The 115,343-nt window shown below is 66.1% G+C and carries 89 protein-coding genes, 1 tRNA gene and 1 CRISPR repeat array (1 of these 91 running past the window's edge); of the genes, 53 read left to right on the forward strand and 37 right to left on the reverse strand.

The genetic code is table 11. From position 1 onward, the window contains the following. Positions 1–202: 202 nt before the first annotated feature. A complete protein-coding gene (locus ACN0WF_RS14770; protein WP_417773539.1) occupies positions 203–649 on the reverse strand; it encodes an META domain-containing protein in 447 nt (148 codons plus the stop codon). Between the two features lie 215 nt (positions 650–864). Here ACN0WF_RS14770 and ACN0WF_RS14775 point away from each other — a divergent pair, with 215 nt between their 5' ends. Together ACN0WF_RS14775 and ACN0WF_RS14780 are read left to right on the forward strand one after the other, a co-directional pair. Beyond that, on the forward strand, positions 865–1,782 hold the full coding sequence (locus ACN0WF_RS14775; protein ID WP_417773540.1) for a class I SAM-dependent methyltransferase: 918 nt from the start codon (positions 865–867) through the stop codon (positions 1,780–1,782). Positions 1,783–1,820: 38 nt separating this feature from the next. After that, positions 1,821–2,093 carry a DUF6460 domain-containing protein gene (locus tag ACN0WF_RS14780; protein WP_417773541.1) on the forward strand — a complete coding sequence of 91 codons (273 nt, stop codon included), beginning with the start codon at positions 1,821–1,823 and terminating at the stop codon, positions 2,091–2,093. 9 nt (positions 2,094–2,102) lie between these two features. On the opposite strand, the gene ACN0WF_RS14785 is transcribed toward ACN0WF_RS14780, so the two are convergent. The 5 genes from ACN0WF_RS14785 to ACN0WF_RS14805 all read right to left on the reverse strand — a co-directional run bounded on the left by ACN0WF_RS14785 (position 2,103) and on the right by ACN0WF_RS14805 (position 9,384). Continuing rightward, positions 2,103–3,005, reverse strand: coding sequence for a histone deacetylase (locus tag ACN0WF_RS14785; protein WP_417773542.1), 903 nt, complete (start codon positions 3,003–3,005; stop codon positions 2,103–2,105). Between the two features lie 185 nt (positions 3,006–3,190). Further along, complete coding sequence (locus ACN0WF_RS14790; RefSeq protein ID WP_417773543.1) at positions 3,191–5,395, reverse strand: 3-hydroxyacyl-CoA dehydrogenase NAD-binding domain-containing protein; 2,205 nt, start codon at positions 5,393–5,395, stop codon at positions 3,191–3,193. A 22-nt stretch (positions 5,396–5,417) separates the two neighbouring features. Further along, entirely contained in the window at positions 5,418–6,626 is a 1,209-nt protein-coding gene (locus ACN0WF_RS14795) for an acetyl-CoA C-acetyltransferase (RefSeq protein ID WP_417773544.1), read from the reverse strand. Positions 6,627–6,727: 101 nt separating this feature from the next. After that, positions 6,728–8,521, reverse strand: coding sequence for an acyl-CoA dehydrogenase C-terminal domain-containing protein (locus ACN0WF_RS14800; RefSeq protein WP_417773545.1), 1,794 nt, complete (start codon positions 8,519–8,521; stop codon positions 6,728–6,730). Between the two features lie 404 nt (positions 8,522–8,925). Further along, positions 8,926–9,384: a MerR family transcriptional regulator gene (locus ACN0WF_RS14805; protein ID WP_417773546.1), complete on the reverse strand. Its 459-nt coding sequence runs from the start codon at positions 9,382–9,384 to the stop codon at positions 8,926–8,928. Positions 9,385–9,781: 397 nt separating this feature from the next. Here ACN0WF_RS14805 and ACN0WF_RS14810 point away from each other — a divergent pair, with 397 nt between their 5' ends. From ACN0WF_RS14810 to ACN0WF_RS14820, 3 genes are all read left to right on the forward strand, one after another. Further along, a complete protein-coding gene (locus tag ACN0WF_RS14810) occupies positions 9,782–14,221 on the forward strand; it encodes a peptidoglycan-binding protein (protein ID WP_417773547.1) in 4,440 nt (1,479 codons plus the stop codon). A 230-nt stretch (positions 14,222–14,451) separates the two neighbouring features. After that, a complete protein-coding gene (locus ACN0WF_RS14815) occupies positions 14,452–15,381 on the forward strand; it encodes a sulfite exporter TauE/SafE family protein (protein ID WP_417773548.1) in 930 nt (309 codons plus the stop codon). Next, entirely contained in the window at positions 15,378–16,175 is a 798-nt protein-coding gene (locus ACN0WF_RS14820) for a TIGR02186 family protein (protein WP_417773549.1), read from the forward strand. Before ACN0WF_RS14815 ends, ACN0WF_RS14820 begins: the two co-directional genes overlap by 4 nt. A 52-nt stretch (positions 16,176–16,227) precedes the next feature. On the opposite strand, the gene pdeM is transcribed toward ACN0WF_RS14820, so the two are convergent. Together pdeM and ACN0WF_RS14830 are read right to left on the reverse strand one after the other, a co-directional pair. After that, the gene (pdeM, locus tag ACN0WF_RS14825; RefSeq protein WP_417773550.1) at positions 16,228–16,953 is read right to left on the reverse strand and encodes a ligase-associated DNA damage response endonuclease PdeM; all 726 of its coding nucleotides are present in this window, start codon (positions 16,951–16,953) and stop codon (positions 16,228–16,230) included. Further along, positions 16,950–19,472 (reverse strand): ligase-associated DNA damage response DEXH box helicase, encoded by a 2,523-nt coding sequence (locus ACN0WF_RS14830; RefSeq protein ID WP_417773692.1) that lies wholly within the window; start codon positions 19,470–19,472, stop codon positions 16,950–16,952. The genes pdeM and ACN0WF_RS14830 overlap by 4 nt, the downstream gene beginning before the upstream one ends. 164 nt (positions 19,473–19,636) lie before the next feature. On the opposite strand from ACN0WF_RS14830, the gene ACN0WF_RS14835 reads away from it, so the two are divergent. From ACN0WF_RS14835 to ACN0WF_RS14855, 5 genes are all read left to right on the forward strand, one after another. Further along, positions 19,637–20,710: a ligase-associated DNA damage response exonuclease gene (locus ACN0WF_RS14835; RefSeq protein ID WP_417773551.1), complete on the forward strand. Its 1,074-nt coding sequence runs from the start codon at positions 19,637–19,639 to the stop codon at positions 20,708–20,710. After that, entirely contained in the window at positions 20,703–21,194 is a 492-nt protein-coding gene (locus tag ACN0WF_RS14840) for a hypothetical protein (protein ID WP_417773552.1), read from the forward strand. The genes ACN0WF_RS14835 and ACN0WF_RS14840 overlap by 8 nt, the downstream gene beginning before the upstream one ends. Before the next feature lie 75 nt (positions 21,195–21,269). Then, positions 21,270–22,979, forward strand: coding sequence for a cisplatin damage response ATP-dependent DNA ligase (locus tag ACN0WF_RS14845; RefSeq protein WP_417773553.1), 1,710 nt, complete (start codon positions 21,270–21,272; stop codon positions 22,977–22,979). Between the two features lie 57 nt (positions 22,980–23,036). Continuing rightward, positions 23,037–23,657 (forward strand): 2-hydroxychromene-2-carboxylate isomerase, encoded by a 621-nt coding sequence (locus ACN0WF_RS14850; protein WP_417773554.1) that lies wholly within the window; start codon positions 23,037–23,039, stop codon positions 23,655–23,657. A 46-nt stretch (positions 23,658–23,703) separates the two neighbouring features. Continuing rightward, positions 23,704–24,186, forward strand: coding sequence for a hypothetical protein (locus ACN0WF_RS14855; protein WP_417773555.1), 483 nt, complete (start codon positions 23,704–23,706; stop codon positions 24,184–24,186). A 117-nt stretch (positions 24,187–24,303) separates the two neighbouring features. Here ACN0WF_RS14855 and ACN0WF_RS14860 read toward each other — a convergent pair whose 3' ends face one another. Both ACN0WF_RS14860 and ACN0WF_RS14865 read right to left on the reverse strand, forming a co-directional pair. Next, complete coding sequence (locus tag ACN0WF_RS14860) at positions 24,304–25,176, reverse strand: acyl-CoA thioesterase (protein ID WP_417773556.1); 873 nt, start codon at positions 25,174–25,176, stop codon at positions 24,304–24,306. Positions 25,177–25,223: 47 nt separating this feature from the next. Beyond that, entirely contained in the window at positions 25,224–26,192 is a 969-nt protein-coding gene (locus ACN0WF_RS14865) for an alpha/beta hydrolase (protein ID WP_417773557.1), read from the reverse strand. A gap of 229 nt (positions 26,193–26,421) precedes the next feature. Here ACN0WF_RS14865 and ACN0WF_RS14870 point away from each other — a divergent pair, with 229 nt between their 5' ends. Both ACN0WF_RS14870 and ACN0WF_RS14875 read left to right on the forward strand, forming a co-directional pair. After that, a complete protein-coding gene (locus ACN0WF_RS14870) occupies positions 26,422–26,901 on the forward strand; it encodes a secondary thiamine-phosphate synthase enzyme YjbQ (protein ID WP_417773558.1) in 480 nt (159 codons plus the stop codon). A gap of 215 nt (positions 26,902–27,116) precedes the next feature. Beyond that, the gene (locus tag ACN0WF_RS14875; RefSeq protein ID WP_417773693.1) at positions 27,117–27,716 is read left to right on the forward strand and encodes a nitroreductase family protein; all 600 of its coding nucleotides are present in this window, start codon (positions 27,117–27,119) and stop codon (positions 27,714–27,716) included. 101 nt (positions 27,717–27,817) lie between these two features. On the opposite strand, the gene pip is transcribed toward ACN0WF_RS14875, so the two are convergent. Further along, complete coding sequence (pip, locus tag ACN0WF_RS14880; protein ID WP_417773694.1) at positions 27,818–28,783, reverse strand: prolyl aminopeptidase; 966 nt, start codon at positions 28,781–28,783, stop codon at positions 27,818–27,820. A 491-nt stretch (positions 28,784–29,274) separates the two neighbouring features. Between pip and ACN0WF_RS14885 the strand changes: the two genes are divergently transcribed. After that, positions 29,275–29,952, forward strand: coding sequence for a response regulator transcription factor (locus ACN0WF_RS14885; RefSeq protein ID WP_417773559.1), 678 nt, complete (start codon positions 29,275–29,277; stop codon positions 29,950–29,952). 37 nt (positions 29,953–29,989) lie between these two features. On the opposite strand, the gene ACN0WF_RS14890 is transcribed toward ACN0WF_RS14885, so the two are convergent. Further along, the gene (locus ACN0WF_RS14890; RefSeq protein ID WP_417773560.1) at positions 29,990–30,613 is read right to left on the reverse strand and encodes a cytochrome P460 family protein; all 624 of its coding nucleotides are present in this window, start codon (positions 30,611–30,613) and stop codon (positions 29,990–29,992) included. Positions 30,614–30,742: 129 nt separating this feature from the next. Next, positions 30,743–34,267: a NahK/ErcS family hybrid sensor histidine kinase/response regulator gene (locus ACN0WF_RS14895; RefSeq protein WP_417773561.1), complete on the reverse strand. Its 3,525-nt coding sequence runs from the start codon at positions 34,265–34,267 to the stop codon at positions 30,743–30,745. Positions 34,268–34,518: 251 nt separating this feature from the next. On the opposite strand from ACN0WF_RS14895, the gene mscL reads away from it, so the two are divergent. From mscL to ACN0WF_RS14915, 4 genes are all read left to right on the forward strand, one after another. After that, entirely contained in the window at positions 34,519–34,953 is a 435-nt protein-coding gene (mscL, locus tag ACN0WF_RS14900; RefSeq protein WP_417773695.1) for a large-conductance mechanosensitive channel protein MscL, read from the forward strand. 32 nt (positions 34,954–34,985) lie between these two features. Further along, entirely contained in the window at positions 34,986–36,191 is a 1,206-nt protein-coding gene (locus ACN0WF_RS14905; protein ID WP_417773562.1) for a pyridoxal phosphate-dependent aminotransferase, read from the forward strand. Between the two features lie 88 nt (positions 36,192–36,279). Then, entirely contained in the window at positions 36,280–37,458 is a 1,179-nt protein-coding gene (locus ACN0WF_RS14910) for a PAS domain S-box protein (RefSeq protein WP_417773563.1), read from the forward strand. Continuing rightward, positions 37,455–38,072, forward strand: a complete 618-nt coding sequence (locus tag ACN0WF_RS14915) for a response regulator transcription factor (protein WP_417773564.1) — start codon at positions 37,455–37,457, stop codon at positions 38,070–38,072. Before ACN0WF_RS14910 ends, ACN0WF_RS14915 begins: the two co-directional genes overlap by 4 nt. Before the next feature lie 96 nt (positions 38,073–38,168). Here ACN0WF_RS14915 and map read toward each other — a convergent pair whose 3' ends face one another. Then, on the reverse strand, positions 38,169–38,933 hold the full coding sequence (map, locus tag ACN0WF_RS14920; RefSeq protein WP_417773565.1) for a type I methionyl aminopeptidase: 765 nt from the start codon (positions 38,931–38,933) through the stop codon (positions 38,169–38,171). After that, the gene (locus ACN0WF_RS14925) at positions 38,930–39,142 is read right to left on the reverse strand and encodes a ParD-like family protein (protein ID WP_417773566.1); all 213 of its coding nucleotides are present in this window, start codon (positions 39,140–39,142) and stop codon (positions 38,930–38,932) included. The genes map and ACN0WF_RS14925 overlap by 4 nt, the downstream gene beginning before the upstream one ends. A 279-nt stretch (positions 39,143–39,421) precedes the next feature. Here ACN0WF_RS14925 and ACN0WF_RS14930 point away from each other — a divergent pair, with 279 nt between their 5' ends. Together ACN0WF_RS14930 and ACN0WF_RS14935 are read left to right on the forward strand one after the other, a co-directional pair. Next, positions 39,422–39,760, forward strand: coding sequence for a response regulator (locus tag ACN0WF_RS14930; RefSeq protein WP_417773567.1), 339 nt, complete (start codon positions 39,422–39,424; stop codon positions 39,758–39,760). Between the two features lie 246 nt (positions 39,761–40,006). Next, positions 40,007–40,714, forward strand: a complete 708-nt coding sequence (locus ACN0WF_RS14935; RefSeq protein WP_417773568.1) for a helix-turn-helix domain-containing protein — start codon at positions 40,007–40,009, stop codon at positions 40,712–40,714. A gap of 107 nt (positions 40,715–40,821) precedes the next feature. Here the strand turns inward: ACN0WF_RS14935 and hemN are convergent, their stop codons facing one another. Continuing rightward, positions 40,822–42,171: an oxygen-independent coproporphyrinogen III oxidase gene (gene hemN, locus ACN0WF_RS14940; RefSeq protein ID WP_417773569.1), complete on the reverse strand. Its 1,350-nt coding sequence runs from the start codon at positions 42,169–42,171 to the stop codon at positions 40,822–40,824. A 195-nt stretch (positions 42,172–42,366) separates the two neighbouring features. Here hemN and ACN0WF_RS14945 point away from each other — a divergent pair, with 195 nt between their 5' ends. Further along, entirely contained in the window at positions 42,367–43,425 is a 1,059-nt protein-coding gene (locus ACN0WF_RS14945) for an AbrB family transcriptional regulator (RefSeq protein WP_417773570.1), read from the forward strand. Between the two features lie 51 nt (positions 43,426–43,476). Here ACN0WF_RS14945 and ACN0WF_RS14950 read toward each other — a convergent pair whose 3' ends face one another. Beyond that, positions 43,477–44,043 (reverse strand): GNAT family N-acetyltransferase, encoded by a 567-nt coding sequence (locus tag ACN0WF_RS14950; RefSeq protein ID WP_417773571.1) that lies wholly within the window; start codon positions 44,041–44,043, stop codon positions 43,477–43,479. A gap of 364 nt (positions 44,044–44,407) precedes the next feature. Here ACN0WF_RS14950 and ccoN point away from each other — a divergent pair, with 364 nt between their 5' ends. Genes ccoN through ccoP form a run of 4 tightly spaced genes read left to right on the forward strand, consistent with a single transcriptional unit; the run spans position 44,408 to position 47,864 of the window. After that, positions 44,408–46,063 carry a cytochrome-c oxidase, cbb3-type subunit I gene (gene ccoN / locus ACN0WF_RS14955; RefSeq protein ID WP_417773572.1) on the forward strand — a complete coding sequence of 552 codons (1,656 nt, stop codon included), beginning with the start codon at positions 44,408–44,410 and terminating at the stop codon, positions 46,061–46,063. 14 nt (positions 46,064–46,077) lie between these two features. Then, positions 46,078–46,812 carry a cytochrome-c oxidase, cbb3-type subunit II gene (ccoO, locus tag ACN0WF_RS14960; protein ID WP_417773573.1) on the forward strand — a complete coding sequence of 245 codons (735 nt, stop codon included), beginning with the start codon at positions 46,078–46,080 and terminating at the stop codon, positions 46,810–46,812. A 14-nt stretch (positions 46,813–46,826) separates the two neighbouring features. After that, positions 46,827–46,982 (forward strand): cbb3-type cytochrome c oxidase subunit 3, encoded by a 156-nt coding sequence (locus ACN0WF_RS14965; protein ID WP_417773574.1) that lies wholly within the window; start codon positions 46,827–46,829, stop codon positions 46,980–46,982. Positions 46,983–46,985: 3 nt separating this feature from the next. Next, a complete protein-coding gene (ccoP, locus tag ACN0WF_RS14970) occupies positions 46,986–47,864 on the forward strand; it encodes a cytochrome-c oxidase, cbb3-type subunit III (RefSeq protein WP_417773575.1) in 879 nt (292 codons plus the stop codon). Between the two features lie 75 nt (positions 47,865–47,939). On the opposite strand, the gene ACN0WF_RS14975 is transcribed toward ccoP, so the two are convergent. After that, entirely contained in the window at positions 47,940–49,010 is a 1,071-nt protein-coding gene (locus tag ACN0WF_RS14975; RefSeq protein WP_417773576.1) for a helix-turn-helix transcriptional regulator, read from the reverse strand. 145 nt (positions 49,011–49,155) lie between these two features. Further along, entirely contained in the window at positions 49,156–51,165 is a 2,010-nt protein-coding gene (locus tag ACN0WF_RS14980) for a tyramine oxidase (protein ID WP_417773577.1), read from the reverse strand. A gap of 474 nt (positions 51,166–51,639) precedes the next feature. On the opposite strand from ACN0WF_RS14980, the gene ccoG reads away from it, so the two are divergent. From ccoG to ACN0WF_RS15005, 5 genes are all read left to right on the forward strand, one after another. Then, positions 51,640–53,097, forward strand: coding sequence for a cytochrome c oxidase accessory protein CcoG (gene ccoG / locus ACN0WF_RS14985; protein WP_417773578.1), 1,458 nt, complete (start codon positions 51,640–51,642; stop codon positions 53,095–53,097). Between the two features lie 110 nt (positions 53,098–53,207). Then, positions 53,208–53,714: a FixH family protein gene (locus ACN0WF_RS14990; protein ID WP_417773579.1), complete on the forward strand. Its 507-nt coding sequence runs from the start codon at positions 53,208–53,210 to the stop codon at positions 53,712–53,714. Positions 53,715–53,789: 75 nt separating this feature from the next. Beyond that, complete coding sequence (locus ACN0WF_RS14995) at positions 53,790–55,991, forward strand: heavy metal translocating P-type ATPase (protein ID WP_417773580.1); 2,202 nt, start codon at positions 53,790–53,792, stop codon at positions 55,989–55,991. Further along, positions 55,991–56,182, forward strand: a complete 192-nt coding sequence (gene ccoS, locus ACN0WF_RS15000) for a cbb3-type cytochrome oxidase assembly protein CcoS (protein ID WP_417773581.1) — start codon at positions 55,991–55,993, stop codon at positions 56,180–56,182. The genes ACN0WF_RS14995 and ccoS overlap by 1 nt, the downstream gene beginning before the upstream one ends. A gap of 49 nt (positions 56,183–56,231) precedes the next feature. Then, the gene (locus tag ACN0WF_RS15005) at positions 56,232–56,735 is read left to right on the forward strand and encodes a response regulator (protein WP_417773582.1); all 504 of its coding nucleotides are present in this window, start codon (positions 56,232–56,234) and stop codon (positions 56,733–56,735) included. A gap of 145 nt (positions 56,736–56,880) precedes the next feature. Here ACN0WF_RS15005 and ACN0WF_RS15010 read toward each other — a convergent pair whose 3' ends face one another. After that, positions 56,881–57,075 carry a hypothetical protein gene (locus tag ACN0WF_RS15010; protein WP_417773583.1) on the reverse strand — a complete coding sequence of 65 codons (195 nt, stop codon included), beginning with the start codon at positions 57,073–57,075 and terminating at the stop codon, positions 56,881–56,883. A gap of 272 nt (positions 57,076–57,347) precedes the next feature. On the opposite strand from ACN0WF_RS15010, the gene ACN0WF_RS15015 reads away from it, so the two are divergent. After that, positions 57,348–58,060, forward strand: a protein-coding gene (locus tag ACN0WF_RS15015; RefSeq protein ID WP_417773696.1) for an IS5 family transposase whose coding sequence is annotated in 2 segments (ribosomal slippage) — positions 57,348–57,635 and positions 57,638–58,060 — 711 coding nt in all. Because the reading frame shifts where the segments join, the coding sequence is not laid out codon by codon here. Positions 58,061–58,069: 9 nt separating this feature from the next. On the opposite strand, the gene ACN0WF_RS15020 is transcribed toward ACN0WF_RS15015, so the two are convergent. Continuing rightward, a complete protein-coding gene (locus tag ACN0WF_RS15020; RefSeq protein ID WP_417773584.1) occupies positions 58,070–58,663 on the reverse strand; it encodes a hypothetical protein in 594 nt (197 codons plus the stop codon). A gap of 395 nt (positions 58,664–59,058) precedes the next feature. Here ACN0WF_RS15020 and ACN0WF_RS15025 point away from each other — a divergent pair. The 7 genes from ACN0WF_RS15025 (at position 59,059) to ACN0WF_RS15055 (ending at position 79,767) form a co-directional block, all read left to right on the forward strand. Then, positions 59,059–59,133 (forward strand) — tRNA-Thr (locus ACN0WF_RS15025). A 611-nt stretch (positions 59,134–59,744) separates the two neighbouring features. Then, entirely contained in the window at positions 59,745–63,074 is a 3,330-nt protein-coding gene (cas9, locus tag ACN0WF_RS15030) for a type II CRISPR RNA-guided endonuclease Cas9 (RefSeq protein ID WP_417773585.1), read from the forward strand. A gap of 30 nt (positions 63,075–63,104) precedes the next feature. Next, a complete protein-coding gene (gene cas1, locus ACN0WF_RS15035; RefSeq protein ID WP_417773586.1) occupies positions 63,105–64,058 on the forward strand; it encodes a type II CRISPR-associated endonuclease Cas1 in 954 nt (317 codons plus the stop codon). Next, the gene (cas2, locus tag ACN0WF_RS15040; protein ID WP_417773587.1) at positions 64,055–64,429 is read left to right on the forward strand and encodes a CRISPR-associated endonuclease Cas2; all 375 of its coding nucleotides are present in this window, start codon (positions 64,055–64,057) and stop codon (positions 64,427–64,429) included. The genes cas1 and cas2 overlap by 4 nt, the downstream gene beginning before the upstream one ends. Before the next feature lie 72 nt (positions 64,430–64,501). Further along, positions 64,502–65,065: direct repeats of the CRISPR family, unit length 36 nt; unit sequence AGGATAGCTGTTCAGAAATCGCAGGCCAAGCGCAAC. Between the two features lie 195 nt (positions 65,066–65,260). Next, entirely contained in the window at positions 65,261–71,227 is a 5,967-nt protein-coding gene (locus ACN0WF_RS15045) for a DUF3320 domain-containing protein (RefSeq protein WP_417773588.1), read from the forward strand. 63 nt (positions 71,228–71,290) lie between these two features. Next, a complete protein-coding gene (locus ACN0WF_RS15050; protein ID WP_417773589.1) occupies positions 71,291–72,115 on the forward strand; it encodes a potassium channel family protein in 825 nt (274 codons plus the stop codon). A gap of 518 nt (positions 72,116–72,633) precedes the next feature. After that, positions 72,634–79,767, forward strand: coding sequence for a hypothetical protein (locus ACN0WF_RS15055; protein ID WP_417773590.1), 7,134 nt, complete (start codon positions 72,634–72,636; stop codon positions 79,765–79,767). A 94-nt stretch (positions 79,768–79,861) separates the two neighbouring features. Here ACN0WF_RS15055 and ACN0WF_RS15060 read toward each other — a convergent pair whose 3' ends face one another. The 3 genes from ACN0WF_RS15060 to ACN0WF_RS15070 are packed head-to-tail and all read right to left on the reverse strand — an operon-like array spanning position 79,862 to position 83,039. Next, entirely contained in the window at positions 79,862–80,902 is a 1,041-nt protein-coding gene (locus tag ACN0WF_RS15060) for an ABC transporter substrate-binding protein (protein ID WP_417773591.1), read from the reverse strand. A 41-nt stretch (positions 80,903–80,943) separates the two neighbouring features. Continuing rightward, positions 80,944–82,365: a sensor histidine kinase N-terminal domain-containing protein gene (locus tag ACN0WF_RS15065; RefSeq protein WP_417773592.1), complete on the reverse strand. Its 1,422-nt coding sequence runs from the start codon at positions 82,363–82,365 to the stop codon at positions 80,944–80,946. A 2-nt stretch (positions 82,366–82,367) separates the two neighbouring features. After that, the gene (locus tag ACN0WF_RS15070; protein WP_417773697.1) at positions 82,368–83,039 is read right to left on the reverse strand and encodes a response regulator transcription factor; all 672 of its coding nucleotides are present in this window, start codon (positions 83,037–83,039) and stop codon (positions 82,368–82,370) included. A gap of 176 nt (positions 83,040–83,215) precedes the next feature. On the opposite strand from ACN0WF_RS15070, the gene ACN0WF_RS15075 reads away from it, so the two are divergent. The 13 genes from ACN0WF_RS15075 to ACN0WF_RS15135 all read left to right on the forward strand — a co-directional run bounded on the left by ACN0WF_RS15075 (position 83,216) and on the right by ACN0WF_RS15135 (position 97,544). Next, complete coding sequence (locus tag ACN0WF_RS15075) at positions 83,216–84,184, forward strand: tripartite tricarboxylate transporter substrate binding protein (RefSeq protein ID WP_417773593.1); 969 nt, start codon at positions 83,216–83,218, stop codon at positions 84,182–84,184. A gap of 96 nt (positions 84,185–84,280) precedes the next feature. Then, positions 84,281–84,721, forward strand: coding sequence for a tripartite tricarboxylate transporter TctB family protein (locus ACN0WF_RS15080; RefSeq protein WP_417773594.1), 441 nt, complete (start codon positions 84,281–84,283; stop codon positions 84,719–84,721). 7 nt (positions 84,722–84,728) lie between these two features. Next, positions 84,729–86,222, forward strand: coding sequence for a tripartite tricarboxylate transporter permease (locus ACN0WF_RS15085; protein WP_417773595.1), 1,494 nt, complete (start codon positions 84,729–84,731; stop codon positions 86,220–86,222). Next, on the forward strand, positions 86,219–87,250 hold the full coding sequence (locus ACN0WF_RS15090) for an AbrB family transcriptional regulator (RefSeq protein WP_417773596.1): 1,032 nt from the start codon (positions 86,219–86,221) through the stop codon (positions 87,248–87,250). Before ACN0WF_RS15085 ends, ACN0WF_RS15090 begins: the two co-directional genes overlap by 4 nt. 178 nt (positions 87,251–87,428) lie before the next feature. Continuing rightward, positions 87,429–88,475, forward strand: a complete 1,047-nt coding sequence (locus ACN0WF_RS15095; protein ID WP_417773597.1) for a LacI family DNA-binding transcriptional regulator — start codon at positions 87,429–87,431, stop codon at positions 88,473–88,475. A gap of 104 nt (positions 88,476–88,579) precedes the next feature. Then, positions 88,580–90,037: an FAD-binding oxidoreductase gene (locus ACN0WF_RS15100; protein ID WP_417773598.1), complete on the forward strand. Its 1,458-nt coding sequence runs from the start codon at positions 88,580–88,582 to the stop codon at positions 90,035–90,037. Further along, positions 90,030–91,526 (forward strand): xylulokinase, encoded by a 1,497-nt coding sequence (locus ACN0WF_RS15105; RefSeq protein ID WP_417773599.1) that lies wholly within the window; start codon positions 90,030–90,032, stop codon positions 91,524–91,526. The genes ACN0WF_RS15100 and ACN0WF_RS15105 overlap by 8 nt, the downstream gene beginning before the upstream one ends. Further along, on the forward strand, positions 91,526–92,608 hold the full coding sequence (locus ACN0WF_RS15110) for an ABC transporter ATP-binding protein (protein WP_417773600.1): 1,083 nt from the start codon (positions 91,526–91,528) through the stop codon (positions 92,606–92,608). Before ACN0WF_RS15105 ends, ACN0WF_RS15110 begins: the two co-directional genes overlap by 1 nt. Before the next feature lie 46 nt (positions 92,609–92,654). Next, a complete protein-coding gene (locus ACN0WF_RS15115; RefSeq protein WP_417773601.1) occupies positions 92,655–93,980 on the forward strand; it encodes an ABC transporter substrate-binding protein in 1,326 nt (441 codons plus the stop codon). An 81-nt stretch (positions 93,981–94,061) separates the two neighbouring features. Next, the gene (locus ACN0WF_RS15120; RefSeq protein WP_417773602.1) at positions 94,062–94,922 is read left to right on the forward strand and encodes a carbohydrate ABC transporter permease; all 861 of its coding nucleotides are present in this window, start codon (positions 94,062–94,064) and stop codon (positions 94,920–94,922) included. Then, positions 94,919–95,755, forward strand: coding sequence for a carbohydrate ABC transporter permease (locus ACN0WF_RS15125; protein ID WP_417773603.1), 837 nt, complete (start codon positions 94,919–94,921; stop codon positions 95,753–95,755). The genes ACN0WF_RS15120 and ACN0WF_RS15125 overlap by 4 nt, the downstream gene beginning before the upstream one ends. 3 nt (positions 95,756–95,758) lie before the next feature. Then, the gene (locus ACN0WF_RS15130) at positions 95,759–96,814 is read left to right on the forward strand and encodes a glycerol dehydrogenase (RefSeq protein ID WP_417773604.1); all 1,056 of its coding nucleotides are present in this window, start codon (positions 95,759–95,761) and stop codon (positions 96,812–96,814) included. Positions 96,815–96,854: 40 nt separating this feature from the next. Further along, a complete protein-coding gene (locus ACN0WF_RS15135) occupies positions 96,855–97,544 on the forward strand; it encodes an SDR family NAD(P)-dependent oxidoreductase (protein WP_417773605.1) in 690 nt (229 codons plus the stop codon). 17 nt (positions 97,545–97,561) lie between these two features. Here the strand turns inward: ACN0WF_RS15135 and ACN0WF_RS15140 are convergent, their stop codons facing one another. From ACN0WF_RS15140 to ACN0WF_RS15185, 10 genes are all read right to left on the reverse strand, one after another. Further along, positions 97,562–98,047, reverse strand: coding sequence for an L-2-amino-thiazoline-4-carboxylic acid hydrolase (locus ACN0WF_RS15140; RefSeq protein ID WP_417773606.1), 486 nt, complete (start codon positions 98,045–98,047; stop codon positions 97,562–97,564). Positions 98,048–98,124: 77 nt separating this feature from the next. Continuing rightward, on the reverse strand, positions 98,125–98,835 hold the full coding sequence (locus ACN0WF_RS15145) for an ABC transporter ATP-binding protein (RefSeq protein ID WP_417773607.1): 711 nt from the start codon (positions 98,833–98,835) through the stop codon (positions 98,125–98,127). After that, complete coding sequence (locus ACN0WF_RS15150; RefSeq protein WP_417773608.1) at positions 98,832–99,578, reverse strand: ABC transporter ATP-binding protein; 747 nt, start codon at positions 99,576–99,578, stop codon at positions 98,832–98,834. The genes ACN0WF_RS15145 and ACN0WF_RS15150 overlap by 4 nt, the downstream gene beginning before the upstream one ends. 5 nt (positions 99,579–99,583) lie before the next feature. After that, positions 99,584–100,594, reverse strand: a complete 1,011-nt coding sequence (locus tag ACN0WF_RS15155; protein ID WP_417773609.1) for a branched-chain amino acid ABC transporter permease — start codon at positions 100,592–100,594, stop codon at positions 99,584–99,586. Next, positions 100,587–101,501, reverse strand: coding sequence for a branched-chain amino acid ABC transporter permease (locus ACN0WF_RS15160; protein ID WP_417773610.1), 915 nt, complete (start codon positions 101,499–101,501; stop codon positions 100,587–100,589). Before ACN0WF_RS15160 ends, ACN0WF_RS15155 begins: the two co-directional genes overlap by 8 nt. A 147-nt stretch (positions 101,502–101,648) precedes the next feature. Continuing rightward, positions 101,649–102,773: an ABC transporter substrate-binding protein gene (locus tag ACN0WF_RS15165; RefSeq protein ID WP_417773611.1), complete on the reverse strand. Its 1,125-nt coding sequence runs from the start codon at positions 102,771–102,773 to the stop codon at positions 101,649–101,651. An 82-nt stretch (positions 102,774–102,855) separates the two neighbouring features. Then, positions 102,856–103,365 carry an L-2-amino-thiazoline-4-carboxylic acid hydrolase gene (locus ACN0WF_RS15170; protein ID WP_417773612.1) on the reverse strand — a complete coding sequence of 170 codons (510 nt, stop codon included), beginning with the start codon at positions 103,363–103,365 and terminating at the stop codon, positions 102,856–102,858. 34 nt (positions 103,366–103,399) lie between these two features. Then, positions 103,400–104,701, reverse strand: coding sequence for an NAD(P)/FAD-dependent oxidoreductase (locus tag ACN0WF_RS15175; RefSeq protein ID WP_417773613.1), 1,302 nt, complete (start codon positions 104,699–104,701; stop codon positions 103,400–103,402). 91 nt (positions 104,702–104,792) lie between these two features. Continuing rightward, a complete protein-coding gene (locus ACN0WF_RS15180) occupies positions 104,793–105,269 on the reverse strand; it encodes an Lrp/AsnC family transcriptional regulator (protein ID WP_417773614.1) in 477 nt (158 codons plus the stop codon). 259 nt (positions 105,270–105,528) lie between these two features. Further along, entirely contained in the window at positions 105,529–106,662 is a 1,134-nt protein-coding gene (locus ACN0WF_RS15185; RefSeq protein ID WP_417773615.1) for an MFS transporter, read from the reverse strand. A gap of 437 nt (positions 106,663–107,099) precedes the next feature. On the opposite strand from ACN0WF_RS15185, the gene ACN0WF_RS15190 reads away from it, so the two are divergent. Both ACN0WF_RS15190 and ACN0WF_RS15195 read left to right on the forward strand, forming a co-directional pair. Next, on the forward strand, positions 107,100–107,624 hold the full coding sequence (locus tag ACN0WF_RS15190) for a molybdopterin-dependent oxidoreductase (RefSeq protein ID WP_417773616.1): 525 nt from the start codon (positions 107,100–107,102) through the stop codon (positions 107,622–107,624). A 169-nt stretch (positions 107,625–107,793) separates the two neighbouring features. Further along, on the forward strand, positions 107,794–109,599 hold the full coding sequence (locus tag ACN0WF_RS15195; RefSeq protein ID WP_417773617.1) for a putative bifunctional diguanylate cyclase/phosphodiesterase: 1,806 nt from the start codon (positions 107,794–107,796) through the stop codon (positions 109,597–109,599). A gap of 66 nt (positions 109,600–109,665) precedes the next feature. Here the strand turns inward: ACN0WF_RS15195 and ACN0WF_RS15200 are convergent, their stop codons facing one another. From ACN0WF_RS15200 to ACN0WF_RS15210, 3 genes are all read right to left on the reverse strand, one after another. Continuing rightward, entirely contained in the window at positions 109,666–111,318 is a 1,653-nt protein-coding gene (locus ACN0WF_RS15200) for a GMC family oxidoreductase (protein WP_417773618.1), read from the reverse strand. Positions 111,319–111,377: 59 nt separating this feature from the next. Beyond that, the gene (locus tag ACN0WF_RS15205) at positions 111,378–112,784 is read right to left on the reverse strand and encodes an aldehyde dehydrogenase family protein (RefSeq protein ID WP_417773619.1); all 1,407 of its coding nucleotides are present in this window, start codon (positions 112,782–112,784) and stop codon (positions 111,378–111,380) included. A gap of 134 nt (positions 112,785–112,918) precedes the next feature. Further along, a complete protein-coding gene (locus ACN0WF_RS15210) occupies positions 112,919–113,887 on the reverse strand; it encodes a helix-turn-helix domain-containing protein (RefSeq protein ID WP_417773620.1) in 969 nt (322 codons plus the stop codon). 314 nt (positions 113,888–114,201) lie between these two features. Here ACN0WF_RS15210 and ACN0WF_RS15215 point away from each other — a divergent pair, with 314 nt between their 5' ends. Then, positions 114,202–115,343 carry the 5' portion of an ABC transporter substrate-binding protein gene (locus ACN0WF_RS15215; protein ID WP_417773621.1) on the forward strand. The gene runs 241 nt beyond the window's last position, so only the first 1,142 of its 1,383 coding nucleotides appear in the window; its start codon is at positions 114,202–114,204; the stop codon falls past the right edge of the window.

The following is a 115,343-nucleotide window of genomic DNA, read 5'->3' on the forward strand; positions in this document are numbered from 1 at the left end:
ACCTCCTCGGCCGCCGGCAACGTGCTCGACGCCTCCGACGCGATGGCCCGCAACACCGACGCGCTGCGTGAGGAGATCGACAGGTTCCTGCGCGAGGTCGCGGCGGCCTGATCGCCGGCTGACTGCAAAAAAAAGACCCCGGGTGCCGTGCGGCGTCCGGGGTTTTCGTTTTTTACGCCTGCCGATGCCGACGGGAGAGGACCTACTTGCCGACGAGCAGCACCACGGCGGCGCCCGATCCGTCGCGCAGAAGCACGCGCCCCGGCATGCCGTCGACCTGGACGGCGGCGGGGAAGTAGCGCATGAAGCGGCGCTCGAGGTCGCCGGTCGGACCCTTGCAGTCCATCTTGGTCGCCATCACCCGGTCGGAAACGTCCAGCGTGCGCCCGTGCTGCTCCAGTGTGCCGCGCAGCCGGTTGCAGCCGGCGGAGGCTGCCCACAGGCCGTGCCGGTCGATGGTTACCTCGGTCCGGAGCGTGGTGTCGCCATCAAGATCGACGAGCGCGCCGCCGGGCGTGGCGATGGCGGCGATCCGCCACTCCCCGGTGACCGACGGGCTGTGCTGCTCCGCCGCGGCGGAGCCGCTCGGCGCGGAAAGGGCGAGGAGGATTGCGGCGCTGCTGACAAGTCCTGGCAAGGCGCGAAACATCAGGGTGCGGCTCCCGGGCCGGATGACGTGTGAGGTGATGCGTCGGATCGCATGCATCAGAACGCATGCGGACTCGCGACGCAACCAGGATTGTTTCGATCCGCAATGTGGCCTGAAAGCGGCATTGCCCCTTCGTTCGCAGCATTTTCGTTTGATTGCCCGCGTGCCGCCTCCTACATCTCGGCCATGACAGCAACAAAGCCGATGCCCCGATCATGAGCGCCTCTCGCGGCGGCGATGCGCCGTCCGCAGCATCCGCGGGCATAAAGACCTTGCTGGCGGGCCTCGGTGCGATCCGCGAGGACCGGGTCGAGCTTTTCGCCCCGCGCACCCGCGACGTCGATCCGCTGCCCGTCTGGCGCGACCCGGACAGCGGCGTGATCTTCATCGATGGCCATTACGTCGGCGACGGCACCTATCGCAGCGGCGCCTATCGCGGCGAGGCGAAGCCCCTTGGGGCGGGTGCCGATGCAAGCCCGGAAGACCGCGCCGACAGCCGTCGACGGATGGATGCCTTCCGCCCGCTGGTCGCTGGCCGGCGCATCTGCGATTTCGGCTGCGGCACCGGCGGCTTCCTGCGGCTTGCACAGGGCGAGGCGGCGCGTGCCGTTGGCGTCGAGTTGCAGGAGGATGCGCGCGCCGCGCTTGCCGCGGAGGGAATCGCGACGGGCGAGCGGATCGCCGATCTTTCCGGCCCCTTCGACACGATCTTCCTGTTTCACGTTCTCGAACACCTGCCGGACCCTTTGGCGGTGCTGGCCGGGATCCGCGCCCATCTGGCGCCCGGCGGGCATCTCGTCATCGAGGTGCCCCACGCCCGCGACTTCCTGCTCGACGAGCTCGGCCTCGACGTCTTCGCCCGTTTCACGCTCTGGTCGCAGCATCTGGTACTGCATACGCGCGCGTCGCTGCGTCTGCTGCTTGCGGCCGCGGGCTTCGTCGACATCGATATTTCCGGCGTGCAGCGCTACGGGCTTGCCAATCATCTGACCTGGCTGCGCGAGGGGCGGCCGGGCGGGCATCGCGGCCCGCTCGCCACGCTGGAGACGCCGGCGCTTCGCGACGCCTATGAGCATGCGCTTGACCAGCGCGACGCCACCGACACACTCATCGCCACGGCCCGGCTGCCATGACCGGCGATCCGCGCGACGATCACGACAAGGAACGCAGAATGTCCAACCGTCAGCTTGACCGTTTTATCGGTGGCTCGCCCGGCGCCGTCATCTTGAAGCTTGTATTCCTGTCCTTCGTCGTCGGCGTGCTGATGTCGGCGCTTGATCTCAATCCGCTCGATATCTTCGACGGGGTGGTGGCCTTCTTCGAACGCCTGTGGAACATGGGCTTTGAGGCGCTCGGCCGGCTCGGCGGCTACTTCCTGCTTGGCGCGGTCGTCGTCATTCCCGTCTGGGTGGTGCTGCGCCTGCTCAACATGGGGCGTGGCTGAGGCCCTGCCTCAGGCGAAGGCCGCCGCCGTCCGGAAGAGCCCGGCGTGGCGGCGCGCCAGCCTGTCGATGTCGGCGAGATAGCCGCCCCCCATCACGCCGGCGAGTGGCAGCCCCGCCGCCCGCACGGTGCCGATGACATGGGCATCGCGCGCGGCAAGACCGGCGTCGCTCAGCGACAGCCGGCCGAGCCTGTCCTCCGCATGCGGGTCGACGCCGGCGTTGTAGAAGACGATGTCGGGGCGGAACGCGGCGAGCGCGGCATCGAGACCGTCGCGCAGCGCCTCCATGTAGGCCGCATCGCCGGTGTCGTCTTCCAGCGCGATGTCGAGCGATGAGGGCACCTTGCGCACCGGGTAGTTCTGCCGGCCGTGCAGGGAGAGCGTGAAGACACGCTCCTCGCCGGTGAAGATCTCCGCGGTTCCGTCGCCCTGGTGCACGTCGAGGTCGACCACCATCGCCCGCTCGATCGCCCCGTCGGCGATGAGCACGCGGATCGCCACCGCCACGTCGTTGAAGACGCAGAAGCCCGCGCCATGGGCCCGGCGTGCGTGGTGGCTGCCGCCGGCGGTGTTGCAGGCGATGCCGCGCTCCAGCGCGAGCGTCGCCGTCAGCACGGTTCCCGCTGTCGCGCAGCGCGCGCGCAGGCCGACAGCCTCGCTCATCGGCAAGCCGATCTCGCGGGCAATCGCCACGGGCACCTGCGCTGCGAGCACCTGATCGACATAGGTCTGGTCGTGCGCCAGCCCGAGCCACGCGGCCGGCGCCGGCGCGGGCTGGTGAAACCCTCCCGGCACCACGAGGTCCTCCTCGACAAGCACCTCTGCCACCCGGCGGAACTTGTTCATCGGAAAACGGTGATTGCTCGGGATCTCGGCGCAATAGGCGGGGTGATGGACAATGGCAAGCGACATGGCGTTCCGCGCTGGAAAGGGCGCTCCACGATAGGGCGAAACGGCCCCATGCGCGAGAGCAGGTCCTGTCCCTCTACGCAAACCGCCCCCCGGCGGATCGCCGGGGGGCGGGCGCCCGCATCTGTGGTGGCTGCGGCATGCGGGGGGGGGCGTGAAGCGCTCCCCGTATGCCGGTTCGCCCTGCCTCAGGCGGCCTCGCTGGCCTTTTCGGGCGGGAAGCGCTGGTAGAAGCGCTGGTCGGTGCGGGCCATCTCCTTCAGCAGCGCATTGGGCGCGAAACGGTCGCCATGCGCCTTTGCGAAGCGCTCGCACAGGGCGACGAAGGCCTTGCTGCCCATGCCGTCGATGTAGGAGAGCGTACCGCCGGTGAAGGGCGCGAAGCCGAAGCCCAGGATCGAGCCGACATCGGCCTCGCGCACGTCGCTCAGGCAGCCTTCCTCGAAGATCCGCGCCGTCTCCAGCGCCTGCATGACGAGAAGCCGCTGCTTGAGGTCGGCGACGTCGAAGTCCTCCGCCGGCTTCGGCTGGCCGGTAACCTCGGGGATGCCCGGCCACAGCGCCTTGTCGCGGCCCTGATAGTCGTAGAAGCCCTTGCCGTTCTTGCGCCCGAAGCGCTCGCGCTTGACGACCATGTCCTCGAGAATCGCGTCGAGCGGGCCGGCCTGGTAGGCCGCGCCCATGTCCTTGCGCGTTGCCGAGACGATCTTCCACGCAAGGTCGAGCGCCACCTCGTCGCCCAGCGACAGCGGCCCAACGGGCATTCCCGCCATCTTTCCGCAGGTCTCGATCATCGCTGCCGGCACTCCGTCGGCCAGCATCATCAGCCCCTCGCGAATGTAGGTCATGACGACGCGCGAGGTGTAGAAGCCACGGCTGTCATTGACGACGATGGGCGTCTTCTTGATGGCGCGGATGAAGTCGAGGGCCGTCGCCAGCGCCGCATCGCCGGTCTGCTTGCCCATGATCACCTCGACCAGCATCATCTTGTCGACGGGCGAGAAGAAGTGGATGCCAATGAAATCCGCCGGCCGCCTGGAGGCTTCGGCCAGCGAGGTGATCGGCAGGGTCGACGTGTTGGAGGCATAGATCGCGCCGGGCTTCATTGCCGCTTCCGCCTGCTCCGTCACCGCGCGCTTCACCTCGCGGTCCTCGAACACCGCCTCGATGACGAGATCGCAGTCGCCCAGAAGCGCATAGTCGGTGGTGGCGGTGATCCGCGAGAGCAGCGCTTCCTTGTCCTCGGCGCGCGCCTTGCCGCGCTTGATTGCCTTGGTCATCAACTCGTCGGAATGGGCCTTGCCCTTGTCGGCGGCTGCCTGCTCGCGGTCGATCAGCACCACCTCGATGCCGGCCCGGGCGCTGACATAGGCGATGCCGGCGCCCATGAAGCCGGCGCCGAGCACGCCGAGCTTCGCGATCCGTCGCTCCGGCTGGGCCGCCGGCCGCCGCGCGCCCTTGTTCAGCTCCTGCATGGAGACGAAGAGCGAGCGGATCATCGCCGCCGCCTCCGGGCTTTGCAGCACATGGGCGAAGTAGCGGCTTTCCACCGTCAGCGCCTGGTCCATGGGAAGCTGAAGCCCCTCGTAGACCGACTGCAGCAGCGCGCGCGCGCCAGGATAGTTGTCATGGGTCTCGCGCCGGTAGATGGCGGTTGCCGCCGGCCAGAACTGGAAGCCGGCCGGCGACTGGATCGCGCCGCCGGGCAGCCTGAAGCCCTTCTTGTCCCAGGGCTTCACCGGGTCGACACCGGCGCTCAGCAGCGCGCGCGCCGCCGCGACCAGCCCGTCCGCCGGTGCGGTGGCGTCGATGAGCTTCATCGCCTTCGCCTTGGCGGCGTCCAGCGTCTTGCCCTGCAGCAGGAACTGCAAGCCCTGCTGCGGGTCGCACATGCGCATGACGCGCTGGGTGCCGCCGGCGCCGGGGAAGAGGCCGACCTTGACCTCCGGCAGCGCCATCTTGAACGCATCGCCCTCGGCCGCGATCCGTGCGTGGCAGGCAAGCGCCAGTTCGGTGCCGCCGCCCATCGTGGTGCCGCTCAGCGCCGCGACGAAGGGCTTTCCGCAGGTTTCGAGCTTGCGATAGATGAGCGACAGCCGGCGCGACCCTTCGAAGAGCGTGCGCGTGGCCGCCTCCGCATCGCCGGTGTGCGCCTTGCGGAAGTCGCGCAACAGCCCTTCCAGCATGGTCAGGTCGGCGCCGCCGGTGAAGGTCGCCTTGCCGGACGTGATGATCGCGCCGGTCACCGCGTCGTCGGCGGCAACCTGATCAATGATCCGTTCGAGTTCATCCATCACGGACATGTCGATGACGTTCATCGACTTTTCCGGCATGTCCCAGGTGATGAGCGCGATGCCGTCGGTCGTCTCAAGGGTGAAGTTGGTGTAAGCCATTGTCGTTCCTCCGCCCGTTTCCTCAGATGCGCTCGATGATCGTCGCGGTGCCCATGCCCGCGCCGATGCACAGCGTCACCAGCGCGGTGTTGAGGTCGCGCCGTTCCATCTCGTCGAGAGCCGTCCCCAGGATCATCGCGCCTGTCGCCCCCAGCGGGTGGCCCATGGCGATGGCGCCGCCGTTGACGTTGACCATCGCCGGGTCGAGATCGAACGCCTGCATGAAGCGCAGCACGACAGACGAGAATGCCTCGTTGATCTCGATGAGGTCGATGTCGGCCAGCGACATGCCGGAGCGAGCCAGCAGCTTGTTGGTGACATCCACCGGCCCGGTCAGCATCAAGGCCGGGTCTGAGCCGATGTTGGCGAAGGCGCGGATGCGCGCGCGTGGACGCAGGCCCGCGGCCTTGCCGGCCTCGCGCGAGCCGATCAGCACGGCGGCCGCGCCATCGACGATGCCCGAGGAGTTGCCCGCGTGGTGGACGTGGCGCACCGCCTCCACCTCCGGGTGGGCCTGGATCGCAACCGCGTCGAAGCCTCCCATCTGCCCCATGATCTCGAACGCGGCGGCAAGACCGGCGAGCGACTGCATGTCGGTCTCGGGGCGCATGTGCTCGTCCCGGTCGAGGATGACCAGCCCGTTGATGTCGCGAACCGGCACGACGGACTTGTCGAAATAGCCCTTCGCCCAGGCGTTCGCCGCCCGCTTCTGGCTTTCCACCGCATAGGCGTCGACGTCGTCGCGGGTGAAGCCGTATTTGGTGGCGATGAGATCGGCCGAGACACCCTGCGGCATGAAGTAGGAGGGCAGCGCCACCGCCGGATCGACCGGCCAGGCCCCGCCCGAGGAGCCGATGCCGAGGCGGCTCATCGATTCCGCGCCACCGCCGACAACGAGCGCGTGCTGGCCGCTCATCACCTGCGCGGCGGCGAAATTCACGGCGTCGAGGCCGGAGGCGCAGAAGCGGTTGATCTGCACGCCTGGCACCTTCGCCTCGTAGCCGGCGGCGAAGACGGCGGCGCGGGCGATGTCGCCGCCTGCCTCGCCGACCGGGTCGACGCAGCCGAGGATCACGTCCTCGACCAGGCTGGTGTCGAAGTCGTTGCGCGCCTTGAGCGCCTTGAGCGGCTCGGCGGCGAGCCCGACGGCGGTCACCTCATGCAGCGCGCCGTCCTTCTTTCCGCGTCCGCGCGGGGTGCGGACGTGATCGTAGATCAGTGCCTCGGCCATGCGTGTCTCTCCCTGAACATCGTTTCTTGAGGCGATCCGCGCCGGGCGACACCGCGCGGACCGCGCCGCCGCGCGGGCGGCCGCAAGGATGGGCGGAGGCCTCAGAAGGTCTCTGCCTGAAGCTCCATCACCGTGTCCGCGCCGGCGGAAACCCTGGCCAGTCGCAGCGCCGTCTCCGGCATGTGCCGCTCCATGAAGTGGCGCGCCAGCGTCAGCTTCGTCTTGTAGAAGGTGGCGTCGCCGTCGCCGGCCGCAAGGGCGGCATGGGCGGCCTTGGCCATCCGCGCCCACATGAAGCCAAGCGCGACGGTGCCGAACAGGTGCATGTAGTCGGTCGAGCCGGCACCCGCGTTGTCGGGCTTCGCCAGCGCGTTGTTCATGAACCACATGGTCGCCTTCTGCAGGTCGTCCGCACCGGCCTTGAGCGCGGCGAGCAGGGGGGCGAGGTTTTCGTCGCCGCCATTTTCCTGAAGGAAAGTGCCGATCTCGTTGAAGAAGCTCATCACCGCCCGGCCGCCGTCGCGCGGAAGCTTGCGGCCGACCAGATCGAGCGCCTGGATGCCGTTGGCGCCCTCGTAGATCATGGTGATACGGGCGTCGCGCACGAACTGCGACATGCCCCATTCCTCGATATAGCCGTGGCCGCCGAACATCTGCTGGGCGGCGACCGCGTTGTCGAAGCCGAGGTCGGTGAAGACACCCTTGATGACCGGGGTCATCAGGCCCATGTGGTCGTCCGCCGCCTGGGCCGTCTTCTTGTCGGTGCTGCGGTGGGAAACGTCGGAGCGTAGCGCCGTCCACAGGATCAGCGCCCGGGCCGCCTCGTTGAAGGCACGGATCGACATCAGCGTCCGGCGCACATCCGGATGGACGATGATCGGATCGGCCGGCCCGTCGGGGTTCTTGGGGCCGGAAAGCGCGCGGCCCTGCAGCCGGTCGCGGGCGTAGGCGGCGGCGTTCTGATAGGCCACTTCCGACTGGGAGAGGCCCTGCACGCCGACGGCGAGCCGGGCTTCGTTCATCATCACGAACATGGCGTTGAGGCCACGGTTCTCCTCGCCGATCAGCCAGCCGGTCGCCCCGTCGTAGTTCATGACGCAGGTGGCGTTGCCGTGGATGCCCATCTTTTCTTCCAGCGCGCCGCAGGAGACCGCGTTGCGCGTGCCCGCCTCGCCCGCGTCGTCGGGAAGGAACTTCGGCACCACGAAGAGCGAGATGCCCTTGGTGCCCTCCGGCGCGCCCTCGATGCGGGCAAGCACCAGATGGACGATGTTGTCGGTGAGATCATGCTCGCCGGCGGAAATGAAGATCTTCTGACCCGTGATCTTGTAGCTGCCGTCGCCCTGCGGCACCGCGCGCGACTTGATCAGCCCGAGATCGGTGCCGCAATGCGGCTCCGTCAGGTTCATGGTGCCCGACCAGTGGCCGCTCGCCAGTTTCGGCAGGTAGAGCGCCTTCTGCTCCGGCGAGCCATGCACCGCGATCGCCGCGGCGGCTCCCTGCGAAAGGCCCGGATACATGCCCCAGGCGAGGTTCGCGCCGGAGATGAACTCCTGGACGATGGTGTTCAGCGTCGTCGGCAGGCCCTGGCCGCCATAGGCCTCGGGCATCGACAGCGCGATCCAGCCGTTGTCGCGATAGGTCGCATAGGCGTCGCGGAAGCCCTTCGGGGTGGTGACGGAGCCGTCGGCACCGCGCTTGCAGCCTTCCTTGTCCCCGGTGGCGTTGAGGGGCGAAAGCTCCTCCTCGCAGAAGCGCGCCGCCTCGCCGAGGATCGCCTCGACGATATCGGGGGTCGCGTCGCCGAAGCCCGGCAGGTCGGCGTGGGCGTCGTAGTCGAGAACCTGGTTGAGCAGGAAAAGCACGTCCTGGACAGGCGCGGAATAGCTCGGCATGCAATCGTCCTCCCGGTCTTGGCCGCCGCTCGCCGGCAATCGATCAGGTCGCAAGCGAACGGTCTTGAGCTTACGTTTCCGTAAACGTCACCTTGCGACCATCTATAGGGTCTCGCTGCCGCGTCGGCAAGAGGCAAGGGCGCATCCGCGCAGGCACCTCGGCGCGTATCGACCGGCTGGCAGGTTCGGCTCCCTACGCGGCAAGATTGCGTCGCAGCGTGACAGAATTTCGAAAATTGACGCGACGAATTGTCCGCTTTGCAGCCGTTCTCCGCAAGGGTGACGGCTGGCAGGGAGCGAGCGGGAAGGGGGGCGTCGATGCAGAATGCACGCGGCAGCGCTGCCTGGCCGGCGGTAGCGGGAGGCGGGGATAGCGCGCGTCGTGCGGAAACGAAGGCGGCGCCTTATTCGGCGCCGTCGGCTTCTTTTTCCTTCAGCATTCCCGAGACGATCTCGACGGTTCGGCCGAGTTCCTCGACCGCTTGGTCGATGTCCCGGCGCTGCTGCACGAGAATGTCGATTTGGCCCTGGAAGCGGGATAGGGCGACCCGCAGTTGGGTCACCTGGCCGTCGCGCAGGTCATAGAGATCCAGCATGTCGCGGATTTCCGACAGCGAGAAGCCGACGCGCTTGCCCATCAGAACCAGTTTGAGCCTGGCCCGGTCACGGCGCGTATAGACCCGGTTCATCCCGTCCCGTCGCGGGTTGATCAGCCCCTTGTCTTCGTAGAAGCGCAGGGTTCTAAGGGTTACGCCAAATTCTTTCGCGAGGTCGCCAATCGTGAAAAGCGTCTTTTTCGTCGACTCGTCTTTCGCCGCGACAGCTTCAACGATGTCGTTGTTTACCGAAAGCGCTTCACTCATGATCTGGAACCTTCGATGTCTGTCCGGGTGCCGAAAATATCGCGGACTGGTGCGATGTCTGACCACTGCGCGAGAGCCATCGACATACATTCCGTGAAGGTAAGCGTCAAGACGAGCCTCGGTGAGCCTCGATGCGCGCGCCACTCTCACGGATGCCGGCCGACTTGTCCCCGCCGTGTCGCGCGGGCCGCCGCCTGCGCGCGATTCACCGCAGGCCGGTGGAAACCGGGGCCCGTTACCTTTGCTTAACCATAAGAAATCGGCGCTTAACCGGCTGTTTACCATAAGTCGCGACAGTCAGGACAACATCGACCGGATCGTGCGTAGCCGTTTGCGGCCGGAAGACCAAGGGAACGCGAGGCGCCTTCCGGCGCGCCCATCTGGGAAGAGGCAAGAAATGTCCTGGAACGTGCGCAATCGCACTTCACGCGGCGGAGCTTCCGAACGGGGGCAGGGTCCGGTTCACGACCACGATCTCCCCGTCGGAGAGGATGGCTGGTACGCGCCGCAGAACCGCGCCCCGGCATGGGACCGGCCGCCGCAGGATGCCGGCCGTCACTGGTCTGGCCATCCCGAGGACATCGCTCGCGATCGCTACGAGGATCATGGCGGCGCGCGCTCGGAGCGGGCCCGCGCCCGCGCCCAGCTCGACGATGTTGCCGACGCGCTCGGCCGGCTGATGGACCGGCCGGACGACACCCGCGCTGCCCCGGACACGACCTTTCACGCCGATCCCTATGCCCGTCCGGCCGAGCCGGGCCCGAACCGGCAGGCCCGCCGTGCGGCTGCCGCGCGCGGCCGTGGCGACCGTCGCCCCGCCGCTGCCTCCGGCGTGCCGCCAATGTCCGCCCAGCAGGGCGCGCGTCCGTCGGGCGATGCACGCACCAGCCGCATCGAGGCGGTGCTTTCGGCGCTCGACCGGCTCGACCGCCGCGTCGAGGATCTGTCGGGTGCCGCTCCCGCCGCCCGTGTCGCCGCAGAAACGCAAGAGGGCTATTACGCACCGCGCCCGCGTGCCGCGACCTCCGGACGCGGCGCGGCAACCGCTGCCGCCTATGCCCGCGAGGCCGCGCCGCGTTACGATGAGCGCGCCGCGCCGGCGACCGATGATTACGACACCGGCTTCGACTACGAGGAAGCGCGTCTCGACGCCCGCTTCGAGGAACGCGCAGCCGCTCCGGCCGACGACCTGCGCCCGCTCATTCAGGACCTGGCCCGCCGGATCGACGGCGCCAACGGCCCGCGCGACGCCCAGCTTTCGACGCTGCGCCGCGAGATCGCCGACCTGCGCGCCGCCCTTTCCGAGGGGCTGCGCGCCGAACGCGCCCGCCCGGCCGGCCGCGATGCCTCGGAAATGCGCCGGCTTTCGGAGACCGTGGAACGCCTGCGCGCCGACCGTGGCGACATGCGTCTCCTGCAGGACATGCGCGCCGAAATCGCCGATCTGCGCAAGACCATCGGCCAGTCCAACGTCGAAGGCATGCTGCAGTCGCTCGAAAGCGGCTACGCCCATCTGGTGCAGCGTCTCGACGAGGTCGCCCGGGCCCGCGTCGAGCCGCGCCTGGTCGACGAGCTCACCGGCCGTCTCGCCGACATCGAGAGCGCGTTCCGCATCGTGCCGCGTGCCGACCAGATCGTCGCCCTGGACGACCGGGTCTCCGACATCGGCCACCGGGTCGAGGAACTTGTCCGCCGTAACCCGGGCGAGGACATGGTGGCGCTGCGCGCCGAAATCCGCGCCGTTCGTGATCTGGTCGAGCGCATCGACGTGCAGGATCTCCTCGGCGGGATCGAGGCGAGCATCACGTCCCTGTCCTATCGTTTCGACGCCATCGACCGGCTTTGCGAGGACCAGCGCCATCTTGCCGACCGGCTGTCGGCCATCGAGGAGCGGGTGCCGGAAAGCGGCGCTGTCGAACGGCTCAACGATCGGCTGGGCGAGATCACCTCGATGCTCGCCGATGACCGCGCCGCCCGCGCCTCCGCGCCGGAGATCGATGAGCGCCTCGGCGAGATCGCCGGCCGGCTGAAGCGCATCGAGAGCGCACGGCAGATGCCGCCGAGCTACGATGCCGCCTTCACGCTGCTGGAGAAGCGTCTCGCCGCCATCGACGGCAAGATCGACGCGCTCGACCGCCCGGAAAGCCTTACGCTGCATGGCGAAGGGGCGAGCGGCTCTATCGAGCTCGACCTGATTTCCCGGCTCGAGGCCGGCATTGCCCAGCTCAACGAGCGCTTCGAGAGCGCCCCCGCCGCGACCGGCGAGCCGGCCGACCTCGGGGCGCTGCACCGCGAGGTTGCGGCCCTGCGCGACAGCGTGTCGGGTGCCGGCGTCAGCGCCGATCTGGAAGCGCGCCTGCGCGATCTCGCAGATGCGGCGAGCCGTGGCGCGGGCAGTTCCGACGTCGCTGTTCTCGCGCAGGTCGAGGACAAGATCGCTTCGCTCGCCGCCAAGCTCGACGCCGCCGAGGCCGGGTTCTCGCGGCTTGGCGATCTGGGACAGGCCGGCGGCGATGCCACGATTGCCGCGGCGCTGCGCGACGATCTTCACCGCCTGATGGACGCCGCGACCAGCTCCGAGCAGCGCAGCCGCGAGGCGATGGACAGCGTCCAGGGCGTTCTCTCCTCCATCAACGCCCGCCTGCAGGCGCTGGAAATCGACGGCTACGGCTCCGACAACCCGGTTTCCGAGGTCGAGGACAACCGTCCGCTCGAGCCCGGCTCCGGCGTTCCGCCGCGCCGCCGCCAGCAGGATGCGGCCGCTCAGGCTCCTTCCAGGCAGATCCCGATGCCGGGTCGCCCTGCAGCACCGGCGCAGGACAAGCGTCCGGCACGCAAGGTCAGGGCCCCGGGCGAGGTCGACGGCATCCAGTCGGCGTTGAGCGCGACCGCGGCGGCCGCCTCGGCCGCGGCTGCGAGCGGGCAGCCCCAGGCGCTGCGCGACCGCAAGGCCGATTTCATTGCCGCCGCCCGCCGCGCCGCGCAGGCCGCGAGCGAGGAAGCCGAGACCCGCAAGGGCGCGCTCGCCTTCCTGAGCTCCGCCGCGAAGGAGGGCGAGGAGGCCGAGACCGGTTCGGCCGCTGGCTGGCTTCGCTCGCGTCTGCCGGGCCGGCGCCGCAAGGTCGCCGCCGCCGAGACGGACGCGCGGGCCGAGGCCGATGCCGCTCAGGTCGAGTTGCAGAACGGTGACCGCCGCGAGGGCGGGCGTCGCGCTGGCCGTGGCAAGAACGCCAAGGCGCCCGAGGTGCGTGCGGCCAAGGGGCCGCAGGTCGTCGACGTGCCGGAGATCGAGGCCCCGGCCCGCGAGGGCGAGGCTGAAGTTGCCGCCGCCGGCGCGCGCGGCATGTTCTCCCCCGGCGGGCGTCGCGCGGTGCTGCTGGCTGCCGCCGCCGTCGTGATCGCGCTCGGTGCATTGCAGATCTTCAAGCAGGTTTCTCCGGCAGGCGACGGCATTGCCGCGCTTGAGACGCCGCCCGTTGTCGCGGGCACGGTCGAGACCCAGACCCAGACCCAGACCGCGCAGGCCGAAAAGGCGCCGGCCGGTACCGGGACACAGTCCGCGCGCACCACCTCGCAGGTCGCCGAAGCGGGCGGGCAGGCGATGCCTCAGGCCGCCCGCACGGGTGGCGAGGCAAGGCCCCCGGCAGCCGGCGTGTCTGGTGGCCCGGAGATCGCCGGGACGGCCCGAACACAGCCCCGCGCCCCTGCGTCCGGCGATTTCGCAGCCGGGTCTCCGGAACGCCCGGCTCCGGTCGACACGGCGCGTTCCGCGCCGGCCGGCAACGGCGAGGCCGCGGTCGCCTTCGCTCCGCCCTCCATTTCCGGCAGTGGCTTCTCGGCCCGGCCCGACAGCATTCCCGCGCCGCAGTTCTCCCGCACGCCTTCCGCGACCGCCACGGTCGCCGAGACCGAAGCTGCGCCGAAGGCTGAGGACAGCGGTCCGCGCAAGCCGGTGCCCGCAGGGGCGCTTGCCGCGATCCCGCAGGACGCCGGGCCGATTGCCCTGCGCGAGGCTGCGGCCTCCGGCAATCCGGCCGCCTTCTTTGCCATTGCCGTGCGCTACACCGAGGGCACGGGCGTAACCCCGGACCTCGCGGCGGCGGCGCGCTACTACGAAAAAGCCGCCGATGCCGGGCTGGCGCCGGCCCAGTACCGCCTCGGCAGCCTCTACGAGAAGGGGCGCGGCGTCGAAAAGAACCTGGAGATGGCGCGCGACTGGTATCTGCGCGCTGCCGAGAAGGGCAATGCCAAGGCGGCGCACAATCTCGCCGTTCTCTATGCCGAGGGTCTGTCCGGCACGCCGGAATTCCGCGATGCGGCTTACTGGTTCAAGAAGGCGGCCGAGTTCGGCCTTGCCGACAGCCAGTACAATCTCGGGATCCTCTATGCCCGCGGCCTCGGCCTCGAGAAGAACCTGGTGGAGAGCTACAAGTGGTTCTCGCTGGCCGCCAAGCAGGGCGACCGGGAGGCCGGCAACAAGCGCGACGAAGTCGCCAACATGCTCTCCGGCGAGACGCTCGCCGAAGCGCGGCTGGCGGCGGAGACCTGGAAGGAGACGCCGCGCCAGGCATCCGCCAACGAGGTCGACATCAAGCCGGCATGGACGACGCCGGCGGAAACCGTCTCGCGTGCCTCCGTCACGGTTGGCCCGCGCGAACTGGTGAAGAACGTGCAGCAGCTTCTCGCTGCCCGCGGTTTCGACCCGGGCGGAGCGGACGGCCAGGTGGGACCGCGCACGCGCGACGCCGTGCGGGCCTATCAGGCGGCGGCAGGGCTTTCGGTGACGGGGGCGATCTCCCGCGAACTGCTCGATTCGCTTTCCGGCCAGTCGATCTGATCGCTGACCGGCAACCGATCGGCAACAATCGGGTGAAGGTTGTCGTCACCACGGGTTTGGTGGCGGGATGCGCATTGACACAGGTTTCCACCCGGCGCTTTATCGAAAGCCGGGAACATCTGGGGGCGGTCGAACCGACGGCCACCCCCGCCAATGAAAGCGGGGTGGCGCGCCACCCGTGAACAACCACGTAGCCGCGTGGCTTTGCGCGGCTCATTCGCCGGTGTGCCGTGCAAATTTACCTGCCCATCGCCGAGTTGCCCGTGAACATGTTCATGATTTTCGGGATGGGCGGGGCCGTGGGGTTCCTGTCGGGGCTGTTCGGCATTGGCGGCGGGTTCCTGCTGACACCTCTCCTGATCTTTTCCGGCATTCCCCCGGCGGTCGCGGTCGCCACGGTAACGAGCCAGGTGGTGGCCTCGTCGACCTCCGGCGTGCTTGCCTATTGGCGGCGAAAGTCCATTGATTTCCGTTTGGCCTCGATGCTGCTCGTCGGCGGCGTCGCCGGCTCGGCAATTGGCGTCTGGCTCTTCGGAATGTTGCAGACGCTGGGCCAGCTCGATCTCGTCATTTCGCTGTCCTACGTTACCTTTCTCAGCGCCATCGGCGGCTTGATGCTGTTTGAATCCGTGCGCGCGATGGCGCGGCGGCGTGGCGGCGCTCGGGTGCCGGTGCGCCAGCCCGGACGGCACAACTGGGTGCACGGCCTGCCGTTCAAGATGCGCTTCTACCAATCGCGCCTCTATGTCAGCGTCATTCCGGTCATCGTGCTGGGTGGAACAATCGGCTTTCTCGGCACGATCCTGGGCATCGGCGGCGGCTTCATGATGGTGCCGGCGCTGATCTACCTGCTGCGGGTGCCGACCAATGTCGTCATCGGCACCTCGCTGCTGCAGATCATGGTGACCATGGCGGCGGCGACCTTCCTGCACGCCGTCTCCAACCAGTCGGTCGACATCGTGCTGGCGCTGACGCTGATGGTGGGCGGCGTCATCGGCGCCCAGTTCGGCGCGCGCATGGGGCAGAAGCTGCGCGGCGACCAGTTGCGCCTGCTGTTGGCGCTGCTGGTGCTGAGCGTCGGCGTGCGCTTTGCCGTCAACCTGCTGATGCGTCCGGAGGAGCTCTATTCGATCTCCGTCGTCGCGGGAGCGATGCCATGAGCGGGCAGGGGCATCCGGCGCGCCGGCTGGCGCTGGGCCTGGCGGTTGTCGCCGGCAGCCTCCTTGCGGCAACAACCGCGCGTGCCGAGAAGCTGATCGCGGCGCTGTCGGCCGACGAAGTGCGCATCCAGTCCAATTTCACCGGAACGACCCTCGTCGTCTTCGGTGAGATCGCCCGCGACGCCGTGACGGTGAGCCGGCCGGAACCCTACGATCTGGCCGTCGTCGTGTCCGGTCCGGAGCAGGTGGTGCGGACAAGGCGCAAGGGCCGGTTCCTCGGCATCTGGGTCAACCGCGATTCCGAGAGCTTCGGGCATGTTCCGAGTTTTCTCGCCGTGCACACGACGCGCGAGCCGCATGAGATGGCCTCTCGCACGCTGCTTGAGCGACATCGCATCGGCCTGCGCAACCTGAATCTGCCGATCATCGGCGAACCCGTCGCGCCGATGGCCGACCGCGCCAACTTCCGCGAGGCCTTCCGTCGCCTGCGCGTGACGAGCGGCCTCTATGCGGAGCGGGTCGATTCCATCGAGTTCCTGAGCGACGACCTGTTCCGCACCACGGTGTGGCTCCCGGCAAACATTCCCGTGGGCGAATACACGGTCAACACCTACCTGCTGCGCGGCGGCGCGCTGCTGGCACAGGCGCAGGAGACGCTGACCATCGGCAAGACCGGTTTCGAGCAGTTTACCTACCGCCTCGCCCACGTCTATGCGGCCGTCTACGGCCTCATCGCGATTGCGCTTGCCGTCTTCACCGGCTGGCTGGCGGGGGTGATTTTCCGGAAGGATTGAAAGGCGGGACTTTTCCGCAGCGGGCAGGGCCGGTGGCCGTCCGCTGCCTGCTTCACTCCGCGACGAGGCGCGAGCCGGTGAAGGGATAGAGACGGCCTTCGCCGAGCATGAAGACGGAGAACTCGCGTTCCGTGAACAACGGTCGCCAGGCCTGATCGAGCACGTTGAGCCCACCGGTCAGCACGCCGAAGGCCGGCAGCACCAGACGGCGGCCATCGGTGGCGAAGCACGGCCGGCGCACGGAGCGGCCGTAGCGACGGATGCGCGCTGCCGGATGCAGGTGCCCGGCGATCTCGCCGGGAGCCGCCTCTGGATCCGGCTCATGGCGGAACACCAGATTGCCGATGGCGATTTCCGCATGGGTTTCGCCGCACAGCAACACCGGGGCGACCGGATCGTGGTTGCCGGTGATCCACACCCATTCGCGTCCGAGTTGCAGCGTGGTCAGCATCGCCCGGTAGGCGGCGGGCAGCCGGTCGGACCCGTCCGGATCATGGAAGCTGTCGCCGAGCGCGACGACGCGCGAGGGTTGGAATGCCTCGATCACCTCGGCGAGCTTTTCCAGCGTCGCCGCAGTGTCGTAGGGGGGCAGCATGACGCCGCGACGGGCGTAGCTGGAGGCTTTCTCGAAGTGCAGGTCGGAGACGATCAGCGTGTTTTCGTCGGGCCACCACAGCGCGCCGCTGTCATGAAGGCCAACGATTTCGCCGGCGATTGCAATGTCGTGACACACGGGCGCGTAGCGTCGTGCTTCCACTTCGGCGAAAAACGGTCTCACCCCATTGCCTCCCTGACCAAGTCGTCGGCAGCGCCGGCGAGAAGCGCCTCCTGGACATTGCCGAGGACTGGCTCCTTGCCGATCTCGAGCATCACCGGAACGGCGAGCGGAGAGATTCGCGCAAGACGAGTATGCGCGATTCGGCCGCGTGTTCGGGCAAGAAGTTGGCCGAGACGGGAGATATCCAGAAGTCCCGTAGCGGCATCCTGCCAAGTCGCCTCCAGAAGGATGTGACCGGGTTCATGCCTGCGCAAGACGTCATAAATGAGGTCGGAGGAAACGGTCACCTGCCGGCCGGTCTTTTCCAGCCCCGGATGACGGCGCTCGATCAGGCCGGCGATCACCGCGCAGGTGCGGAAGGTGCGCTTCATCAGGCTGGATTCGGCAAGCCACGCATCGAGGTCGTCGCCGAGCATGTCCTCGGCGAAGAGTTCGTCGAGCAAAAGACGCCCTGCCTCGATCTCGCCGCCAAGGTCGGACAGCGCCCAAACGGCCAGCGCATAGTCATTGGCGACGAAGCCCATCGGGTGCAGCCCGCGCCGCTCCAGCCGGCGCGTCAGCAGCATGCCGAGCGTCTGGTGGGCGAGCCGCCCGTCGAAGGGATAGCACACGAGATAGTGCTTTTCGGCGCGCGGGAACGTTTCGACGAGAAGCCCGTCGCGGTCCGGCAGGCGTGAGCGCAGGCGCTGGATCTCCAGCCATTCGCGCACCTGCCCGGGAAGGGCCGCCCAGCTTTGCGGGTCGGCCAGCATTGCCCGCACACTTGCCGCCAGATAGGTCGAAAGCGGGAATTTGCCGCCCTGATAGGAGGGGATCTTGGGGGAGTCGGTGCGCGCGCGCGACACATAGGCTTCGTTTTCCTGCAGCCCCTCGAAACGCAGGATCTCGCCGGCGAAGAGAAAGGTGTCGCCCGGTGCTAGCTGCTCGATGAACCATTCCTCGATCTCGCCCAGCCAGCGTCCGCCGCGCCCGACCGGCGTGCGCCGGCCTTCGGCCTTCGAGCGCACGAGGCGCACCTTCAGCATCGGCGCCTCGACGATGGTGCCGACGTTGAGCCGGTATTGCTGGGCGAAACTGGGGTGCGACAGGCGCAGCCGGCCCTCGCCATCGGGCTTCAGCCGTGCGTAGCGCTCGTAGGTCCGGAGCGCGTAGCCGCCGGTGGCGACGAAGTCGACCACCCGGTCGAAGGTCTCGCGCGTCATCGTGCGGTAGGGCTCGGCCGAGCGGATCTCGTCGAACAGGGCCGCGGGATCGAACGGACCGGCGCAGGCGCAACCCAGAACATGCTGGGCGAGCACGTCGAGCGCCCCGTCGCGCAAGGCAGGTGTGTCCTGCGCCCCGGCCTTCGAGGCGACGAGCGCGGCCTGGCACTCGAGCACCTCGAAACGGTTCGCCGGCACCAGCACGGCGCGCGAGGGCTCGTCCATGCGGTGGTTGGCGCGGCCGATGCGCTGGGCGAGCCGGCTCGCGCCCTTCGGCGCGCCGACGTTGATGACCAGGTCGACGTCGCCCCAGTCGATGCCGAGATCGAGCGAGGAGGTGCAGACGATCGCCCTGAGCCGGCCATCGGCCATTGCCGCCTCCACCTTTCGCCGCTGGCCGACATCGAGCGAGCCGTGGTGAAGGGCGATGGGCAGGTTGTCTTCATTGGCGTGCCAGAGCGACTGGAACAGCATCTCCGCTTGCGAGCGGGTGTTGACGAAGACGAGGCTCATTCGGTTCTCGCCGATGAGCCGGTAGATGTCGCCAACCGCGTGGCGGGCGGAGTGGCCCGACCAGGGCAGGCGCTCTGCCGTGTCGAGGATGGAGATGTCGGGCTCGGCGCCGCCCTTGATCGTCACCACCTCGGCGAGGGTGCGCTGCGCATCGGCGTCGGGCGTCTGGCCGACGAGATAGGCGCGCAGGTCCTCCGGCTGGGCCACGGTTGCCGAAAGGCCGATGGCGCGCATGTCGGGGGAGAGCTTGCGCAAGGCGGCCAGCCCGAGCGCGAGAAGGTCGCCGCGCTTGGAGGTGACGAGCGCATGCAGCTCGTCGAGGATCACCGTGTCGACGCCTTCCAGCATCCGCCGGCCCTGGGCATCCGAGATGAGCAGCGCGATCTGCTCCGGCGTCGTCAGCAGGATATCCGGGGGGGCGTGCTTCTGGCGCTGGCGCTTGTGGGAGGGGGTGTCGCCGGTACGGGTCTCGATGGTCATGTCGAGCCCCATCTCGGCGACCGGCTGTCCGAGATTGCGGGCGATGTCGACGGCAAGCGCCTTGAGCGGCGAGATGTAGAGCGTATGGACGCCACGCGCTCCCGCGCTGCCCGGCTTCTTCCGGCCGCGCGCGGAAAGCGCGACGAGGCTCGGCAGGAAGCCGGCGAGCGTCTTGCCCGCCCCCGTCGGGGCGATCAGCAGCGCCGACTTGCGCGCCGCCGCAAGTTCCAGCAGCGCGAGCTGATGCGGCCTCGGGCTCCAGCCGCGCGCGGCGAACCAGCTTGAGAAACGCTCGGGCAGGCGGGAGGGGCTTGAGGCATCCATCGACCTCCACAGATAGGCGCTGTTCCGGCCGCCGTCGAGCGGGAAGAGGGCCGCTTCGGCGCGCCGGCCGGCGGAAACCGTGCAAAGCTGACCGACCTCGTTTCCAACGACCGGCATCGGCCCTAGATTGCCAGGGGAGAACGACGCAGGAGCCGGACGGGCGCATGGCGACGACGGGTGCCGACATTCTGACGCTGACCGCGGCGGGGCTCTACTGCCCGCGCGGCGACTTCCACATAGACCCGCTGCGGCCGGTGGAGCGGGCGCTGGTGACCCATGGTCACGCGGACCATGCCCGCGCCGGTCACGGCGCGGTGCTGGCCTCGCGCGAGACGCTGGCGATCATGGAAGTGCGCTATGGAGCCGATTTTGCAGGCACCATGCAGGTCGCCGAGCCCGGACAGACGGTCCGTCTTGGCGGGGTGCGCGTGTCCTTCCATCCCGCCGGCCATGTGCTCGGCTCCATGCAGGTCCTGATCGAGAGCGCCGGCCTGCGTGTCGTGGTTTCGGGCGACTACAAGCGCCAGCAGGATCCAACCTGCGCTCCGTTCGAGTTGGTGCCCTGCGACGTCTTCATTACCGAAGCGACCTTCGGCCTGCCGGTCTTCCGTCATCCGCCAGCGGTCGGGGAGATAGGCAAGTTGCTCGCCTCGCTTGCGCTTTTCCCCGACAGGCCCCATCTGGTCGGGGCATACGCGCTGGGCAAGGCGCAACGGGTGATCGCCGAGCTGCGCCGGGCGGGGCACGAGCGGCCGATCTATCTGCACGGTGCGCTCGAACGGCTTTGCGCGCTCTACGAGGCGGAGGGCGTCGCGCTCGGTCCGCTCGAGCCGGTTGGCGGTCGCGGCCGCGAGCTTGCCGGGGAGATCGTGCTCTGCCCGCCGGGGCAACTGGCGGACCGCTGGTCGAGGCGCTTCGGCGACCCGGTGACGGCGATTGCCAGCGGCTGGGTGCGCGTGCGGGCGCGGGCCCGCCAGCGCGGCGCGGAACTGCCGCTTGTGATCTCGGATCACGCGGATTGGGATGACCTGCGCCGGACCATCACGGAGACCGGCGCGGGCGAGATCTGGGTAACGCATGGCGCCGAGGAGGCGCTGGTGCACTGGTGCCGCACTGAGGGGCTTGCCGCCCGGCCCCTCAACCTGATCGGCTATGGGGACGGCGAGGCCGAGGGGGAAACGGGTACAGCGCCCGTTTCTCCTGGGGCCGCAGAACATGAAGGGGCTAAAGATGGGTGACAGGAAAACCGACCGCGACGAGGCGGCGGACTCCCTGCCCGAGGACCACCGGCTGTCGCCGAACGGGGCAACACTTCCGGTCGAGGACGATGAGGATGCAGTGGGCGCGGCTCTCGAGGAGGCCGCTTTCAGTCTCTTCGACGACTACCGCGATGCCTTTGACGACTTCGACGCGGAAGGCATTGCCGACTGCTTCGCCTATCCGGCGGTGATCTGGCAGTTCGGCAAGGGCAACGTCTTCCAGGATGACGAGGAGCTGCTGGAGAACATCGAGAAGCTGCTCGCCGCGCTCGGCAAGGAAGGGGTGGTGAACTCCACCTATGAGGTGGTCTCCGGTCATCTGGAGGGCGACGCCGGCCTCGTCACGCTGGCCTGGAGCCAGAACGACGCCGACGGCGAGCCGCTGCTGGAGTTCGTCTGCCATTACCACCTGATCTATTCGGGAACCGACTGGTCGATCGCCATGATCGTCAACGAGCCCTGATCGGGGAGCGGGCCGGGTAAGATCCGAGCCGCCCGGCGCCGTTGCGCCGGGCGGGCCACGGCAAGGGGGAGAGGGATGCAGCGTTTCGCGAGCCTGCTCGACCGGCTGTCCTTCGAGCCGCGCCGCGGCGCCAAGCTGCGGCTGCTTGGCGAGCATTTTCGCTCCGTTCCCGATCCTGATCGCGGGATCGCGCTTGCCGCGCTGACGGGCGGTCTCTCCTTCCGCCACGCCAAGCCGGCGATGCTGCGCGCACTCGCCGCAGAGCGTGTCGATCCGGTGCTTTTCTCGCTTTCCTATGACTTTGTCGGCGACCTGTCGGAGACCATCGCGTTGATCTGGCAGCAGGGGGCCGCAGAGGTGCCCGAAGCGGGGGCGCGTGAAGCGGGGGCAGGTCCAGAGGCCGTGCCGGGCGAGGCGGCGACGGCGGAGCCGCTGCACCTTGCCGATGTCGTCACCACGTTGACGCACGCCGGCCGTGCCGAGGTGCCCGGCCTGATCACCGGCTGGCTCGACCGGCTCGACGAGACCGGACGCTGGGCGTTGCTCAAGCTCGTCACCGGCGGGCTGCGCGTCGGCGTCTCCGCACGCCTTGCCAAGACCGCCGTGGCGTCGCTGGGCGCGCTTTCGGCCGATGATGTCGAGGAAGTCTGGCACGGGCTTGCCCCACCCTATGCGGAGCTGTTCGCCTGGGCCGAGGGCCGTTGCCCCCGGCCGGAAAGCGACGATCCGGCACCCTTTCGTCCGGCGATGCTCGCCCATCCGCTCGAGGCGCGGGACCTTGAAACGCTCGATGCCGCCGATTTCGTCGCCGAGTGGAAGTGGGATGGCATCCGCGTGCAGGCGGTTGCCGGGCGCGACCGTCAGGGGAGGCCGATGCGCCGGCTTTACAGCCGTACCGGGGAGGATATCTCCCGCGCCTTTCCCGATCTCGTAGAGACCTTCGACTTCGAGGGCGCGATCGATGGAGAGTTGCTCATCGTCGAGGCGGGGGCGGTCCGTTCCTTCAACGCGCTTCAGCAGCGGCTGAACCGCAAGACGGTGACGGCGAAGCTGATGCGAGAGCAACCGGCCGCGATCCGTGCCTACGACCTGCTTGCCTGCGACGGGGAGGACCTTCGGGGCCTGCCATTTCACCAGCGTCGGGCCCGGCTCGAGGCCTTCGTCGCGGAGCTGGGCGCTGGCCGCATCGACCTGTCGCCGCTGCTCGACGCGCCCGACTGGCCGGCGCTGGCGGCGGCGCGCAATGCGCCTGAAACCCTGTACCCGGGCGCCGATGCCGCGGCCATCGAAGGGGTGATGCTGAAGCGCCGTGAGGCTCCCTATCTGCCCGGTCGGCCGAAGGGGGAATGGTACAAGTGGAAACGCGATCCCTTCCGCGTCGACGCGGTGCTGATGTATGCGCAGCGCGGCCACGGCAAGCGCTCGTCCTATTATTCGGACTATACGTTCGGGGTCTGGCGCGACAGTGGCGACGGGGCGGCGGAACTGGTGCCGGTCGGCAAGGCCTACTTCGGGTTCACCGACGAGGAGCTGCTCGAGATCGACCGCTTCGTGCGCGCCAACACGATCAACCGCTTCGGGCCGGTGCGCGAGGTGCGCCACGATCCGGATGCGGGGCTGGTGCTGGAGGTCGCCTTCGAGGGGCTGAGCCGCTCGACACGTCACAAGTCGGGGCTGGCCATGCGATTTCCCCGGATTTCGCGGCTGCGCTGGGACAAGCCGGCGGCGGAGGCCGACCGCATCGAGACGCTCGAGAAGCTTCTCGATGAAGGCAAGGAGACTTGATCGCGACGGCGTCCCGTCGCAGGGTGTGCCCACCTCGACAAGGAGCCCACAGCCGCCATGCAGCGCGTCATCGAATATTTCTACACCCATGCCTCGCCGTGGACGTATCTCGGCCATCGGGCGTTTCTCGACATGGCCGACCGCCAGGGCTATGCGGTTCGCTTCCGGCCGGTTTCGCTGGCCTCCGTCTTTCCCGAAACCGGCGGCTTGCCGCTGGCCCGTCGTCATCCGGTACGCCAGGCCTACCGGCTGATCGAGCTGCAGCGCTGGCGCGCCTTCCGCGACCTGCCGCTGACGCTGCAGCCGGCCCATTTCCCTGTCAATCCGGACCTTTCCGACCGGATCGCGCTGTCGCTTGCCGTCGAGGGCGGCCCGGTCGCCGACTACAGCGAGGCCGTTCTCAGGGCATTGTGGGTGGAAGAGCAGGATATCGCCCGCGAGGCCGTGCACACGGCCATTCTCGGCAAGCTTGGCCTCAACGCCGAGACCGTGATCGCCCAGGCCGGTGAAAAGGCCGTCGTCGAACGCTATATGACCAATCAGGCCGAAGCGGTCGAAATCGGCGTCTTCGGGTCTCCGAGCTATGTGCTCAACGGCGAGATCTTCTGGGGCCAGGATCGCCTCGAACTGCTGGAAGACGCGCTGAAGAGCGGCCGGCCGGCCTACGAGCAGCCGTGAAACCGTGCGTAGGCGTGGCGGATACCGTTGGGAAAAGGATCATGGGATGCGCATGCGAGCGAACGCCATTGCCCTGGGGCTTGTTGCGGGCCTGATCGCCACCGTCCCCGCGCTGGCGCAGCAGGATCGGCCGCAGGTCGACAAGGACCGCTACGTGTTGGCGCCGGCCGGCGACATCTTCCTGCGTCTCGACCGCAACAGCGGCCGCGTCGCCGAGTGCAGCCGCCACAATGAGAGCTGGCGCTGCGTCGCCGTGCCCGATGCGCAAAAGGCAATGGAGGCGGAGATTGCCCGCCTCGGCGACCAGGTCGCGGCGCTGAAGGCGGAAACTGACCGCCTGCGCGCGCAGCTCGGGGAAGACCAGAAAGAAGATCCCTATGCCGACAAGCCCGACGGCCCGGGACCGCAGTTCACGCCTCGCGAGGAGAAGGAGCTCGATGAAGCCCTCGACTTCACGGAAAAGGCGATGCGCCGTTTCTTCGGCATGATGAAGACGCTGAAGAAGGAATACGACGGCCTGCAGGAGTGACGCGGGGCGTCTGAAACGCCTCCTGAAAAGACAAAGGCCGGAGATGCGCGACGCCCGCGCCTCCGGCCTTTTCGGTGTCCCTTGGTCCGCAGCCCCTGCGCGGCGGAGGCGCGTGGCTTAGCGCTTCAGCGTTGCCTTGAGGATCGCCGAGCGCACATCCTCGCCGAGCGGGACGGACTTGCGCGTCTCCAGATCGAGCGCCAGCGAAACCACGTCGCATACGGCAGCGAGACGCTGGGTGCGGGCCTCGAACAAATGGTGGCGAATGGTGAAGGTGGTGTTGCCCGCGCCGGTCAGGCCGGAATAGGTGACGACCGGGTCGCCCGGCTTCAGCGGCCCGAGCCACGAGAGCTTGAGCTCGGTGACGACGCGCCCGTGATTGCGCTCACCCAGATAGCCTTCCGTCAACGGCGTCATGTTCCACACATGCGGCGCGCCTTCCACGAAGCATGTTGCGGCGAACGTATCGTCGGCCCGCCCGTCCGGCCCGGCGTGGCGCGGCAGCACGGTGGCGCGGTGAACGATGCGCGCGCCAGCGCTTTCGAGCTGACGTACGGTCGCCACGCCGATGTCGCCGGCGGCCGAGAGCCCGCGTGGCAGTGCCTGGTCGGGCATCGCGGCGCTGACATCCTGGAAGCGGCGACGCAGCTCGCGCGCCATGCTGTCCGCCGGCGCGTAGCCGTCGATGGCGGTCGCGGCGAGCGAGTTGTCGGCGGTGCGGCGCAGCTCGTGCACGACGGTGAGCATATAGGGACCGTCGAAGGCGACATGGCTGGTCATCACCAGCGCATCGCCCGCCAGCAACTCGTTGTGGAAGCGCATGTGCCGCGCCCGGCGCGGGCCGGCGACGGCGTCGGTCAGGCCGCTCTGGAGGCGGAACTGCCGGTCGGCCTCCTCGAAGCGGCTCAGGTAGAACTGGACGTTGAGGTGATCGTTTTCATCGCACTCCCAGCAATTCACGAAGGAAAACAACGTTTCTAAAGCGGACATCAGGTGTTGCTCCAAGAGCTTTCAAAGGTTTGAATTACGTTGGCGGGTCAGGAAACGGCTCTGGGAAGCGAGCCGAGGAAGGTGTCGATTGCGGCGTTGCTTTGCCGCGCGATCGCGAGGTCGAAGCGCTGGAACACATGGCAGCCGCCCGGATAGACGGCAAGTTCGGCCGTGTTGCCGGCCGCGCGCCAGCGCTCGGCCATGAACAGCGTATCGTCGAGGAGGGGATCCTCGGTTCCGATGGCGAAATGAGCCGGCATCAAGCCGCCAAGATCGGCCATCAGCGGGGAGATATCCGGCGCATCGGGGCTCTGGCCGTCGGCCAGATAGTGGCGCACGAACATGGTGAGGTCGCGCGTGTTGAGCACCAGCTTGGGGTCTCCCCAGGCCCGGGCGCTGGGCGTCAGGCGCAGGTCGAAGCACCCGCAGGCGAAAACGGCCCCGAGGAAAAACTGGCCAAGACCATGTCGGTCGCGCAGCCGCAAAACGGTTGCGGCGGCCAGGTTGGCTCCCGCCGACTCGCCGCCGATGGCGAAGCGCGCGGCGCCGAATTCCGCCTCGCCCTCGGCCTGCAGCCACAAGGCGGCCGCCTCGCAGTCGTCGGGTGCCTGCGGATAGGGGTGCTCGGGTGCGAGACGGTACTCGCAAGAGACGACCGTCAGGCCGGTGTTGTCGGCGATTTCGGCAAGACGCGGATCCTGCTCGTCGGCGCCACCCAGCGTCCAGCCGCCGCCGTGCAGATGCAGGAACGCTCCTTCCGACGGCCGCCCGCGCGGACGCAGGATGCGCAAGGGGATTTCCCCGTGCGGACCGGAGATAACCCGCGTCTCGGCATGATCGAGGCGCGGCGGCGTCGGAAAGGGGCCAAGCCCCTGCGCCCGCCGCTCGCGGATCACCTGCGGCGGATAGGACCACTGGTCCGGAAAGAGCGCAAGGCGGCGCAGGAGATCGCGGTTGAAGTCGCGGGTCTCTTCGCTGGCCTCGTCCCAGGCGGCATAGACATCATTTGAAGCCATTCGGCCACCGCCCCATTTCCCATCGGTGTCGAAAGAAATTACGTCGTCAAGCTAAAGGGTACTGTTGTTTCTGCCAAGCCCTGCCAGCGGCTGTAGCGCGCGCGTGAGAGAGCCGGCAAGGTGCAACCGCAGAAATCGGCGCTGGATTCGCAAGTTGTATTCTACCCGCAGCTTGCGCGGGCGCTTTCACCTTCGCATACTCGCATCGGAGAATGGAGGTTGGGAAGCCATGAGGCAACCGCGAGGGAGCGAATCGCCTGAAGTCTGGACCTTCGAGGACGATGGTCTCGACCTGCGCCAGCGCATGGGGCGGCTTGTCCTGGCGACGCGCGGGCGCGGTGTCTACGGGCTGAGCCGGATCCTCGACGGCTGGCTCGACGAGCAGGGCCTGCGCGACGGCGAACTCAGTCTGTTCCTGCGCCACACCACGGCCTCTCTGACGATCCAGGAGAACGCCGATCCCGACGTCCAAGCCGATCTCGTCGACGCACTGTCGCGCCTCGCGCCCGAGGGGCCGCAATGGCGCCACCAGACCGAGGGCCGCGACGACATGCCGGCCCACGTCAAGTCCGTGCTGACGGGCGTGACGCTGCATGTCCCGGTGGTCGCCTGCCGGCTCGACCTGGGCACCTGGCAGGAGATCTACCTTCTCGAGCACCGCGACGCTCCGCACCAGAGGTCGCTGACGTTGCGCTACCTGGGCACCTGAGCGACGGCGCGAAAAGAGAACAATCGTCACCCTTTTTTGACACACTGTTTCCGATTTGCGCACTGGCGATGGTGCCGGGCCTCCCGATATCGTAAGGCACATCCTTGCGGTCGAACCCAAGCGGCCGCGCTCATCGACGATTGCGGGCATGAGCCCTTCGGACCGTTTGGTCGCGAAGGGGCGATCTCGCTCGCCGCACGGACAAGGCAATGACAATGACCAGCCAGTTTCTCGACGCCCTGCGCAAGCGCCGTTCGCAGTATGCGCTCGGCAAGTCCATCCCGCTTTCGAACGACGCCGTGAGCGAACTCGTTCAGGAGGCGATCCGCCTGTCGCCGTCTTCCTTCAACTCGCAGAGCTCGCGCGCCGTCATCCTGTTCGGTGCCGAGAGCGACCGCCTGTGGAACATCACCAAGGAAGCGCTGCGCAAGATCGTGCCGGCCGAGGGCTTCGCCCAGACCGAGGCCAAGCTCGACAGCTTCGCGGCCGGCGCCGGCACGGTGCTGTTCTTCGAGGACCAGGACGTGGTGAAGGGCCTGCAGGAGAAGTTCGCCCTTTATGCCGACAACTTCCCGATCTGGTCGGAGCATTCCACCGGCATTGCCCAGCACGCCGTCTGGACGGTGCTTGCCGAGGCCGGCATCGGCGCCAGCCTGCAGCACTACAATCCGGTGATCGACGAGGAAGTCGCCAAGACCTGGGCGATCCCCGCGAGCTGGAAGCTGCGCGCCCAGATGCCGTTCGGCTCGCATGAGGGTGGCTTCGGCGAGAAGACCTTCATGGACGACGGCGACCGCTTCAAGGTCTTTGCCTGATCAGGCAGGATCCAACTCCCCGCGAGACGAAAAAGGCCGGAGATTTCTCCGGCCTTTTTTGTTTGTGTTCCGCCTTCGCTTCCGTGGCGGACGGCGCTGGCTCAGCGCGCGTTCGCCAGCTTGGCGAAACGGCGGCCGGCCTCGACCAGCTCCGAGACGATGCCCGGCTCGCTGGCGGCATGACCCGCGTCCTCGACGATGCGCAGGTCCGCCTCCGGCCAGGCATTGGAGAGGTCGACCGCGTTCTTCATCGGCGTCACCACGTCATGACGTCCGTGAACGATGACGCCGGGAATGTTGCGAATGCGGTCGATGTCGCGCAGCAACTGGTCGTCGTGGCGGAAGAAGCCGCCATTGGCGAAATAGTGCGATTCGATACGCGCGAACGCCAGCGAGAACTGCGCGTCGGTGAAGCGCGCCTCGCGCTCCGGATCGCGCTGCACCGACAGGGTCGAGCCCTCCCAGAGCGCCCAGCGAACCGCGGCCTCGCCGCGCAGCGCCTCGTCCGGCCCGGTGAGCCGGCGGTGGTAGGCGCCCACCATGTCGCCGCGCTCGTCCTCGGGGATGAAATCGCGGTAGGGGGCGAACAGGTCGGGATAGAGCCAGCTCGCTCCCTCCTGATAGAACCACAGCAGTTCCGCGCGGCGCAGCAGGAAGATGCCGCGCAGCACCAGCGCCGTGACATGCTCGGGGTGGCTCTGCGCATAGGCCAGCGCCAGCGTCGAGCCCCAGGATCCACCGAAGACCTGCCAGCGGTCGATGCCCAGATGTTCGCGCAGCCGCTCGATGTCGGCCACGAGGTCCCATGTGGTGTTTTCGCGAAGCTCGGCATGGGGTGTCGAGCGACCGCATCCGCGCTGATCGAACAGGACGATGCGGTAGACGGCCGGATCGTGGAAGCGGCGCATGATCTCGCCGGCGCCGCCACCTGGCCCGCCATGCAGCATGACCACGGGAATCCCCTCGGGATTGCCGCATTCCTCGAAATAGAGGCTGTGCAGCGAGTCGACGGCCAGGTGACCGGAGGCGTAGGGATCGATCGGCGGATAAAGCGACGCGCGCATCAGGGAAACCTCGCAAGGGAGAATCGTGTGTCGGATGCGCCGGCCGGCGCGCTTGCGACACTAGACGCTTGGGCGCGCGAAGAAAACGGCCGTCTGGGCAGCATGGCGGGGTGCGCCGGTACGGCGATGCAACTCCCGCGGCGTGGCGAAGCGCGTGTGAAGAGAGAGATCATCGCACCGGGCGCCGCCATGGCAGGGAGAGCTTTGCGAGAATATCGGGGCGAGGAGGCCAGGCCAGCTCGGGCGCGTGCCTGAAGACGCGCACAATTCGCGGTTGAAGGCGGGACTTGATGCGGCACCGCGCTGCCGCGATAATGGCCGGCCGCCGAATGCCGCGCCGCGCGCCGGCGACGGCCGGCGCAAGGGGAACGGCGGCAAGCCGAAGCGGGGAACCCCAGCAGGGCGGCAGAAGACACTGCGCAAAGCGGTGCCGGCTGCGAGCGGGCAAGACAGCCGGGCAACACCGGCGGGCAACACCGGCGGGCGAGGGAGGAATGGGTGTGACGGAAAGCGCTGCCTTTCATTTCGTGATTGCGGACGACCATCCATTGTTTCGTGGCGCACTGCGCCAGACCATCGAGAACCTCTACCCCGGCGCCGCAATCTCCGAGGTCGGTACGCTGGAGGACGCCGCCGCCGCGTTGGAAGGCAGCGACGAAGTCGATCTCCTGTTTCTCGATCTGTCGATGCCGGGCATGCGCGGCTTCGCCGGGTTGATCTATCTTCGCGCCCAGTATCCCGGGGTTCCGGTGGTGATGGTGTCGGCGAGCGAGGACGCACCAACGGTGCGCCGCTGCATGGAGCTTGGCGCGGCGGGTTTCATTCCCAAGTCGCGCGGCATCGAGGTGATCCGCGCCGGCATCGCCGCGACGATGGCGGGCAATGCCTGGACCCCGCCCGACATGCTGCTGGGGGTCGACGACGACGAAACCGCCGCCATGGTCCAGCGCATGGCCAGCCTGACGCCGCAGCAGGTGCGGGTGCTCATGATGCTGTCGGAAGGGCTTCTCAACAAGCAGATCGCCTATGAGCTGAGTGTCTCCGAGGCGACCGTCAAGGCGCATGTCTCGGCGATTCTGCAGAAGCTCGGCGTGGAAAGCCGGACGCAGGCGGTCATCGCCGCCGCCCGCATCGAGCAGGGACACTGGCAGGCGGCGGTGCCGATCGGGTGATCTCGACGGGGCGCGCGGGGTTTTCGCGCGCGCCCGTTCACGGCTTGGCGCGGGCCTCGGGAGCCGGATAGGCGACCGCGTCGCGCGCGCCGAAGCGCTCCTGATGGCAGGCGCTGCAGGTGGCGACCGCATCCGGTGTCATCGGCACGCCGTCGGGCGCGACCTCCATGTAATGCCAGCCGCCGGTTTCCGGCGAGCTTCCCTCGGCGACCTTGCGCATCAGAAAGAGCGGGCCGAAATCGATCTCGCCGGCCTCATTCACATCATAGGTCTCCATGACGAGCGCGGATCCCTCCGGCATTTTCACGCCGGTTTCGCGAAACGCCATATAGGTCTTTTCCGCCGCCGGATTGACGAAGGTGATGTGGAAGCGCCCGCCATGCGTGTCGTCGGCGCGGGCGGGAAGGTCGGTCGCCGCCTTCCACGACCGGTAGTCGTTGACCAAGTCGGCTGGAACCCAGCGTTTGTCGCCGGCCTTGTAGGCATCGTGCAGCGCGACGTGGACGCAGTGCCAGGCCTGAGCGGCCTCAAGCGGGGTCAGTTCCGAACCCGGCTTTCCGGCATTGCAGTCCGCCGCCGCGGCGGGGGCTGCAAGAGCCAGTAGAACGGCAGGCAGGCGAAGGGTGGCAAGGGCAAGGGACGATGCGTGACTGGCTTGCATGAAACTCTCCCCGACAGGGTGTGTCCGCGCTGGCGAATGCCCGGCGATCAGCCTGGCAGGTCAATGTGGCCACCACTTTTAGGGGTATTCAAGAAAATAAATTACACTTCTGGTTGATATTGAGGTCGATCATTCCGCCGCACTTGCCGTTGCCCGCAATCGGGCGAGATAAGCTCTCAGAACCGCCGGCTTCACAGGCTTGTTGAGCATGTCGATGTCTCTCTCCGCCGCTTCTGCGCGCACCGACCGGCTGCGGTCGGCGGTGACCAGGATCGCCGGAATTTCCGCCCCGAGTTTCCAGCGCAACTGCACGACCGCGTCGACGCCGGTTCCCTCATCGAGGTGATAGTCGACGATGAGCACGTCCGGCGTAATCCCGGCGTCGGCGACCTGGCGGGCGGCATCGCGCGGGTCGAGTGCGGTCAGGACACGGCATCCCCAGCCACCAAGAAGCACGCGCATGCCGTCCAGGATCTGTGGCTCATTGTCGATCGCCAGCACGCGAAGTCCGTTGAGTTCGCCCGGCATCGCGGTGGCGAGCGGTCGACCGACGCTCTCCGGCAGCGGTGCCGCGGCCGGCAGTTCGATGGAAAAGCGCGAGCCCACGCCGCTGCGCGAGACGAGCGACACGGGATGGTTCAGCACCCGCGAGATGCGTTCGACGATGGACAGGCCGAGACCGAGGCCGCGTGCCTCGCGCGCGCCGTCGTCGAGGCGGTGAAACTCGAGAAAGATGAGCGGCTGCTTTGCTTCCGGGATGCCGATGCCGGTGTCATGCACCTCGATGATCGCCTGGCCGCCACGCCGGCGCAGCCCCACCAGCACGCGGCCCTTGCGGGTGTATTTGATCGCGTTGGAGACGAGATTCTGCAGGAGGCGGCGCAGCAGGCGCCGGTCCGAGCGGACGCTGAGACTGCTCGGGAGGATCCGCAGGTCGAGGTTCTTCTCCTGCGCCACCGGCTCGAACTCCATGCGCAGCGGGCTGAGCACGTCCTCGATGCGGAAGACGGAATACTCCGGTTTCAGCGCGCCGGTGTCGAGCCGGGAGATGTCGAGCACGGCGCCGATGATCTCCTCGACCGATTCCAGCGACGCATCGACATTGTGGACCAGATGCCGGAGCTCGCCTTCCGCGAAACGCTCGATCAGGCTGGAGGAATAGAGTCTTGCGGCGTTGAGCGGCTGAAGGATGTCGTGGCCGGCGGCGGCGAGGAAGCGGGTCTTGCCCAGATTGGCCTCTTCGGCGAGCCGCTTGGCGTTGGTCAGCTCCTCGTTGACGCGGGTAAGTTCAAGCGTGCGTTCTCGCACGCGCCCTTCCAGCGTCTCGTTGGCGCGCGCCAGCGCCTCCGCGCCGAGCACGCGCTCGGTGATGTCGGTGTAGGTGGTGACGATGCCGCCATCGGGCATCGGGCTGGTGCGCACCTCGAGCACGAGCCCGGACGGAGACATGTATTCCTGGAACACCTCGTGGCGCACCGCGAGCCGGGCGATCCTGTCGCCGACGATTGCCTCCACCGGGTCGTTGCCGAAGACGCCGCGCTTGGCGTTGAAACGCACGATCGCATCGAGCGGGGTGCCGACCTGGCCATATTCCGGCGGCAGGCCGAGCAACTCGCGGAACTGTCGGTTCCAGCAGATCAGGCGCAGGTCCCGATCGAAGACCGAAATGCCCTGGCGCACCTGGTCCAGGGCCGTCTGTAGCAAGTCGCGGTTGTGCTGGATCGCGACGGTGGCGTCGTCGAGGAGCTTCAGAGCTCCCTTGCCGGTCGGGTCCCGCCGCTTGACCAGGAGCGACAGCACCAGACGCGAGGAGGCGGCGCCGATGGCACTGGCCAGGAGCTGCTCGGAAAACCGCAGGATCTGCGCATCCGCTGTCGCGCTCAGATCGTAGTCGCGGCCGCGTTCGCGGGCGAAGCGCTGGAAGGAGCGGTCGGTGCGTTCCTCGCCGAGGTAGCGCGCGATGGTCGATTTCAGGTCGCCGACGGTGACCGAGGTCCGCCACAGCCGCAGGCCCGGCGTCGGCGACAGGTCGGAGGGGACGAAGATATTGGCCTGGAGCCGTTCGATGGGTTCGGGCGCGCGCGCCAGCGAGACCAGCACATAGGCCGCCAGATTGACCGAGAGCGACCAGAAGACGCCGTGTGTCAGCGGGTCGAAGGCAAGCGAGAACAGCGCCTGCGGGCGGAACAGCCACAGGCCGAAGGGCCCACTTTCGAGGAAGGCGTCGGAAATCAGGCCAGAGCGCGCGAAGGTCGGCAGCAGCAGCGTGTAGATCCACAGTGCGAAACCCGCCGTCATGCCGGCGATGGCGCCGCGCGCCGTGCCCCGTCGCCACAGCAGGCCGCCGAAGAAGGCGGGCGCGAATTGCGCCACCGCCGCGAAGGACAGCAGCCCGATGGACGTGAGTGCCGCCGTGTCGCCGGCGGCGCGGAAATAGGCATAGGCCAGCAGCAGCGTCAGGAAGATCGAGAGCCGCCGGATCAACAGCAGGATACGGCTCATGTCCTCGCCCTTGGAGGAAATGATCGCGTCCTCGCTTGAGCGGCGCAGCACCAGCGGCATCACCAGGTCGTTGGAGATCATGATCGCCAGCGCAACGGTCGCGACGATCACCATGGCGGTGGCCGCCGAAAGTCCGCCGATGAAGGCGAACAGCGCCATCCAGTGTTGGCCGGCGGAGATCGGCAGCGCCAGCACGTAGGTGTCGGGATTGACGCTGGCCGGCAGTAGGATCATGCCCGCGGCCGCGATCGGCACGACGAAGAGATTGATCGCCACCAGATAGGCGGGGAAGAGCCACGTCGCCCGCCGCAGTTCCTCGGGCGAATTGTTCTCCGTCACCGTGACGTGAAACTGGCGCGGCAGCAGGATGACGGCGAAGAACGAAAGCAGCGTCATCACCACCCAGTTGCCGCCGACGAGTTCGCCGGTCATCACGTCCGTCACGCGCGGATTGGCGGCCATTGCCGTGAAGAGTTCGCCCGGTCCCTCGTACAGGTAGAAAGTCACCCAGATTCCCACCGCCAGGAAGGCCACCAGCTTGACCACCGCTTCCGTCGCGATGGCCAGCATCAGGCCTTCCTGGTGCTCCGTCGCATCGATGTGGCGGGTGCCGAACAAGGTGGCGAAGATCGCCATTCCGATGGCGATGATCAGGGTGATGTCGTTGAGATAGGGCAGGTCCGGCCCGCCATGGACGATGTCGAGCTGGGCGATCATCGTCGTCACCGAGATCGAGACCGCCTTGAGCTGCAGCGCGATATAGGGGATCGCGCCGATCACCGCGATGATGGCGACCACGGCGGCGACGGGTTGGCTCTTGCCGTAGCGCGCGGCGATGAAGTCGGCGATGGAGGTGATGCGCTCGGTCTTGGCAAGCCGGATCATGCGGCGCAGCAGCGGATAGCCGAGCGAGAACACGAGCACGGGCCCGATGTAGATCGTCAGGAATTCCAGCCCGTTATGCGTCGCCGTGCCGACCGATCCGAAGAACGTCCATGAGGTGCAATAGACCGAGATCGACAGGGCATAGATCAGCGGGCGCCCATGCCCGGTCTTGGAAAGACGCGGGGCGCGGTCGCCGTAGCTGGCAATGGCAAACAGCAGCAGGACGTAGCCGATCGCCGCGACGGCGACCACCCAACCCTCGAGCATGCGCGCAGGCCTCCCTTCCCCGTGCATCTTGCGGCTGCCGAACGGCGTCCGTCGCGCGGAATCCGATCACGTTTGCGCCCGCCTGTCCATTGTCCGCAGGGATAGGACGGGCAGCATCGCGAACCACGCCGCAAGGTGTCCATCAGCCATGCAAATCCGCGATTCCGGCTCCTGCGGTTGCATGCTAAAGGAAAGTTCGAAGCTCTGCCGGCAACGGGCATGCGGAGCACGCAGGAAAATGCCGAAGGAGACTGTGCATGCTGAGCGAGTTCAAGAAGTTCGCCATCAAGGGCAACATGATGGATATGGCCATCGGTATCGTCATCGGTGCCGCCTTTACCGCCATCGTCTCCTCGCTCGTCGACGACATCATCATGCCGCCGCTCGGTCTGCTGCTGGGTGGCGTCGACTTCTCCGAAATCTTCGTCGTGCTGAAGCAGGGCGTTCAGGCCGGCCCTTATGCGACGGTCGACGCGGCCCGCGAGGCGGGTGCCGTCACCTGGAACGTGGGCCTTTTCGCCAACGCCATCTCCAAGTTCCTGATCGTTGCCTTTGCGTTGTTCATCCTCGTCAAGGGGATCAACCGGCTGCGCGAGCAAAAGGCCGCGGCTCCTTCGGCTCCGCCGGCGCCCACCGCGCAGGAAAAGCTGCTCACCGAGATCCGAGATCTTCTCAAGACGCGCTGACGCGCGCACAACCAACCAGACGGACCCCGCGCATGGACACGCCTGCCAACATCGTGGGGGATGCCGCCCCCGTCGCCGTTCTCGAGGCGTTGCGCCGGGAAGCCCGCTGCGCGCCCGAAAGCGGGATCGTCGAGGTCGTCAATTTCGCCCGCGCCCGCGCCGACCTGATCCCGCTGTGGGTGGGAGAGGGCGACCTGCCGACACCGGATTTCATTCGCGAGGCGGCTGCCGCCTCGCTGGCGCGCGGCGAGACCTTCTACACCTATCAGCGCGGCATCCCGAGCCTGCGCGAGGCGCTGGCGCGCTATCACCTGGTCCATTACGGCCGCGACTGGGGCGCCGAACGCCATTTCGTCACCGGATCGGGCATGCAGGCGATCCAGATCGCCGTACAGGCCATCGCCGGCGCCGGCGACGAGGTGATCCATCCCTCTCCCGCCTGGCCGAATTTTGCCGCCGCCCTGGAGATCGCCGGTGCCCGGGCCGTTCCCGTGGCGCTCGATTTCGCCGAAACAGGCTGGACGCTCGACCTTGGCCGGATCGCCGACGCGATCACCCCGCGCACGCGGGCGATCTACCTGAACTCGCCCTCCAACCCGACCGGCTGGGTCGCCGACACGCAACTCCTGTCGGAGCTGCTGGCGCTTGCCCGTGCGCACGGGCTTTGGATCATCGCCGACGAGGTCTACGGCCGGTTCGTGGCCAAGGGCAGTGCGCGCGCGCCGTCGTTCATGGATGTGGCGGAACCCGACGACCTGATTCTCTACGTCAACACGTTCTCCAAGAACTGGGCGATGACGGGGTGGCGCATCGGCTGGCTTTCCGGCCCGCCCGCCATTGGCCAGACGGTGGAAAATCTCATCCAGTACGCGACTTCGGGCGTGGCCGAGTTCATGCAGGCCGCCGCTGTTGCCGCGCTGGAGCAGGGGGAGCCGTTCCTGGCGGAGCAGCGGCAGCGCGCCGACGCGGGGCGGCGTATCGTCACAAAGGCGCTGGCCGAGACGGGGCGCGCCCGATTTGCTCCACCCGCCGGCGCCTTCTACCTGTTCTTCGCGGTCGACGGCTATCCCGACAGCCGCGCGCTTGCCAAGCGCATTGTCGCCGAGACCGGTGTCGGCCTGGCGCCGGGAAGTGCCTTTGGCGCGGCGGGCGAGGGGTTCCTGCGCCTTTGCTTTGCCCGGTCGCCCGCCGCACTGGAGGCGGCGGCGGAAAGACTGGTGGGCTGGATATCTCGTTGACCGACTCGCATGGCGTGCGCTACGGATTTCTGCGTATTATGCGGGAGCGCCTGCGAGCGGCGAACGAGATCAACGGACTGGATCTGCTATGGGAGAAGACGACGGCCGCGCAAAGGCCGTGACGCCGACCGTATCCGAAGCGCAGCTTCTGAGCGTTCTCGACACCGCCGTCGACGGCATCGTGATCATGGATGATCGCGCGCGCATCATCCTTTTCAACAAGGCTTGCGAGACGCTGTTCGGCTACACCGCCGCCGAGGTTCGCGGGCGGAACGTCAAGGTTCTGATGCCGCCGGACTATTCCGCTGCGCACGACGGCTATGTCGGCAACTATCTCTCCACCGGCGAGAAGAAGATCATCGGCATCGGCCGTGAGGTGCGCGCCCGCCATCGCGACGGCACCGAGTTTCCCATCGAGCTGTCCGTCGGCGAGGCGGCGACGCCCGAGGGACGCCAGTTCATCGGCATCATGCGCGATATCCGCTCGCGCAAGGTTGTCGAGCGTCGACTGGCGGAGGTGCAGTCGCAACTGGTCAGCGCCACCCGCATCAGCGCGCTCGACGAGATGGGGGCGGCCATCGCCCACGAACTCAACCAGCCGCTGACCGCGATCATGCTCTATCTGCAGGCGGCCAAGCGCCGGGTCATGAGCGAGGGCGACGATATCAAGCTCGTTGAGATCGTCGACAAGGGCGTGCGGGAGGCTGAGCGCGCCAGCCAGATCATCCAGCGGATGCGCCGTTTCGTCGAGAAACGCGAGCCGGAACGGCGCAACATAGCCGTCGAACAGCTGATGCGCGAAACGCTGGAACTGGTCACCCTCGGCACCTCCATCGAGGGGGTCGCGTTTCACGTCGACATTGCCGAGGAACTGCCCGAGGTCAGCATCGATCCGGTGCAGATCCAGCAGGTGTTGATCAATCTTCTGCGCAATGCCCTGCAGGCCGTGCGTCAAACGACGGTCCGCGAGGTCGGCGTCACGGTCTTCCAGCGCGACCGCGACCTGATCGTGCGTATCACTGATTCCGGCGGCGGCGTGCCGCCCGAGATGGTTCCGACACTTTTCAAGGCTTTTTCCGGCTCAAAGAAGGGCGGGCTCGGTCTGGGGCTGGCGATCTCGCGATCGATCGCGCAAACTCACGGCGGGGATCTCGCGGTCGAATCCGCGACTGCCGAAGGCGGAGCGGCATTCGTTTTGCGCCTGCCGCTCGACCGGAAGGGTCCGGTCGAGGATGTCGACACCGATGAGGAGGGAACGCCGTCATGAATGCCAACCCGCAGGTCATACACATCGTAGATGATGACCCTGCCATTCGCGACGCACTCACGCTCGTCTTCGACATGGAGGGCTTCTCGGTGGAGGAGTTCGACAGCGGAGAAGCGTTCATGTCGGTCATCGCCGGCAAGCGGCCCGACTGCGTGATCATGGATGTCCACATGCCCGGCCAGTCCGGGATCGAGATCCTGCGCCGGCTGCATCAGGGTGGCTTCGACGTTCCGGTCTTCGTCATTTCCGGCCAGGGCGACATTCCCATGGCGGTGGAAGCGATCAAGCACGGCGCCCATGACTTCATCGAAAAGCCCTTCGACGCGGATACGGTCGTTGGTCGGGTGCGCGACGCCATCGCCGCTTCGGCGAAGTCACCGGACGACAAGGGACTGCCTGCCTCTTTTGCCGGCTCCGAGACGCTGACCCCGCGCGAGCGCGAGGTGCTGGCCGAGATCGCGGGCGGCGCCTCCAACAAGGAAGCCGGCCGCACGCTCGGCATCAGCCCGCGCACGATCGAGGTCCACAGGGCCCGCATCATGGAAAAGCTCGGCGCGCGCAACGCCGCCGACCTGGTGCGCATCGTCCTGTCGCGTGAAGGCTTCGCGACCTAGGCGCTGGGCAGAGCCTGCGGGACTTCCCCCAAGCACCGAGGGTGGCGCTGATACCTGGCGGCAACGATCATCGTCGGCCGGGCGTCCGCGTGACGTTCAGCGCGCGATTTCCTCGCGCCGCAGTGTCAGGATGGATACGCCGGACGCCGTGACCGCGACGGTGTGTTCGAACTGCGCGGAGAGCGATCCGTCTCTCGTCACGACTGTCCAGCCGTCGTCCCGCGTTCCAACGCCTCTTCGGCCGTGGTTGAGCATCGGCTCGATCGTGAAGACCATGCCCTCGCGCAAGGGGAGACCGGTTCCCGGTTTCCCGAAGTGCAGAACCTGCGGCTCCTCATGCATTTGGCGGCCGATGCCGTGGCCGCAATATTCTCGCACCACGGAGTAGCCGTTTCGCTTGGCATGACGTTCGATTGCCCAGCCGATGTCTCCAAGCCGTGCGCCCGGGCGCACCGCCCGGATGCCCTTCCACATCGCCTCGTAGGTGGTCTGCACCAGTCGCCTTGCAGCTGGATGTACCTCGCCAATGAGGTAGGTCTTGCTGGAATCCGCGATATAGCCGTTCTTCTCCAAAGTGATGTCGAAGTTGACTATGTCGCCGTCGCGCAGCACGTCCGCTTGCGAGGGGATGCCATGGCAGACCACATCGTTCACCGATGAATTCAACACGAAGCCATAGCCGTATTGGCCCTTGCTCGCCGGGCGGGCCTCGAGGGTGTGAACGATGAAATTCTCGACCATTTCATTGACCTGAAGCGTTGACAGGCCGCTGAGCGAGGTTCGGTCCAGAAGATCGAAGACGCAAGCGAGCAAACGGCCGGATTCAGCCAGCAGGTCGAGTTCCTCCGGCCGCTTCGTCATGCGTCCCTCCAGGCGAGCGACTGGGCCGAAACGCCTGCGGAACTGAACTCGCGCTCGATGATCTCGGTGAAACTGAGCGTCGGATTGGTCTCGCACAGCATGCCTATCTTGATCCAGTAGGCGGCCTGCGCATTGATCGACCGGCACGACACCTTGCTCGCCCTGCGCAACTGGTCGTGCAAATCGTCATCTATGCTCACGATGCCCATGATTGCTCCATATATGAAATGTATATGAAACGTATATTCATTTTCTGGGAAATGCCAAGGCCCACGCACAGCGCGCGCCGGTTCTCGGGTGACGGGCGTGCCGCATGTCCTGCCCGAGGCGGCATCTCCCCGCTTGCCGGCCGGGGGGGCGCCGGAAGCCGGCTTGCGTGTTCCCCCTTAGTTTTCCTGATGCCACTTAGGTCTATAGTGAAGCCCATCGGAGCGGCTCGCCGGGGAGGGGCCCCGCATTGCATTTCCGGTTGGCAAGAGGGTGAATCGGTGGTCATTCACATCGTCGAGGACGATCCTGGCGTTGGCGATGCGCTTGCGTTGCTGCTGACGCAGATTGGCCACGAGTCCAGGATCTATCCGGACGCGGAGTCCTTTTTCGAATGCGCGCCGCCGGCTCCTCAGGATGCGGTGATCGTCGATCTCGGCCTGCCGGGCGTCTCGGGAACTCAGGTCATCCGCTGGCTGACCAGCCTGCGCGTCCCCCCAAAGATCATCGCCATCACCGGCCAGTCGAGCCTCAGGATCGGTGAGTTGATTGGATCCGAGACGCTGGCGATCCTGCTGCGCAAGCCTCTGACCGAGGAAGCGCTCGTCTCTCACCTGTGACCAGGGGTCCTTCGTCGACCTCGCGTCGACGTGTCGCGGCGACGCCGCACGGGGATCGGGCTAGGTAGATAGTCGTACGAAGACGACCCGATTTCGCACGCAGTCTGAAGGGCCTAGGGTCTCCCCAGGGTCGACGGACAGCCTGGCGTCGGACGGGGCGGCAGGCAGGATGGTTCGAGCGCAGGACGGCGTTCAACTCCATCGGGGCTTCCTCCGGGCGACCTCCTGCCATTCTAGGAGGGACTCATGGCTTTCATCGAGCGCAGCGCGGAAACCCGTGGCTCAGTGCTGACCGGCGCGGACCGCGCCGTTGCCGCCCTTGCCGCCGACACCGCCCGCCAGGGCCGCACCCAGCGGTGCGGTCAGCACAGCATCGTCTTTTACGAGGGCGATCCGGCGGCGCGTGTCTACGAACTCGTTTCCGGCACGGTCATGCTCTACAAGCTCCTGCCCGACGGACGCCGTCAGGTGGTCGAGGTGCTCACCCCCGGCATGATCTTCGGCGCGGCTTCCGGCGTGAACTACGACTGTTCGGCGGAGACGCTGACCCCGGCTGCGATCCTTGTGCACGAGCGTCATGAAATCGACGACAGCCGGGATCTCCAGGGGCATCTCGCCCGTTGCCTGATGGCGCAGATGGAGCGAATGCATGAGCATGCCGTTCTGCTCGGGCGCAAGTCCGCGCTGGAGCGGGTCACCTCGTTTCTCATGCACATGGTTCCCGGCCGCGGCGGCGAGGGCTGCACCGGCCCGGCCACGCCCGACTGCGACACCCACGATGTCCCGCTGGCGATGACGCGCCAGGAGATCGCCGACTATCTCGGCCTGACGATCGAGACCGTCAGCCGGGTCATCTCGGAGCTGAAGCGGCGCGGTCTGGTCAAGGTCGAGCGCCAGGACCGGATCTACGTCACGCGCGTTTGCGGCATCTGCCAGCTGACCGGAATTCACTGACGCCTGCGTCCTTCGACGTATCCCCGATTGGACGCTCTTTGCGCCGCTGCCGGCCATGTATGCCCCGGGCACCTTCTGGTGACCCGGGGTTTTGTTTGCGCGTCCGGCTAGACCGCGACGGAATGACGGGCCGCGCCGGCCGCCAGATAGGCGTCGAATGCGGCCGCCGCGATGCGGGCGTAGCGCTGCCCCTCCTGTGTCACAGCGACCCGATTTTCCTCAATGATCGCGAGGCCGTCGCGAACCATCTCGGCCAGTGCGTCGAAGCTCTCGGCGAAATGATCGACCGCAAAGCCGTGGTGGGCGGCGACCTCGGCCACGTCGACCCGGTGGTCTGTCATCAGCCGCTCGATGATCTCGGCGCGCGCGCGATCATCCGCGTTGAGCGCGATACCCCGCGCCACCGGCAACTCGCCGGCGGCGACCGCCCGCGTCCAGCCTCCGACATCGGGCTGGTTCTGCACATATCCTTCCGGCAACCGGCCGATGGACGAGCAGCCGAGCCCGATCAGCGCGTCGGCCGTGTCGGTGGTGTAGCCTTGGAAATTGCGCCGCAGCCGGCCCTCGCGGTAGGCGATCGCCATGCTGTCGTCGGGCAGTGCGAAATGATCGAGACCGATGGCCTCATAGCCAGCCGAAGCCAGTTCGGCGCGCGCGAAATCGGCGGCCTCGATGCGCTCCGAGGCGCCGGGCAGGGCGGCCTCGTCGATCAGCCGCTGGTGCTTCTTGAACCAGGGTACATGAGCATAGCCGAACAGCGCGATCCTTCCGGGACGCAATAGCTGCGTCAGGCGGATCGTCTCGGCGATGCTGTCGAGCGTCTGATGCGGAAGGCCGTACATCAGGTCGAAGTTGATAGCCTCGATGCCGGCCGCGCGCAGATGGGCGACCGCCCGTTCGACCTGCTCGAACGGCTGGATGCGACCGATGGCCTTCTGCACCACCGGATCGAAATCCTGAACGCCGAGGCTCGCCCGGGTGATGCCAGCCTCGCGCAATGTCTCTGCAAGGTCGCTGGTCACCGTGCGCGGGTCGAGCTCGATGGCGTGCTCGCAGTCGGGGGAGAGCGCGAAGCGGTTCTTCAGCGCGGCGACGATCTTCAGGAAGTGGGCGCGCGGCAGCAGGCTCGGTGTGCCGCCGCCCCAGTGGATGTGGGTGACGGGCCGCCGCCGGCCGAGCCTGTCGGCGACGAGTGCGACCTCGTCGAGCAGGGTCTGCGCATAGGCGATGACGGGGTCGTCCCGCAGCGCGCCCTTCGTGTGGCAGCCGCAGTAGTTGCAGATCGTCCGGCAGTAGGGGACATGCAGATACAGCGAGAGCGCCGTTTCCGGCGCCAGCTCGCCGAGCCAGCCGCCGAGCGTTTCTCCGTTCACGCCGGCGTGGAAATGCGGCGCGGTCGGATAGCTGGTGTAGCGCGGTACGGCGCGGGTGGCGTAGCGGTGATCGAGCGTGGTCATGGCGCTATATCGCGCGCATCGCCGTCTCGCTTCCTTGATCTGGCGCAACCTTGGAGCATTTTGCGCCCCTGGGCGGGAGCGACGATTCAAGGGTGCGCGGTGCCGACAAGGGCGATATGCTTGTTCTGCTTCGCGGCCGCGCCGCACAGTCTCGTCTCCCGGGCCGTCGCCCGGCCATCCCGGACCCATCCAGCCTTGCCGTCCCAGCTCTTCCAGAACACCCTGTTCAAGGCCTTCCTGACACTTGCGGTCGGGGCACTGGGCGCGGAATTGTTCAATCTCATCGGCTTCCCGGCCGCCTGGCTTGCCGGCTCGATGGTTGCCGTGGCCGTTGCGGTGCTGGCGGGGATGCCGAGCGCGATGCCCGTGCCGTTGCGCGATACGCTGCTCGTCATACTTGGACTGACGATGGGAAGCGGCGTGACGCCGGAGACGGTCTCGCGCGTGGGCGAATGGCCGTTGACCATGGCATTGCTCATCGTCGCCGTCGTGGCGATCCTTCTCGCCACCTATGTCTACCAGCGCCGCATCGCCGGCTGGGACCGGCAGACGGCGTATTTCGCCGCCATTCCCGGGGCGCTGTCCTACGTGATGGCGCTCACGCTCGACTATCCGCGCGCCGACGCGATGCGCATCGCCGCCTCGCAGAGCCTGCGCGTCTTCATCCTTGTCGCCGTGTTGCCGATGGTCGTGACCAACAGCGGCGGCGGCCTGCACGAGGTGGTGCGCCATATCCCGCCGATGGAGCTGCCGGCGCTGGCCGCTTTGATCGCCGTCGGCTTTGCCTCCGGCTGGGCCACGCAGCGCCTTGGTGTGCCGGCTGGATGGCTCACCGGGCCGTTCTTCCTGAGCGCGCTGCTCAACGCCAGCGGCCTGGTCGTCATCAACCTGCCCACCTGGCTCAGCATTCCGGCGCTGATCGGCCTGGGCTGCGTCATCGGTTGCCGCTTCACCAGCGTCACGCCCATGGAACTGCTGCGCATGCTCGGCGTCTGCCTGGGCGCCTTCGCGGTCGGCATGACCATCTCCGTGGCGGTGTCGGCGGTGATCTGGGCGACCCTTGGCCTGCCGTTCGGCCAGCTGCTGCTCGCCTATGCGCCGGGCGGCCTCGAGGCGATGACGCTGCTGGCCTATCTGCTCGATCTCGATCCGGCCTTTGTCGCCGCGCATCAAATCGTGCGCTATATCGGCATGATCCTGATCCTGCCCCTTGTGACCGTGCGCGTGCTCGGGCCGCCGCAAAGGCGGTCCTGACAGCGGGCCGGCCGGCATTCGGCACTGATCGATGGGGTCCGCGCCGGATGATCAGCCCTGCGCCGCCTGCCATTCGCTGGCGAGCGTGGCATAGACGAACTCGTCTCCCCACACCCCGTCGAAGCGGTCGTTCTGGATGAAATGCGCCTCGCGCCTGAGGCCGAGCCGTTCGACGATGCCGACCGAGCCGTGATTGCGCGTGTCGATGCGGGCGAAGATCCGGTGGAAGCCGAAGGTGCGAAAGCCGATGCCGATCATCGCCCTGACGGCCTCGGTCGCATAGCCGACCCCGCTGAAACGGGGATTGAAAATATAGCCGACCTCGGCCTGCCGCGCCGCGCTGTCGGCCAGCTTCAGCAGGACCTCGCCGATGACAGCGGCATCGTCCGCACGCTCGACCGCCAGGCGTAGCGTGTCCCCGTCGCACGTGAGCCGGGGACGCCTTGCAGCCTCGAAATTCGAGCGCAAGGTCTCCGGTTCGGGAGGCGCGCTATAAAGAAAGCGGTAGACGTCGGCGCGCTGGTGATAGACCCTGTAGGCGTCGAAATCCTCGGTCTCGAAGGGCCGAAGGACAAGGCGCGCCGTTCTGGTCGTCAGTCTGGAGACGTCTGGTGACATGGAGAGGTTCCGGTCTCGTGGGGGCTTTGGAGGGGGCGATTTGTTCCACCAGGCCCTGCCGGGGCCACCTCTCCTCGGGCGATGTGGTCGACGCGAGTCGATCCGTCAAGGCCGAGGCCGATTTTGACGTCGGGAGACCCGCCGGCCTGGAACCGTTCCAAGTTATAGGTAAATGTACCTAGTTCTTTGTTCGGAATGGGAAAATTCCAGAAACAATTCGTCGCACCCGGGCTTTTGCTGATGTAATTGCCCGGTGCTTGTCTCAAGGTCGCTTGACCTGGATCAAGGCGGAAACCGGTGTGTCGGTCATACCGTCCGTCTCGACCCACTGGGGTTGGATCATCAAAATACTCGGGGCGCAGACATGGCTCAGACCAAAGCCAAATACATGACACTTGAGGAGGGCTTCTTTGCGGCTTTTCTCATTGTGCTCGCCTTCGCCTGCCTGATCATCGCGGGAAAGACCTACGATCAGGTGATGGCGTTCCACACTGCCATCGGATCGCTGTTCGCCGCGGTCGGTGCCTTCATCATCTTCAAGAACTATTTCAATGATGGTGGCATGCCGATCCCGCAGGAGATCGACGGCAAGCCGAACTACAATCTGGGGCCGATCAAGTTCGGCGCCTGGGCCGCGGTCTTCTGGGGCATTGCCGGCTTCACGGTCGGTCTCATCATCGCCCTTCAGCTCGCCTATCCGGTTCTGAACCTCGACCTTCCCTGGACGAGCTGGGGACGGCTGCGCCCGCTGCACACCTCCGCGGTGATTTTCGCCTTCGGCGGCAACGTGCTGCTCGCCACGTCCTTCTACGTGGTGCAGCGCACGAGCCGCGCGCGGATGCCCGGGCGGATCGCGCCCTGGTTCGTGATCCTCGGCTACAACGCCTTCATCGTCATCGCCGGCACGGGCTACCTGCTCGGCGCGACCCAGTCGAAGGAATATGCCGAGCCGGAGTGGTATGCCGACCTGTGGCTGACCATCGTCTGGGTGGCCTACCTGCTGCTCTTCCTCGGCACCCTGTGGAAGCGCAAGGATTCGCACATCTATGTGGCGAACTGGTTCTACCTCGCCTTCATCATCACCATCGCGATGCTGCACATCGTCAACAACCTGACGGTTCCGGTCTCGGTGTTCGGCACCAAGTCCTACATCGTCTGGTCGGGCGTGCAGGATGCCATGGTGCAGTGGTGGTACGGCCATAACGCGGTGGGCTTCTTCCTGACCGCCGGCTTCCTGGCGATCATGTACTACTTCGTGCCCAAGCGCGCCGAACGCCCGGTCTATTCGTACCGCCTGTCGATCGTGCACTTCTGGGCGCTAATCTTCCTGTACATCTGGGCCGGTCCGCACCACCTGCACTACACGGCTCTGCCGCAGTGGGCCTCGACGCTCGGTGCCACCTTCTCGATCATTCTGTGGATGCCCTCCTGGGGCGGCATGATCAACGGCCTGATGACGCTGTCGGGTGCGTGGGACAAGCTGCGCACGGATCCGGTCCTGCGGATGATGGTCGTGTCGATCGCCTTCTACGGCATGTCGACCTTCGAAGGCCCGCTGATGTCGCTGCGGTCGGTGAACTCGCTGTCGCACTACACCGACTGGACCATCGGCCATGTGCACTCCGGTGCGCTCGGCTGGGTCGGCTACATCTCCTTCGGCGCCCTCTACTGCCTGATCCCCTGGTTGTGGAACAAGAAGCAGGTCTATTCGCTCAAGCTGGTGAACTGGCACTTCTGGATCTCCACCATCGGCATCGTGCTCTACATCTGCGCGATGTGGGTCTCCGGCATCATGCAGGGCCTGATGTGGCGTGCCTACGACAAGCTCGGCTTCCTTGAGTACTCGTTCATCGAGACGGTTGAGGCCATGCATCCGTTCTATGTAATCCGTGCCCTCGGCGGAGCGCTCTTCGTGCTCGGCGCCCTGATCATGGCTTACAATCTCCTCATGACCGTTCGTCACGGCGAGGCCGAAGAGGCCGAGACCGCTGGCGCCGGCGCCATGGCCCCTGCGGAATAAGGGGAGAGGCCAAGATGTCACTCTGGAACAAACACGAAATTTTCGAGAAGCACTCCTTGGTGCTTACCATCGGTATCCTCGTGGTCGTCGCCATCGGCGGCCTCGTGGAGATCGCCCCACTCTTCTACCTGAAGAGCACGATCGAGAAGGTGGAGGGCATGCGTCCCTACACCCCGCTCGAACTCGCGGGGCGCAACATCTACATCCGCGAGGGTTGCTATCTCTGCCACTCGCAGATGATCCGTCCGATGCGCGACGAACTGGAACGTTACGGACACTTCAGCCTGGCGGCGGAGTCGATGTACGACCACCCCTTCCAGTGGGGCTCCAAGCGCACCGGTCCGGACCTTGCCCGCGTTGGCGGCAAGTACTCGGATGAATGGCACCGTCAGCACCTGATCAATCCGCGCCAGGTGGTGCCGGAATCGATCATGCCGGGCTACCCCTTCCTGGCGAAGGCCAGGCTGGAGACGCGTGACATCAAGGACCATCTGAAGACCAACCAGGTGGTGGGCGTGCCCTACACCGAGGAGCAGGTCGAGGCGGCGTCCGCCGATATCCTGGCCCAGGCCACTCCGGATAGCGAGGCTGCCGACGCCTTCCTCGAGCGTTATCCGAGCGCGATCGTTCGCGATTTCGATGGCGACCCGTCGAAGGTCACGGAGCTGGACGCACTTGTCGCCTATCTCCAGATGCTCGGCACGCTGGTTGATTTCTCGGTCTACGACAACAAGGCCAACCTCCGGTAAGGGAGCTTCACGGAATGACCGAAGGGTATGAAACCGTTGCCAGCTTTGCCCAGACCTGGGGCCTGGTCTACTTCGTGGTTCTGTTCGCCGCCGTTCTTTTCTACGCGCTGAGGCCGAAGAACCGCCGTCGCTTCGATGAAGCCGCGCAAATCCCCTTGCGGGAGGATTGAACAATGGCTGATACGCACAACAAGGAAATCGACAAGGTCACCGGCGTCGAGACCACCGGCCACGAGTGGGATGGTCTCAAGGAGCTGAACAATCCGCTTCCCAAGTGGTGGCTCTACATCTTCTATGCCTGCATCGTGTGGGCGATCGGCTACTGGATCGTCTATCCGTCGTGGCCGATGGTGTCCTCCTACGCGACCGGCGTTCTCGGCGACAGCCAGCGCGCCAATGCGCTGGCCGCCTATGACGCGGGCATGGCGGAGCGGGCGCAGACCGGCGAAACGCTGATCAACGCTTCGCTCGACCAGATCGAGAAGACACAGCCGCTGCTCGAGTTCGCGCTGGCCAACGGCCGGGCGGCTTTCGGTGACAACTGCGCGGCCTGTCACGGCTCGGGCGCCACCGGCGGCGCCGGCTACCCGAACCTGCAGGACGACAACTGGCTGTGGGGCGGGTCGCTCGACGCGATCCACCAGACGCTCATGTACGGCATCCGCTCGGGTCACGACGAGGCCCGGATCGGCGAAATGCCGGCCTTCGGCCGCGACGAGCTGCTCGACAAGACGCAGATCACCCAGGTTGCCAACTATGTCGGCAGCAAGGTTGGCCTCGAGCCGGAGGCGGGCGTCGACCTGGCCGCTGGCGAGCAGGTCTACACGGACAACTGCGCCGCTTGTCACGGTGACGACCTGAAGGGCATGCAGGAGATGGGCGCCCCCAATCTGACCTCCCGCAACTGGCTCTACGGCAAGTCCATCGACGCCATCAAGGCGCAGGTGAACAATCCGCGCAACGGCGTGATGCCGGCCTGGTCGACCCGTCTCGACCCGGCGACCGTCAAGTCGCTCGCCGTCTACGTCCACTCTCTGGGCGGCGGCGAATAAGAGCGACACCCCTTCCGACAGGGAAGGCGAAACGGAGAAAGGCGCCCCTCGGGGCGCCTTTTTTCGTGGCCGCGGTCATGCTGTGCCGGCGGCCTTGCGTTCGGCGCCGGCGAGCCTGAGTTCTGAGGGCGAGGTGCCCGTCGCCCGCCGGAACGCCCGGGCGAAGGCGCCCTGGTCGTCGTAGCCGAGCCGGTAGGCGATTTCCGCGACCGGCAGCGAGGTTTCCCGCAACGCCCACAGTGCATAGGCGGTGCGCGCCTCTTCCGCCGCCTCGCGGAACGACACGCCGCGTTCGGCCAGACGCCGGCGCAGGCTGCGCTCGGACACGCCGCATTCGGCGGCGATCGCAGGCTGTGTCAGCGCTCCCTGGCCCAGCCGCATGTAGATCGCCTCGGCAACGACCCGTTCGAACGGCTGGCCCAGGGCTGGTGCCCGTGCCGTTTCCGGCGGGGCGTCAGGCGCGCGATGGTGGCGAAACGAGGGGCGGAAGTCGGCGGCGACGGGCATGTCGAGGAGCCTTGCGGGAAAGGCGAGAAAGTTGGTCGGGTGACCGTAGAGCGGCTGGCAGCCGCAGACCATGGCGATCTCCGCGCCGCTGTCGCGCTCGTGCTCGAAGGCGAGCGTCGCCTCCGCCGCGGCAGCCTCGCCGGCGATGCGGGCGAGCACGCCGTGCAGAAAGGCGAGGGTGAACTCGGCATCGCGCGAGCGAGGCCAGATCGTCGGGTCGATGATGCGATAGGTGACAAGGCAGGTGTCCGCCTCGGTGCGCCGGGCGAAGTGGGTTCCCGCCTGGAGTTGCTGCAGGTCGGCCAGAACCTGGTCGAAGAGTTCGCCAAGCCGGCGGGTCCCGAGGCTCTCGGGAAAGAGCTGGCGGAGCGCCGGCTCGACGATGCCGCGCCCGCAGCGCCAGATCTGCGGTGAACCGGGCGCCTGCGCGCCCGCGCGCTGGAGGAGAGCCGTGAAGGCGGCGAGCGGTATGGCGGCGGCGGCCAGCTCCGGGCCGGCGAGGACGGAAAGACCGGCGGCGGCGAAGGCTCCGGCGGCGTCGAGGCCGACGGTCTCGAGCGTGCCGGCGATCAGCGGCAGCGCCGATGCGCCGATCGTCGGGGTTGGAAGACGCAGGATCGGTGGGGATGTCTGCCGCATGCTCGGGTCCCTGGCACCTGGAACGCGAGAGCGTGGGCCGGGCATTGGAGCCTGTCAAGGCAAGGCGCGCGCGCCTGGCCGGACGGGCGGGAGCCGGCGCGTACGCCGACTCCCCTGGCAAACGGTTCCAGCGGTCGGTCCGGGCTCAGTCGTCGAGCCGGATCGTCAGCGCCGGATTGTGCGGGAAGAAGTTGAAGGGCCGCAGCATGAAGCCCTTCCACATGGTCGACATGACCGGCCAATCCTCCGTGTGGGGAACGTGGTGAAAGCCCATCGTGTACCAGGTGACGATATCGGTATTGGCGATCGGCCTGTCCTGCGCCACCCAGGTCGCGAGCGTGTCGGTCCCGTCGCTCTGGAACGCGAATTGTCCGCCCGCATAGCGCTCATCTGCCCGGTAGGGCGTGTTCCAGAGCGTGTACTCGATATAGGCGTTTCGCTTCATCGGCATGTCGTTGACATAGTCGAACGGCGAGTAGGCGACCGAGTTGTTGGGCACGATCATGTAGCCCGGCCTGTGGCCGAGCGGGCCCTCGGCGGTCATGTTCATGATGTGATACATCGCCGGCGTGTTCGGATTGACCTTGTAGCGGCCGCCGAGCTCGGTCTTCGCCGGAACGGTTTGCGTGACCCACATCGAGCGCCGTGGCGCGTCCGGGACCGGGTTGGCGGGGACAAGGCCGGTGCGCATGAAGGTGTTCGCCTGGCCGTCGATGTCGAAGTCGAGCTTGAAGTTGAAGAAGTGGTCGTGGTTCGGCGCGATCAGGTTCGGCGCGATGAGTGTTCCGTGGCGGGTTTCCTCGGCCGCCCCGGCGTCGTTCATCGACTTGATCGCGGCGCCCTTGACCGCGTCCAGACCGGTGGAGCCGACCATCACGTCGATGCGGCCGTCCTGATGGAAGACATAGTCGACGAGATAATCGTAGTTGCCGACCTCGGAGGCCGAGCGCACTACGAGTTGGGTTGCCGGACGCCCCTCCGCCGGCGTTTGCTGGGTTTCGCTCTGGGCGAAGATCTCGTAGTGCCGCCAGGCCGGGTCGCCGATGTTGCGCTCGAAGATGCAGATCGCGTCGGGGATGGTCAGCGGCGCGCCGTTGTCCTGATGCACGATCGCCGGCAGATAGGTGGCATAGGCCGGGCAGTCGACGCCGGCGCGAAGCGGCGTCAGGAAGGTACCGAAGCCGTATTCGCCGCTGTCCATGTATGTGCGCCAGTACCAGCCGTCATCCGGATCCATGTAGGGCACGAAGACCTCGGACAGATGCGCCTGATACAGAACCTGGCGCCAGCGGTCGCCGTCCTTGACGTCGATGTTGGACAGCACCACGCCCGGGCGCTTGTCGGCGCGGGCGCGAAAGCGCCAGATGTCCCAGGAGATCAGGCCGTCTGCGATGGTGACATTCGAGCCGCCCGGCTGCGCGAGACGGGCTGGCGAGCTCTTCGGACGGAGCGTGCCGCTTCGCGCCTTGACCTCGTCCTCGGTATAGCCCCAGCCATCCTCCGGGATCGGCACGACGCCGGAATCGAGCACCTCGACCAGGGCGCCGGCGTTGAGGTCGACGACCGCATAGAGGCCCTCGATCGGCTTGGCGTAGAAGTTCGACGTCTCGGGAAGCACATAGCAGGGCACCTTCATCAGCCGCCGCCCTTCCTCCTCGGGCAGGCCGAAGCGGCCGGCCGTCAGCGGCAGGCAGAACACGTCCTCGGGCTTCAGTCCGCGCTTGGCGAGCCCGGCCGCGAATTCCGCGTTGCCGGTGGCCAGCTCCATGGCCGTCAGGAACTCGGCGAGCTGGATCATCGTCTGGCCGCCGGCCTCCTCGATCGCGCCGACGCTGTTTGAAGCCAGGTCGACCTCGGTGACGAAGGCCTTGTCTCCGGTCTTGAAGTGGACCTCGACGACACGCGGCTCCGGATCGCCCGCCTTCCAGGCGAGCACGGTGGCCTTGTCTGGCTCCTTCAACGAGATGTAGGGAAACAGCGTCGTATCGTCGACATGGCCGCTCTGGCGCAGCAGCGCCACCGTTTCGACGATCTCGGCCTCGCTCAGCGCGTCGAGCGGATGGGCGGCGGCGGGCGGTGAGATGAACCCGGCCGCGATGATGCCGCCTGCGGCGATGGCAGCCGCGGGCGAGCGCAGAAAGTGACGTGCACGCATGATGTTGCACTCCTCCTCGATGGTATCCGTCTGGTCGGGACGCCGGAATTCTCGTCTTTTTCGATCCGGTCGCCGTCGGACATGATAGTCTGGGGCGGCAAGCGACATTGTGCAGTTCCGGCCAAAATGTCGCAGCCCGCGGTCGGCGCTCTTGATGCGGATCAAGGCGATGGCGCGCTTGCCGCGATAGGTCTGACGTCAGCTTGGCGTGTGCCCGGGGCCAGGGTGCGAGCCGAGGTGGATCGAGGGGCCGCATCATCGTGGCGGATTGTCGCGGGGATGACGTGTCGCAGCGATTGCGACCCATCCCGACGCTATCGTGACCCTCGAGAAACCCGGCCATGCTCAAGGTCCTGGCGGATCGCGCGCGGCCGTTCGGGCGCAAGCGATCCGACGACAGGCCTCCCATGGGGCGGGAGAGGCCACGGGCGCTCACGAGAGAGTCCTAACGACGTGAAGGAAGTGGACGGAACAATGCGCGCAGAAACCGATCCCGGCGGAGCAGGCGGCCATCCGGACGAATGGTTCGCATCCGCCAAGAAGATCTACCCGATGGCGGTGCACGGCACCTTCCGCAAGATCAAGTGGGCGCTGCTTTTCATCACGCTCGGCATTTACTACTTCCTCCCCTTCGTGCGCTGGGACCGCGGCCCGAATGCACCGGATCAGGCCGTTCTCGTCGATATCGCCAACCGGCGCGGTTATTTCTTCTTCATCGAGATCTGGCCGCAGGAAGTCTATTATCTTACGGGACTTCTGATCCTGGCGGCGATGGGCCTGTTCCTGATGAACGCGGTCGCCGGGCGTATCTGGTGCGGCTACCTGTGCCCGCAGACCGTCTGGACCGATCTGTTCTTGTGGGTGGAGCGCAAGGTCGAGGGCGACCGCCGCGAGCGGATGATGCTCGACCACCAGCCGTGGACGGCGGAGAAGGTGGCGCGCAAGGGGGCGAAGCACTTCCTCTGGCTGATGATCGCCTGGTGGACGGGCGGCGCCTGGGTGCTCTATTTCTCCGATGCTCCGACGCTGGTCGGCGATCTGGCCACCGGCCATGCGCCGTTCACCGCCTATCTGTGGATCGGCATCCTCACCTTCACGACCTATTCGCTCGCGGGCCACATGCGCGAGCAGGTCTGCATCTTCCTGTGCCCCTGGCCGCGTATCCAGGCGGCGTTGACCGACGAGGACGCGCTCAACGTCACCTACCGTTATGACCGAGGCGAGCCGCGCGGGTCGCTGAAGCAGAACCGCAAGCGCGAGGCCGAGGGCATGCCCGCCGGCGATTGCGTCGATTGTCATCAGTGCTTCCATGCCTGCCCGACCGGCGTCGACATTCGCGACGGCCTGCAGCTCGGCTGCATCCAGTGCGGCCTGTGCATCGACGCCTGCGACACGGTGATGGACAAGGTCGGCAAGCCGCGCGGCCTGATCGCCTATGACACCGACGACAACATCAAGCGTCGCATGGAGGGCAAGGAAGACGTCGTGCGCATGCTCCGTCCGCGCACGCTCATCTACATCGCCATCATCGCGCTTGTCGGCGGCATCATGGCTTATGCCCTTGCCACCCGCAGCTACGAGGGCGTCAATGTCCTGCACGACCGCAATCCGATCTATGTGGAGCTGTCGGACGGGGCGGTGCGCAATGGCTACATGATCCGCCTGCTCAACAAGCGCTCGCATACCCGCAACTTCATCCTGTCGGTTGAAGGCATGCCCGCGGGCACGCGCATCGAAGCCGTCGGCATCGCCGAGCACGTACTTGGCAAGCCTGTCATTCAGGTTGGCCCGGACACGACCCGCGAACTGCGCGTTCTCGTCTTCTCGCCGGCGGATGCGACGCTGCCGCCGAGCACGCCGGTGAGCTTCCGTATCACCGAGACCGTGATGGGTGCGGTCGCCAAGGCCGACGACTTCTTCAAGGCGCCTTGAATCGGCCATTTCCCTCGCGCAGGCAGGCAGGGCGCTTTGCCCTTGCACTGCCTGCGCAGGGATGCAACTTCCTGCGGGGACCGCGACACATGACCTCAACGACGGACCACATGAGCGACAAAAAAGCTGTCAAGCCGATGACCGGGCGCACGGTGCTTTACTGGCTGCTCGGCTTCTTCGCCGTGATCTTCATTGCCAACGCGATCCTCATCCGGCTGGCGCTCGAATCCTTCCCCGGTCTCGTCACCGAAACCGCCTATGAGGACGGGCTCGCCTACAACGACACGATTGCCGCCGCCCGGGCCCAGGCCGAACTCGGTTGGAAGGTCGAGGGCACGGTGAACCGAGGCGACGACGGGGCCGCGCGCATCGCCGTTTCCGCTCATGACAAGGACGGCGCGCCACTTGCCGGCCTGCTCGTCACCGCGCGCCTGCAGCGCACCGCCTCGCCGGAGGCGGCCCACATCGTGGTGCTGCAGGAGGGCGAGCTTGGCCTCTACACGGCGGATCTGGCCAATGTCGAAACGGGGAACTGGCTGTTGAACCTGAGCGCCTCGCGTGGCGAAGGCGACAGGCAGGAGGACTTCCGCTCCGACAACCGCATCTACCTTCGCTAGGTTGCCGCGCGACGCCTCCACCTCCGGTGCCGGCGTCTCGCGCCAGGGTGCTGGCCAACAGGAGAGACAGTTGCCATGACGGCGCATGAGCGCGATTGGGACGCTTTCGTGACGCTGTCGCCGGAGGGCGGCGCGCATATGGACCTTGCGGTCGAAGGCGTGACCTGTGCTGCCTGTATGGTCGAGATCGAACGCGGCCTCTCCGGTCAGTCGGGGGTGGAAAAGGCGCGTCTCAACCTGACCAGCCATCGGCTTGCCGTCGACTGGAAGCCCGGAGAGACCTCGGCCGAGCATATTGTCGAGACGCTGTCGCGCCTTGGCTATCGTGCGCATCCGTTCGATCCGGCGACCGTGCGTGCCCATGCCGACGCAACGGGCAAGGAACTGCTGCGCGCGATGGCCGTGGCGGGCTTCGCCATGATGAACGTCATGCTGCTCTCGGTCTCGGTCTGGTCGGGCAACGTTTCCGGCATGGAGCCGGAGACACGCGACTTCTTCCACTGGCTTTCCGCGCTGATCGCGCTGCCGGCCGCCGCCTACGCCGGCCGGCCGTTCCTGCGCTCGGCGATTTCTGCCCTGTCTGCGCGCCGGCTTAACATGGATGTGCCGATCGTCATCGGCGTGTCGCTGGCGCTGTTTCTGTCGATCATGCAGACGCTGCATTCGGCCCATCACGCCTATTTTGAATCGGCGGTGATGTTGCTGTTCTTCCTGCTTATCGGCCGCTACCTCGATCACATGATGCGCCGGCGCACGCGGGCCTTCGCGGAGAACATCGCCGCGCTCAAGGCGGAGACGGCGGTCGTCATCCGGCCGGACGGGTCGCTGCGCGAGGTGCCGCTGTCCAAGGTCGAGCCGGGCCAGCGGATCTTCGTGCGCGCGGGCGAGCGCGTGCCGCTCGACGGCATCGTCGAGCGCGGCGCCTCCGAGATCGACCAGAGCCTCGTCACCGGAGAGACGGCGCTTGCGCGGGTCGGCGAGGGGGATGCGGTCTATGCCGGCACGCTCAACGCTTCGGCCAATCTCACCGTCGCGGTGACGGTCGCCTCCGGCGCGACGCTGCTCGACGAGGTGACACGGCTGATCGAGACGGCCGCGCAGGCGAAATCCGCCTATGTCCGGCTCGCCGACCGGGCGGCCGCGCTCTATTCGCCTTTCGTACATCTGGCCGCCGCGCTGACGTTCATTGGTTGGCTTGTCGCCGGCGACGACTGGCAGCAGGCCCTCGTCATCGCCATCTCGGTGCTGATCATCACCTGTCCCTGCGCGCTCGGGCTCGCCATTCCCGCCGTCCAGGTGGTGACCTCCGGTCTGCTCTTTCGCGCCGGCGTCCTGTTGCACTCGGGCGATGCCATCGAGCGGCTCGCCGAGGTTGACACCATCGTCTTCGACAAGACCGGCACGCTGACGCTCGCCGTGCCGGAACTCGTCGGCGGTGCTGCCGGCGAAGGACCGCAGAGCGCTCTTGCCGGCAGGCTTGCCCTGTCCAGCCGCCATCCGCTGGCCACCGCGCTTGCCCGTGCGACCAGGGCGCAGGTGCCGCTCGACGGTGTCGCCGAGGAGGCTGGCGCCGGCGTCCGCGTCGTCCACGAGGGGCGCGAGTTGCGCCTCGGCAGCGCCGCCTTCTGCGGTCTGAGCGAGGAGGAGGCGGCCATTGCCGTGGCCGACGTGCCGGGCGCTTCGCTGATCGTCTTCCGGGATGGCGAGCAGGCTCCGGTGCCTTTCCTGCTGGCCCAGTGCCTGCGGCCCGATGCGGTCGCGACCGTGGCGCGGCTGAAGGCTGCCGGCTACCGGATGGAAATCCTGTCCGGCGACCGCAGCGCGCCGGTTGCCGCCATCGCCGGCGCGCTTGGCATCGCCGACTGGCGTGCCGGGCAGAAGCCGGCCGACAAGATCGCCCGTCTCGAGGCGCTCAAGGGGGAGGGCGCGCGGGTGCTGATGGTCGGCGATGGCCTCAACGACGCGCCGGCACTGGCTGCCGCTCATGTGTCGCTGTCGCCGGTGACGGCCGTTCATGTTGCCCAGGCGGCGGCCGATGCGGTCTTCCTTGGTGATCGCCTCGGCGCGGTCGACGCCGCCTTGTCGCTGTCGCGCCGCGCCCGCGGCGCCATGGTGCAGAACCTGTGGTTCTCCACGCTCTACAACGCCGTCGCCGTGCCCTTTGCCGTCGCCGGCTTCGTCACGCCCCTTCTGGCCGCCGTTGCCATGTCGCTGTCGTCGGTGGTGGTGACACTGAATGCGCTGCGGCTCCGGCTCGGCGGGCAGGAGACGGGCTGATGGATGTCCTGATTTTCCTCATTCCCATCGCCCTGTTTCTCGGGCTGGTCGGGCTCGCCGGGTTCCTCTGGTCGCTGAAAAGCGGACAATACGACGACCTGGAAGGGGAGAAGTACCGCATTCTTTACGATGACGACCTCCCCGATCCGGCGGATGCGCGCAAAAAGCGCGGGGAAAGTCGGGAGGACTAACCCTTGCTTCAGAATTTCCGTGCATAAGTGCCGGAAGCTGGAGGTTCATGTGTCGCTTGATCTGGCATCGCTGACGTTTCTTCTTGTCGAGGACAGCGCGTACATGCGCACGATCCTGCGCACCATGCTGCAGGGATTCGGCGCGCGTCGCATTGTCGAGGCCGAGGATGGTGCGTCCGGACTCGAGGCGATGGAGCGCGCCAATCCGGACATCCTCATTCTCGACTGGGTGATGCCTATCCTCGACGGGGCGGACATGGTGCGGATGATCCGCAATCCGCACAATCCCTTTGCCTATATCCCGATCATCATGGTCACGGGCCATACCGAGCGCAGCCGTATCATCGAGGCGCGCCGGCTCGGCGTCCACGAGCTTCTGTCGAAGCCGATCTCGGCGAAGGCGCTCTACCAGCGGGTCAGCTCGGTGATCATGCACCCGCGCGATTTCGTCAAGACGCCGAGCTACTTCGGCCCGGCACCGCGCGAGATCCGCAACCGTCAGAAGATCTGGCAGGCCGCCGACGCGGGCGGTGAGGGCGGTCAGGCCGCCTGACACCTGTCCTGACATCTGCCAGCTGACGAACCCGGCTTCGTGGTTCGCGCCCGCCTTGCCTGACTGCCTATCGTTCCAGCGTTTGCGCCCCGTATCTATCGTCTGTGGCCATCATCTCATGTCGCGGCGCGCGCGGTTGTCATCCTCATGTCTGCGCGGTGCCGTCGTCGTCGCCTTTGTCGCCGGCCGCAGGCTGGGCCGCGCCTGCTGCCTTCCTTCGGCGCAGGTTGGCGCGCAGGGCGGCCGCGAGCCGCTCCTCGCGGGCCCGCGCAGCAGGGCTGATGCCCTTGGCCGCGTCTTGCCCCGCGCCCTTGCTCTTCGCATCCTTGCCGTCAGCCACCGTCGCGTCTCCTGCCTTGCTGTCGTCTTCGGTTCTGACGTTGATATGCCGAGGCTCGCATGCCGAAGGCAAGTCCCGTCGCGCCGAGACGCAGGGCTGGCAGCACCGAAAGCTCGCTGCCTAATATCACCCCCAAGATGGGGCCCGCGCTCCGCCAGGCTTCAGCCCCGTAAAACGACTATCAAATCAGTTGAATTCTGAGTCACGCTCCTGAACAGGAGTTTGGCGATGTCTGATGGGTTTTCTGGCTCACCGACGAGCAGCTTTCGAAGCTGCAACGGCTATTGCCAACCGACACGCGCCGCAAGGCCCGTGTCGATGACCGACGGGTGATCAGCCGCATCATTCATGTCTTGAAGTCGGATGGCCGCTGGATCGATGCGTCAGATGCCTACGGGCCGAGGAAAACCCTACACAACCGCTTTGTCCGCTGGTCGAAGAAAGGTATCTGGACGGGGATCTTCGACACGCTCTCCCAAATCGGCGGCCCTGTCCTGGAAGGGATGATCGATAGCACGGCCGTTCGGGCGCACCAGGTGCCCCATGGCGGCAAAGGGGGGCTCAAGCCCATGCCCTGGGCCGAGCTCGTGGTGGTCCGGGAACCAAAATTCACGCCCTGAGCGACAACAAGGGCAGACCCATCGCTTTCCACCTGACCGGAGCCAATGTCTCGGATTTCACTGGAGCAGAGGCACTCTTGCCGCTCGTTCCGGAAAACGGCGTACTGCATGGCGACAAAGGTTACGACAGTGACCGTATCCGCCGGACCGTGGAGGCACGTGGGGCTCTCCCCAACATCCCGCCTCACAAATCACGGAAATGGAAAAATTGTTTCTCGCCATACCTTTACAAGGGCAGGCTCGTCATCGAGCAGATGTTCTGCAGGCTCACGGCGTTTCGCAGAATCGCAACGCGCTATGACCGCAGCGCCAGGAACTTCCTCTCAGCACTCTGCCTCGCGGCAACCGTCTGTTACTGGTTATGAGTCTGAAGCCTAGTCGTCCTCACTATTTTTGATGTCGACTTCAGACGAGCCTTGGAATTGCAAAGCTCCGCGCACGGCGTCTTCGTAAGAAAAATGCTCTATATCTTGATAAATATACGAGGAGAGAACGGCGCTGTCGCTATAACTGTACGTCCAAGAAGCAGTCAGCGGTTCATAATAATCCCCAAGGGGCAGATTGGCTAAATACGCTGGAACGGTCCCGATTTCACCGGCTTGTTTATTCATGCCTTCGAGCCATTGCATTTGAAATAGAGGAATTCTTTTCAGGCAGTCTACCAAGTCAGAACTAATTTCTTGTGACGAGATGAATACGATAACAAAATTGCCATAATTCGTTTTATTATCATTAGGCTCACTCCATTCATCATGAAATTGCGCTGATATATTTGCAGCTTCAGTGTAGAATGCGTCTAAGCTCTTCGCAGATACTCTCTCATTGTCAGAGCATACATATACATGTGATATAGGACGTTGCCAAAGCCGGGGTGGGGACGCCGAATCGGCTTTTTTGGTGTTTGTAACTGCAAAAATGGAGAAGATTGTTATTAGTACGGTTATTCTTATTTTATAAGATGATTGCATTTCTGTAATATCCGTCGTGTTTTACTTGAAGTGAGCCCGTATCATAATTGGCAAGTTTATCATGATTTATAGCTTGTTTGTAACGTCTCGTAGTGGCTTTTGAACCGCCCCGGGATTGCCGGAGGCCATTTGTTTTAAACCATGCGGCCATGAGCGCTGACGGGGAGCAATCTACATCGCGAAAGCTGCCAAATGTTCCGACGACGGACAATGGTCGGAGGAACATTGTCCGAACAAAACTGTTCGAGTTTTGTACGGGATATCCGGCGTGTTCCCTGAACGTTCATACGAAGTTCTGTTGGTTGCAGGCATCGAGAACGGGTGAAATTTTCCCACAAGGAGTTCCCCAAACCGGCTTGACTGCCTGGGTTTTACGCCTTACACCCGCGCTCATCGCTGCCGTAGCTCAGGGGTAGAGCACTCCCTTGGTAAGGGAGAGGTCCGGGGTTCAAATCCCCGCGGCAGCACCATTTTCCTCATCTCCCCCCAATATCTTGTTGCATCTCCTCTTGCCGAATGACCTTGCGTCTGCAAGAGCCCGTGCAAAGTCGGCGAACGTCGCCGAGGGCGCGTCGCGATTTGAGGGGGCGAGGCGCGCATTATGGCTCACGTATGCCACGTGGCGGGCCGATGCCGAGTCCTCAAGGCCCGGGAGAAGACCTGGGCGCGCTTGTTCTCCGCAATTCGAGATTGATCGGGAGCGCGCTCCAGGTTCGCAAAGCGCTGGCGCTGGGGAGGCCATTCCCGTCGTGTGCAGACACCTTCCCGACGATCCGATGCCGGAAGAGCGAATACCATCCTCGCGACGCACTTTGTGCGATTATGCGTGTCATCCACCAGACGCATGCAGCAGTGCGCAGGGCACGTCTTTGACGATCATGTTCGCTTGGTATTTGGGTGAGAAAAGTATTCGGGCGAGAAAATTCGCCTTTAAATCGCAAAGCACGGCAGCAAAAGCCAGCGCCGAAGCGCTGGCCTTATCTGGTGCATGTCTCAGCTTGTTAACGACTGGACTGCGATTTCTGAACATTGCAATCTAAGCAGGTAATTTCATAGTCGTCAATTGTCGCGGAAATGATCAATGACACGTCCTCTTTTGCGCACCCTCGGCCTCGATCTTGGAACCAACTCGCTCGGCTGGTGCCTGCTGGAAACCGGAGGCGAGCCGGGGGAGAGCCCCGAGGGGCGCATTGTCGATCTGGGCGTTCGGATCTTTTCGCAGACAGAGATGGCGGGCCGGGAGGCGCGCTCGAAGGAGTCGCTGGCGGTGGCGCGGCGGATGGCGCGCGGCGCGCGGCGTCGGCGTGATCGCTATCTGAAGCGCCGCGCGCGGTTGCTTGCGCTCCTCACGGATCTTGGCTTGATGCCATCAGGGGGCGCGGAACGCACGGCCCTGGTCCAGGGTACCGACGACCAAACTGGTGGAGACATCAGCGGATCGGTGTTTGAGCTGCGGGCAAAAGCGCTCGATCATGCGCTCGCCCCCCATGAATTGGGGCGGGTGCTGTTCCATCTCAACCAGCGGCGTGGCTTCAAGTCGAACCGGCGGGTTGATTCCAACGACGAGGAGCAGGGCAAGATCGCTGCGGGCGTCACCCGCCTTGAGCAGGCCATTGCGGCGGAGGGCGCGCGCACATATGGCGAGTGGCTTGCCAAAAGGCGACAGGTTGGTCTTTCCGTTCGCGCGCGCCTGTCCAGCGACGGCGGTTCCTACCCCTTCTATCCCTCGCGCGATGCGTTGGAGCGCGAGTTCGACCGCATCATGTCGGCGCAGATGCCGTTCCATGCAGAGACCCTCGATCCGCCCGCCATTGCAGCGTTGCGTCAGACGATCTTCCACCAGCGGCGGCTTCGTCCGGTCGCACCCGGCAAGTGCAGCTATAATCCGCTTGAGGCGCGCTTGCCCAAGGCGCACCCGCTGTTTCAGGCCTTCCGGCTCCTGAAGGAGGTCAATGAGCTCGAGATTCTGCTTGAGGACCAAACGCGTCACAAGCTCGTGCCGGCGCAACGCAACGCGCTGCTGCTGCAGTTGCGCACGGCTCTCAACAAGCAGGGCAAGGTTCCGTTCTCGAAGCTCCGCAGGACGTTGAAGCTTGGTGCTGAGGTGCGTTTCAACAAGGAAAGCGAAAGCCGCAAGGATCTGCTCGGCGACGTGGTCCAGTTCGCGCTTTCGCAGCCCTCGTGCTTCGGTCCCGCCTGGTCCGGGTTGCCGCTTGATCGTCAGGCCGAGATCATCGAGAAGCTGAGGAGTGAGCCGGACAGAGACGTTCTGGTCGATTGGCTGCGCAAGGATTGCGGCTTGTCATGCGACGCTGCCAACGAGGTCGCGGCTCTGCATCTGCCACAAGGGTTCGGGCGCCTCGGCTTAAGCGCTCTTTCGGCGCTGGTTGATGAATTGACGCATGGCCTCGATGACAAGGGGTTTGTTTTGAGCGAGGCCGCCGCCTCGGTCAATGTTTATGGCAAGACGAACTCCGAAACCGATCCGGACCGCAAGGCCCTCGAGTCCTTGCCCAAATACCAGGAGGTGCTGGAGCGCCATATTCCACCGGGGGCGGGTGGCAAGGCCGAGCCGAATGCGCCTGAGTGGGACGAGGTGATGGGCCGCATCACGAACCCCACGGTGCATATCGCCCTCAACCAGCTTCGCCGCGTGATCAACCGGGTTATTGCGCGCCACGGCCGGCCGGACAGGATCGCGGTCGAGCTCGGGCGCGATCTCAAGCTGAATGACGCCAAACGCGACGAGGTGAACCGCAAGCATGCTCAGACAACGCGGGAGGCGGAACGCCTATCCGTGTTGCTGAACGAGGAGTTTCGGCAGCCGGACACCGGCTACAACCGCCTTCGGCTGAGGTTGTGGGAAGAGCTCAACGCAGATCAGCCGCTCAACCGGGTCTGCGTCTATTGCGGCTCGGCGATCACGCCATCCATGCTGTTCAATAGCGAGACGGACATCGATCATATCCTTCCCTATTCGCTGACCCTCGACGATAGCCAGTCGAACAAGCTGCTGTGCTGCCGGCCCTGCAACCGCATCAAGGGCAACCGTCCGCCAGCGGGTGTGGTGCCGTGGCGCGCAGGCTACGAAGAGATCCTCGCCCGCGCGGTGGTGCTCCCGAAGGCCAAACGCTGGCGTTTCGCGGAGGATGCCATGGAGCGCTTCGGCGGCGAGGAAGGCTTCATGACGCGCCAGCTCACCGACATGCAGTATGTCTCGCGTCTCGCCCTGACCTATCTCGCGGCTCTGTACGATGCGGAGGAAGCGGATCTTGATGGTGTCATCCGGCGTCACAGCCGGATCCGGGCGCTGCCCGGCCGCATGACGGAGATGCTGCGGCGCAAGTGGGGCCTGAACGACCTGCTGTGCGACCACAACAGCGCCGATGTGCTCAAGAAGAAGAACCGCCTTGATCACCGGCACCATACCGTCGATGCGGCGGTGATCGCGGCAACCTCGCGGGCGTTGATCAAGCGGATCCAGACGGCCTCCGGCAAGCTTGAGGAGGAGGGCGCCGAGCGTGTGGTGGCGAGGATAGACCAGCCCTGGCCGGAGTTCCGCAACGAGTTGCGGGAGCGTTTGTGCGCGGTTGTCGTCAGCCACAAGCCGGATCACGGCACCGTGTCGCGCAAGGGCTATGACGTGGGCTGCGGTCAGACCGCTGGCAAGCTGCATCTGGACACGGCCTACGGGCCGACCGGGGAGCGGGATGCCAGTGGCAGGGAACGTGTCGTGCGCCGCGTGCCGATCTCGAGCCTGGAGAAGCCGTCCGACCTGGAGGCGATCCGGGGCAACGAGCATGGACACTCGGAATTGCGCGAGCGTCTCAAGGAGGCGACACGAGGGCTCTCCGGCAAGGCGTTTCAGGAGAGCGTACAGAAATTCGCGGAAACGGATTCAAAGTTCAGGGGCATCCGACATGTGCGCATCGTCGAGACGAAGTCCCCGGTCTGGATCACCCACGGGGATGGGCGCTTCAAGAAGGGCTACCTTCCCGGCGAGAACCTTCGCTATGAGCTCTGGGAACTTCCGGATGGCTCCTGGGATGCGGAGGTTGTCTCGCTCTTCGAGGCGCATCAGCCGGGGTATGTTCCGAAAATGCGGCGCGAGCATCACAATGCCCGCAAGATCATGAGTCTGATGAAGGGCGACATGATCGCCTATGAAGATCCGAAGACTGGCGAGCGGGTCATCGCCAAGGTGCGCAAGTTCGACCAGCGCAACAAACAGCTCTATTTGGATCCGCACTTCCAGGCAGGAAACCTCGACCGGCTCGAGAAGCAAAAGATCTACGCGCCGTTCCGTCCAATGCCCAATCCGCTGAAGAAGGTGCGGCCGCGTCAGGTTCGCGTCGACGAGATCGGACGGGTGTTCGACCCGGGGCCCTGGTGGCTGAAGGATCGCGACTGACCAGGGGGCAAGAAAGCGCTGCCCAGCCGGATGTTGTTGGTGTATTATTTGCACATCCAGCGTGTGGTTGATCTTGCGACTGACGGTCTTCACGTCGCCGTTCATCGGGGCTTTCTCGTGGTTTCGAGAGAGAAGGCAGAGGTCGGACGTGTCGCGCTGGACGATATCCTGAGTGTGATTGCTCATGCCCATGGTCTGACCTGGTCCAATACGGTGTTCTCGCGTCTCGCCGACAGGGCGGTCCCAGTCGTGCTTTGCGCGCAAAACCATGCGCCGGTCGCCTGTGTCTGGCCGATGGAGGGCAGCTATCTGCAAGGCGCGCGATTGATCGCCCAGGCGCAGGCCGGACGCCCGCTGGTCAAGCGCCTCTGGCGGGACGTTGTGGCCGCCAAGATACGTATGCAGGGTGCGGTTCTGGCGTCTGCTGGCGGAGAGGCCGGTGCCTTCGAGACCCTGGCCCGCAAGGTGAAGTCCGGGGACCCGGAGAATGTCGAGGCACAGGCCGCTCGGCGGTACTGGAAGGCACTGATGGGGGCGGAGTTTCGGCGTGACGCCGATGGTGGTGGCGCGAACGCGCTGCTGAACTACGGCTACACCGTCCTGCGGGCGACGGTTGCGCGGGCCATTTGCGGTGCGGGTCTTCATCCCGGTCTCGGCCTCCATCATTCCAATCGCGGCAACGCCTTTGCGCTCGCGGACGACCTGATGGAGCCCTATCGACCTTTTGTTGACCGCGCGGTCTTGACGTTGTTGGGGCGTGGAGTTGACGAGGTGACCTCCGAGGCCAAGCGGGTGCTGGTTGCGCTGACTTCGCTGGATCTTCAAGGCCGGCATGGAACCACGCCGCTTCATCTGCACGCGGCGCGGCTCGCGCGGGATCTTGCGGCATCCTTCGCGTCCGGTGTGGAGGACGTCGACTTGCCGATGCCACCCGAGCCTCTTGTGCTTGCCGGAATGGGCACCTGTCCGGGGGCGCCGGCATGACGACACTGCACACACAAAGAAGAGGGGAGCGGACGGGACCGACCCATTTGTCCGCTTATCGGCTCATGTGGATGCTTGTGACCTTCGATCTGCCGGTCGACACGAAGAAGCATCGTGCCGAAGCGACCCGGTTTCGAGAGTTCCTGCTCGATCAGGGGTTCGAGCGCAGCCAGTTTTCGAACTATCTCCGGCTCGTCAACGGACAGGAGCATTTCGAAACCCATGCGCGGCGCATTGGCGCGAACCTGCCGGGAAGAGGGGATGTCTTCATATTTCAGTTCACCGACCGACAATATGAGAACATCATCCGATTTAGCGATCAGTCACGAAGGAAGCGCCAGAAAAACCCTGAGCAGATCGCGCTTTTTTGAGGGGGAGTCCATGAAAATCCTGCGATCCGGAGGCGTTTTTCCTTGTTTTATCAAGGATTTGTCGCCGGATCGAGGATAGCTGTTCAGAAATCGCAGGCCAAGCGCAACCCAGCCGGCAGGCTGGTGATACCGCGAAGCAGGATAGCTGTTCAGAAATCGCAGGCCAAGCGCAACGATGACGGCATCGTCGACATCGCCGCATGGAGGATAGCTGTTCAGAAATCGCAGGCCAAGCGCAACACAGGACCGGCGGCGATGAAATGGACAGTCAGGATAGCTGTTCAGAAATCGCAGGCCAAGCGCAACGCGTGAAGTGGGGCGGTGATTTCGTCTCCAAGGATAGCTGTTCAGAAATCGCAGGCCAAGCGCAACTGAGGATCTGCGTGCACGCCTCGACCGGCTAGGATAGCTGTTCAGAAATCGCAGGCCAAGCGCAACCAGGAACGCCGGATGCCGCAGCTCCACCGTAGGATAGCTGTTCAGAAATCGCAGGCCAAGCGCAACCTCGTCTGGCGTCGGCTTGTTGCCGCGCCAAGGATAGCTGTTCAGAAATCGCAGGCCAAGCGCAACCCGACGAGCGCCGCGTGGTTCTCGGGCACCAGGATAGCTGTTCAGAAATCGCAGGCCAAGCGCGATGATTGCGCTGGAGAAATCAGCGCAACCGTTAGGGTTGATTTTCAGAAATCGTCGGCCGCGTGCAATCAGGTTCTATACGCGTCTGGGTGGACAGTCTCAGGCAATCATGCTCAAAATTGTTCTTTGACCTCGGTTGCAAGAATTGAAATGTCCTGATGCGGGTAAGATACCTATTTTTCTGAAGGTATACAGCAGATGTGCGATGATGATTTGAGGGATTTCGAGGAGGAGAAAACGTGTTTGGGGGAGCTGAAAAGTATCCCTAAAATTCAATCGGATATTGCCGCAAGTTTTACATACGCATCCTATCAGAATGCCATTCCGGTTGTGCGGTCTATCTCGGTCAACAATGATACCGATAGGCATATTGACAATGTCCGGGTCGAACTCACGTCTTCTCCTTCATTTCTTCGGCCCAGGTCCTGGACCCTCGACCGGCTGATCCCCGGTGACAGATTGCCGTTGAGCGACCGGAAGATCGATCTCGACGCCAGCTATCTCGCCGGCCTCAACGAGGCGGAACGCGGTGAGATCACGCTCCGCCTGTCTTCGGCGGACGAGGTCTTCGACGAACAGCGCATCGCCGTCAGGCTTCTGGCCCGCGATGAATGGGGCGGCGTCAACGACATGGCGCAGTTGCTTCCGGCTTTTGTCATGCCGAACGACCCGGGGGTTGCACCGATCCTGCGCGCCGCGGCGGAGCGGCTTGCCGCTCATGGCCATCCGAGCGGGCTCGACGGCTATCAGTCGCAGAGCCCGCAGCGGGCCTTCATGCTCGCGGCTGCAATCTACTCCGCCATTGCGGGGATGGCCTTGCACTATGCGGAGCCGCCGGCGAGCTTCGAGAGCCGCGGCCAGAAGGTCCGACGTCCGGGGACGATCGCCGAGGAGCGATTGGCAACATGCCTAGATACCTCGCTTCTCTTCGCCGCCGCGCTGGAAGCTGCGGGGCTCTATCCGATCATCCTGATGTTTGACGGTCATGCAGCCGCTGGAGTGTGGTTGACCAAACGGAGCTTTTCGAACGCAATCGAGACGGACCCCATGGAGGTCCGCAAGGCGCTGGCTTGCCGGGAGCTGATCGTCTTCGAGACAACTGGTGTCACGCATCGTCCTGCCATGACTTTTCAGGCCGCCCAACGTGCGGTGGATCGCCGTCTTGGCGAGGATGAGACGCATGCCTTCGTGGCGGCCATCGATGTCAGGCGCTCGCGCAGCGGCGGCATCACGCCGCTTGCCTCTCACGAGCCGATGCGGCGCAGCGTTCTCGACGAAGAGACAGCACCGGTTGTCGAATTGCCGCTTCCGGCGGCGCCGGCCTTCAGCGAACTTCCGGTGGAGACCGTTGAGCAGAAACCGACCACAGCCGCCGACCGCATTAATCGCTGGCAGAAGAAACTTCTCGACCTGACCCTTCGCAACCGGTTGCTGAACTTTCCCGATTCCAAGAAGACGATCCCCTTCCTTTGCACCGATGTGGCCTATCTGGAAGACAGGCTCGCCGCCGGTGCCGCGATCCGGATAACGTCTTTGCCCGAGCAGAACCCGCTCGGCGAGCGCGACGCCGCGCTTTACCGCGACGTGCATGGCAAGGATATCCAGCGCGGTTTCGCAGCTGAAGCCCTGTCAAGGGACGAGTTGCCCTCGCTTCTCGACGCACGTCAGCTCGATGCACGCTTGATCGATCTGTACCGGCAGGTTCGCAATGATTTCGCGGAAGGTGGCGCCAACACCCTGTTCCTCGCCGTGGGCTTCCTGCGCTGGAAGAAGAAGCCGGAGGACGCGCGGACCTATCGGGCGCCTCTGCTGCTGGTCCCGGTCAAGCTGGAGCGCCGTAGCGCCAGCTCCCGCTTTGCGATCCGCTTTCACGAGGACGAACCGCGTTTCAATGCAACGCTTCTGCAATTCCTTGAGCGGGACTTCGATCTCAAGCTTCCCCAGTTCGACGGTGCGCTGCCGCTCGATGACAGCGGTGTGGACGTTCCGCGCATTCTTTCGACGATGCGGCAGGCCGTTCGCGATGTTCCGGGTATGGAGGTCATCGACGAAACGGCGCTGTCGACCTTTTCCTTTGCCAAATATCTCATGTGGAAGGATCTGGTTGAGCGCACCGACGCGCTTCGTCACAACAGGGTCGTCCGCCATCTGATCGACACGCCGCAACAGCCTTTCAACGCTGGGGAAGGGAGCGCCCCGTTCCCGGACGAACATGAACTCGACCGCACCTACGCCGCCTCCGACATCATCTGTCTTCTTCCGGCGGACTCGTCGCAGATTGCCGCAAGCCTCGCGGCAGCCGATGGGCGCGACTTCGTGGTGGTGGGCCCGCCTGGAACGGGCAAGAGCCAGACCATCGCCAACATGGTTGCGAACTGTCTGGCGGCAGGAAAGACAGTCCTGTTCGTCGCGGAAAAGACGGCGGCCCTCGATGTCGTATATCGCCGCCTGCGGGAACATGGCCTGGGGCCGCACTGCATCGAGCTTCATTCGAACAAGACCGACCGTCGCCAGTTTCTCGGGCAACTCAAGGTTGCCTGGGAACACGACCGAAAAGCCGATCTGGGAGAATGGGTCGAGATCACCGAACGCCTTGGGATGCGGCGCGACGAGCTCAATGCTTATGTCGAGGCCCTGCACAGGCGCTACCCGAACGGATGGACGCCCTATCTGGCTCTTGGAACCGCCCTCAAGGCGGCGGAGAGGCCGGCTCCGGATCTTTCCTGGCAGGATCGCGATGCCCATGACGCGGACGCCTTGCTCAGGCTCGAGCAACTCGCTGCCGAGCTCGGTCATGTCTTTTCGTCCGTTGAGCGGCGGCCGATACTCGATCTGGTGGATGTCGATACTTGGAGTGAGGGGTGGCAGGAGAACCTGCTCGCGGCAACGCACGCATTGCAGGCTGCCATCGCTCTCACGACCTCCGCGCTCGAGAGCTACCGGTCGAGCCTTGGACTGAAGACAGGAGGGGAAGCAAAACCCGGCGAGATCGAGGTGTTGAGCAATCTCGCGCGTGCGCTTCAGAAGAGCCGGGGCCGCGACATTACCATCGCCTTTGATCGCGAGTTTGCCCAATGCGGCACGGCATTGGTTGGCCTGGAGCGCGAGATCGAAGCCTATCGCCACGCGGAGCGCGATCTCTCGGCATCCTATGGCCTCCCGGCGGTCCGCGACATGGACACAAACATGCTGGATCAGCGCTGGCGGGAGGCGAATGCATCATTCTGGCCGACTTCCATGCTCGGCAAGCGAAAGATCCAGAAGCTGCTGCAGGGCTATGCCGAGGCAGGCAGTGCCGATCCGGCACAAGAGCTTCCCGCCCTGCGTCGCATGCAGGGCCATCTTGCCGCTGTCGACGAGAGCTTGCTTGCCGACAAGCCATTGCCCTTCGACGGGCTGACGACGGACATCAAGGCGATCAAGGAGACACTCGAACTGGCCGGGGCTGTTCGAAGCGCCTTGCACGTTCCGCATTGGGAGCCGGAAGAAACGCGTTTGCTGCTGCGGGCTGTTGTTCCCTGTCTGACCGGAGCGTCTGGCGATGATGCCGTTCGATGGGCAGGAGAAGACTTCCTCAACGCCCTGGGAAATCTTCAGGCGGCGCGGCAACAGTTTGCGGAAGCGACCGGCCGGCAGGATGATCTCGCGCCCACCGGGGGCGACCTCGGCGCTTTGAAAGAGCAACTCGTAGCTTTGCTGGATGCCCGTCATCTTTTGCGGGACTGGTCTGTGTGGTGTCGTGTCCGGCGACAGGCAATCACCTACAATCTGGGCGCTCTCGTAGAGCAGGTCGAAAGCGGCGCGGTGCCTCCCGATGAGGCGCGGGCCGCGTTCCGGGCGGGATACGCCCGCTGGTGGCTCCCCAAGGTGCTCGACAGCGATCCGGTCTTGCGGGATTTTCGCCGGTTCCAGCACGAGCATGCGATCGAGGCGTTTCGCGAGATCGACGATCTGGTGCGCGCGCATGCCGCACAAAGGGTCAGCAGCGCGATTGCTCATGGACTGCCGGCGGTGCAGAGCGTGCCGCGCAACTCCGAGCTTGGTCTGTTGCGTCACCAGATGGAGCTGCAACGGCCGAGCCAGTCTATCCGCGACATGATCGGCAGGATGCCGGAGAGCTTTTCGAAGCTCGCCCCGTGCATGCTGATGTCTCCACTCTCGATTGCCCAGTACCTCCCGCCAAACCAGGCATTGTTCGATGTCGTGATCTTCGATGAAGCATCCCAGATCACGACATGGGACGCGGTGGGCGCCATCGCGCGGGCACGCCAGACGATCATCGTCGGCGATCCCAAGCAGTTGCCGCCGACGAACTTCTTCGGCCGGAACGAGGAGGAGGAGGATCTCGCCGATCACGAGAAGGACCTGGAGAGCATTCTGGACGAGGCAAAGGCGGCGGGCATTCCGGTCCGAGATCTCAGATGGCACTATCGCAGCCGCAGCGAGTCCCTGATCGCCTTTTCGAACCATCACTATTACCAGAACCGTCTGGTGACGTTTCCTTCGCCGACGGTTGAAGACCGTGCAGTTCGCCTGCGCAAGGTTCCGGCCGGCGTCTACGACCGGGGCAAGAGTCGCACCAACAGGATTGAGGCGGAGGCGGTCGTTGAGGAGGCGGTCGCCCGCATGAGGGGCTGGCTGCGCCTGCCCGAGCAGGACCGCCCGACGCTAGGCGCAATCACGTTCAATTCCCAGCAGCAGTCCCTGATCATGGATCTTCTTGACGCCGCCCGCCGGCAGGAGCCGCAACTGGAGTGGTTCTTCGCCGAGGAGCGGGTTGAGCCCACGATCGTGAAGAACCTTGAGAACGTGCAGGGCGATGAGCGGGATGTGATCCTCTTCTCCGTCACCTTCTGGAAGGACGCCGCAGGCAAGTTGACGATGGATTTCGGAGCGCTCAACCGCGATGGCGGCGAGCGGCGCCTGAATGTTGCCGTTACACGCGCGAGGCAAGAACTGATCGTCTTCTCAGGCTTCACGGCCGATCAGATCGATCCGTCGCGAACCAAGGCGCTTGCGGTGCAGCATTTCAAGACCTTCCTCGACTATGCCGAGCGCGGCGCGGTCGCACTGCCGGCGCAGGACAGCGGGTCTGTCGGCGGCTTCGAATCCCTGTTTGAGGAGGCGGTTGCGGAGCAACTGGAAAGACGCGGCTGGCTGGTTGTGCCTCAAGTCGGAATTTCGGGCTTCCGGATCGATCTGGGCGTTCGCCATCCTGACTTGCCCGGCGCCTATCTTGCTGGCGTCGAATGCGACGGCGCCACCTACCACGGATCGGCGACGGCACGGGACCGCGACAAGGTGCGCGAGCAGGTTCTGACCGGTCTCGGCTGGAACATCCTTCGGGTCTGGTCGACGGACTGGTGGTTCGATACCACCGGCTGTGCGAACCGGCTCCACGCCGACCTTGAGACACTCCTGGAAGAGAGCCGCGCGCGTCAGGCAGCTGAAAGCGAGGTGGCTGCAATTGAACAGGAGACCGGCGCCGGGATGGAGGGGGGCTCTGTCATTGGCGGCGAGGTCGACAGGCACCCCGAAGAAAGCGTGTCCCCAGAAAATACGGATGATGCCGAACCGATCATTTCGAATATCGAGACCATCGCAAGCTCGATGCCGCCAGTCTTGACGGAGGCACCTGCCGTCACCGGGCTGGAAGCCCGCGCCGAAGGACACTACCGCGTCACCGACCTTTCCGGCTTCAATGCTGATCCTGCTGAATTTTTCGAAACTGAGTACGCGGGAACGCTTGGCCGCATGATCGATGCGGTCGTCGAGACCGAAGGCCCTCTGCGCACGGACGTCCTGGCGCAGCGGATTGCGCGCGTTCATGGCTGGCTCCGGACCGGAGGGCGCATTCGCGAAAGGATCGACGGCCATTTGAGGGGCTTCGATACGACGTCGGAATCGAGTGGTGAGTTTGTCTGGAAGAAGGCATCTGTGTCGGAGGTCCTGGCCTACCGGCCGCCTGTCAATGACGAGGCGCGACGGTCGATTGCAGATATCCCGCTTGCGGAGTTGGCTGCCGTCGTGCTCGAAAATCCGACTGTGCTTGACGATCCGGATCCGGCCCGTGGCCTGGCGCGTTTGCTCGGTGTGGAGCGTCTTGCCGCCATTTCGCGCGCTCGGCTGGGCGCAGCACTTGAAAGAGCTCGGGCGCATCTTTGAACGCACAGGAAGTGCGGGGGCGGTTGCGCTGAGACGGCTGGCGTAGCAGATGGGGTGCGGGCGATGATGGAAACAGGTGACGCTTCGGTCGAAAGAGCGCGCACGCGCGTCTACCGTATGCTCGAGCCCTCCTGCTGGCATGCAAAGGGGCTTTCGCCCGTCAACAGGATCATTGCAGGCGCGATCGTGCTGGCCGCCGCGGCAGCTGTTCTGGAGAGCGAGCCGAAGGTTCGCGTCGGGCACGAAAGGCTCTTTCTGGGCGTCGAGATCGCTTTTACCACGCTCTTCTTTGTCGAGTACTGTGCGAGGATCTGGATTGCGGGAGAACACGCGCGGTATCGCGGCTTCTGGGGGCGTCTATCCTACGCACTGACACCGGCGGCGCTTGTCGACCTCCTTGCTCTCTCCCCGCTTCTGTTCGGCGTGCTTGGCGGAGAGCCGTTCCTGCTGCGCCTGTTTCGGTTATTGCGAATACTTCGGCTGGCGCGGCTCGGCCGGTTCTCGCGGGCCTTCGACGCCATCCTCAACGCGCTCCGCTCGCGGCGCTACGAGCTGCTGGTCAGCGCCGGCATCGCCGGCCTCTTGCTGCTGGTGTCGTCGACGCTGCTGTATATGGTCGAGGCCGCTGGCCAGCCGGAAGCGTTCGGGAGTATTCCGCGGGCGATGTGGTGGTCGATCGCGACGCTGACGACTGTCGGATATGGCGACGTCGCGCCGCAAACCGCTCTTGGGCAGGTCCTTGCGGGCATTACCGCGATCACCGGCATCGGTCTGATCGCCATGCCGACAGGTATTCTCGCAGCCGCATTCTCGGACGCCATTCAGGCGCGGCGGCGGCAGTCGGCGGTCTCCGACGAGGGGCGGGAGGAGCGCGAGCGGCTGTCGTGAAGCTGTCGTTGGAGCAGCGGATTTTGGCGAGACATCGGCAAGCACCTGCGCGGGCACCGCAGCCCCTGAGGGCACTCCAGGAAATCGACGCTGGAGCGCTGTGTTCATAGCCGGCAATGTCCGGACTTGTTGTGGTTCAATAAGGTTTTACGCTACGTCTGATTGTTAATATTTCATATACTATGTTTATTTTTATAATATATCTTTCAGCATCACGAGCAACTGAAAGATATATTTCATTGCGCGAATCATCTGATCATTTAGTGATGATATGGGGTGCGTGAGGTTGCGTTCAGCGACGCGCGGACCTGGGGTAGTTGGGCATCACATCGGGTCGTTCTTCCGAGGCGCCTCGCCACGGCCGCCGGCCATCCGGCTGGCTGCGGAGCGAGGCCGCGGGGCGGGCGCGCGTGTCTGCACTGCCGGCTCGAGATGTTCAGATCAGGGGTTCAGTCATGCCGTTTTTTGCTCGCCTCCCGCGCTCCCTCTCCGCCGGAAGGGCCGCCTCGGGCATTGGCTTGCCGCTTGCGGTCGCACTGCTCTCGGCAACGGCGCTGACGCCGGCCGAAGCCCACTGCCACAGCTCAAACGAGGTCGAGACCTGCACCGGCGATCTCAACACCGGTCCCATCAAGCACACCGACGGCGGAGTCGAGAACTTGACTGTCAGCGGACTGACGGTCGACTACCTCGCGCCATCGGGGACCACCGATCCGCTGATCTGGCTCGATATTCCGGCGGTCACGCCGGAAAACAAGAAGGACTGGTGGGGCAAGGACGGCCCCGACGGTCACGCGCTTCAGGCGACCATCAGCCTCGACAACGGCTATTCGATTAAAGCGGTTTCCGGCATCGAGACGCTGAGCCACGGCTCGACCGGCAATGACGGCGAATATGTCGAGCATTTCGACAAGCACACGACCGGTGGCAACGCCGGCGACGGCGGCAAGGGCGGCGCCGTGACGCTGATGCTGAAGTCGGCCGGCGGCGGCGGCAAGATCGGTGCCCTGGAGGTCTCCGGGGGCGATAGCGACTCCTTCGCTATCAAGGCCGGGTCGTTTGGCGGAACCGGCGGCGACGGTGGCAAGGCGCGTGCCAAGGGCGGTCTGAAGGACGCGCAGGGCGGCGAGGGCGGCCGTGGCGGCGATGCCGGCACGGTGTCCGTCACGCTCACGGACGATCATTATTTCACCTATGACGGTGCCGGCATCGGCATGATCGTGCTGTCGCACGGCGGCATGGGCGGAGACGGCGGCGAGGCCGAGCTGGACACCTGGGGCGATCAGGACAACGCCCACGGCGGCGTCGCGGGCAATGGCGGCAATGGCGGTACGGTGACCGTAGCGGCCGACTCCGAGAACAACTCGATCACCACCAGCGGCACCTATGGCGTTTTCATCGCCAGCGTCGGCGGCGATGGCGGAACCGGCGGCGCGGCCGAGGACGGGCACACCTATCCGGGCGCAGGCGGCGATGCCGGCAATGGCGGCACGGTGAACGTGACCCTCAGCACAACGGTCAAGAACACCAAGGTTGGCGAGACCTACGGCGTCTATGTGAAGAGCGCCGGCGGCTTCGCCGGCGACAGCGGCGACGGCTCGGGCGGCATCACCAGTCATTCCGGCAAGCCGGGCGAGCCAGGTGCAGCGGGCGATGCGTCGCTCACGATGACGAATTCCTCGATCGAAAATGCGTCCACGGGCAGCTCGGCGAGTTCGGACGATCAGTCCTACGGCATTCTGGTGCAGAGTGTCGGCGGCATGGGCGGTGACAGCGGCAAGGCCACAGGTGGCGTCGCCACCTATGGCGCCAAGGGCGGCAGCGGTGGCGCGGGGGCGAGCGCGACGGTCAATCTGACGTCCACGACCATCACCATGCATGGCGACTACGGCACCGGCGTGCTGGTGCAGAGCGTGGGCGGCGGCGGCGGTGTCGCGGGCAAGACCGGCGGCGTGGTGGCCATGGCGGCGTCCGGCGGTGCCGGCGGTGTCGGCGGCAAGGCTGGCGGCTCGCTCAAGAATACCACGATTAACACCGACGGCGATCATGCCTACGGCGTCCAGATCCAGAGCATCGGCGGTGGCGGCGGGGCGTCGGGGTCGGCGGCCGGCGTGGTGGCGGTCGGTGGCACTTCGGGTGGCCTCGGCGGCGACGCCGGTGATGTTTCGATCACCGTCGACAACGGCATGGTGACGACCAAGGGCGATCACTCCGACGGTTTCTCTCTTGCCAGCATCGGCGGCGGCGGCGGACAGGCCTCGTCCTCCTCCGGTCCCATGGCGATTGGCGCCGATGGCGGCGGAGCCGGCGACGGTGGCGCCGTGACGCTGACGGGGGCGGGTTTCGGCGTCAAGTCGAGCACCTCCGGCCGCCATTCGGATGCGGTGTCGCTGAAGTCCATCGGTGGCGGCGGCGGTGATGGCGCCGGCACGTTCGAGCTGTTCGGGAACTTCTCGTCCCATGTCGGAAGCAGTGGCGGCTCGGGCGGTTCCGGTGGCGATATCTCCTACACCGGTACGGAGTTCGACGACCTCTCCACCACGGGGGATCATTCGAACGGCTTGTCCCTGCTCTCGATTGGCGGCGGCGGCGGCAAGGGCGGCAACATCGTCACCATCAGCCTGGGCGCGGAGCTGAACAACGTCCAGTCTGTCAGCGTCGGCGGTTCGAGCGGCAACCTGAACCATGGTGGGAACATCACCAACACGACCGTCGCCGGCAGCATCCACACCAGCGGGGCTTCGGCGTCCGGCGTGCTTGCGGCCTCCGTCGGCGGCGGTGGCGGCTCGGTCGGCTCGAGCTATGACTTCACCGTCGGCACCAAGTTCGGCTCGAGCTCGAACCTGGGCTCGTCGCTCGGTTCGGGCGAGGACACGGGCGGCGATGGCGGCACGGTGACACTCACCTCCAACGCCGACATCACCACCGAGGGGGATCATTCCGACGGCATCCTAGCCGCCTCGATCGGCGGCGGCGGCGGCAAGGTCGGCAACATCGTCGATGGCACGGTCGGCATGGACTTGCCGAACTTCAGCTCCAGCACGGGCGCCAGCGCAGGCGGGGGCGGCAACAGCGGAGCGGTCAACGTGACGCTGGCGCATGTGGCCAGCTCGGCCGACGGCAGCCCGATCGGCGACATCGTCACCAAGGGTCACCATTCGGCCGGCGTGCTGGCGATGAGCCTGTCGGGCGGCGGCGGCAAGACCGGCAACACGATCACCGGCGGCGTCGACACCAATATCGGCGTGGCGAGCTACGGCCAGAACGGCGGCGCAGCGGGCAAGGCCGGCGCGGTGACGGTCACGACGGCGGTCAACGTGTCGACGGAGGGGGACTTCTCGTCCGTGATCGAGGCGCTCAGCGTCGGCAATTCCGGTGGCCATGGCGGCTTGGTCGTCAACGGCAACATCTCGCTCGTCGAGGCCAATTACACCCAGGGTGGGGCGGGCGGCAAAAGCGGCACGGCCGGCACGGTCGATGTCACCAACACCGGCACGCTCAAGAGCACCGGCGGCTGGTCGGCGGGTGTCCTGGCGCTCAGCGTCGCCGGCTCCGGCGGCGCGGGCGGCACGACCATCGCCGGCAACGTCTCCATGGGCAACATTTCTGCCGCCGTCGGCGGTGGCGGAGGCGATGGCGGGAACGCATCGAAGGTCACCGTGACCAACGAGGGCACGATCTCGACCGCTGGTGAATATTCGGCCGGCATTCTCGCCGCCTCCATCGGCGGTCATGGCGGCGCGGCGGGCACCACGGTCAATGGAACCATCACGGCCGGAGAGGTCGCGGTCGGCGGCAATATCACCATCGGCGGCGACGGCGGCACGGGCGGCGTGGCCGGGGCGATCCAGATCAACAACAAGAAGGGCGCGGTGATCGTGACGGCGGAGAAGGCCGCCACGGGCATTCTCGGCCTGTCGCTTGGCGGCAGCGGCGGCGTCGGCGGCTCCAACTACTCCATTGCCGGCTCGGGCGGCGAGTATTCGGCCACCATCAGCGGGTCCATCGGCGGCTCGGGTGGCGACGGCGGCAAGGCCAACACGGTCACCATCCAGAATGACGGCACGATCGTCACGCAGAAGGTCTTCTCCGACGCGATCCTGGCGCTGTCGATCGGCGGCAATGGCGGCAAGGGCGGCGACAGCTACGCGATCTCCGCCGACTATTCGAGCGCGGGCAGCTTCAATGCGTCGCTGAGCATGGGCGGTGATGGTGGGTCCGGCGCCGTCGGCAACAACGTCAGCGTCACCAACACGGGCGTCATCGCCGTTGGCGCGTCCTCGGCGGCAGGTATTCGCGCCTTGTCCGTCGGCGGCAACGGCGGTGTCGGCGGCGGCGGTGTCGCGGCCTTCGGTACGGTTGCCAACAACTCCGGCGGAGACAGCAAGTCGCTTTCGGTCAAGAGCGAGGTCGGTGGCCATGGCGGCACCGGCATGGATGCCGGGACGGTGACGGTCACCAACAGCGGCACCATCACCGCCGACATCTGCTCGGTCGTCAAGCTCTCCTCCTGCGCGTCGACGCCGAGTTCTGCCTCGGGCGCGTCCGGGTCCGGCGACGATGACGACGACAAGAAGTTCGACCCGACCAAGTTCTTCACCTCGGTCGGCATCTCCGCGCAGTCGGTGGGCGGCGGCGGCGGCGCTGGCGGCGACGCCGGCTCCTATGCGGTCGGCTACACCTACACGCCGAAGAACATCGAGGAAGCCAAGAAGTTCTCGCTCGAGATCACCATCGGCGGCTCCGGCGGGGCGGGCGGCGACGGCAACACGGTCAATGTCGGCAACACCGGCACGATCCGCACGGCGGGTCTGGCCAGCTACGGCATCTTCGCCCAGTCGGTGGGCGGCGGCGGCGGCTCGGGCGGCAACGGCTCGCCCGGTCTCGAGGGCTGGCTCGCGGAGATCTACGAGGACTACGAGAAGATCAATCAGGTTCTCGAGAGCTACGAGACGATCAAGAACATCTACAAAAAAGAATGGAAAGAGATCTTCCTGGAGTCCTGGAAGTTCGATATGGGCGGCGAGGGCGGCGGCGCCGGCAAGGGCGGCGACGTGATCGTCTCCAACAGCGGAACGATCATCACCGACGGCGATTCCGCGACCGCCATCTACGCCCATTCGGTGGGCGGCGGCGGCGGCGCCGGTGGCGATGGCTCGATGGGCGGCATCACCTCGATCGCGCTCTCGGGCTCGGCCGATGCCGGCAGCCATGGCGGCAAGGTCACTGTCGACAATTACGGCCAGATCACCACCAGCGGTGACGGCGCGATGGGCATCTATGCCCAGTCGGTCGGCGGCGGCGGCGGCACGGCCGGCGATGTCGAGGGCTCGATCATTGAGAATATGGATTCGATCGTCGAGGTCCTGGGCTACAACATCTTCGGCGGCACCGGCGCCGGCGCTGGCAAGGGCGGCGATGGCGGCGATGTGACCGTGACGCTCCACAAGGGCAGTTCCATCACCACGACCGGCGAGAACGCCCATGCGGTCTGGGTGCAGTCGGTCGGCGGCGGCGGCGGTGCGGCCAGCTGGTACGGGCTCGGCGACGACAAGTCGACCGACGTTGTCGGCAGCAACGGCGCGGACGGCAAGGGCGGCCTGGCCAAGGTCACCGTCGATGGCACGATCGACGTCAGCGGCGAGGGCGCGCACGGCGTCTTCGTGCAGTCGGTCGCAGGCGGTGTTGCCGACTATGGATCCGGTGGTGCCGAGATCAACGTGAGCGGCACCATCACGGCCAAGGGCAAGAACTCGCGCGCGATCCTCGTTCACACCGCGGACGCGGCAAGCGACGAAGACGAGATGGGGGTCGCCAACATCACCATCGAATCCGGTGGCTACGTCGGGGTTACCGACGAGGGCGCCTATTCGGCAATCGGTTTTGTTGGCGGTCATTCGATCTACAATTCCGACCACTCACTCAAGATCTCGAACAAGCTGACCAACCACGGCACGCTCTCCTCGACCAACGTGGCGCTGCAGACCGATGGCAAGCACTCTCTGCAGTTCGAAAATGACGGAACATTCTATGGCCGGATGGATTTCGGCTCCTCCAGCACCATGCGCAATGCGGTCACCAACTTGGCCGGCGGCGTGATCAATCTCGGCAACTCGCAACTGGGCACAAGCGAGTACTCGACCTTCGTCAACTCGGGCACGCTGAAATCGGGCTGGAACAATGACACCCGCCGCATGACGGTGCATTCCGGCGGCAGCTTCACCCAGACCTCGACCGGCACGCTGCTGTTCGACGTCTCCAAGGACGAGACCCAGGCGGGCGCCTTCACCCTGGACTTTGCCAAGGGCGGCGCGCTCGACGGACAGCTTGCCTTCAATTTCGGCAACACGCTCGCCAACGGCGCGAGCGGCTCCTTCGATGTGGCGACGCTGACGGCCGGGAGCGGGTCCAGCTTCGACACCTCCAAGCTCGGCGTGCAGTCGGGTGGCGCGGTTGCCTACACCTGGTCGAAGGCGACCAAGTCCGACGGCGACCACCTGACTCTCGGCTATTCGGTCGACTATTCCGGCGATGCCACCGGTGCCACGCTGACCCAGAACGCGCGCACCTTCGGGCAGTTCTTCGCCGGCGTGAGCCAGCAGGTGGGGAGCCTCTCGACCGAACAGCAGGAGATCCTGGATGCGCTGGGCGCGCGCATCCTCAACGCAAGCAGTTCGGCCGAACTGTCGTCGGTTTACGAGGAGCATCTCCTCGACGAGGCCGCGACGGGTGTGACCAAGGCGCTGTCGACCACCCAGGCTGTGCACACGCTGCTGCAGAGCTGCCCGGTGCTTGATCCTGCCGATCCAATGGGCTTCTACCGCCAGCGCGATTGCGCCTGGTTCGAGGCGCTGGGCAGCATCTCGCATCAGGACGGCACCTCGTCGCGCCCGAAGACGGATGAATCCACGCACGGTTTCGCCGGTGCGATCCAGAAGGAGATCGCCGACGGCCTGTTCCTGGAGATCGGCGGCCAGCTCGAGAAGGTCTATCTCAGCGGCGCCAACTTCAAGCAGGACGGCACCCGCGTGAGCGGCGGCTTCGCGCTGAAGCAGGAAGTCGGCAACCTGACCTTCGCCACCAGCTTCGCCGGCGGCTTCTATGATCTCGACCACGCGCGCGTCTACAATGGCGGCGGCGGACTGGCCACGGCTACGGCCGACGTCAAGGGCGGCTTCGTCTCGGCCGAGGCGCGCATCGAGGCGGTGTTCGAGGCTCATGGCTTCTACGCCAAGCCCAAGGTCGGCCTCGGCGTGTCGCATGTCTGGCAGGATGCCTTTACCGAACAGGGGGCAGGCGGCCTTAACTGGCACACCAACGCGATCCGCCATACCGCCGTGCACACGCGGCCGTCGCTTGAGGTCGGAAAGGCGTTCCAGTGGGGCTCGTCCTCGGCGGTGGCCTATCTGCGCGCCGGCCTGACGGCTGAGCTGACCAATCCGGACGTGAATGTGCGCACACGGCTTGCCGATGGCGCGGCGCTCGGCAACCTGGATCTCACCGTCGGCAATGACCGCTTCGTGGCGGACCTTGCCGCCGGGCTCTCGGTCGACGTCAACGAACGGCTGAACCTGTCGCTGCTCGGGCAGACCAGCTTCACATCCTCGTCCTACGGGGTGGGTGGCTACGCACGGGCCAGCTTCAAGTTCTGAGGCCCGTGCCCGGATCTGGCACACCTGGACAAAAACCCCCGCCCGGCCTCCTGCCGGGCGGGGGTTTTCCTTGCCGGGCGCCGCAAGGGTTGGGTCAGCGGGATGGGCTCTCGATCTGCATGGAGGCGCTCCAGTCCGCGAGGAAGGACTCCTTCTTGAGGGTGTCGAGGTAGGTCAGCAGCCCGGGACCGATGCGGATCGGCAGCAGCGGCCGCCCCTCGGTCCGTAAGAGCCAATCCTGCGTTTCCGCGCCGGGTGCGCCGGCGAGAAGCGGCAGCATCGATGGCGAGGCGGCAATCGCCGCTTGTCCCTCCGGCGACAGCAGGAAGTTGATGAAGGCGACCGCCGCGCGCTTGTTCGGAGCGGTTTCCGGGATGAAGGCGGTGCGGGTCATCACCAGCGTGTAGTCGTCGAGCAGATAGAGGCCGAGCCGCTTGTCCTCCCGCGCCTTTCCAAGCGCGTAGGAGCCGATCATGTTGTAGCCGTAGACCAGTTCCCCGCTCGCCACGCGTTCAAGGACCTCGTTGGTGCAGCAGAAGGTGCGAACCCGCGCCCGGCCAAGGGATTCCGCCAGACGGGAGAACTGATACCCGCGCTGCGCGTCCTGGGTGGCGAAGAGATAGCCGACGCCCGACAGGCTGACATCGTAGGTACCGATGCGCCCGCGAAAGAACTCCGGATCATCGCGGATCATGCCGGCGAGCTCGGAGCGGGTGTGCGGCAGGGACCGGTTGGCGAAGGCGCGCTTGTTGTAGGTCATCACCACCGGCTCCCAGGTGAAGCCATAGAGCTCGCCGCGCCACTGCGCCCAGTCGGGCAGGGTGTCGGCGTTGGGCGGGCGAAAGGCGAAGGCCATGCCGCTGTTCACCAGCTTGGCCTGCAGATCCATCGATGAACTGATGACGACGTCGGCGGCCGCACTTCCCGTGGCGATGGCCGCGTAGAGTTCGCTGGTGTTGAACTCGACATACTCGACCCGGACGCCCGGGTAGGCGGCCTCGAAGCGTGAGATCACCTCGGTGACCGCCGTGGTGTCGGTGGCGCTGTAGATGCGCAGCACCGTCTCGGCGTCTGCGGGCGCTGCCGTCAGAACGGCGGCGCAAGCCCCCAGAATGAGGGCTGCGATGGCTTTCATGCGGGTCTCCTCCCCCGTGCACCGGTCTTTTTTGCCGGTTTTTAGTCCGGCCCTTCGGCCGGCATGTCCAGTTCGACGCGCAATCCGCCGAGCCGGCTCTCCCCCAGCGTCAGCCGTCCGCCGTGGCTGCGGGCGACCGCGCTGACGATGCTGAGGCCGATGCCGGATCCTCCCCCGGCCCGGTTCAGCGAATAGAAGCGTTCGACGACCTTCTCCCGTTCCTCCTCGGGAATTCCCGGCCCGGAATCGTCCACTGATATTCGCACCGCCGGCCTGCCGTCGAGGTGCGTCGGCGCCATGCCGATGTCGATCCGGCTTTCCGCCGGTCCGTGCCGGGCGGCGTTGTCCAGCAGGTTGCGCAGCGCCTCGCGCAGCGCGACCGGATCGGCGACCAGCGTGGCACTGCCGGCAGGCAGTTCGTCGTGCAGCACGGCGATGTCGATCCCGCCAGTCTGCGGGTTGCGCAGGAATTCCTCGACCGCCGCGCGGATCAACGGCATCAGCTCGATGCGCTCGACCGGACTGTCGATGCCGCGATGCGTGACCATGGCGTGGGACAGGAGCTGGTTGGTGAGGCGGATGGTCCGCGTCGCCTGCTCCGAGGCCCGCTCGAGGCGCTGGCGCATCCGCTCCGGGTCGTCCTGTTCGGCGGCCATCTGAAGCTGCCCCTGCAGGGCGGCGAGGGAGGTTCGCATCTGGTGGGCAACATCGGCGATGAACGACTGCGCGTGCTCCTTGCTGGCGACGAGACGCAGCATGAAGTCGTTGATGGCGCCGATCAGACCCTCCACCTCGCGTGGTGGCTGGGCGTCGAGCGGTGTCATGTCGGCGGGCTCGCGGCCACGGATATCCGCCTCGATGCCGGACAGCGGAGCCATCGCCCGGTTGATGCCAAGGCGCATGAAGAACAGGCCTATGGCGGCGATGGCGACCAGTCCGGCCACCCCCTTGGAGAACAGGTCAAGCTGCATCTCGTCGCGGGCGATGCGGGTGTGGCCGAGCTGGAGCAGGATCCAGTCCGGCCCGGTCGGCTCGATGATGAGCTTGCCCTGGAGGATGAAGCGGGCGGTCTCGCCGCTGTAGGGCGCGTCGAAGAACCGGGGCTCGTCGGCGGTTCGCGCGCCTGAGGGAAGCGGCAGGTCGGGCGCGCCGGTCAGCGTCTGTCCGCCAAGGCGGAAGATCCGGTAGAAGACACGGTCCTCCTTGGCGAGGCCGACGATCTCCAGCGCGGAGGAGGGGATGTCGATGGTCAGGCCTTCGGGCGTCGGCGAGACACGCTCCAGGATGGCGATGGCCGAGCCGGCGAGAAGCAGGTCATAGGTCTGGTTGGCGGCGTTGCGGGCATAGCTCCACAGGCCGATGGACAGCACCGCCAGGATGACGAGAAACCCCGCGGTCATGCCGATCGTCAGCCGTCGGCGCAGGGAATAGGGCGCCGTGCGCACCTCGCTCGCGCCCGGCATCGTCAGTCGTCCCGCGCATTCGCGATATAGCCCAGCCCGCGGATGGTCCGGATCGTGAAGTCGGCGCCGTCGAGCTTGCGGCGCAACCGCGTCATCGTCTGTTCGACGGCGTTCAGCGTCGGCGCCTCGTCAAAGGTGTAGAGCTTGTCGGCGACCTCCTCCTTCGACAGCACGCGGCCGATGTTGCCGATCATCACCTCGAGCAATTGCACTTCGCGATGGCGCAGGTCGACATCGGCGCCGTCGACGGTCGCCCGCTTGGCGGCGCGGTCGAAGGCGAAATTTCCGGCCAGGAAGAGGTTGCTCGATTCCCCGGCGCGACGCCGTGCGAGGGCGCGGCAGCGCGCGGCGAGCTCGCGCAGGTCGAAGGGCTTGACGATGTAGTCGTCGGCGCCCGCATCGAGGCCGACCACGCGGTCGTCGATCTCCGAGCGCGCGGTGAGCAGCAGGACCGGGGTGTGATCGCCGTTCAACCTGAGCTGGCGCAGGATCTCGAAGCCGTTGCGGCCGGGCAGATTGACGTCGAGGAGGATCAGGTCGAAGGACTTGTAGCGGAGCAGCTCGCCAGCCTGGGTGCCGTCGGACTCGCGGTCAATGGCATGCCCCTCGCCGCGAAAGCGATCGATGATCGCTTCGGCCAGTTCGTCATTGTCCTCCACAAGAACGATCCGCATGGACATTGATTAGTCCATCGCCGGAAGCGCGGGAAGCAAAACCCGCCTGCAACCGGCCCTTGTCAGCGTCGCGTCAGCGACGGGTCAAGCTCCGGTCAGCCGCGCCGCATAGTCTCATGCTCCACGCCAGCCGCCGGCCTTGTCGGCAGCTTGCGTGAGATCATTGGGAGGAACATATGAATCTCGTAAAAACCGCGGCCGCGGCGCTTGTCGTCGCCGGCCTGAGCGCTCCTGCGTTCGCCTTCGACATCGAGAAGCCCGAGTGCATCGCGCCGGCGCAGCCGGGCGGCGGCTTCGACCTGACCTGCCGTGTCGCGCAGACCGGCCTGAAGGCGGAATTCGACAAGCCGATGCAGGTCAGCTTCATGCCCGGCGGCATTGGCGCCGTCGCCATTAATCTGTTCAACACCACCCGCACCGACGATCCGAACGCCATTGTCGCCTTCTCGTCCGGCTCGCTGCTCAACATCGCCACCGGAAAATACGGCGAGTGGACCGAGAACGACGTGCGCTTCCTTGCGACGGCCGGCGCGGACTTCGGCGCCGTGGTGGTGCGCGCGGACAGCCCCTTCAAACAGCTTTCCGACCTGATGGATGCGGTCAAGGGGGATGCTTCGTCCGTCGTCTTCGGCGCCGGTGGTTCGGTCGGTTCGCAGGACTGGATGAAGGCGGCGCTGCTGCTGCGCTCCATCGAGCAGGACCCGAAGAAGATGCGCTACGTCGCCTTCGACGGCGGCGGCGAGTCCATCGCGGCGCTGCTTGGCGGCAGCATCCAGGTTTACATGGGCGACGTCGGCGAGATGGTTCCGCATCTGGATGCCGGCAAGCTGCGCATCCTTGCGGTGATGTCGGACGAGCGTCTGCCGGAGCCCTTCGCCGAGATCGCGACCGTCAAGGAGCTTGGCTATGACGCCGAGTGGACCATCCTGCGCGGGTTCTACATGGGCAAGAATGTCTCCGACGAGGCCTATGACGCCTGGGTCGCGAAATTCAAGGCCGCCTACGCGAGCGAGGAGTTCGCCAAGCTGCAGCACGAGAAGGGTCTTCTGCCGTTGAATCTCGCCGGCGCCGAGCTCGACGCCTCGGTCAAGCAGCGCATCGCGACGCTGCGCGAGATCGCCCGCGATGCCGGCCTGATCCAGTAGTCGGCCGGTTACAACGGCACGTCCCGACGACAGGCCGGTGGCGGCAGGCGCATCGCGCGCCGCCGCCGGGCGCTCGCGCGGGGAAGGGAGGACACCATGGCAGACCGCGTCTTCGCGGGCGCGTTCCTCGTGATCGCGCTGCTCTACACCTACATTGCCTTCACCATCATCAAAGCGCCTTTCCAGTACGATCCGCTGGGGCCGGAATCCTGGCCGCGTATCATCGGCCTGGCTGCCTGTCTGTGCGCGCTCTACCTGATCCTTCGCCCCGACGTGGAGAAGCTGTCGACATCGCTGTCCACGGTCGGCCGCCTGGCACTGGTCGTGGTGCTGCTGCTCGCCTATGCGCGGCTTTACGAGCCGCTCGGCTTCCTCGTCGCCACCTGGGTGTTCGCAGCCGTCTTCGGATGGCGGCTCGGGGCGACGCCGGGCAGGGCGATCGCCTTTGGCGGCGTCACCGGCGTTGTCGGCTATTTCGTCTGCACCCGGCTTCTCGAGCTGAACCTGCCTGCCGGCCTGCTCAACCACATTCTGTGAGGCACCCATGGACGCTGTCATCTCCGGGCTCTCGGCGGGCTTTGCCGTTGCCTTGCAACCCTTCAACCTGTCCCTCGTGCTGATCGGCTGTTTCGCCGGCACGCTGATCGGGTCGCTGCCGGGCATTGGCCCGATCAATGGTGTGGCAATCCTGCTGCCCATCGCCTACGGCCTTGGCTTTCCCCCCGAATCCGCGCTGATCCTGCTGGCTGGCATCTATTATGGTGCCGAATACGGCGGGCGGATCTCCTCTATCCTGCTCAACGTTCCAGGCGACGCCGGCGCGGTGATGACGACGCTCGACGGCAATCCCATGGCCAAGCGCGGCGAGGCCGGGCGGGCGCTGTCGCTGTCGGCCGTCGCCTCCTTCATCGGCGGCACCTTCGCCGTCGTTCTGATGTCGCTGAGCGGGCCGGCGCTGGCCGCCTACGCCGTGACCTTCTCGCCGTCGGACTATGTGGCGCTGATGGTCTTCGCCTTCGCCAGCCTCGCCTCGCTGGTTGGCAGCAATCCGGTCAAGACCCTGCTTGCCGCCCTGATGGGTCTGATGCTCGCATCCATCGGCATCGATGCGAACACCGGCATCGCGCGCTACACCTTCGGCATCCCCGACATTCTCGCCGGCATCGACTTCCTGGTGGTCGTCATCGGCCTGTTCGGCATGGCCGAGCTCATCCATCTGGTCGAGCAGCAGGTGACCGGGCGGCTGAAGCCGCTTGCCATAGACAAGAGCTTCGTCTCGCTGAAGGATCTTGCCTTCACGAAGTGGACCATCCTGCGCGCGTCGATGATCGGCTTCTTCATCGGCATCCTGCCGGGCACGGGTGCTTCGGTCGCCTCCGCGGTCGCCTATGGCGCGGAAAAGCGGGTGGCGAAGAACTCGGAGAACTTCGGCAAGGGCGACCTGCGCGGCCTGGCCGCGCCAGAGGCGGCCAACAATGCAGCGGCCGGCGGGGCGATGGTGCCGATGCTCACCCTCGGCATCCCCGGTTCGGGCACGACGGCGATCCTGCTCGGGGCGCTGCTGCTGTTCAATGTCACGCCGGGGCCGATGATGTTCGAGCAACGCCCGGAGATCGCATGGGGCCTGGTCGCCTCCATGTACATCGGCAACCTGGCGCTGCTGGTCATCAACCTGCCGCTGGTCGGGCTCTTCGCCCGCATGCTGACGATCCCGCAGCAATACCTGACGCCGCTGATCGCGGTGCTGGCCTTCATCGGCGTCTACTCGGTCGTCAGCAATCCGCACGATCTCTACATGATCACGCTGCTCGGCGTGTTCGGCTGGATCCTGCGCAAGCTGGACTTCTCGCTGGCACCGGTGATCCTCGGCTTCGTGCTCGGCAGTCTCTTCGAGGACAACCTGCGCCGGGCACTCTCGATCTCCGCCGGAGACTGGTCGATCCTGCTCAACTCGTGGAACAGCATCGTGCTCTACATGCTGGCCGCGCTGGTGGTGATCCTGCCGCTGTGGCTCGGCCGGCGGAAAGCGCGCTCGTGACGCGGGACGGTGCCCGCAGCCTCGCCGTCGCCCTCGCCGCCGGCCTTGTCGGCGCCGGGGGCGCGACGCTGGTCGGGGTGCCGGCCGCAGCGCTGATCGGCAGCACCGTCGCGGTCACACTGGCGGCGTTTCTGCGGCTTCGTCCCGCGATACCCGGGATGCTGCGCAATGTGGCGTTCCTGGTGATCGGCGTGACACTGGGGGCGGGCGTCACGCCGCATTTCCTGTCGGATATCGCCAACTGGCCAGTGAGCCTTGCCATGCTGGCGGTTACCATGGCCGGGGTGATGGTCGTCTCCGGCGCGCTGCTGCAACGGGGCTACGGGCTCGATCCGGTGACCGCACGGCTTGCCACGTCGCCCGGCGCGCTCAGCTACTGCCTGTCGCTTGCAGCCTCCGGCATCGGCGACCTGCGGGCCGTGATGGTGCTGCAGAGCCTGCGCCTGCTGGTGATCACGCTGCTCTTGCCGCCGATCATCGCGGTGGTCGGTGCCGGTCCCGACGCGGCCGGCCTTCACAGCCTTGGCGAGATCGGATATGGCGCGTCCGCACTGATCCTTGCCGTTGCCTTCGTCGCCGGCCTGGTTGGCGAGCGGGTCAACCTGCCGGCGGCCTATCTTCTCGTCGGCCTGACGATCAGCGCCGCGACCCATGCCGCCGGCCTTGTCGAAGGCCGGTTGCCGGTGCCGCTCACCTTCCTCGGCTTCACGGTTACCGGGGCGGTGATCGGGGCGCGGTTCAGCGGGCTGACGCGCCAGGAGCTGTCCCGGCTCGGCAGTGCCGGCCTCGCCGCCGCGTCGGCCGCGCTGGCCATTTCGGCCGTCGCAAGTCTGCTCACGGCCTGGATTGTCGGTCTGCCGTTCGGCCAGGTGTGGGTGGCCTTCGCGCCGGGGGGCGTCGAGGCGATGTCCTCGATGGCGCTTTCGCTTGGCTACGATCCGGTCTTCGTGGCGACGCATCACGTCTTTCGCATCGTGGTGCTGATAGCCGTCATGCCCCTCCTGCTGCGTTTCGGCACCGGCAGGTGACCTTGCCGGCCCCGCGCGCCGCCGGTCGGTCGGGGGCGCCGACGGCAGCATTCGCGGTTTAGCTTGCCCGGCGGCGGGCGATTGGGCAATTTCGTCGCTTCGATGACGGCGGCGTGTCGTGCGGCCGGACCGCCGCGACAACCGTCACCAGACCAGATCTCGATCAAGACCGGACGGAATGACCAAGGAAACGCCTGTTGCGCCGCGTTCGCGCAACACCACCTTGCGGGACGTGGCGAAGGCGGCGGGCGTGGATGTGTCCACCGTGTCGCGTGTCCTGAAGAACGACAAGGACGTGCGGACCAGCGCGGAGACGCGCCAGCGCATCATCGACGCGGCCGAGAGGCTGCAGTATCGGGCCAATCCGCTTGCGCGCGCGCTGAAGACGGCGCGTTCGCGCACGCTGCTCATCGTCGTGCCGCAGATCGAGAACCCGGTTTTCGCCTCCGCCATCCTCGGTGCGGAGGCCGAGGCGCGGGAGAGGGGCTATGTCCTGCTCGCCGCCTATGAACAGAACGGGCCGGCGGCGAACGTGCTGGAACGGGTCTCCCAGTCCAGCCTCATCGAAGGCGTGATCATTGCCAGCTTCGACGAGGATGACGGCCTGCGCCAGAGCATCGCGGCGATCAACCGCCCCTATGTGGTGATCAACCGCATCCTGCCGGGCGACGTGCATTGCGTCGCGGTCGACACCTGCGCGGCCAGCGCCATCGGTGTCCGCCACCTGCTCGAATTGGGGCACCGCCGGATCGGTCATCTCGCCGGCCGGCTGGGGCGGTTCAACGGCAACGCCCGCCGCCAGGGCTGGGAGCAGGCGATGACCGCCGCCGGGCTGGTCGCAGATCCCGACCTTGTGGCGGAGGCCGGCTATGATCCGGCGCGGGTGCCGGCCGCCGTCGAGGCGCTGCTGGCGCAAGGGGCGACGGCCATCCACGCCGCCACGCTGCTGACCGGCGCGGCGACCATCGCGCATCTGCACCGCCTCGGCCTCGACGTGCCGGGCGACATTTCCGTGGTCACCCTGCATGACGACCTGCTGGCCCGCGTCGTCTTCCCCGAAATCACCACGGTCGGGCTGCCAACCCATGAAATGGGACGCGAGGCGGTTCGAACCCTTCTGGCGCAGCTCGAGCCCGAGACGGCCGATGCCGCTGCGTCTCCCGCGCTTTTGCTCGCCCCCGGCGACCTTGTGGTCCGAGGCTCCGCCGCTCCCCTGTCAATTTAGGTATTGACGCCACCCCGGTATTGCGTTTTCTATCTGAACAAACGTTTGCTCAATTGGCTGGTCGCGCTGGTTTGCGCCGCCGAAGTCGGGAAGGGAGGACCATTGTGAGCAGTGAAACGCGGTTCGCGGAGTTTGCGGACATTGTCGGGGCGGACAACATCCTTGCGGGCGAGGACGACCGCAGGCGCTATGCCCACGATAAACTGCCCTATGCGAATTTCCGGGCTCGCGCCGGTGCTCTGGTCGGCACATTGCCGGGCGTGGTGCTGCGCCCGGGATCGGCGGAGGAAGTGCAGAAGATCGTGCGTACGGCCGGCGAAGCGGGTGTCGCGCTCATTCCTTACGGCAGCGGATCGGGTGTCCTTGGCGGCACCATCCCGCTCGGGGAAGAGGTGATGATCGACATGCAGCGCATGGACCGGATCCTCGAGATCGACCATGAGAACGCGCTCGTCACCGTCGAGGCCGGCATGAACGGCGAGGCTTTCGAGGCGGAACTCAACGAAAAGGGCTACACGGCCGGCCATCTGCCCCAGTCGCTGACCATCTCCACCATCGGCGGCTGGGCCGCCTGCCGCGGCGGCGGTCAGGAATCGAGCCGCTACGGCAAGATCGAGGACATCGTCGTCGGCATGAAGGCCGTCCTGCCGGACGGGCGCATGCTTGAGGTGCGTCCGCTGCCCAAGCGTGCCACCGGCCCCTCGATCCGCGATCTTGTCGTCGGCAATGAGGGCACGCTCGCGATCATCACCGAACTGACCTTGCGCCTGTGGAAGCTGCCCGAGGCGGAGGAGATCATCGTGCTGGCCCTTCCAGACCGGCAGGCGGCGCTGGGCCTCGCCCGCCGGATCATGCAGGCGGGCCTGCATCCGCGCATCGTGCGGCTTTATGACGAGCGGGAAACCGCGTCGCGCACCGAGGGCATCGCGGCTTTCGCCGACCGGCCGGTGATGGCCAACATCGTGGTCTGCGGCGAGCCCGGAGTGGTGGCGGCCGAGGCGGCACTGGTGCGCTCCTTCGCTGCCGAGGCGGGCGCCGTGGAAACGGAAACCCGGCCCTTCGACGACTGGCGGGCCAGTCGCTACAAGTCCATCAGCCAGCAATGGCAGGACAAGGGCTTCTACAACGACACGATCGAGGTGACCGTGAACTGGTCGCGCGCATCTGCACTCTATGAGGCGATCCGCGAGCAGGTGCCGGCGATCCATCCCGAGGCGCATTTCAGCGCCCACTGGTCCCACGTCTATCCGGAGGGCGTGTGCCAGTACATGACCATCCGCCTGCCGCAGATGCCGCAGGAAGAAGCGCTTCCGCTCCATGCCAGGCTCTGGAAACTCCTTGAGGGCGAGACGCTTGCCCATGGCGGCTCCATTGCCCACCACCACGGCAGCGGCCTGTTCCGCGGGCCCTGGATGGACGGCGAGCTGGGCGTCGGCATGGACATCCTGCGTGCGGTAAAGCAGGCCATCGATCCGCAGAACCTGTTCAATCCGGGCAAGCTCGGCCTGCCGGCGCGCGACGGTTCCATCGACCCCTATCGCGACAGGGGGGATCATGCCTGATCCTTTGCTGCTGGGCATCGACCTTGGCGCGGGTTCGCTGAAATCGACGATCACGGATGGCGCCGGCAGGGTGCATGGCGCCGCCTCCGCCGCCGTCGAGACGCTCGCCCCGCACGCCGGCTTCAGCGAGCAGGACCCGCTCGGCTGGCGCGCCGCGATGATCGACACCCTGTCTCAGCTTTGGCGGCAGGGCATCGATCCGGCGCGCATCGCCGGCATCGCCTTCACGGCGGGCGCGCATACCCACGTTCTGGAGGATGGCGAGGGCCGCATCCTGCGGCCGGCGATCATGTGGAACGATCAGCGCTCGGGGCGGCAGGTCGCTGCCCTGCGCCAGTCGCACGGGCCCCGGATCCTGGAGCTCTCGGGCAATCTGGTCAGCGCCACATGGACGTTGCCGCAACTTGTCTGGGTGCGCGAGAACGAGCCGGACGTCTTCGCCCGGATCCGGCGCGTGCGTCCGGCCAAGGACTGGCTGCGCCGGCAGGTCGACGGCAGCGACGCGACCGACATCACCGACGCATGGGGGCTGATGCTGGCCGATGCCGTCGGTGGTGGCTGGTCGGAGGAGCTCTGCCGCCTTGCCGGGATCGATCCGTCCGTGCTGCCGCCGGTGGTCGCCTCGAGCGCGGTGACCGGCGCGGTCACGGCGGCGGCGGCCGAGGCGACCGGGCTTCGGCAGGGAACGCCGGTCATCTGCGGCACCTCCGATACCAACGCCGAGACCTTTTGCGGCGGCATGACCCGGCCCGGCCTCGGCTCGCTGAAACTGGCCACGGCGGGAACCGTGTCGACCCTGACGCCGGCACCGGCCTTTTCCGAAAAGGTCATCCACTATCCCCATCTCGTGCCGGGGCACTGCTACACGATCCTGGGCACCAACTCCTGCGCCTCGGCGCACCGCTGGCTGCGCGACACCCTGTTTGGCGCCATCGGCTTCGACGGCATGGACCAGGCGGCGCGCGCGGTGCCGCCGGGCAGCGACGGGCTGCTCTTCCATCCCTATCTGAACGGCGAGCGGAGCCCTTACTGGGATCCGGATCTCAGGGCGTCCTACGTCGGCCTGGGCTTTGCGCATGGGCCGGGACATTTCGTGCGCGCGCTCTATGAGGGCATCGCCTTCAGCTTGCGCGACTGCCTGGAGGTGCTGCGCGGCCTCGACATGGGCTTCGAGACGGCGCGCCTCGTCGGCGGCGGCACGCGCAGCGAGCTCTGGCAGCAGATCATCGCGGATGTGACCGGACTCGTGATCGAGATCCCGCGCGAGGGAGACGCCTCCTTCGGCGCGGCGCTGATCGCCGGGCTCGGGGCTGGTGTTTTCGCCGACACGCAGGCGGCCGCCGCGGTGATCGAGGTCGCCGCCACGCGCCGTCCGCAGGCGGATGCGGCCGCGCGCTACGAGGAAGGGTTCGCGCTCTACCGGGAAACGAAGGAAGCGCTGACGGCCGTCAACCACCGCATCGCGGCGGCCGGCAGGGGAGGGAACTGATGGCGGAAGTGAGCCTGCGCGGCCTGCGCAAGACCTACGGCTCCGTGACGGCGGTCGAGGGCGTCGACCTGGACATCGCCAAGGGCGAGCTGATCGTGCTGCTTGGTCCTTCGGGCTGCGGCAAGTCGACGACCCTGCGCATGGTCGCGGGTCTGGAGAGCATCTCGGGGGGGAAGCTGTTCATCGGCACGCGCGACGTGACGCAACTGGAGCCGAAGGATCGCGACATCGCGATGGTGTTCCAGAACTACGCCCTGTATCCGCACAAGACGATCCGCGCCAACCTCGGCTTCGGGCTGAAGATGCGCGGCATCGACACGCAGGGGACGCAGCAGCGGGTCGAGGCGGTCGCCGAGATGCTGGGGATCACGCATCTGCTCGAGCGCAAGCCGCGCCAGCTCTCCGGCGGCCAGATGCAGCGCGTTGCCCTCGGCCGGGCGCTGGTGCGCGACCCGGCCGTGTTTCTTCTCGACGAACCGCTGTCGAACCTGGACGCCAAGCTGCGCGTGCGCATGCGCGAGGAGATCGCGCTGCTCCAGAAGCGGATCGGCAAGGCGATGATCTACGTCACCCACGACCAGACCGAGGCGATGACCCTTGCGGACCGCATCGTCATCATGCGCGACGGCCACGTCCAGCAGATCGGCGCCCCGCTCGAGGTCTACGACCGGCCGCAGAACGTCTTCGTGGCCGGCTTCATCGGCTCGCCCGAAATGAACATCTTCCCGGCGGAGGTCCGGGACGGACGCCTGTGCATGGGGCCGTCGGCGGACATGTCGCTTGCCGCGCCGTCCGCGGCGCCGCGCGGGCCGGTCATCGCCGGGGTGCGGCCGGAGGCGCTGCGCGTCGCCGACCAGGGGCTGCCCTTCGTCGTGCGGGCGGTCGAACAACTGGGATCCCAGACCCTGCTGATCGGCCGCGTCGGGGACCTGCAGCTTCGCGTCATGGAGGAACGACGCGACGACATCCGCGCGGGAGACACGGTGGCGGTATCGGGAGACGTCGCCGCGATCCATCTCTTCGACCGGGAGACAGAACAGCGACTGGCATTGTCCGCCTCTGCGGAGCCGGCGCGGAACTGACTGCAACCACCGCGGCGGAGGACGCGGGGCAACTTGGGAGGAGACTATGAAGAACTCGGGGAATTCACGGCTTATCACCCGGCGTCAGACCCTGCGCGGTGCGGGCGCTCTCGGTCTTGGCATGGCGCTGTCCGGCCTCGCCGCGCCCGCAATTCGTGCCCAGGGCCGAAAGGAGATCCGCTTCCTGAACTGCGAGACGGGCAAGGACACGCTCGCCTTCTTCGACAGGATCGCCAAGGAGTATCAGGAGAAGACCGGCATCGAGGTGCGGATCGATTCCGTGCCTCTCGGCGAGAGCTTCACCAAGATCACCAACGGCATTCGCAGCGGCACGCCCTATGATATCGCCAATGTCGGCTTCATTGGCCATGTGCTGCTGCTGGCGGACCAGGGCCAGATCGTTCCGCTGAACGAACTCACCGACCCGTACGAATGGGGAAACAACATCCTCTTTCCGATGGACGGCAAGGTCTACTGGTATCCCTTCGACTACAACCTTTCGGTGATCTACTACCGCAAGGACCTCTACGAGCAGAACGGCCTGTCGATGCCGAACACCTGGGACGAGTTCGTCGCCAACTGCCAGGCGACGATGGCAGGCCGGCGCAAGGGCTGCCTGTTCCCCATCGGCTCGAATGGCGCGACCAACTGGATGTCGCTGGCCTTCATGTGGGCCGAGGGCGTCAAGCTGTTCGACGACCAGTGGAATGTTGTTCTCGACGCCGAAGGCATGAAGTCGAAGGCCGCCGCCTATCTCGACTTCATGGAGCAGCTCTATCCGACCATGCCGCCGGGGGCCATCCAGGCCGACTATGCGACCGTTCTGTCGAATGTCGTCGGCGGCAGCGTCGCCCATGGCCCCTATGCCGGGCGTGTGCTCGAGGTGGCCGAACGCGACAATCCGACGGTCGCCGAGAACCTCGGCATCATGCCCTACATGGACAGCACCGGCCGCAACAAGGCGGTCAGCCACGGCTACGACGGCTGGGTGGTCCTCAAGACCGACAACACCGACCCGGCCATGGAGTTCATGCGCTGGCTGACCACCGAGCGCCTGATCGACTTCCTGCACACCGCGCCTGTCCACTTCCAGCCGACGCGGCTGGACATCTACGACAATGACCGCTGGCGGGACAACGCGCTCATCCGCAAGTACGCCGACCAGATCGAGGTCATGCGCAAGATGGTCACCGACGAAGCCATGCTGGTCACCTCCGTCGACACCCAGGGGCCGCGGCCGGACATTCGTCCGGGCAAGGTCTTCGAGGCCTTCGTCATGCCGGAGATGATCCAGGACAAGCTCATCAAGGGCATGTCGTCGACGGAAGCGGTCGAGCGCGCGGCGGCGCGGATGCGCGAACTGGTGAACTGATCCACGGCCTTTCGCCGATGCCATCGCGAAGGCGGCGCGCGTTGCCGCCTTCGCTTTCCCGATTGCGAGAAGGGTGGACGAATGACCCGCTGGATGCTGCCGGCCTTTTTGGCCGTGGGCGTGATCGTGACCTTGACGCTGATCGTCGGCCCGGCGCTTTACGCCGTGTCGCTCAGCTTCTTCGACATGCCGTCGCTGACCTCCGACCCGGTCTGGGTGGGGTTGGCGAAATACCATGCCGTGCTGATGAGCGCGGAATTCTGGAACGCCCTGTGGAACGGCATCGTCTACGCCGGCCTGGCGATCGTGCTCCAGGTGGTGCTCGGCATCGGCTTCGCGCTTATCCTGCATCAGCCGTTCCGTGGCCGGGCGCTGGTGCGAGGGCTGGCGTTTCTTCCCTATCTGCTGCCGACGGTGATCGCGGTACTGACCTTCAAGTGGATGGTCGACGGATCGCTCGGCATCGTCACCATCCTCATGGACGACTGGGGCCTGCCGCCGATCTACTGGTTCGAGACCGAGCAGGCCGCGATGATCTCGGTGATCCTCGTGTCGGTATGGCTGTGGACGCCGTTCGTCACGACGACCTTCCTTGCGGGACTGCAGACCGTGCCGACGCAGCTCTACGAGGCGGCGCGTGTCGACGGGGCCGGTCCGATCCGCCGCTTCTTCCACATCACGTTGCCGATGCTGCGGCCGATCCTGACGGTCATCGTGCTGTTGCGCGGCGTGTGGATGTTCAACAAGTTCGATGTCATCTGGCTGACCACGGGCGGCGGGCCGCTCGGGGCGACGGAGCATCTGCCGATCCTGTCCTATCGCACCGCCTTCGCGCTCTATGACATCGGCAGCGGCGCCGCCATCGCGACGATCTCCTTCCTGTTCCTGTCGCTCGCCGTCTTCCTCTACTTCCGCGCCTTTCCCATGGAGGACGATGCATGACATCCGCAGCTCCCCGACCGGTCGCGCGCATCGGCCTCTATATTGCGGCGTTCGCCATCGCGATCTACAGCGCCTTTCCGATCTACTGGATGGTGTCCTCTTCCCTGCGCCCGACGCAGGAGATGCTCACCAATCCGACGCTCGTGCCCTCCGAGCTGACCTTGCGCTACTACTACAGCCTGCTCGCGCAGACCGATTATCCGCGCCAGTTCCTCAACAGCCTGATCGTCGCCGTCTCCACCGTGGTGTTGACCATGGTCCTGTCGGTGATGATCGCCTATGGCGTCACGCGCCAGAGGATCAGGGGCAAGAAGGCGATCATCGCCGGCATGCTCTATGCCTACATGTTCCCGCCGCTGCTGCTTGCCATCCCGCTCTATGCGATGTTCACCAAGGTCGGGCTCAACGACACGCTGTTTTCGCTGGTCGTGTCGCATCTGACCATGACCATGCCGCTCGGCGTCTGGTTCCTCTGGGGCTTCTTCAAGGCGATGCCCTTCGAGCTGGAGGAGGCGGCGATGGTCGACGGCTGCACCAGGCTCGGCGCGTTCCTGCGGGTGGTGCTGCCGCTGTCGGTTCCCGGCCTGGTCACGGTGGCGATCTTCGCCTTCCTGCTGTCTTGGACGGATTACACCTTCGCGCTGGTGATGATCGGCTCGGATGTGAACAAGACGGTTCCTCTCGGGCTTGCGTCTATGATCGGCGCCTTCGACCTGCGCTGGGGCGATATCATGGCCGGGTCGACGCTGATCGCGATGCCCCTGTTCGTCGCCTTCATTCTGCTTTCCCGGTATTTCGTGCAGGGCCTGACGGCCGGCGCGGTGAAAGGATAGGTCATGGCCTTGCGTATTCTCGGAGCCCCGCAACGCTATGTTCAGGGGCCCGGCGCGATCGACACGCTCGGTGCCGAGGTCGAACGCCTGGGGGGCGGCCAGGTCGCCATCGTCATCGATCCGGTCGCAGCCGATCTGCTCGGCGCGCGCATCGCGCGGTGTCTGCCGCGGGCGCGGCTGCTGCCTTTCGGCGGCGAGTGCACGGCGGCCGAGATCGAGGCCCAGGCGGCGGAAATCGGCGACGCCTGCCTGATCCTCGGCATCGGCGGCGGCAAGGCCATCGATACCGCCAAGGGGGCGGCGATCCTGCGCGACCTGCCCGTCGGAATCGTCCCCACGATCGCCTCCAACGACAGCCCGACAAGCCACATCGCCGTGGTCTACAGCGCCGATCACGCCGTTGAGGGGGTGCGCCACATGCGGGCGAACCCGGCGCTCGTGCTGGTCGATACCGCCGTCATCGCCTCCGCGCCCCGCCGCTTTCTGGCAGCCGGCATCGGTGATGCCATGTCGAAGCCCTACGAGCTTGCCGGGGCGCTTGCCGGCGGCGGTCTCAACTTCTTTGGCGGGACGCCGACGGAGCTGACGCGGGCCATTGTCGCGCGTGCCGGCACCATCCTCCTTGAGGATGGCGCGCAGGCGATGGCGGCGACGGAGCCCGATGCCGCCTTCGAGCGGGTGGTCGAGGCGACGATCCTGCTCAGCGGGCTCGCATTTGAGAGCGGCGGGCTGTCCATCGCCCATTCCATGGTGCGCGGCTTCTCGGTCATGCCGCAGCTGGCGCATCTGCTGCATGGCGAGATGGTGGCGCTCGGCACGCTGACGCAGCTTGCTGCCGGGCAGGGGGACACGGCGGAGATCCGCCGTCTCGCGGTCTTCTTCCGGCGCATCGGGCTGCCGGTGTCGCTCGCCGCCTTCGGGCTGGGCGAGCCGGCGGATCTGCGGCGCATCGCCGAGGTCTCGCTGACCGCTCCCTATGCCGGCAACTACATGCGCCAGCTCGGACCGGACGACCTGGTCGCGGCGATGCGCGACCTCGAGGCCCATGTCGGAGGCTAGACGGCGGCACGCCGCGACAACGGACGGGAAAGGCAGCGGAATGCGCAAGGTGATCGTGACCGGCGGGGGAACCGGCATCGGGCGGGCGACGGCCGAGTGCCTCGCCGCGCGCGGCTGGGACGTGATCGCGGCGGGGCTGGAGCGGGACGATGCGTTGTCGCCGGACGTCTCCTTCGTCGAGTGCGACATCACCGATGAGGCGGCCCGCGACAGGCTGTTCGTCTCCACGCCCGCTTTGCACGGCCTGGTCAATTGCGCCGGCGTGATCCGCTTCGATGCGGAATGGGACGCGGCGACCTTCGAGAAGGTGATGGCGATCAATGTCGGCGGCAGCTTCGCCGCCGCCACGGCGGCGTTGCCGGCGCTGGAGCGAACCGGCGGCGCCGTTGTCAACATCGCGTCGATGTGGAGCTGGTTCGGCAATGGTGCCGCTCCGGCCTATTCGGCCAGCAAGGGAGCGGTGTCGTCGCTGACCCGCTCGCTCGCGGTCGCCTGGGGTGGCCGCGGCGTCCGGGTGAACGCTGTTGCACCGGGCTGGGTCGACACCCGGCTCTCGGCGCGGGCGAAGGCGGACCCGGTTCGCGGCCCCCGGATCGCCGCGCGCATTCCGCTCGGGCGCTGGGCTCAGCCGGGCGAAGTCGCGGCCGTGATCGCCTTCCTGCTGTCCCCGGACGCATCCTATGTGCACGGTGCCATCGTACCGGTCGACGGCGGCTATTTGGCCGCCTGAGCGCCAGGCCCCGGGTCTCAGTCGGCCGCTGCTTTCAGCCGGTAGCGGAAATCGCAGTGACTGGCGCCCTTCATGATGGTCTGGGTGCGCGTCAGCTCCATCTTCGGATTGTAGCCGATGCAGAAGTCGCCATCACGGTTGCACGACAGCAGGTGCCCGATGTCGCCGAGACCCATCTCCTTGTACATTTCCGAGTAGCGACAGCGGGTGACGTTGAAGTCGAGCTTGTCCGTGCCCTCGTCGAGCACGTCCATCTCGAGCGCTCCGTCCATCTTCCAGAGCGGCAGCAGATCGGCGAAGTCCTTGAGGTTCGGCTCATGGTCTTCCTTCTCCCGGAAGTCCTTGCCCTGGGCGATGGCCGAGTTCGATACCGCCTCGCCGATCACGGCCTCCGCCTCGGCACGGCCGTGCCGCTCGACGAGGACGTCGAACACGCATTTGAGGATCTGCGCCTCGATGCGGCGCTTCTCGATCATCGGAAGGGGCGCTTGGGTCTGTGTCATGGTGTCGTCCTTTCGCATCTGGGTGTCGCGTCGCGCGGCGGCCTGGCGCGGGGTGTCGGCGGGCAGGGTTCGGCGCCTCAGGCGCCGGCGACATGCCCGCCGAGATAGGCGTCGGCGACGCGGCTGTCGTTGGCAAGCTCGCTCGCCGTGCCTTCCATCAGGATCCGCCCTCCCTCGATGACGGCGGCCCGGTCGGCGATCCGCAGCGCCGCCTTGGCGTTCTGCTCCACGATCAGGATCGCGTAGCCCTCGGAGCGGATCTGCTCGACAAGATCGAAGATGAAGCGGACCAGCAGCGGGGCAAGGCCCAGCGACGGCTCGTCGAGAAGGAGCACCTTGGGCTTGCGCATCAGCGCGCGGCCAATGCACAGCATCTGCTGTTCGCCGCCCGAGAGTGATCCCGCACCCTGCCGCAATCGCTCCTTCAGCTTGGGAAACAGCGTCAGCACGTGGTCGAGCTCCTGGGTTCCCAGAGGCCCGCCGCCGATCGTCAGGTTCTCCAGCACGCTCATGTTGGAAAAGATCTGACGGCCTTCGGGCGCCTGCAGGATGCCGCGCTCGACGATCTGGTTGCTCTTCAGGCCGACGATGTTTTCCCCGTCGTAGCGGATTTCGCCGCCGGTCGGGTGGTAGATGCCGGAGATGCAGCGCATCAGGCTGGTCTTGCCGACGCCGTTGGCGCCGAGGATCGCCAGGATCCCCTTGTCCGGCAGGGCCAGCGTGATGTCGTGCAGGATGTCCTGCACACCGATCCTCAGCGACAGGTTTCTGATCTCGAGAACGTTCACGCGTCCACTCCCAGATATGCTTCCAGGACCTCCTGGTTCTGCCGCACGAGTGCTGGCTCGGCGTCGGCGATCTTCTTGCCCGAGGCCAGCACCACGATCCGCTCGCAGATGCTCATGACAAGGCCCATGTCGTGTTCCACGAGCATGACTGTGAGGCCCTCGCCGTGCAGGTCCTTGACGAAGGTGGCAAGCTCGGCCGTCTCTGAATCGTTGAGCCCCGCCGCCGGTTCGTCGAGGATCAGCAGGTCCGGCTTCATCGCCAGCGCGCGCGCGATCTCCAGATACTTGCGCTTGCCGTAGGCGAGGTTCGCCGCCAGCTCGTTGGCGTATTCGGTGAGGCCGACCTTTTCCAGCGCTTCCCAGCTGCGCTCGGAGATCTGCTTTGCCCGCTTCGATCCGGCGGTGATCGCCTGCCAGGGGCTCTGGCCGATGGCCCCGACGGCCCCGACCGAGACATTGTCGAACACGGACATGTTGGGGAACACGCGCAGGTTCTGGAACGTGCGGGAGATACCGCGATGGGCGATGGCGGCCGGCTTCAGCCCGCTGATCTTCTCGCCCCGGTAGCGAATTTCTCCCGAGGAGACCGGGGTGAATCCGGAGATCAGGTTGAAGAGCGTCGTCTTGCCGGCGCCGTTCGGGCCGATCAGGCCGATGAGCTCGCCCTCGCCGACGTGCGTGGTGACGCTGTCGACGGCCATCAGGCCGCCGAAGCGCCGGGACACGTTGTCCACTTCCAGCATGGCCGTCATTTCCAGCCCACCTTCTGCTTGTCGGGCGCGCTCTGCCAGGAGCCGTTCAGCCGGCGGCGGACGAAGTCGAGCGCCGGCACTTCGCCGAAGAGGCCCTTCGGCAGATACAGGATCGAGCAGAACAGCACGACGCCGACGATGATGTTGCGGATGTCGCCGACCGAGCGCAGCGCCTCGGGCAGCAGGATCAGCAGCAGCGCGCCGATGATCGCGCCGGGAATGGAGCCGAGCCCGCCGACCACCACCATCGCCAGGATCAGGATCGATTCCGAGAAGTCGAAGTCGACCGGCGAGATGTAGCCCGTCGTATAGGCCCAAAGCGCCCCCGCGATCCCGGCGAAAAAGGACGAGATCATGAAGGCCTCGATCTTCAGCCGCACGGTGTCGATGCCCATGGCGTCGGCGCACTGGTCGTCCTCGCGCAGGCTGCGCAGAGCGTTGCCGTAGTAGGAGTGGCTGAGCCTGTGGATCACCCAGATCGAGGCGGCGACGATGACGGCGACGACGAAATAGGTGCCCGTCTCGCTGTCGATGGCATGGCCGAAGAGGTCGATGCCGGTGAACATGATCACGCCGTTCGGGCCCTTGGTGACGGCCACCCAGTTCTGCAGGACCAGGAAGATCATCTGCCCGATGCCAAGCGTCGCGACGGCGAAGTAGATGCTCACGAGCCGCATGGTCGGCAGCGCCACCACGAAGGCGACGGCCGCCGCGCCGATCCCGGCCATCGGCAGGCCGATGGCGAAGCCGATGCCGTGGTCGGCACCCGCGAGTGCGGCGATATAGGCGCCGATTCCGTAGAAGGCGGCGTGGCCGAGATGCAGCAGGCCGGCGATGCCGGTGACGAGCTGCAGCGACACGGCAAGCAGCGAGAAGATCAGCGCCAGCGTCGCGATCTGGTAGAGATACCCTTGGCCAAGCCAGGCGAGCAGGGCGGGCAGGGCGGCGAAAACCACCGCCAGGATGACGAGCTTCAGGCCCGCCGATTGGAAGTTGATCCTAGACACGTTCCCTCCTTGCTCCGAAGAGCCCCTGCGGGAAGAACACCAGGGTGACGATGAGGAACAGATAGGCCACCATGTCCGCCCAGACGGACGACACGAAGGTGGTCGACATGCTCTCGGCGATGCCGAGCACGAGCGCCGAGATCACCGCGCCGGGGATCGAGCTCAAGCCGCCCATGACCATTGCGACGAAGGCCTTGATGCCCGGGATGAAGCCCATCGCCGGGAACACCGCGCCATAGTAGAGGCCGACCAGGATGCCGGCGAGCGCACCCATCATCGAGCCGATCACGAAGGTGATGACGATGGTCCGGTCGGTGTTGATGCCGACGTATTTCGCGCCGAGCGGGTTGTTGGAGACGGCGCGGATCGACAGGCCGATGGCGCTGTAGCGCAACAGGTACTGAAGACCGCCCAGCATCAGCGCCGATACGACGAAGATGATGATGTCGCCGTTGACGATGGTGATCGGTCCGAGCTCGATCGGCTTGTTGATCAGATAGGCGATGTCGATGGTCTGGAACTCCGAACCGAACAGGAGCTCCATCGCCTCGCGGGCGATGATCGACATGGCGAGCGAGGACATCAGCGTCGCCTCGCGCATGGCGCGTGACTTGAGCGAGGCCTCGTCGGAGAATCTTCGGAAGGGCCGGAAGGCGAGGCGCTCCAGCCCGAAGCCGGCAAAGGCACCGACCGCCAGGACGATGAAGACCACGATCAGGAACGGCGGGCCGAAGGCGGCGATCGCCATGATGCCGGCGAAAGCGCCGATCGTGTAGACCTCGCCATGGGCGAAGTTGACGACGTTGAGCACGCCGAAGATCAGCGTGAAGCCGATGGCCATGAGGGCGTAGACCATGCCCAGCGACACGCCGATCGTCAGCTGTTGCAGATAGTATGGATCAAGCACGGGGTCTGTCCTGGCAAGCGAGGAACACGGGAACCTTGCGCTGCGGGCACACATCGTGCGTGCCCGCGAGTGCGTGTCGGTCTGCGAAGTTCGGCGCGCGGCCCAACTCCCGGACGGCAGGAATGCCCGCCCGGGAGCGCGTCGGGCTTACTTGACCGGGACGAAGGTGCCGTCGGAGACGGTCGCCTTGGTCAGCTGCTTGATGGCCTCGCCGTCGGCGTCGAAGGAGGTCACGCCGGTGACGCCGGGATAGTCCTTGGTCTTGGCCAGCTCGTCGCGCACGTTCTGGCGGCTGACGTCGGGATAGGCGCGGGCGACCGCCTCGAGCATGATGTTGACCGCGTCGAAGGCCTGGGCCGGGAACTGCCCGGGCTCGGCTCCGTTGCGCGCCGCCTTCCACTCGCTGACGAACTTCTGGACGTTCTCGTCATCGCTGTTGGGCAGGAAGGTCGCCGTCAGGTACAGCCCCTCGGCGGCCGGGCCGGCGAGCTCGACGAGCTTCTGGTTGTAGGCGGCCGAGGTCGAATAGACCGGGGTGTCGACGCCAAGCTGCTGCATCTGCTTCAGGAACTGGGCGCCGTCCTCATAGAAGAAGCCGGTGTAGATGGCGTCGGGCTTGGCGCGCTCGATCTTCGTGATGATCGAGCGGAAGTCCGGCAGGCCGCGGTTGAAGAACTCGGTGAACACCACCTCGCCGCCGTTGGCCTTCACCTTGTCGGCGAAATCCTTGACCACCGACTGGCCCCAGTCGGTCTGCTCGGCGATCACCGCGATCTTCTTGTAGCCCTGCTCGTTCATCCAGTCGGCGTTGAAGACGCCTTCCTGGGCCTGGGTGGTGATGTTGCGGAACTGCCATTCGGAGATCTTGGCGAAGTCCGGGTGCGAGGCGGTCTGGCTGAGCTGGGCCATTCCGGCGCGCTTGTAGACCTGGGCGGCGGCCATCGACACGGTCGAGGTGAAGTCGCCGAGCGCTGCGACGATGCGCTTGTCGTCGACGAACTTGCGGGCGATCGTGACGCCTTCCTTGGCGTCGGACCGCGAGTCCTCGAAGATGATCTCCACCGGAACCTTCAGCTTGCCGGAGGCGGCGAAATCCTTGAGCGCGATCTCTGCGGCGGTCTTGAAGTCCTGGCCGTACTGGGCGGTGTTTCCGGTCAATGGCAACTGGTAGCCGAGATAGATCGTGTCCTGGGCATGGGCCTTGACGGGCAGGGCGGCAAGTCCGGCAGCGCCGAGGACCAGTGCGAGCCAGTTTCTGCGTGTCACGTTCATGTGATCATCTCCGTTGTCTGGACGAATGTGTTGTTGTCGTTCGTGAGACCGGCCGGCCCCGCGCCGGGGCCGCCCCTTTTTGTCAGCCCGCCGCCGGGCCCGGCTCCACCTTCAGCAGGCAGCAGCCGATCTTTCCCTTGGACCAGGTCTCGCCCTTGAAGGTGAACCCGGCCTCGGTGAAGAGCCCGCCGTCGATGGCGCCGGCGGCCTTGCACAGGTGCTCCAGATCTTCCTCGTTGCGGCCGTCCGCCGCCCAGGTGTCCTTGAGCGGACAGCGATGGAACTGGATCTCCAGGCCGTCGTCGTCGCACTTGCGGATTTCGGGGGCGAACATCTCGGGCGCGCAGGGAATGCCGCCGATGAACGCCTCCTTGAGGCCGGGCAGATTGTCCGGGCCGAGGTGGGCGAACTTGCCGCCCATGTCCTTGCCGAGGCGACGGGTCGATTCCCCGATCAGCTCGACAGCGCGTTCCGCGCCGAAGGCCTCGCGCAGCACGTCGAACATGTGCGCATAGGCGCGGGCGCGCATCGCGAAGGCGCCCTTCAGCATCTCCAGGGTGACGACCGGCTCGCTGGAAGTGTTCTTTGTCATTGGATGGGGTCCTCTTGCTTGTCGTTGTTTACGGTCAGTCGCGCCCGTCGCGCCAGCGGTACAGCGGAAGCATGACCGGGGGAGCGACGGACTTGATCAGGCCGTGAAACGGGATTGGCTTGGGGTCGGACATGGGCAGGGCGAGTTCGGACGCCGGCCGGCCGGCGATGGCCTCGGCGAGTTCCCGCCCGAGCGAGATCGACAGGGCGACGCCGCGCCCGTTGCAGCCCGCCCAGCACCAGAAGTCGGGGCCGAGCTGCGAAATGAAGGGGAAGCGGTCCTCGGTCATGCCGATGAAGCCGTTCCAGACGAAATCGAACTTCGGCGTGCCGAGGACGGGAAAGGCTTCGGCGAGCCTGCTGCCGACCAGAGCCTTGAGCCGCTCCGGCCCGTTGAGGGTGCACACCAGCGCGCCGCCGGTGACGAGGCGGTTGCGTTTGTCGAAGCGGAAGAAGCGCAGGTCGCCATGGGTGTCGGAGACCGCTTCGCGGCCGGGGATCACGACCTTGCGCTGCTCCTCGTCGAGCGGTTGCGTCGCCATCTGCCAGGAAAGCACCGGCACCACAGAGCGCGCCACCCTGGGCGAGAGCGTCGGCTCGAGTTGCCCGGTATAGGCATTGCTCGCCAGCATCACGGAGCGGGCAACCAGCGTCGCGCCGTCCTTCATGCGCAGGTGCCACTTGCCATCCTTGCGCTCCACGGTCGAAACCGGGCTGTGCTCGTGGAGCGTCGCGCCGTGCTTCTCGCAGGCCGCGGCGAGCCCGCGCGCCAGCGCCAGCGGGTTGATGTGGCCGCCGGTCGGATTGTACATGCCGCCGAACCACTGGTCCGACCCGACCACGCGCGCGGATTCCGCACGGTCCAGCAGCCGGCAGGGAGCGCCGCGCTTTGCCCAGGCTTCGACGCGCCTGGCGCTGAGCCGCATGCGGCTTTCCCGGTGGGCGGGCTGGAACCAGCCGGTCTGCTCGCCCTCGCAGTCGATGCCTTCGGCGCGGGCGGTGTCGAAGAGATAGGAGGCACTGTCGCGGATCAGCGCGACGAAACGCTCGCCGGTCTCGCCGAATCTCTCCTCGATCGCGTCCGGCTCGGCCGCCGTCATCGTCGGGATCACCTGGCCGTTGTTGCGTCCCGAACCGCCGTAGCCGACCTCCATTCCTTCCAGCACGGTGACCTTCTGGCCCGCGCGCGCCAGATGCAGCGCCGTCGACAGGCCGGAGAAGCCGCCGCCGATCACCGCGACGTCCGTCTCCGCCCGGCCCCGCAGCGCCGGCGCCGCCGTTCTGGCGGGGGCCGTTGCGGCCCAGAGTGAGGTCGAGATCTGCTTGCTGGAAAACATTCGCGGCGTCCGGTTTGGAAAGTGTCGGGTGAGACGGGCATTCGGTGGCGCGGCGCGGGGCTATCCGGGCTTCCGGGTGCGCGCCTTTTCTTCAGCGTGTCGGGTCTCCCGCCTCGAGCGGCAGCTTCGCGCTTCGCTTGATCTGTTCCATGGAGAAGCAGGAGGTGACATCGTTCAGTTCGATAAGGTTGATGAACTTCTTGTAGAAGGCGTCGTAGGAGGAATTGTTCCTCGTCACGACCTTCAGGATGTAGTCGTATTCGCCCGCCAGCCGGTTTACTTCGACAATCTCGGGGAACAGACCCACGACCTCGTTGAATTTCTCAAGCCATGCCGTGTTGTGCTGATTGGTCCGGACCATCACGAAAACCGTCAGGTCGAGGCCGATCTTGCTCTGGTTGAGAAGCGTTACCCGGCCATCTATATATCCCTCCCGCTCCAGCTTCTGCAGACGACGCCAGCAGGGGGTCGACGACAGCCCGATCCGCTCCGATATCTGAGCTACTGATAGGCTAGCATCATCCTGAATGACAGAAAGTATTTTTCTATCAAACTCGTCAATTTGCATATTTCGTACCCCATCTGATTATTTTTTTAGTATGGGCATCCTACAAAATCGCGAATTTATGTCTATTGGAGAATGTGCTTCCTAAAGTTCGCCTGCTGCGCAACCCGCCCGCAACCGCTTTCCGGCCGGTTGTGTCTGCCTCGCAAGTGAGCATGCCGTGAAATGCGGCATCTGGTAAGAACTCGCAGGGATACACCGCGGCTGCACATTGGCACCTTTCCCGAGGTGGGGCGGGCCTGCGCGGCGTTGGTCCGCGCCGTCAGGCCCGGGTGGCGGTGCGCGCCAGGAGGGGCACTGCCAGCATCAGGACGGCGATGATCCAGAATGCCGTCGGCAGATCGGCTGAGCGGGAGACGAGGCCGACGGCCGCTGGCCCGAGCAATACGCCGGCATAGCCGGTGGTGGTGACGGCCGCGACGGCGAGACCCGAGGGCATGACCTTCTGGTGTCCGGCGATGCTGAAGAGCACCGGCACGATGTTCGAGGCGCCGAGGCCGATCAGGGCGAAGCCGGCCATCGCCAGCGACGGCCACGGCGCGGTCAGGAGCAGGGCGATGCCGGCAACGGTCGTCAGGCCGCCGCCAAGCAGGATCCTGCGGTTTCCGGCGCGCGCGACGATGCGATCGCCGGTGAGGCGACCAAGCGTCATGGCGCTGGCGAAGAGCATGTAGCCGAGCCCGCCCTCGGACTTGTCGACGAGCCCCATGCCGACCGCGAGCAGCGCGCTCCAGTCGAGGATCGCGCCTTCGACGAGGAAGGTGATGCCGGCCAGCGCGGCGACGAGCAGGACGATGCCGCGCGGGGCGACGAAGGTCGGCGCGTCTCCGCCGCGTGCCCTGAGCAGACGCGGTCCGGCAAGCACCATCGCCGCCAGGGTGAGCACGCTGCAGCAAAGCGACGCCGTGAAGGGCGTGAGCCCTTGCGAGAGCAGCAGCGTCATGCCGCCCGCGCCAACGAAGCCGCCGACGCTGAACATCGCGTGGAAGCCGGACATCAGCGGCCGGTCGGCATCCCGTTCGACCTCGACCGCATGCACGTTCATCGCCACGTCGATGGCTCCCAGCGCCGCGCCGAAGGCGAAGAGCGTGATGCCAAGCAGACGCGGGTCGGCAACGAGGGCGAGCAGCGGCAGGATGGCGACAAGGGCGAAGCCGCCGGCGAGGATTATCGGCCGACTGCCGAAGCGGGCGCTGACCCATCCCGTCACCGGCATGGCGACGATGGAGCCGATGCCCAGGCAGAGCAGCAGCAGCCCGAGCGCGCCATCGTCGACCCCCGCGTTTGCCTTGGCGAAGGGCACGAGCGGCGCCCAGCAGGCGACGGCGAAGCCGGCCGCGAAGAAGGCAAGGCGGGTGGCAAGCCGGGTTTCCGGCCGGTTGGACGAGGTCTGCATGGAGGTGCCTTGAGGAAGAGGGAGATCAGTCGTCGGTGGGGGCGGCCATCAGGACCTGGTCCCCGCGGCGGTCGTGGTGGCGACGGCATCGGGGGAAGTGAGATGAAGCAAGCATAAACGCGGATGTTCATGAAAAATCATGTGATGTCCAGTCCCCGGGCACGGGTCTTTCCAGTGCGGTCGCGCCCCTTGCATGCCATGGCGGGGCGATTGCCGGAGCGGGATGGATTTTTGATGCCGTAACGTCATTATGTGGTTTTCGCCAGTGATGAATCAGATTTATTAAACCAGATCGTCGACAGTGGCTCGCAGGAGGGGCGTCGCCCGCTTTTCAAGAGGCGTTATGATCGGGTGCTGCATGCAGGCCGGGGACCGCGCCGCCATGCATCTTTGCGGCACCCGCAGCGCCCGCCCGCACGCAGAAAAGGAGACGTATCGTGACTCAATTTCGAATTCTTGTCGCGATATTGTCCGTTTTTGCAGTCTTCGCGGGCGTGGTTCGCGCGCCCGCCGCCGGGCTTCCCGCCTACAGCCCCCCGGCGGAGGCGGCGCAGGAGCAGATGAAGGCAACCATTCGCGTCGTCGGGAACGGGGCAACGCGCGACATTACGATCCGGGAAATCGAGCAGCTTCCAATGGTCGAGATCGAGGGCAGGGCAACCGCGGAAGAGGCGGTGTCCCGGTTCCAGGGGGTACTTCTGTCAGATCTTTTGAAGGCGCTGGGTGGCGGTGACGCCCCGGCCGTGACCTTGCGTGCCTCGGACGGATATGCCGAGGAGGTGCCGCGCGGCGACTGGGAGCGCTGGCCTCTGGTGGTTGCGACCCGGCTCGACGGCAAGCCGTTGAGCGTGCGCAGCCGGGGACCGGCGCGGCTGATCTATCCCACTGTCATTTATCCGGAGCTCTACGATCACGTCTATGTTGATCGCAGCGTCTGGCTGCTTTCCGAAATCGGCTGGTGAGGCGATGATGAGGGCATCTGCCAAGCTGGTTCTCCGCCATCGGCGATATTCCTGGATTCTTGGCATCATTTTTCTGTGTTTCGGATTTCTTGCCTCCCTTATCGTGATCAGGGGCGTCGAGACGCTGAAGAGCCCGCCGCCAGCCAACGGGCAGCAGCTTATTCGCCACATGCGATACACCTATGCAGAGATCGCGCGGGTCGAGACCTTTCTCGAATCCTTGAAATTCAACCCCGCTTCCGTGGATGCGCACCGGATGCTGTCCGATACGGCAGATCATCTGTATGTGCGCCTGGAGATGCTGCGCGGTCTGGCACGCGGTCCGATGGCCGATCCCCTGTCGAATGTTTCGGGCCTGACGGATACGCTGATGACCGGCCTCGACAAGCTGGTGAAGGCGGGGCGCCCGATCGACGTCGGCACGCTCGACGAGCTGAGAGCCGTCAGTTCCCGGCTTTTGCGCGAGATCGGGGACTTCACGCGCAGCGTCGAGGCCGAGATCGACACGCTGTACCGTCAGCAGATCGAACAGTCGGCCAAGGCGCGCTATGAGGTGGTCGGCGGCGTTGCCCTTCTGCTTGTCCTCACCTCTATCTCGCTCGGCCTGTTCTATCGCAACCGGCTTGTCATGGAGGAGCTGCGCAAGGCAAACGGCCGTGACAGCCTGACCGGACTTGCCAACAGGCGCGGCTTCGCCGAATGGGCGCATGAACTCGAGGCGCGGCCCGCTCCCCGGCCCCACGCCCTGATGGTGTTCGATCTCGACCGCTTCAAGGCGGCGAACGACCGGTTCGGCCATGCCGCCGGCGATGCGGCGCTTGTCTCGGTGGCGGACTGGCTGGTCGCCGAATTCGCCGGGCGTGGCATCGTCGCCCGCTGGGGCGGAGACGAGTTCGTGGTCGCGGCGGAACTGTGCCCCGATGATCCCGCAGCGCTCGACACCCTGCTTGCCAGAAGCATTTCGGAGCCGACCGTCGTTGAATTCCAGGGAGAGGCCGTGGCGGTTGGCGTGAGCTGCGGCGTTGCCATGTGGCCCGCCGACGGGGCGACGATCGACGACGTCATGACGAACGCCGACGCCGCCCTCTACGAGGCAAAGGACGCCGGGCGCGGCCGACTGGTGTTCTATGATGCTGCGATGGCGGGACGGCGCAGCCGCTCGGAAGCCCTGAGCCGGCGGCTTGAAAGCGCCATCGCCGGGCGCGAGCTTTTCCTTGAGTTCCAGCCGCAGTTGCGGATCTCGGACGGACGGCTTGTCGGTGCGGAGGCGCTGGTGCGCTGGCGGTGCGGCGAGACCGGCCGGGTGATCCCGCCCGACGAGTTCATTCCCGTCGCCGAGGAAAGCGGACAGATCTCCCAGATCGACAGATTCGCGCTCGATGAAGCCTGCCGGATGGCGAAGGACCTGGCTCGCGATCCCGATGGCCCGATCCGTATCGCGGTGAACATCTCCCCACAGAGCTTTCGCCGCGTCGATCTCGTCGATCAGGTGGCGGAAGCGCTGAGGCTCACGGGATTGCCGAGCCGCCTGCTCGAGGTCGAGATTACGGAACGGCTGCTGCTCAGCGACTGCGATCAGGTCATGAGCAACCTGGCGAAACTGGCCGAGCTCGGCGTTCGCCTCGCCCTCGACGACTTCGGCACCGGCTACTCGAACATCGCCTATCTGGCCCGCCTCAAGCCGGACGTGCTGAAGATCGACCGCTCATTCCTGCGCGAGGGCGACGAGCACACGCGGCGCAGCATTGTCACGGGCATCGTTCGTCTTGCGGAAACGCTCGGCGCGGAGACGGTCGTGGAGGGGGTCGAGACGGAGGACGATCTGAGCTTCGCGGCGGAGGCCGGTTGTCCCCTCGCGCAAGGCTTTCACATCGGCCGGCCGATGGTTGGCGACCTGCTTTTCGAGTTTCGCCGTAGCTTTGTCTATGCCTCCGACGATGACGGCCAGGTCCTGCGACTGAACAGTCAGATCTGAGGGGCAGGCGAGGAGGGCGGGCGAGTTCGCCGCCCTCCTTGTTCTTCTCTTGCTTGCGGGCGCGCGTCAGCCCGCCAGGATCATGTCGGCGGCCTTTTCCGCGATCATGATCACCGGTGCGTTGGTGTTGCCCGAAGTCACCGAGGGCATGATCGAGGCATCGACCACGCGCAGCCCTTCGATGCCACGTACCTTCAGCCGGTCGTCGACGACAGCCATGTCGTCCTGGCCCATTTTGCAGGTGCCGCACTGGTGGTGGTAGGACATCACCGCGCTGCGGGCGTAGTCGGCAAGCTCCGCGTCGCTCTGCTTGTCCTCGCCCGGGTAGATCTCCCGGCCCTTCCAGTCGGCGAGCGCCGATTGCGCGGCGATCTCGCGGTTGCGGCGGATCGAGGTGACAAGCGTTGCCACGTCGTAGTCCGTCGAAAGCACCTTCGGGTCGATTTCCATCGCGGCTTCCGGGTCGGCACTGGTCAGGCGGATCTCGCCGCGGCTGGTCGGGTTGATGCCGGCGGCATTCAGCGTGAAGGCGTTCGGCGTCACGGCCTCCTGCTCGGGCGCATAATAGGGCACATGGAAGAACAGCGGCTGGATGTCCGGTCCCGGCCTGGTGTCGCTCGACTTCATGAAGGCGTGGCCATGCAGCGGCTGGATCGACATGTCGGAGGGTGGCGGGATCTCCTTTGCGCCTTCCCAGATGACCGGAAGCAGCGTGTGGTCGTGCAGGTTCTTGCCGACGCCGGGAAGATCGAGCACGACGGGAACGCCGATGGCCTCGAGCTGATCCTTCTCGCCGATGCCGGACAGCATCAGGATGCGCGGGCTCTCGAGCGCTCCTCCGCTCAGGATGACCTCCTTGTTCGCCTTCACGGTGACGGTCTTGCCGGCCTGCATGTAGGTGACGCCGGAGGCGCGGCCGCCCTCGATCTCCGCCCGGTGCACCCGCGCGTTGGTGATCAGCGTCAGGTTCTCCCGCTCCAGCGCCGGCTGAAGGAAGGCGACGGCCGTTGAATGGCGCTTGCCGTCCTTTGTCGTCAGGTCGGTGTAGGCCACGCCCAACTGCGTCTCGCCGTTGGTGTCCTCGTTGAGCGGATAGCCGGCCTCGACGGCGGCCTCGACGATGGCCCTGGTCACCGGATGCGGCTCGAACTCGGAGGTGACATGCAGCAGGCCGCCGGCACCGTGATAGGCGTTGGCGCCCTTGTCGTAGTCCTCGGACTTCTTGAAGTAGGGCAGAACGCTCTCGTAGTCCCAGCCCTCGTTGCCGAGCGCGGCCCAGCCGTCGTAGTCGCTCCGGTCGCCGCGCACGTAGATCATGCCGTTGAGCGAGGAGGAGCCGCCGAGCACCTTGCCGCGCGGCCAGAACAGCTTGCGGTCGTGGGCATGCTCCTGCGGCACGGTCTCATACGCCCAGTCGTATTCCGTGCGCCACAGCTCGATGAGGCGCATCGGCGTGGTGATCAACTCGCTGGTGTCGGGACCGCCCGCCTCGATCAAGAGCACCGAGGCACCATCGGCCGACAGGCGGTTGGCGAGCACGCAGCCGGCCGAGCCGGCGCCGCAGACGATGTAGTCGTAGCTCTGCTCGTCGGCCTTGGCGGGGTTGATCGAGGCGCCCAGCAGCCCGTTGCCGAGCGTGAGCACGCCCGAGGCGACGATGGTGTGGCCGATGAACGACCGGCGCGTGAGCCCGGTCGGCGATTTCCGTTCTTTCTTCATGCGTTCCTCCCTTGAACGACGGTCGTTGTGCGAGGCCGCTTCCCCGGCGGCCCTCGCGGTCAGCTGAAGACGACCTGGATGTCGGTGTATTCGGCGAGGCCTTCCTCGCCGAACTCCACGCCGATCCCCGAGCCCTTGACGCCGCCGAAGGGCGCGTTGGGCTGGATCATGCCGTGTTTGTTGATCCACACGGACCCGCATTCCAGCCGCAGCGCCAGCTTGCGCGCGGCTTCGATGTCGCTGCTCCACACAGAGCCACCGAGACCGTTCGGGCTGTCGTTCGCGGCCGCGATGGCCTCTTCCACATCCGTGTAGCGGATCACCGGGAGGGCGGGGCCGAACTGCTCCTCATCGACGAGCGGATCGCCGTTCGCGAGCCCGCTGACAATGGTCGGCGGGAAGAACAGACCCTCGCCGGGCGTTCCGCCGATGAGCACCTCGCCGCGGCCTTTCGCGTCCTCCACGAGCCGCTTCACCTTGTCGAACTGCATTCGGTTCTGCACCGGCCCGAGGATGGAGCCCTCCGCCAGACCGTCGCCAACGGGCACGTTGCGGGCGTAGTCGACGAGCGCCTCGCACACCGCGTCGTGGATGCTGTCGTGAACATAGAGGCGCTTCATCGCCGCGCAGGTCTGGCCGTTGTTGAGGAAGGCGCCCCAGAAGAGCCCCTCGGCGATCTGCTTCGGATCGGCGTCGGGAAGCACGATGCCGGCGTCATTGCCGCCAAGCTCCAGCGTCAGGCGCTTCAGCGTGGCGGCGGCCGACTGCATGACCCTGGTGCCGGTCGGCCCGGAGCCGGTGAAGACGATCTTGCCGATGTCCGGGTGGGTCGACATCGCGCCGCCGAGGTTCGTCTCGCCGTCGTCGCCGGTGACGATGTTGACGACGCCGGCCGGCAGCACCTCGTTCATCAGCTCGACAAGCCGAAGCGTGGAAAGGGGCGTGTGTGGCGAGGGCTTGATGACGACCGTGTTGCCGGTGCGCAGGGCCGGCAGGATGTGCCACACGGCGATCATGACGGGGAAGTTCCACGGCGTGATGGAGCCGACGACGCCGATCGGCTTGCGGTGCAGTTCGACCCGGCCGGTGTTGTCGTCCTGGAGCAGCTTGACCGGCAGCGAGAGGGAGGCCGTATGCGCCGCCCAGGCCTGCGCGCCGCCGATCTCCCAGCGCGAGCCGAGACCGTTGAGCGGCTTGCCCTGCTCGAGCGTCAGCAGGCGGGCGAGCTCCTCGGCGTGTTCGCCGATCTTCGCCGTCACGGCCTCGCAGGCGGCTCTCAACTCGGCATCGGGAGTTTGCGACCAGGACACGAAGGCCTGCTTCGCGGCGGCCACCGCCTCGTCGAGATCGGCGAGAGAGGCGTTCGGTGCACGTCCGGCGAGCGCGCCTGTCGACGGGTTGAACACATCGAAACGGGCGTCGACGGGATGCGGCTTTCCGGCGATGGTCAGGGTCGGTTCTGTCACGGGGTCGTCTCCTCCTGCTTGTGCGGCGCGGACCGGTGCGCAGGGTCCACGACACGCTCTCCCGTGACTATGGGGGCGGTGCTCCGGCAGGTCTTGGCGGATTGTGACAGTCGGATTGGACTATCGCGTCACGCTCAGGCACGACGGAGCAGGTCGCCGGGGGCCAGGCCGAAGCGGGCGCGGAAGACGCGGTAGAAATAGGAGAGGTCGTTGAAGCCGCAGTCGAAGGCGAGCATGGCGATCGAGGCGCGGCGGTTGTCGGCAGGAAGCGACTGAAGGCGCGACCACGCCACCTCGAGCCGCGCGGCGAGAAGCCGACCCGAGACCGTGTCGCCATTGCGGCCGAAAAGGCGCTGCAGCGTGCGCCGCGAGACGCCCAGGTCGCCGGCCAGTTCGTCCAGGCCGAACCGCGGGTCTGCGGCGCGCGTCGCGATGGCCCTGAGCGCGGCCTCATACATCGTGTCGTCACGTCGGTCGGTCGGATTCTCCCTGGCGCTGAAATAGGCGCCCAGCAGATTGAACAGGGCTTCGCTCAGCGGTGCCTCGGCCGCCTCGCCGCCCTGGACCATGCGTCCGATAACGAGCCGGAGCGCCTGGAACAGCGGATCCTTGCGGTCTATGCCGACACCGGTGGTGCAGGCCTCGCCCAGGCGGCGGACGGCCTCGTCTCGTGGAAGGTGCAGGGAAATCTGGTGCGAGCGAACGCCGGAGAAGACGAAATCGGAGGGGCGCGTCGAATCCACGATGAACATGTCGCCGGTGGCGAGCCGGGTGCGGCTGTCGCCCTGGAGGATTTCGCAGTCGCCTTCTTCCTGAACCAGCAGGAAGAGGTGTTCCCCCGGATCCTGCCGGATCATGCGCGCGTCGCGCAGGATGCGGCGCGCATCGAGCGAGACGAAGGCGGTGTCGAAGCGACCGACGCGCCCCTGGCTCACGGCGCCATGGACAACCCCCGAGGAATGCGGCGACGGCTCGACGCTGAAGGCGCCGCATACATCGAAGAGCTGCCGGTTGTAGCTGTCGACCGGCAATGCGGCGTCCGCGAGGGGGCGGGCGCTGCTCCCGCTAGCGGCGGCATGCAGGCGTGGGTCGTACTGCAACATTGGACTCCTCCCAAACCCCAATGATCGAGTCTGGCGATGGGAAAGCGAGCTCCCGAATTCACCGACCAGACGGTCGACTATAGTCTTGGGCCGGTTGGCGTCAAAGGGCAATCGGCGGTTGTTCGCGCGACGGGGCGGCGGATGTGCACGGCAGAGGGAGCGGCTGGGCAGCCTATGGCGCTGACGCACCACCGCCGCTATTGTCTGCCCGCAGAAGCGGGGATATGCGTGCCGGGAGGCAAAGGGGCGCGGCCCTCGCAAGCACCAGCAAGGAAACTCGGGGGCTGCTGCATCCCGGGTTTCGGGAGGATGTCGTGCGGCGACCGCTGCTTTTCCGGCTTGCGGCCTTGTGCCTTGCCATGCTCGCCGCCGCGCCGGCGGACGCTGCCGGCGGGGACGCCTGCGGCCTGCATGTGCTGACCTCCTATCCCGAGAGTTTCTATGCACCCTTCGTCGAGGCCTTCTCGGCGCAGAGCAATGCCCGGGTCTGCGTCACCAACAAGAACACCATCGCCCTGATCCGGCATGTGCGCGAGCGCCGCAGGCCGGTCGCCGACGTGATCTGGGCAAGCTCGCCGGTTGCCTTTTCCGTGCTCGACACGCAGGGCCTGCTTGCGCGCCGTCCCGACCTGGTCGAACCGGCCGAGGCCTTCGGCGGCATCGCCGTCGATGCGCCCAACGGCACGCGCTTCGGCTTCGCGCTCTCCGAACTCGGCGTCATGTGGAAACCGGAGAGGGTGGACCTGCCCGCGCCCGACGATCTGGCGGCACTGGCGCAGGGCCGGTTTCGCGGCCGCATCGGCATGTCCTCTCCGGCCCGCAGCGGCACGACCCACCTCTTCGTCGAAACCGTGCTGCAGAGGTTGGGCTGGCGCGACGGATGGGCGCTTCTTTCAAGGCTCGGAGGCAATCTGGCGACGGTTACGGCGCGCAGTTTCGGCGTTCGCGACGGCGTCGCCAACGACCGTTTCGCCTTCGGCGTGGGGATCGACTTTCTCGCCAAGGCGCGTGAACACGGGCAGGCGCCCATCGCCTTTCGTGCGCTCGTTCCGGGTCTGCTGTTTCCCGCGAGCGCGGCCCTTACCCTTGCCGGCGCGGACAACCCGCGCGCCTCCGGTTTCGTGGTCTTCCTGCGTTCCGATATCGGCCAGAACCTGCTTCTGCGTCCGGCGATCGCGCGCATCCCCGTTCGCACCGGCCTGCGGGAGCGCGCGATGGGCGAGCGCGGGGCCGACGCCAGCACTGCCGAGGCACGGGCGGATGCCGTGCCGGTCTTCGACGCCGATCTTGCCGCCCGCAGGCTGCCGGTGGTCGCCGCGCTGTTCGACGAGATGATCACCTACCGGCATCTGGAGCTTGCCGAGCTCTGGTCGCAGATCGACCGATTGGAGGCGGATCCGCGGTTCGAGGCGATGGCCGAGGCCCGGGCGCTGGCCGGCGCGGCGCGGGGCCAGCT

It is taken from the genome of Stappia sp., from assembly GCF_048268045.1.
Taxonomy (GTDB): domain Bacteria; phylum Pseudomonadota; class Alphaproteobacteria; order Rhizobiales; family Stappiaceae; genus Stappia.

Bases quoted from the DNA above. Each gene is read 5' to 3' on its own strand.
- ACN0WF_RS14770 (WP_417773539.1), bottom strand. From the start codon at position 649: ATGTTTCGCGCCTTGCCAGGACTTGTCAGCAGCGCCGCAATCCTCCTC.
- ACN0WF_RS14775 (WP_417773540.1), top strand. From the start codon at position 865: ATGAGCGCCTCTCGCGGCGGCGATGCGCCGTCCGCAGCATCCGCGGGC.
- ACN0WF_RS14780 (WP_417773541.1), top strand. From the start codon at position 1,821: ATGTCCAACCGTCAGCTTGACCGTTTTATCGGTGGCTCGCCCGGCGCC.
- ACN0WF_RS14785 (WP_417773542.1), bottom strand. From the start codon at position 3,005: ATGTCGCTTGCCATTGTCCATCACCCCGCCTATTGCGCCGAGATCCCG.
- ACN0WF_RS14790 (WP_417773543.1), bottom strand. From the start codon at position 5,395: ATGGCTTACACCAACTTCACCCTTGAGACGACCGACGGCATCGCGCTC.
- ACN0WF_RS14795 (WP_417773544.1), bottom strand. From the start codon at position 6,626: ATGGCCGAGGCACTGATCTACGATCACGTCCGCACCCCGCGCGGACGC.
- ACN0WF_RS14800 (WP_417773545.1), bottom strand. From the start codon at position 8,521: ATGCCGAGCTATTCCGCGCCTGTCCAGGACGTGCTTTTCCTGCTCAAC.
- ACN0WF_RS14805 (WP_417773546.1), bottom strand. From the start codon at position 9,384: ATGAGTGAAGCGCTTTCGGTAAACAACGACATCGTTGAAGCTGTCGCG.
- ACN0WF_RS14810 (WP_417773547.1), top strand. From the start codon at position 9,782: ATGTCCTGGAACGTGCGCAATCGCACTTCACGCGGCGGAGCTTCCGAA.
- ACN0WF_RS14820 (WP_417773549.1), top strand. From the start codon at position 15,378: ATGAGCGGGCAGGGGCATCCGGCGCGCCGGCTGGCGCTGGGCCTGGCG.
- ACN0WF_RS14830 (WP_417773692.1), bottom strand. From the start codon at position 19,472: ATGGATGCCTCAAGCCCCTCCCGCCTGCCCGAGCGTTTCTCAAGCTGG.
- ACN0WF_RS14835 (WP_417773551.1), top strand. From the start codon at position 19,637: ATGGCGACGACGGGTGCCGACATTCTGACGCTGACCGCGGCGGGGCTC.
- ACN0WF_RS14840 (WP_417773552.1), top strand. From the start codon at position 20,703: ATGGGTGACAGGAAAACCGACCGCGACGAGGCGGCGGACTCCCTGCCC.
- ACN0WF_RS14845 (WP_417773553.1), top strand. From the start codon at position 21,270: ATGCAGCGTTTCGCGAGCCTGCTCGACCGGCTGTCCTTCGAGCCGCGC.
- ACN0WF_RS14850 (WP_417773554.1), top strand. From the start codon at position 23,037: ATGCAGCGCGTCATCGAATATTTCTACACCCATGCCTCGCCGTGGACG.
- ACN0WF_RS14855 (WP_417773555.1), top strand. From the start codon at position 23,704: ATGCGCATGCGAGCGAACGCCATTGCCCTGGGGCTTGTTGCGGGCCTG.
- ACN0WF_RS14860 (WP_417773556.1), bottom strand. From the start codon at position 25,176: ATGTCCGCTTTAGAAACGTTGTTTTCCTTCGTGAATTGCTGGGAGTGC.
- ACN0WF_RS14865 (WP_417773557.1), bottom strand. From the start codon at position 26,192: ATGGCTTCAAATGATGTCTATGCCGCCTGGGACGAGGCCAGCGAAGAG.
- ACN0WF_RS14870 (WP_417773558.1), top strand. From the start codon at position 26,422: ATGAGGCAACCGCGAGGGAGCGAATCGCCTGAAGTCTGGACCTTCGAG.
- ACN0WF_RS14875 (WP_417773693.1), top strand. From the start codon at position 27,117: ATGACCAGCCAGTTTCTCGACGCCCTGCGCAAGCGCCGTTCGCAGTAT.
- ACN0WF_RS14885 (WP_417773559.1), top strand. From the start codon at position 29,275: ATGGGTGTGACGGAAAGCGCTGCCTTTCATTTCGTGATTGCGGACGAC.
- ACN0WF_RS14890 (WP_417773560.1), bottom strand. From the start codon at position 30,613: ATGCAAGCCAGTCACGCATCGTCCCTTGCCCTTGCCACCCTTCGCCTG.
- ACN0WF_RS14895 (WP_417773561.1), bottom strand. From the start codon at position 34,267: ATGCTCGAGGGTTGGGTGGTCGCCGTCGCGGCGATCGGCTACGTCCTG.
- ACN0WF_RS14905 (WP_417773562.1), top strand. From the start codon at position 34,986: ATGGACACGCCTGCCAACATCGTGGGGGATGCCGCCCCCGTCGCCGTT.
- ACN0WF_RS14910 (WP_417773563.1), top strand. From the start codon at position 36,280: ATGGGAGAAGACGACGGCCGCGCAAAGGCCGTGACGCCGACCGTATCC.
- ACN0WF_RS14915 (WP_417773564.1), top strand. From the start codon at position 37,455: ATGAATGCCAACCCGCAGGTCATACACATCGTAGATGATGACCCTGCC.
- map (WP_417773565.1), bottom strand. From the start codon at position 38,933: ATGACGAAGCGGCCGGAGGAACTCGACCTGCTGGCTGAATCCGGCCGT.
- ACN0WF_RS14925 (WP_417773566.1), bottom strand. From the start codon at position 39,142: ATGGGCATCGTGAGCATAGATGACGATTTGCACGACCAGTTGCGCAGG.
- ACN0WF_RS14935 (WP_417773568.1), top strand. From the start codon at position 40,007: ATGGCTTTCATCGAGCGCAGCGCGGAAACCCGTGGCTCAGTGCTGACC.
- hemN (WP_417773569.1), bottom strand. From the start codon at position 42,171: ATGACCACGCTCGATCACCGCTACGCCACCCGCGCCGTACCGCGCTAC.
- ACN0WF_RS14950 (WP_417773571.1), bottom strand. From the start codon at position 44,043: ATGTCACCAGACGTCTCCAGACTGACGACCAGAACGGCGCGCCTTGTC.
- ccoN (WP_417773572.1), top strand. From the start codon at position 44,408: ATGGCTCAGACCAAAGCCAAATACATGACACTTGAGGAGGGCTTCTTT.
- ccoO (WP_417773573.1), top strand. From the start codon at position 46,078: ATGTCACTCTGGAACAAACACGAAATTTTCGAGAAGCACTCCTTGGTG.
- ACN0WF_RS14965 (WP_417773574.1), top strand. From the start codon at position 46,827: ATGACCGAAGGGTATGAAACCGTTGCCAGCTTTGCCCAGACCTGGGGC.
- ccoP (WP_417773575.1), top strand. From the start codon at position 46,986: ATGGCTGATACGCACAACAAGGAAATCGACAAGGTCACCGGCGTCGAG.
- ACN0WF_RS14975 (WP_417773576.1), bottom strand. From the start codon at position 49,010: ATGCGGCAGACATCCCCACCGATCCTGCGTCTTCCAACCCCGACGATC.
- ACN0WF_RS14980 (WP_417773577.1), bottom strand. From the start codon at position 51,165: ATGCGTGCACGTCACTTTCTGCGCTCGCCCGCGGCTGCCATCGCCGCA.
- ccoG (WP_417773578.1), top strand. From the start codon at position 51,640: ATGCGCGCAGAAACCGATCCCGGCGGAGCAGGCGGCCATCCGGACGAA.
- ACN0WF_RS14990 (WP_417773579.1), top strand. From the start codon at position 53,208: ATGAGCGACAAAAAAGCTGTCAAGCCGATGACCGGGCGCACGGTGCTT.
- ACN0WF_RS14995 (WP_417773580.1), top strand. From the start codon at position 53,790: ATGACGGCGCATGAGCGCGATTGGGACGCTTTCGTGACGCTGTCGCCG.
- ccoS (WP_417773581.1), top strand. From the start codon at position 55,991: ATGGATGTCCTGATTTTCCTCATTCCCATCGCCCTGTTTCTCGGGCTG.
- ACN0WF_RS15020 (WP_417773584.1), bottom strand. From the start codon at position 58,663: ATGCAATCATCTTATAAAATAAGAATAACCGTACTAATAACAATCTTC.
- cas9 (WP_417773585.1), top strand. From the start codon at position 59,745: ATGACACGTCCTCTTTTGCGCACCCTCGGCCTCGATCTTGGAACCAAC.
- cas1 (WP_417773586.1), top strand. From the start codon at position 63,105: ATGTTGTTGGTGTATTATTTGCACATCCAGCGTGTGGTTGATCTTGCG.
- cas2 (WP_417773587.1), top strand. From the start codon at position 64,055: ATGACGACACTGCACACACAAAGAAGAGGGGAGCGGACGGGACCGACC.
- ACN0WF_RS15045 (WP_417773588.1), top strand. From the start codon at position 65,261: ATGTGCGATGATGATTTGAGGGATTTCGAGGAGGAGAAAACGTGTTTG.
- ACN0WF_RS15050 (WP_417773589.1), top strand. From the start codon at position 71,291: ATGATGGAAACAGGTGACGCTTCGGTCGAAAGAGCGCGCACGCGCGTC.
- ACN0WF_RS15060 (WP_417773591.1), bottom strand. From the start codon at position 80,902: ATGAAAGCCATCGCAGCCCTCATTCTGGGGGCTTGCGCCGCCGTTCTG.
- ACN0WF_RS15065 (WP_417773592.1), bottom strand. From the start codon at position 82,365: ATGCCGGGCGCGAGCGAGGTGCGCACGGCGCCCTATTCCCTGCGCCGA.
- ACN0WF_RS15070 (WP_417773697.1), bottom strand. From the start codon at position 83,039: ATGCGGATCGTTCTTGTGGAGGACAATGACGAACTGGCCGAAGCGATC.
- ACN0WF_RS15075 (WP_417773593.1), top strand. From the start codon at position 83,216: ATGAATCTCGTAAAAACCGCGGCCGCGGCGCTTGTCGTCGCCGGCCTG.
- ACN0WF_RS15080 (WP_417773594.1), top strand. From the start codon at position 84,281: ATGGCAGACCGCGTCTTCGCGGGCGCGTTCCTCGTGATCGCGCTGCTC.
- ACN0WF_RS15085 (WP_417773595.1), top strand. From the start codon at position 84,729: ATGGACGCTGTCATCTCCGGGCTCTCGGCGGGCTTTGCCGTTGCCTTG.
- ACN0WF_RS15095 (WP_417773597.1), top strand. From the start codon at position 87,429: ATGACCAAGGAAACGCCTGTTGCGCCGCGTTCGCGCAACACCACCTTG.
- ACN0WF_RS15105 (WP_417773599.1), top strand. From the start codon at position 90,030: ATGCCTGATCCTTTGCTGCTGGGCATCGACCTTGGCGCGGGTTCGCTG.
- ACN0WF_RS15110 (WP_417773600.1), top strand. From the start codon at position 91,526: ATGGCGGAAGTGAGCCTGCGCGGCCTGCGCAAGACCTACGGCTCCGTG.
- ACN0WF_RS15115 (WP_417773601.1), top strand. From the start codon at position 92,655: ATGAAGAACTCGGGGAATTCACGGCTTATCACCCGGCGTCAGACCCTG.
- ACN0WF_RS15120 (WP_417773602.1), top strand. From the start codon at position 94,062: ATGACCCGCTGGATGCTGCCGGCCTTTTTGGCCGTGGGCGTGATCGTG.
- ACN0WF_RS15125 (WP_417773603.1), top strand. From the start codon at position 94,919: ATGACATCCGCAGCTCCCCGACCGGTCGCGCGCATCGGCCTCTATATT.
- ACN0WF_RS15130 (WP_417773604.1), top strand. From the start codon at position 95,759: ATGGCCTTGCGTATTCTCGGAGCCCCGCAACGCTATGTTCAGGGGCCC.
- ACN0WF_RS15135 (WP_417773605.1), top strand. From the start codon at position 96,855: ATGCGCAAGGTGATCGTGACCGGCGGGGGAACCGGCATCGGGCGGGCG.
- ACN0WF_RS15140 (WP_417773606.1), bottom strand. From the start codon at position 98,047: ATGACACAGACCCAAGCGCCCCTTCCGATGATCGAGAAGCGCCGCATC.
- ACN0WF_RS15150 (WP_417773608.1), bottom strand. From the start codon at position 99,578: ATGCTGGAAGTGGACAACGTGTCCCGGCGCTTCGGCGGCCTGATGGCC.
- ACN0WF_RS15165 (WP_417773611.1), bottom strand. From the start codon at position 102,773: ATGAACGTGACACGCAGAAACTGGCTCGCACTGGTCCTCGGCGCTGCC.
- ACN0WF_RS15170 (WP_417773612.1), bottom strand. From the start codon at position 103,365: ATGACAAAGAACACTTCCAGCGAGCCGGTCGTCACCCTGGAGATGCTG.
- ACN0WF_RS15175 (WP_417773613.1), bottom strand. From the start codon at position 104,701: ATGTTTTCCAGCAAGCAGATCTCGACCTCACTCTGGGCCGCAACGGCC.
- ACN0WF_RS15180 (WP_417773614.1), bottom strand. From the start codon at position 105,269: ATGCAAATTGACGAGTTTGATAGAAAAATACTTTCTGTCATTCAGGAT.
- ACN0WF_RS15185 (WP_417773615.1), bottom strand. From the start codon at position 106,662: ATGCAGACCTCGTCCAACCGGCCGGAAACCCGGCTTGCCACCCGCCTT.
- ACN0WF_RS15195 (WP_417773617.1), top strand. From the start codon at position 107,794: ATGCGATACACCTATGCAGAGATCGCGCGGGTCGAGACCTTTCTCGAA.
- ACN0WF_RS15200 (WP_417773618.1), bottom strand. From the start codon at position 111,318: ATGAAGAAAGAACGGAAATCGCCGACCGGGCTCACGCGCCGGTCGTTC.
- ACN0WF_RS15210 (WP_417773620.1), bottom strand. From the start codon at position 113,887: ATGTTGCAGTACGACCCACGCCTGCATGCCGCCGCTAGCGGGAGCAGC.